Annotated in this window: 103 protein-coding genes and 1 other RNA gene (1 of these 104 only partly in view); 45 read left to right on the top strand and 59 right to left on the bottom strand. The window is 67.1% G+C overall.

Annotation, left to right across the window (positions count from 1 at the left end; genetic code table 11):
- The first annotated feature begins 149 nt into the window (after nt 1–149).
- Nucleotides 150–1,934: an acyl-CoA dehydrogenase gene (locus ACE3RQ_RS06810; RefSeq protein ID WP_374521207.1), complete on the top strand. Its 1,785-nt coding sequence runs from the start codon at nt 150–152 to the stop codon at nt 1,932–1,934.
- Nucleotides 1,935–2,018: 84 nt separating this feature from the next.
- Nucleotides 2,019–2,999, top strand: coding sequence for an NAD(P)H-dependent flavin oxidoreductase (locus ACE3RQ_RS06815; RefSeq protein WP_374521208.1), 981 nt, complete (start codon nt 2,019–2,021; stop codon nt 2,997–2,999).
- 63 nt (nt 3,000–3,062) lie between these two features.
- Here ACE3RQ_RS06815 and ACE3RQ_RS06820 read toward each other — a convergent pair whose 3' ends face one another.
- The 8 genes from ACE3RQ_RS06820 to mutL all read right to left on the bottom strand — a co-directional run bounded on the left by ACE3RQ_RS06820 (nt 3,063) and on the right by mutL (nt 12,767).
- Nucleotides 3,063–3,719, bottom strand: a complete 657-nt coding sequence (locus ACE3RQ_RS06820) for a hypothetical protein (protein WP_374521209.1) — start codon at nt 3,717–3,719, stop codon at nt 3,063–3,065.
- Nucleotides 3,720–3,830: 111 nt separating this feature from the next.
- A complete protein-coding gene (gene pgi / locus ACE3RQ_RS06825) occupies nt 3,831–5,399 on the bottom strand; it encodes a glucose-6-phosphate isomerase (protein WP_374521210.1) in 1,569 nt (522 codons plus the stop codon).
- A gap of 36 nt (nt 5,400–5,435) precedes the next feature.
- The gene (locus ACE3RQ_RS06830; protein WP_374521211.1) at nt 5,436–6,110 is read right to left on the bottom strand and encodes an ABC transporter ATP-binding protein; all 675 of its coding nucleotides are present in this window, start codon (nt 6,108–6,110) and stop codon (nt 5,436–5,438) included.
- Nucleotides 6,107–7,075, bottom strand: coding sequence for a tRNA (adenosine(37)-N6)-dimethylallyltransferase MiaA (gene miaA / locus ACE3RQ_RS06835; RefSeq protein WP_374521212.1), 969 nt, complete (start codon nt 7,073–7,075; stop codon nt 6,107–6,109). The genes ACE3RQ_RS06830 and miaA overlap by 4 nt, the downstream gene beginning before the upstream one ends.
- A gap of 4 nt (nt 7,076–7,079) precedes the next feature.
- On the bottom strand, nt 7,080–8,333 hold the full coding sequence (locus tag ACE3RQ_RS06840; RefSeq protein ID WP_374521213.1) for a multidrug effflux MFS transporter: 1,254 nt from the start codon (nt 8,331–8,333) through the stop codon (nt 7,080–7,082).
- Nucleotides 8,334–8,373: 40 nt separating this feature from the next.
- Nucleotides 8,374–9,243, bottom strand: coding sequence for an alpha/beta hydrolase (locus tag ACE3RQ_RS06845; protein WP_374521214.1), 870 nt, complete (start codon nt 9,241–9,243; stop codon nt 8,374–8,376).
- Between the two features lie 143 nt (nt 9,244–9,386).
- Entirely contained in the window at nt 9,387–10,730 is a 1,344-nt protein-coding gene (gene gdhA, locus ACE3RQ_RS06850; RefSeq protein ID WP_374521215.1) for an NADP-specific glutamate dehydrogenase, read from the bottom strand.
- A 126-nt stretch (nt 10,731–10,856) separates the two neighbouring features.
- Complete coding sequence (gene mutL, locus ACE3RQ_RS06855; RefSeq protein WP_374521216.1) at nt 10,857–12,767, bottom strand: DNA mismatch repair endonuclease MutL; 1,911 nt, start codon at nt 12,765–12,767, stop codon at nt 10,857–10,859.
- A 38-nt stretch (nt 12,768–12,805) separates the two neighbouring features.
- On the opposite strand from mutL, the gene ACE3RQ_RS06860 reads away from it, so the two are divergent.
- Nucleotides 12,806–13,465: a DedA family protein gene (locus tag ACE3RQ_RS06860; protein WP_374521217.1), complete on the top strand. Its 660-nt coding sequence runs from the start codon at nt 12,806–12,808 to the stop codon at nt 13,463–13,465.
- Nucleotides 13,466–13,482: 17 nt separating this feature from the next.
- On the opposite strand, the gene ACE3RQ_RS06865 is transcribed toward ACE3RQ_RS06860, so the two are convergent.
- Nucleotides 13,483–14,919, bottom strand: coding sequence for an N-acetylmuramoyl-L-alanine amidase (locus ACE3RQ_RS06865; RefSeq protein WP_374521218.1), 1,437 nt, complete (start codon nt 14,917–14,919; stop codon nt 13,483–13,485).
- Nucleotides 14,919–15,473, bottom strand: coding sequence for a tRNA (adenosine(37)-N6)-threonylcarbamoyltransferase complex ATPase subunit type 1 TsaE (tsaE, locus tag ACE3RQ_RS06870; protein ID WP_374521444.1), 555 nt, complete (start codon nt 15,471–15,473; stop codon nt 14,919–14,921). The genes ACE3RQ_RS06865 and tsaE overlap by 1 nt, the downstream gene beginning before the upstream one ends.
- 12 nt (nt 15,474–15,485) lie before the next feature.
- Between tsaE and queG the strand changes: the two genes are divergently transcribed.
- Nucleotides 15,486–16,547, top strand: a complete 1,062-nt coding sequence (queG, locus tag ACE3RQ_RS06875) for a tRNA epoxyqueuosine(34) reductase QueG (protein WP_374521445.1) — start codon at nt 15,486–15,488, stop codon at nt 16,545–16,547.
- Here the strand turns inward: queG and ACE3RQ_RS06880 are convergent.
- From ACE3RQ_RS06880 to ACE3RQ_RS06890, 3 genes are all read right to left on the bottom strand, one after another.
- On the bottom strand, nt 16,525–18,711 hold the full coding sequence (locus tag ACE3RQ_RS06880; RefSeq protein ID WP_374521219.1) for an ATP-binding protein: 2,187 nt from the start codon (nt 18,709–18,711) through the stop codon (nt 16,525–16,527). The genes queG and ACE3RQ_RS06880 overlap by 23 nt on opposite strands.
- A 326-nt stretch (nt 18,712–19,037) precedes the next feature.
- Nucleotides 19,038–20,015: a Bug family tripartite tricarboxylate transporter substrate binding protein gene (locus ACE3RQ_RS06885; RefSeq protein ID WP_374521220.1), complete on the bottom strand. Its 978-nt coding sequence runs from the start codon at nt 20,013–20,015 to the stop codon at nt 19,038–19,040.
- 33 nt (nt 20,016–20,048) lie between these two features.
- Nucleotides 20,049–20,921: a fumarylacetoacetate hydrolase family protein gene (locus tag ACE3RQ_RS06890; protein ID WP_374521221.1), complete on the bottom strand. Its 873-nt coding sequence runs from the start codon at nt 20,919–20,921 to the stop codon at nt 20,049–20,051.
- Nucleotides 20,922–21,075: 154 nt separating this feature from the next.
- On the opposite strand from ACE3RQ_RS06890, the gene ACE3RQ_RS06895 reads away from it, so the two are divergent.
- Entirely contained in the window at nt 21,076–21,738 is a 663-nt protein-coding gene (locus ACE3RQ_RS06895) for a FadR/GntR family transcriptional regulator (protein WP_374521222.1), read from the top strand.
- A 3-nt stretch (nt 21,739–21,741) separates the two neighbouring features.
- Here the strand turns inward: ACE3RQ_RS06895 and ACE3RQ_RS06900 are convergent, their stop codons facing one another.
- Nucleotides 21,742–22,650 carry an AEC family transporter gene (locus ACE3RQ_RS06900; protein WP_374521446.1) on the bottom strand — a complete coding sequence of 303 codons (909 nt, stop codon included), beginning with the start codon at nt 22,648–22,650 and terminating at the stop codon, nt 21,742–21,744.
- A 159-nt stretch (nt 22,651–22,809) separates the two neighbouring features.
- On the opposite strand from ACE3RQ_RS06900, the gene ACE3RQ_RS06905 reads away from it, so the two are divergent.
- Together ACE3RQ_RS06905 and xerD are read left to right on the top strand one after the other, a co-directional pair.
- A complete protein-coding gene (locus ACE3RQ_RS06905) occupies nt 22,810–23,778 on the top strand; it encodes a tripartite tricarboxylate transporter substrate binding protein BugE (protein WP_374521223.1) in 969 nt (322 codons plus the stop codon).
- Nucleotides 23,778–24,695, top strand: a complete 918-nt coding sequence (gene xerD, locus ACE3RQ_RS06910; RefSeq protein WP_374521224.1) for a site-specific tyrosine recombinase XerD — start codon at nt 23,778–23,780, stop codon at nt 24,693–24,695. The genes ACE3RQ_RS06905 and xerD overlap by 1 nt, the downstream gene beginning before the upstream one ends.
- Here the strand turns inward: xerD and ACE3RQ_RS06915 are convergent.
- The 5 genes from ACE3RQ_RS06915 to ACE3RQ_RS06935 form a co-directional block, all read right to left on the bottom strand.
- Entirely contained in the window at nt 24,692–24,943 is a 252-nt protein-coding gene (locus ACE3RQ_RS06915; protein WP_374521225.1) for a DUF3297 family protein, read from the bottom strand. The genes xerD and ACE3RQ_RS06915 overlap by 4 nt on opposite strands.
- 48 nt (nt 24,944–24,991) lie before the next feature.
- On the bottom strand, nt 24,992–26,413 hold the full coding sequence (gene dbpA, locus ACE3RQ_RS06920; RefSeq protein WP_374521226.1) for an ATP-dependent RNA helicase DbpA: 1,422 nt from the start codon (nt 26,411–26,413) through the stop codon (nt 24,992–24,994).
- 35 nt (nt 26,414–26,448) lie between these two features.
- The gene (locus ACE3RQ_RS06925) at nt 26,449–27,930 is read right to left on the bottom strand and encodes an ATP-binding protein (RefSeq protein ID WP_374521227.1); all 1,482 of its coding nucleotides are present in this window, start codon (nt 27,928–27,930) and stop codon (nt 26,449–26,451) included.
- Entirely contained in the window at nt 27,927–28,952 is a 1,026-nt protein-coding gene (locus tag ACE3RQ_RS06930) for a sensor histidine kinase (RefSeq protein WP_374521228.1), read from the bottom strand. Before ACE3RQ_RS06930 ends, ACE3RQ_RS06925 begins: the two co-directional genes overlap by 4 nt.
- Before the next feature lie 109 nt (nt 28,953–29,061).
- Nucleotides 29,062–29,919 carry a ferritin-like domain-containing protein gene (locus tag ACE3RQ_RS06935; protein WP_374521229.1) on the bottom strand — a complete coding sequence of 286 codons (858 nt, stop codon included), beginning with the start codon at nt 29,917–29,919 and terminating at the stop codon, nt 29,062–29,064.
- A gap of 42 nt (nt 29,920–29,961) precedes the next feature.
- On the opposite strand from ACE3RQ_RS06935, the gene ACE3RQ_RS06940 reads away from it, so the two are divergent.
- Nucleotides 29,962–30,486 carry a gamma carbonic anhydrase family protein gene (locus ACE3RQ_RS06940; protein ID WP_374521230.1) on the top strand — a complete coding sequence of 175 codons (525 nt, stop codon included), beginning with the start codon at nt 29,962–29,964 and terminating at the stop codon, nt 30,484–30,486.
- A 37-nt stretch (nt 30,487–30,523) separates the two neighbouring features.
- On the top strand, nt 30,524–31,504 hold the full coding sequence (locus ACE3RQ_RS06945) for an Hsp33 family molecular chaperone HslO (protein ID WP_374521231.1): 981 nt from the start codon (nt 30,524–30,526) through the stop codon (nt 31,502–31,504).
- A gap of 10 nt (nt 31,505–31,514) precedes the next feature.
- On the opposite strand, the gene ACE3RQ_RS06950 is transcribed toward ACE3RQ_RS06945, so the two are convergent.
- From ACE3RQ_RS06950 to ACE3RQ_RS06975, 6 genes are read right to left on the bottom strand one after another with little or no spacing between them, the layout of a single operon-like run.
- Complete coding sequence (locus ACE3RQ_RS06950) at nt 31,515–32,189, bottom strand: AAA family ATPase (protein ID WP_374521232.1); 675 nt, start codon at nt 32,187–32,189, stop codon at nt 31,515–31,517.
- 3 nt (nt 32,190–32,192) lie between these two features.
- Entirely contained in the window at nt 32,193–32,477 is a 285-nt protein-coding gene (gene ftsB / locus ACE3RQ_RS06955) for a cell division protein FtsB (protein ID WP_374521233.1), read from the bottom strand.
- 8 nt (nt 32,478–32,485) lie between these two features.
- On the bottom strand, nt 32,486–33,769 hold the full coding sequence (gene eno, locus ACE3RQ_RS06960; protein ID WP_374521234.1) for a phosphopyruvate hydratase: 1,284 nt from the start codon (nt 33,767–33,769) through the stop codon (nt 32,486–32,488).
- Nucleotides 33,770–33,805: 36 nt separating this feature from the next.
- Nucleotides 33,806–34,114: a DUF1330 domain-containing protein gene (locus ACE3RQ_RS06965; RefSeq protein WP_374521235.1), complete on the bottom strand. Its 309-nt coding sequence runs from the start codon at nt 34,112–34,114 to the stop codon at nt 33,806–33,808.
- A 17-nt stretch (nt 34,115–34,131) separates the two neighbouring features.
- Nucleotides 34,132–34,986 carry a 3-deoxy-8-phosphooctulonate synthase gene (gene kdsA / locus ACE3RQ_RS06970; protein ID WP_374521236.1) on the bottom strand — a complete coding sequence of 285 codons (855 nt, stop codon included), beginning with the start codon at nt 34,984–34,986 and terminating at the stop codon, nt 34,132–34,134.
- A 16-nt stretch (nt 34,987–35,002) separates the two neighbouring features.
- Nucleotides 35,003–36,658 carry a CTP synthase gene (locus tag ACE3RQ_RS06975; RefSeq protein ID WP_374521237.1) on the bottom strand — a complete coding sequence of 552 codons (1,656 nt, stop codon included), beginning with the start codon at nt 36,656–36,658 and terminating at the stop codon, nt 35,003–35,005.
- A gap of 121 nt (nt 36,659–36,779) precedes the next feature.
- On the opposite strand from ACE3RQ_RS06975, the gene coaBC reads away from it, so the two are divergent.
- On the top strand, nt 36,780–37,994 hold the full coding sequence (gene coaBC / locus ACE3RQ_RS06980; RefSeq protein WP_374521238.1) for a bifunctional phosphopantothenoylcysteine decarboxylase/phosphopantothenate--cysteine ligase CoaBC: 1,215 nt from the start codon (nt 36,780–36,782) through the stop codon (nt 37,992–37,994).
- Between the two features lie 93 nt (nt 37,995–38,087).
- The gene (locus tag ACE3RQ_RS06985) at nt 38,088–39,125 is read left to right on the top strand and encodes an MBL fold metallo-hydrolase (protein WP_374521239.1); all 1,038 of its coding nucleotides are present in this window, start codon (nt 38,088–38,090) and stop codon (nt 39,123–39,125) included.
- 19 nt (nt 39,126–39,144) lie between these two features.
- On the opposite strand, the gene ACE3RQ_RS06990 is transcribed toward ACE3RQ_RS06985, so the two are convergent.
- Entirely contained in the window at nt 39,145–40,263 is a 1,119-nt protein-coding gene (locus ACE3RQ_RS06990) for a substrate-binding domain-containing protein (protein WP_374521240.1), read from the bottom strand.
- A gap of 117 nt (nt 40,264–40,380) precedes the next feature.
- On the opposite strand from ACE3RQ_RS06990, the gene ACE3RQ_RS06995 reads away from it, so the two are divergent.
- The 5 genes from ACE3RQ_RS06995 (at nt 40,381) to ACE3RQ_RS07015 (ending at nt 43,578) form a co-directional block, all read left to right on the top strand.
- Nucleotides 40,381–41,109: an ABC transporter permease gene (locus ACE3RQ_RS06995; RefSeq protein WP_374521241.1), complete on the top strand. Its 729-nt coding sequence runs from the start codon at nt 40,381–40,383 to the stop codon at nt 41,107–41,109.
- Nucleotides 41,106–41,870, top strand: a complete 765-nt coding sequence (locus ACE3RQ_RS07000) for an ATP-binding cassette domain-containing protein (RefSeq protein WP_374521242.1) — start codon at nt 41,106–41,108, stop codon at nt 41,868–41,870. Before ACE3RQ_RS06995 ends, ACE3RQ_RS07000 begins: the two co-directional genes overlap by 4 nt.
- Nucleotides 41,867–42,688 carry a substrate-binding domain-containing protein gene (locus tag ACE3RQ_RS07005; RefSeq protein ID WP_374521243.1) on the top strand — a complete coding sequence of 274 codons (822 nt, stop codon included), beginning with the start codon at nt 41,867–41,869 and terminating at the stop codon, nt 42,686–42,688. Before ACE3RQ_RS07000 ends, ACE3RQ_RS07005 begins: the two co-directional genes overlap by 4 nt.
- A 92-nt stretch (nt 42,689–42,780) precedes the next feature.
- A complete protein-coding gene (gene bfr / locus ACE3RQ_RS07010) occupies nt 42,781–43,257 on the top strand; it encodes a bacterioferritin (RefSeq protein WP_374521244.1) in 477 nt (158 codons plus the stop codon).
- A gap of 99 nt (nt 43,258–43,356) precedes the next feature.
- Nucleotides 43,357–43,578 carry a bacterioferritin-associated ferredoxin gene (locus tag ACE3RQ_RS07015; protein ID WP_374521245.1) on the top strand — a complete coding sequence of 74 codons (222 nt, stop codon included), beginning with the start codon at nt 43,357–43,359 and terminating at the stop codon, nt 43,576–43,578.
- A 24-nt stretch (nt 43,579–43,602) separates the two neighbouring features.
- Here ACE3RQ_RS07015 and modC read toward each other — a convergent pair whose 3' ends face one another.
- The 3 genes from modC to modA are packed head-to-tail and all read right to left on the bottom strand — an operon-like array spanning nt 43,603 to nt 46,135.
- Nucleotides 43,603–44,700 carry a molybdenum ABC transporter ATP-binding protein gene (modC, locus tag ACE3RQ_RS07020; protein WP_374521246.1) on the bottom strand — a complete coding sequence of 366 codons (1,098 nt, stop codon included), beginning with the start codon at nt 44,698–44,700 and terminating at the stop codon, nt 43,603–43,605.
- Nucleotides 44,697–45,380, bottom strand: coding sequence for a molybdate ABC transporter permease subunit (gene modB, locus ACE3RQ_RS07025; RefSeq protein WP_374521447.1), 684 nt, complete (start codon nt 45,378–45,380; stop codon nt 44,697–44,699). Before modB ends, modC begins: the two co-directional genes overlap by 4 nt.
- On the bottom strand, nt 45,377–46,135 hold the full coding sequence (gene modA / locus ACE3RQ_RS07030; RefSeq protein WP_374521247.1) for a molybdate ABC transporter substrate-binding protein: 759 nt from the start codon (nt 46,133–46,135) through the stop codon (nt 45,377–45,379). Before modA ends, modB begins: the two co-directional genes overlap by 4 nt.
- 76 nt (nt 46,136–46,211) lie before the next feature.
- On the opposite strand from modA, the gene ACE3RQ_RS07035 reads away from it, so the two are divergent.
- Complete coding sequence (locus ACE3RQ_RS07035) at nt 46,212–47,003, top strand: TOBE domain-containing protein (protein ID WP_374521248.1); 792 nt, start codon at nt 46,212–46,214, stop codon at nt 47,001–47,003.
- Nucleotides 47,004–47,009: 6 nt separating this feature from the next.
- On the opposite strand, the gene ACE3RQ_RS07040 is transcribed toward ACE3RQ_RS07035, so the two are convergent.
- The 3 genes from ACE3RQ_RS07040 to ACE3RQ_RS07050 are packed head-to-tail and all read right to left on the bottom strand — an operon-like array spanning nt 47,010 to nt 49,924.
- Nucleotides 47,010–48,125 (bottom strand): helix-turn-helix domain-containing protein, encoded by a 1,116-nt coding sequence (locus tag ACE3RQ_RS07040; protein ID WP_374521249.1) that lies wholly within the window; start codon nt 48,123–48,125, stop codon nt 47,010–47,012.
- A 60-nt stretch (nt 48,126–48,185) separates the two neighbouring features.
- Nucleotides 48,186–48,848, bottom strand: coding sequence for an NTP transferase domain-containing protein (locus ACE3RQ_RS07045; protein ID WP_374521250.1), 663 nt, complete (start codon nt 48,846–48,848; stop codon nt 48,186–48,188).
- 5 nt (nt 48,849–48,853) lie between these two features.
- The gene (locus tag ACE3RQ_RS07050; RefSeq protein WP_374521251.1) at nt 48,854–49,924 is read right to left on the bottom strand and encodes an XdhC family protein; all 1,071 of its coding nucleotides are present in this window, start codon (nt 49,922–49,924) and stop codon (nt 48,854–48,856) included.
- 332 nt (nt 49,925–50,256) lie between these two features.
- Between ACE3RQ_RS07050 and ACE3RQ_RS07055 the strand changes: the two genes are divergently transcribed.
- The 5 genes from ACE3RQ_RS07055 to ACE3RQ_RS07075 all read left to right on the top strand — a co-directional run bounded on the left by ACE3RQ_RS07055 (nt 50,257) and on the right by ACE3RQ_RS07075 (nt 54,611).
- A complete protein-coding gene (locus ACE3RQ_RS07055) occupies nt 50,257–50,733 on the top strand; it encodes a 4Fe-4S dicluster domain-containing protein (RefSeq protein WP_374521252.1) in 477 nt (158 codons plus the stop codon).
- A gap of 25 nt (nt 50,734–50,758) precedes the next feature.
- Complete coding sequence (locus tag ACE3RQ_RS07060) at nt 50,759–52,606, top strand: aldehyde ferredoxin oxidoreductase family protein (protein WP_374521253.1); 1,848 nt, start codon at nt 50,759–50,761, stop codon at nt 52,604–52,606.
- 66 nt (nt 52,607–52,672) lie between these two features.
- On the top strand, nt 52,673–54,025 hold the full coding sequence (locus ACE3RQ_RS07065) for an NAD(P)/FAD-dependent oxidoreductase (RefSeq protein ID WP_374521254.1): 1,353 nt from the start codon (nt 52,673–52,675) through the stop codon (nt 54,023–54,025).
- A gap of 15 nt (nt 54,026–54,040) precedes the next feature.
- Nucleotides 54,041–54,295, top strand: coding sequence for a MoaD/ThiS family protein (locus ACE3RQ_RS07070; protein ID WP_374521255.1), 255 nt, complete (start codon nt 54,041–54,043; stop codon nt 54,293–54,295).
- A gap of 16 nt (nt 54,296–54,311) precedes the next feature.
- Nucleotides 54,312–54,611 carry a hypothetical protein gene (locus ACE3RQ_RS07075; RefSeq protein WP_374521256.1) on the top strand — a complete coding sequence of 100 codons (300 nt, stop codon included), beginning with the start codon at nt 54,312–54,314 and terminating at the stop codon, nt 54,609–54,611.
- Nucleotides 54,612–54,629: 18 nt separating this feature from the next.
- On the opposite strand, the gene ACE3RQ_RS07080 is transcribed toward ACE3RQ_RS07075, so the two are convergent.
- The 7 genes from ACE3RQ_RS07080 to ACE3RQ_RS07110 form a co-directional block, all read right to left on the bottom strand.
- On the bottom strand, nt 54,630–55,634 hold the full coding sequence (locus tag ACE3RQ_RS07080) for a CapA family protein (protein WP_374521257.1): 1,005 nt from the start codon (nt 55,632–55,634) through the stop codon (nt 54,630–54,632).
- On the bottom strand, nt 55,631–56,059 hold the full coding sequence (locus tag ACE3RQ_RS07085; RefSeq protein WP_374521258.1) for a hypothetical protein: 429 nt from the start codon (nt 56,057–56,059) through the stop codon (nt 55,631–55,633). Before ACE3RQ_RS07085 ends, ACE3RQ_RS07080 begins: the two co-directional genes overlap by 4 nt.
- 42 nt (nt 56,060–56,101) lie before the next feature.
- On the bottom strand, nt 56,102–56,476 hold the full coding sequence (crcB, locus tag ACE3RQ_RS07090; protein WP_374521448.1) for a fluoride efflux transporter CrcB: 375 nt from the start codon (nt 56,474–56,476) through the stop codon (nt 56,102–56,104).
- Between the two features lie 27 nt (nt 56,477–56,503).
- The gene (locus ACE3RQ_RS07095; protein ID WP_374521259.1) at nt 56,504–57,493 is read right to left on the bottom strand and encodes a recombination-associated protein RdgC; all 990 of its coding nucleotides are present in this window, start codon (nt 57,491–57,493) and stop codon (nt 56,504–56,506) included.
- Between the two features lie 73 nt (nt 57,494–57,566).
- Nucleotides 57,567–58,862 (bottom strand): TRAP transporter large permease, encoded by a 1,296-nt coding sequence (locus tag ACE3RQ_RS07100; protein ID WP_374521260.1) that lies wholly within the window; start codon nt 58,860–58,862, stop codon nt 57,567–57,569.
- Nucleotides 58,855–59,358, bottom strand: coding sequence for a TRAP transporter small permease (locus tag ACE3RQ_RS07105; RefSeq protein ID WP_374521261.1), 504 nt, complete (start codon nt 59,356–59,358; stop codon nt 58,855–58,857). Before ACE3RQ_RS07105 ends, ACE3RQ_RS07100 begins: the two co-directional genes overlap by 8 nt.
- A 62-nt stretch (nt 59,359–59,420) precedes the next feature.
- Nucleotides 59,421–60,362: a TRAP transporter substrate-binding protein gene (locus ACE3RQ_RS07110; protein ID WP_374521449.1), complete on the bottom strand. Its 942-nt coding sequence runs from the start codon at nt 60,360–60,362 to the stop codon at nt 59,421–59,423.
- A 251-nt stretch (nt 60,363–60,613) separates the two neighbouring features.
- Between ACE3RQ_RS07110 and ACE3RQ_RS07115 the strand changes: the two genes are divergently transcribed.
- Together ACE3RQ_RS07115 and ACE3RQ_RS07120 are read left to right on the top strand one after the other, a co-directional pair.
- Entirely contained in the window at nt 60,614–61,153 is a 540-nt protein-coding gene (locus tag ACE3RQ_RS07115) for a winged helix DNA-binding protein (RefSeq protein ID WP_374521262.1), read from the top strand.
- 105 nt (nt 61,154–61,258) lie between these two features.
- A complete protein-coding gene (locus ACE3RQ_RS07120; RefSeq protein ID WP_374521263.1) occupies nt 61,259–64,879 on the top strand; it encodes a hydantoinase B/oxoprolinase family protein in 3,621 nt (1,206 codons plus the stop codon).
- Between the two features lie 66 nt (nt 64,880–64,945).
- Here the strand turns inward: ACE3RQ_RS07120 and lapB are convergent, their stop codons facing one another.
- The 9 genes from lapB to gyrA form a co-directional block, all read right to left on the bottom strand.
- The gene (gene lapB, locus ACE3RQ_RS07125; protein ID WP_374521264.1) at nt 64,946–66,091 is read right to left on the bottom strand and encodes a lipopolysaccharide assembly protein LapB; all 1,146 of its coding nucleotides are present in this window, start codon (nt 66,089–66,091) and stop codon (nt 64,946–64,948) included.
- Nucleotides 66,081–66,374: a lipopolysaccharide assembly protein LapA domain-containing protein gene (locus ACE3RQ_RS07130; protein WP_374521265.1), complete on the bottom strand. Its 294-nt coding sequence runs from the start codon at nt 66,372–66,374 to the stop codon at nt 66,081–66,083. The genes lapB and ACE3RQ_RS07130 overlap by 11 nt, the downstream gene beginning before the upstream one ends.
- A 40-nt stretch (nt 66,375–66,414) precedes the next feature.
- Nucleotides 66,415–66,735 carry an integration host factor subunit beta gene (locus ACE3RQ_RS07135; RefSeq protein WP_374521266.1) on the bottom strand — a complete coding sequence of 107 codons (321 nt, stop codon included), beginning with the start codon at nt 66,733–66,735 and terminating at the stop codon, nt 66,415–66,417.
- Between the two features lie 90 nt (nt 66,736–66,825).
- A complete protein-coding gene (gene rpsA, locus ACE3RQ_RS07140) occupies nt 66,826–68,505 on the bottom strand; it encodes a 30S ribosomal protein S1 (protein ID WP_374521267.1) in 1,680 nt (559 codons plus the stop codon).
- A 178-nt stretch (nt 68,506–68,683) separates the two neighbouring features.
- Complete coding sequence (locus ACE3RQ_RS07145; protein WP_374521268.1) at nt 68,684–70,735, bottom strand: bifunctional 3-phosphoshikimate 1-carboxyvinyltransferase/cytidylate kinase; 2,052 nt, start codon at nt 70,733–70,735, stop codon at nt 68,684–68,686.
- Between the two features lie 29 nt (nt 70,736–70,764).
- Nucleotides 70,765–71,643, bottom strand: coding sequence for a prephenate dehydrogenase (locus ACE3RQ_RS07150; RefSeq protein WP_374521269.1), 879 nt, complete (start codon nt 71,641–71,643; stop codon nt 70,765–70,767).
- Nucleotides 71,644–71,670: 27 nt separating this feature from the next.
- Nucleotides 71,671–72,768 (bottom strand): prephenate dehydratase, encoded by a 1,098-nt coding sequence (gene pheA, locus ACE3RQ_RS07155; RefSeq protein ID WP_374521270.1) that lies wholly within the window; start codon nt 72,766–72,768, stop codon nt 71,671–71,673.
- A 5-nt stretch (nt 72,769–72,773) separates the two neighbouring features.
- Complete coding sequence (serC, locus tag ACE3RQ_RS07160; protein WP_374521271.1) at nt 72,774–73,865, bottom strand: 3-phosphoserine/phosphohydroxythreonine transaminase; 1,092 nt, start codon at nt 73,863–73,865, stop codon at nt 72,774–72,776.
- The gene (gyrA, locus tag ACE3RQ_RS07165) at nt 73,865–76,522 is read right to left on the bottom strand and encodes a DNA gyrase subunit A (protein WP_374521272.1); all 2,658 of its coding nucleotides are present in this window, start codon (nt 76,520–76,522) and stop codon (nt 73,865–73,867) included. The genes serC and gyrA overlap by 1 nt, the downstream gene beginning before the upstream one ends.
- A 254-nt stretch (nt 76,523–76,776) precedes the next feature.
- Between gyrA and ompA the strand changes: the two genes are divergently transcribed.
- From ompA to ssrA, 4 genes are all read left to right on the top strand, one after another.
- Complete coding sequence (gene ompA / locus ACE3RQ_RS07170) at nt 76,777–77,421, top strand: outer membrane protein OmpA (RefSeq protein WP_374521273.1); 645 nt, start codon at nt 76,777–76,779, stop codon at nt 77,419–77,421.
- A gap of 73 nt (nt 77,422–77,494) precedes the next feature.
- Entirely contained in the window at nt 77,495–78,205 is a 711-nt protein-coding gene (gene ubiG / locus ACE3RQ_RS07175) for a bifunctional 2-polyprenyl-6-hydroxyphenol methylase/3-demethylubiquinol 3-O-methyltransferase UbiG (protein WP_374521274.1), read from the top strand.
- Complete coding sequence (locus ACE3RQ_RS07180) at nt 78,205–78,879, top strand: HAD family hydrolase (protein ID WP_374521275.1); 675 nt, start codon at nt 78,205–78,207, stop codon at nt 78,877–78,879. Before ubiG ends, ACE3RQ_RS07180 begins: the two co-directional genes overlap by 1 nt.
- A 14-nt stretch (nt 78,880–78,893) precedes the next feature.
- Nucleotides 78,894–79,270: a transfer-messenger RNA gene (gene ssrA, locus ACE3RQ_RS07185) on the top strand.
- Between the two features lie 86 nt (nt 79,271–79,356).
- Here ssrA and ACE3RQ_RS07190 read toward each other — a convergent pair.
- Entirely contained in the window at nt 79,357–80,256 is a 900-nt protein-coding gene (locus ACE3RQ_RS07190; RefSeq protein ID WP_374521276.1) for a LysR family transcriptional regulator, read from the bottom strand.
- A gap of 153 nt (nt 80,257–80,409) precedes the next feature.
- Here ACE3RQ_RS07190 and ACE3RQ_RS07195 point away from each other — a divergent pair, with 153 nt between their 5' ends.
- Nucleotides 80,410–81,408, top strand: coding sequence for a tripartite tricarboxylate transporter substrate binding protein (locus tag ACE3RQ_RS07195; RefSeq protein WP_374521277.1), 999 nt, complete (start codon nt 80,410–80,412; stop codon nt 81,406–81,408).
- 18 nt (nt 81,409–81,426) lie between these two features.
- On the top strand, nt 81,427–82,626 hold the full coding sequence (locus tag ACE3RQ_RS07200) for a M20 aminoacylase family protein (protein ID WP_374521278.1): 1,200 nt from the start codon (nt 81,427–81,429) through the stop codon (nt 82,624–82,626).
- Nucleotides 82,627–82,632: 6 nt separating this feature from the next.
- On the opposite strand, the gene ACE3RQ_RS07205 is transcribed toward ACE3RQ_RS07200, so the two are convergent.
- Genes ACE3RQ_RS07205 through ytfE form a run of 3 tightly spaced genes read right to left on the bottom strand, consistent with a single transcriptional unit; the run spans nt 82,633 to nt 84,969 of the window.
- Nucleotides 82,633–83,064, bottom strand: a complete 432-nt coding sequence (locus ACE3RQ_RS07205; RefSeq protein ID WP_374521279.1) for a SirB2 family protein — start codon at nt 83,062–83,064, stop codon at nt 82,633–82,635.
- Nucleotides 83,061–84,287, bottom strand: a complete 1,227-nt coding sequence (locus ACE3RQ_RS07210; protein WP_374521280.1) for an NAD(P)H-dependent flavin oxidoreductase — start codon at nt 84,285–84,287, stop codon at nt 83,061–83,063. Before ACE3RQ_RS07210 ends, ACE3RQ_RS07205 begins: the two co-directional genes overlap by 4 nt.
- Before the next feature lies 1 nt (nt 84,288).
- Nucleotides 84,289–84,969 carry an iron-sulfur cluster repair protein YtfE gene (ytfE, locus tag ACE3RQ_RS07215; protein WP_374521281.1) on the bottom strand — a complete coding sequence of 227 codons (681 nt, stop codon included), beginning with the start codon at nt 84,967–84,969 and terminating at the stop codon, nt 84,289–84,291.
- Between the two features lie 118 nt (nt 84,970–85,087).
- Between ytfE and ACE3RQ_RS07220 the strand changes: the two genes are divergently transcribed.
- From ACE3RQ_RS07220 to ACE3RQ_RS07230, 3 genes are all read left to right on the top strand, one after another.
- The gene (locus tag ACE3RQ_RS07220) at nt 85,088–85,558 is read left to right on the top strand and encodes an Rrf2 family transcriptional regulator (protein ID WP_374521282.1); all 471 of its coding nucleotides are present in this window, start codon (nt 85,088–85,090) and stop codon (nt 85,556–85,558) included.
- Nucleotides 85,559–85,636: 78 nt separating this feature from the next.
- A complete protein-coding gene (locus tag ACE3RQ_RS07225) occupies nt 85,637–86,650 on the top strand; it encodes an AraC family transcriptional regulator (RefSeq protein ID WP_374521283.1) in 1,014 nt (337 codons plus the stop codon).
- Between the two features lie 91 nt (nt 86,651–86,741).
- Nucleotides 86,742–87,554 (top strand): class I SAM-dependent methyltransferase, encoded by an 813-nt coding sequence (locus ACE3RQ_RS07230; RefSeq protein ID WP_374521284.1) that lies wholly within the window; start codon nt 86,742–86,744, stop codon nt 87,552–87,554.
- Nucleotides 87,555–87,581: 27 nt separating this feature from the next.
- On the opposite strand, the gene ACE3RQ_RS07235 is transcribed toward ACE3RQ_RS07230, so the two are convergent.
- Both ACE3RQ_RS07235 and ACE3RQ_RS07240 read right to left on the bottom strand, forming a co-directional pair.
- Nucleotides 87,582–87,911 carry a cupin gene (locus ACE3RQ_RS07235; RefSeq protein WP_374521285.1) on the bottom strand — a complete coding sequence of 110 codons (330 nt, stop codon included), beginning with the start codon at nt 87,909–87,911 and terminating at the stop codon, nt 87,582–87,584.
- 39 nt (nt 87,912–87,950) lie between these two features.
- Complete coding sequence (locus tag ACE3RQ_RS07240) at nt 87,951–88,556, bottom strand: nitroreductase (protein ID WP_374521286.1); 606 nt, start codon at nt 88,554–88,556, stop codon at nt 87,951–87,953.
- 229 nt (nt 88,557–88,785) lie between these two features.
- Here ACE3RQ_RS07240 and ACE3RQ_RS07245 point away from each other — a divergent pair, with 229 nt between their 5' ends.
- The 11 genes from ACE3RQ_RS07245 to ACE3RQ_RS07295 all read left to right on the top strand — a co-directional run bounded on the left by ACE3RQ_RS07245 (nt 88,786) and on the right by ACE3RQ_RS07295 (nt 103,261).
- Nucleotides 88,786–90,660, top strand: coding sequence for a type IV pili methyl-accepting chemotaxis transducer N-terminal domain-containing protein (locus ACE3RQ_RS07245; protein ID WP_374521287.1), 1,875 nt, complete (start codon nt 88,786–88,788; stop codon nt 90,658–90,660).
- Between the two features lie 21 nt (nt 90,661–90,681).
- Complete coding sequence (locus ACE3RQ_RS07250; RefSeq protein ID WP_374521288.1) at nt 90,682–91,401, top strand: response regulator; 720 nt, start codon at nt 90,682–90,684, stop codon at nt 91,399–91,401.
- A gap of 140 nt (nt 91,402–91,541) precedes the next feature.
- Nucleotides 91,542–92,801 (top strand): nitrate/nitrite transporter, encoded by a 1,260-nt coding sequence (locus ACE3RQ_RS07255; RefSeq protein WP_374521289.1) that lies wholly within the window; start codon nt 91,542–91,544, stop codon nt 92,799–92,801.
- A gap of 24 nt (nt 92,802–92,825) precedes the next feature.
- Nucleotides 92,826–94,454: an MFS transporter gene (locus ACE3RQ_RS07260; protein ID WP_374521290.1), complete on the top strand. Its 1,629-nt coding sequence runs from the start codon at nt 92,826–92,828 to the stop codon at nt 94,452–94,454.
- 12 nt (nt 94,455–94,466) lie between these two features.
- Nucleotides 94,467–98,282, top strand: coding sequence for a nitrate reductase subunit alpha (locus ACE3RQ_RS07265; protein ID WP_374521291.1), 3,816 nt, complete (start codon nt 94,467–94,469; stop codon nt 98,280–98,282).
- Entirely contained in the window at nt 98,279–99,811 is a 1,533-nt protein-coding gene (narH, locus tag ACE3RQ_RS07270) for a nitrate reductase subunit beta (protein ID WP_374521292.1), read from the top strand. The genes ACE3RQ_RS07265 and narH overlap by 4 nt, the downstream gene beginning before the upstream one ends.
- Before the next feature lie 14 nt (nt 99,812–99,825).
- The gene (gene narJ, locus ACE3RQ_RS07275) at nt 99,826–100,527 is read left to right on the top strand and encodes a nitrate reductase molybdenum cofactor assembly chaperone (protein ID WP_374521293.1); all 702 of its coding nucleotides are present in this window, start codon (nt 99,826–99,828) and stop codon (nt 100,525–100,527) included.
- Complete coding sequence (gene narI, locus ACE3RQ_RS07280) at nt 100,524–101,252, top strand: respiratory nitrate reductase subunit gamma (RefSeq protein WP_374521294.1); 729 nt, start codon at nt 100,524–100,526, stop codon at nt 101,250–101,252. The genes narJ and narI overlap by 4 nt, the downstream gene beginning before the upstream one ends.
- 1 nt (nt 101,253) lies before the next feature.
- A complete protein-coding gene (locus ACE3RQ_RS07285) occupies nt 101,254–102,129 on the top strand; it encodes a peptidylprolyl isomerase (protein ID WP_374521295.1) in 876 nt (291 codons plus the stop codon).
- A complete protein-coding gene (locus tag ACE3RQ_RS07290) occupies nt 102,126–102,827 on the top strand; it encodes a carbonic anhydrase (protein WP_374521296.1) in 702 nt (233 codons plus the stop codon). The genes ACE3RQ_RS07285 and ACE3RQ_RS07290 overlap by 4 nt, the downstream gene beginning before the upstream one ends.
- 26 nt (nt 102,828–102,853) lie before the next feature.
- Nucleotides 102,854–103,261: a ribonucleotide reductase subunit alpha gene (locus tag ACE3RQ_RS07295; RefSeq protein WP_374521297.1), complete on the top strand. Its 408-nt coding sequence runs from the start codon at nt 102,854–102,856 to the stop codon at nt 103,259–103,261.
- A gap of 16 nt (nt 103,262–103,277) precedes the next feature.
- Here ACE3RQ_RS07295 and ACE3RQ_RS07300 read toward each other — a convergent pair whose 3' ends face one another.
- Entirely contained in the window at nt 103,278–103,634 is a 357-nt protein-coding gene (locus tag ACE3RQ_RS07300; RefSeq protein ID WP_374521298.1) for a hypothetical protein, read from the bottom strand.
- Between the two features lie 212 nt (nt 103,635–103,846).
- Between ACE3RQ_RS07300 and ACE3RQ_RS07305 the strand changes: the two genes are divergently transcribed.
- Nucleotides 103,847–104,332: a hypothetical protein gene (locus tag ACE3RQ_RS07305; RefSeq protein ID WP_374521299.1), complete on the top strand. Its 486-nt coding sequence runs from the start codon at nt 103,847–103,849 to the stop codon at nt 104,330–104,332.
- 31 nt (nt 104,333–104,363) lie between these two features.
- Here the strand turns inward: ACE3RQ_RS07305 and mrtJ are convergent, their stop codons facing one another.
- From mrtJ to ACE3RQ_RS07325, 4 genes are all read right to left on the bottom strand, one after another.
- Complete coding sequence (gene mrtJ / locus ACE3RQ_RS07310; protein WP_374521300.1) at nt 104,364–104,903, bottom strand: JDVT-CTERM system glutamic-type intramembrane protease; 540 nt, start codon at nt 104,901–104,903, stop codon at nt 104,364–104,366.
- Entirely contained in the window at nt 104,900–107,932 is a 3,033-nt protein-coding gene (locus ACE3RQ_RS07315) for a hypothetical protein (RefSeq protein ID WP_374521301.1), read from the bottom strand. Before ACE3RQ_RS07315 ends, mrtJ begins: the two co-directional genes overlap by 4 nt.
- 77 nt (nt 107,933–108,009) lie before the next feature.
- A complete protein-coding gene (locus tag ACE3RQ_RS07320; RefSeq protein ID WP_374521302.1) occupies nt 108,010–109,794 on the bottom strand; it encodes a choice-of-anchor Q domain-containing protein in 1,785 nt (594 codons plus the stop codon).
- A 47-nt stretch (nt 109,795–109,841) separates the two neighbouring features.
- Nucleotides 109,842–111,060, bottom strand: the 3' portion of a protein-coding gene (locus ACE3RQ_RS07325; RefSeq protein WP_374521303.1) for a choice-of-anchor O protein. 1,040 nt of this gene lie beyond the right edge of the window; 1,219 of the gene's 2,259 nt are visible here — the last part of the coding sequence; the start codon falls outside the window, past its right edge; the stop codon is at nt 109,842–109,844.

The raw sequence follows: 111,060 nt of genomic DNA on the forward strand, positions 1-111,060 counted from the left end.
TCTTCGCCGTGGCCGACTACGGCCTGGAGGCCGATCTGTTCTCGGCCGTGCCGGAACTGGTCAAGAGCCTGTAATCACCGCCCTTAGATCTCACCGCTCCCCATTGACGACGTTCAGGGCGAGCGGTTTTTTTTGTCTGGAGAACACCCATGAGCTACATCGCCCCCGTCAAAGACATGCTGTTCAACATCGAGCACCTGGCCCGCATCGACCAGGTGGCCCAGATGCCCGGTTTTGAAGACGCTGGCCTGGAGACCGCCCAGGCGGTGCTGGAGGAATGCGCCAAGCTCAACGAGGGCGTGATCGCCCCGCTGAACTGGGAAGGCGACAAGAACCCTTCGTTCGTCAAAGACGGCGTGGTCACCACCACCCCCGGCTTCAAGGACGCTTACAAGCAGTACGCCGAAGGTGGTTGGCAAGGCCTGCAGCACCCGGCCGACTTTGGTGGCCAGGGCCTGCCCAAGACCATTGGCGCGGCCTGCGGCGAAATCCTCAACAGCGCCAACATGAGCTTCGCGCTGTGCCCGCTGCTCACCGACGGCGCCATCGAAGCCCTGCTGACCGCGGGCACCGACGAGCAGAAAGAGAAGTACCTGCCGAACCTCATCAGCGGCAAGTGGACTGGCACCATGAACCTGACCGAGCCGCAGGCCGGCTCTGACCTGGCCGCCGTTCGCACCCGCGCCGAGCCCCAGCCCGACGGCACCTACAAGATCTTCGGCACCAAGATCTTCATCACCTATGGTGAGCACGACATGGCCGAGAACATCGTGCACCTGGTGCTGGCCCGCGTGGTGGGCGCACCCGAAGGCGTGAAGGGCATCAGCCTGTTCGTGGTGCCCAAGTTCCTGGTCAACGCCGACGGCTCGCTGGGCGCGCGCAACGACGTGCACTGCGTGAGCATCGAGCACAAGATGGGCATCAAGGCCAGTCCCACCGCCGTGCTGCAGTACGGCGACCATGGCGGCGCCGTGGGCTACCTGGTGGGCCAGGAGAACCGTGGCCTGGAGTACATGTTCATCATGATGAACGCCGCCCGCTACGCCGTGGGCGTGCAGGGCATCGCCGTGAGCGAGCGCGCCTACCAGAAGGCCGTGCAGTACGCCCGTGACCGCGTGCAAAGCCGCCCGGTGGACGGCAGCTTCACCACCGCCGCGCCCATCATTCACCACCCCGACGTCAAGCGCATGCTCATGACCATGCGCGCCGTCACCGAGGGCTGCCGCGCCATGGCCAGCGTGGCCGCTGCCGCCTACGACGCGGCCCACCACCACCCGGACGCCGAGGTGCGCAAGCAGAACGCCACCTTCTACGAATTCCTGGTGCCGCTGGTCAAGGGCTACAGCACCGAGATGAGCCTGGAAGTCACCAGCCTGGGCGTGCAGGTGCACGGCGGCATGGGCTTCATCGAAGAAACCGGCGCCGCCCAGTACTACCGCGACGCCAAGATCCTCACCATCTACGAAGGCACCACCGCCATCCAGGCCAATGACCTGGTGGGCCGCAAGACCGCGCGCGACGGCGGCGCATCGGCCAAGGCGATTGCCGCCCAGATCGAGAAGACCGAAGCCGAACTGAAGCAAAACGGCAGCGCCGATGCGCTGGCGGTGGCCAAGCGCCTCACCGCTGCGCGCGAGGCCTTTGTGGAGGTGGTGGACTTCATCGCCGCCAACGGCAAGGGCAACCCGGCTGCCGCCTACGCAGGCAGCGTGCCCTACCTGATGCTGGCGGGCAATCTGATGGCGGGTTGGCAACTGGCCCGTGCGCTGCTGGTGGCCCAGGACCAACTGGCCAGCGACGAGGCCTTCATGAAGACCAAGATCACCACGGCGCGCTTCTACGCCGACCACGTCCTCAGCCGCGCCCCGGGTGTGCGCGACGCTATCGTGGACGGCGCCGACGCCGTCACCGCGCTGGCCGCCGAGGCCTTCTGATCGCGACCGGGGTTCTGTCGCCACAGCGTCAGAACCCCCTGCAGCCGTGCCACAAAATCCAGAGCAACACCACACGGAGACAACATGACAGCACCCGCACGCTACCTTCCACCCGTCCTGCAGAAACTGCGCTTTCCGGTGATCGGCTCCCCGCTGTTCATCGTGAGCAATCCCAAGCTGGTGATCGCCCAGTGCAAGGCCGGTGTGGTGGGCTCCATGCCGGCGCTTAACGCCCGTCCGGCCGCGCAACTGGACGAGTGGCTGGCTGAGATCACCGAGGCCCTGGACGCCCACAACAAGGCCAACCCTGACAACCCGGCCGCGCCGTTCGCGATCAATCAGATCGTGCACAAGAGCAACGACCGGCTGGAGCACGACATGCAGATGTGTGCCAAGTACAAGGTGCCCATCGTCATCACCAGCCTGGGGGCGCGCGAGGACGTGAACCAGGCTGTGCATGCCTGGGGTGGGGTGGTGATGCACGACGTGATCAACAACGTGTTCGCGCACAAGGCCATTGAGAAGGGTGCCGATGGCCTGATTCCCGTGGCAGCAGGCGCTGGTGGGCACGCCAGCGTGAAGAGCCCGTTTGCCATGATTCAGGAAATTCGCGAGTGGTTCGGCGGCCCGGTGGCGCTGTCGGGCTCGATCGCCTCGGGCGGTGCCATCCTGGCGGCCCAGGCCATGGGCGCTGACTTTGCCTACATCGGCTCGGCCTTTATTGCCACGCACGAAGCCCGTGCGGTGGACGAGTACAAGCAGATGATCGTGGCCAGCAACTCCGACGACATCGTCTACAGCAACTTCTACACCGGCGTGCACGGCAACTACCTCAAGGGCTCTATCCGCAACGCGGGCATGGACCCCGAGAACCTGCCGCAGAGCGACCCGAGCAAGATGAACTTCGCCACTGGCGAGGGCTCGAACGCGGCCAAGGCCTGGCGCGACATCTGGGGTTGCGGTCAGGGCATTGGTGCCATCCGCGATGTGGTGCCCACGGCCGATCTGGTGGCTCGTTTCAAGCGCGAGTACGCCGAGGCCAAGGCCCGCATCTGCGGCGCTTGAGTCTCGAGTGACCTCAACAAAAAACCGGCTGAGGCCGGTTTTTTGTTGGCTGCGTGGCTCGCATCAACGCGCCAGCGTGCGCGACAGCAACTGGGCATCCAGCACGCCAGGGCCTTGCGGGTGTGAGGCCACCCGCTCCACGTGGCGTTTCACGGTGGCAATGCCGGCTGCGGGTGCCACCCAGCGGGTCTCGCTCTCGCCCTGGCTGGTCACCCACTCGATGCGGTAGGCGTCGAAGGTGCCCGCCGGCACGGTGACCTTCTCGAAAGCGGTGACCTTGAAGTCCGTGGTCACGGGCGTTTTCTGACCGGTGGCCTGCACCGTGACCGTGTTCACTGAGCGCCATGTCTTGCCCACCGTGAGCGGCCAGGCGTAGTCCAGCGGTGGGTCGTAAGACACATAAGGTTTTCCGGCGGGGGTGAGCGAGGCCACCTGAGCGAAGCTCACCGGGTCGTGCAAGGAAACACCGGCCTGCGGTGCGCCAAAGGCAATCACCGGTTTGCCTTCCCAGGTGGCTGGCGCATGGGTCCACACCACCTGGCCGTCGTAGGTCCCAAAGCTGCCAGAGCTGATGCGGTGGTAGGTGGAGACCGTGCCCATGGGGGGAATGCCCATGCGCTGGGCGGTCGGGGGCGGGGTGGCGCAAGCGCTCAGCCACACCGCCAGCGCGGCGGCGATGGGCAGGGCGAGCACGTGGCGACGCTCGGGCAGTGAATCCATTGGGTTCTCCAGGGTCAGGCGCAACCGTGCGCCCGTTGGATTCAGTCTAGGAGCGCGTGCTTCAGGTGAATTGATTGCAATCAATCAACACGCGATTCCTTGATGCCCAATTCAGTGGCGCTGCTCCAGTGCCTTGGCCATGGACTTGCCCAGTTCCACGCCCCACTGGTCAAAGGCGTTGATGCGCCAGATGGCGGCTTGCACGAACACCTTGTGCTCGTACAGCGCAATGAGTGCACCCAGGTGCCTGGGGTCCAGGCGGTCGAGCCACAGCAGCTGGGTGGGCACATTGCCTTCGAAGCTGCGGTGCGCGGTCATGGTCTCGTCCGCGCCGTCACCAGGTGCTCCCCGGTTCAACATGGCGCGGGTGTCGTCGGGCGAGCGACCACGCGCCATGGCCTCGGCCTGGGCCCGCATGTTCAGGTTCACCAGTCGGTGGTGCGTGCCGGCCAGGGGCAGGGGGGTGTCTTCGTCGAGCACGCCGATGAACTCCACCGGCACCTTGTGGCGCCCCTGGTGAATGAGCTGGAAGTAGGCGTGCTGGCCGTCCATGCCCAGGCCGCCCCAGACGATGGGCCCGGTGTCTACCGTGGCCGGGGTGCCGTCGGTGTGTGTGTGCTTGCCGTTGGACTCCATGTCCATCTGCTGCACAAAGGGCGTGAAGCGCGCCAAGCGCGAGGCATACGAGACCAGCAACTGCGAGGGCATGCCCAAGAAGTTGCGGTTCCAGATGCCGTGCAGGGCGAGACGCACCGGCAGGTTGTCGCTCAGCGGGGTGTGGCGAAAGTGCTCGTCCATCGCATGGCCACCGGCCAGCAGCTCACGAAAGGCCTGGGCGCCCACGGCAATGGCCAGCGGCAGGCCCAGCGACGACCACAGCGAGTAGCGCCCGCCCACCCAGTCCCAGAACAGAAAAGTGCGGTCGGGGCGATAGCCCAGGCGCGCCGATTCGGCTGGCGTGGCGGTGATGGCGGCGAGGTGGTCGCTCACGCGATCGGGCGGGCAACCCTGGTCGATCAACCAGCGCTGCGCACTGGCGGCGTTGGTGAGCGTTTCCTGGGTGGTGAAGGTTTTGGACGAGACGATGAACAGCGTGCGCCGCGCGTCCAGCGCCTTGAGCACCCGCCACAGCGCCCAGGCGTCGGCATTGGAGACGTGGTGCACCCGCACGCGGGGGTGCGCCAGGTCTTCCAGTGCGTCGCAGGCCATGTGGGGGCCCAGGTTGGAGCCGCCGATGCCGAGGTTCACCACGTCGGTGATGGCCTCGTCGGTGTGGCCCGTCACCGAGCCCGCGCGCACCGCCTCGGCGAAGTCGCCCATGCGCTCGAGTTCGCGGCCGACGTCGGCCGAAATGGCGGCGCCCCAGGGGCCAGGCGCTTGGCCGCCACGCAGGGCCACGTGCAACACGGCGCGGTTTTCGGTGGCGTTGATCGGGTCGCCGCGGAACATGGCGTCGCGCTGGCCGGCCACGTCAGACTGTTCGGCCAGGTCCACCAGGGCTTGTTCGATCGCGGGGGTGAGCCGCTGGCGGCTGGCGTCCAGCGTGATGCCGACGGCGTTCAGGCGCAAGCGCTCGGCGCGGCTGGGGTCTTGGTCCAGCAGGTCTCGAAGGTGGGGTTGGGGCTCGGCGGCGAGTTGGCTCAGTCGTTGCCAGGCCGCGAGGTGGATGGGCAATTGCATGGCCCGTGATTGTCTATGCACTTGAAGTGTTTTTTGTTACCGGCTCCCCCGATTGGGTGAGTCAGCCGTTTCGATGCCACTGGCGGTGAGGTGCAACACGCGCTGGGCGCGGGCGGCGGCGGCCTCGGAGTGGGTCACCAGCAAGAGCGCGGCCCCATTGGCCTGCGTCTGCGCCTGCAGCACGTCCATTACGCGGGCGGCGGTCTGGGGGTCGAGGTTGCCGGTGGGCTCGTCGGCCAGCACCAGCGGCGGGCGGTGCACCAGGGCGCGGGCGATGGCCACGCGCTGCAACTGGCCGCCCGAGAGCTCGGCGGGCAGGCGCTGCCCCAGCCCGCCCAGGCCCACGGCCTCCAGCATCTGGGCCACACGCGCGTCGTCGCGCTGGCCCAGCAGCAGCAAGGGCAAGGCCACGTTTTGCGCCACGTCCAGGTGGGGCAGCACGTGAAAGGCCTGGAAGACGAAGCCCAGGTGGGCGCGGCGCCAGTGTGCCTGCTGGGCTTCATCGAGCTGGCCGAGGTCCACCTCGTCGTGCCAGATGTGGCCCGATTGCCAGGTGTCGAGTGCCGCGAGGCAATTGAGCAGGCTCGATTTGCCCACGCCCGATTCGCCCACCAGCGCCACGAACTCGCCCGGCGTCACGGTGAAGCTCACGTCGCGAAACACCGGGGTGTCGCCGTAAGACTTGCCCAGGGATTGCACGCGCAGGCTCATGCGGGGTCTCCCAGCCAGCGCTGCACGGTTTGCATCACCTGCTGCGCCGCATCGGGCGCGTCGCACGGCACTACCTGGCGCAGCGGCATGGAGCGCAGCCAGGTGAGCTGGCGCTTGGCCAACTGGCGCGTGGCGAAGATGCCCTTGTCGCGCAGGGTGGCCAGGTGCGCCGGGTCCAGCGGGTCTTGTTCGTCCAGCGCTTCCCACACTTGCCGGTAGCCCACGCAGCGCATGGACGGCAGATCGGGGTGCAGGTCGCCGCGCGCGCGCAGGCGGCGCACCTCATCCACCAGGCCGGCGCTGAGCATGGCGTCAAAGCGCTGCGCGATGCGATCGTGCAGCCAGGCACGGTCTTGCGGTTCCAGCGAGAGCAGGTGCTCCGGTGCCAGGGGGCTGTCGGGGTTGGCGGTGCGCCCGCTCTGCCAGGCCGAGAGCGGCTTGCCCGAGACGAGGTACACCTCCAGCGCGCGCTGGATGCGCTGGGCGTCGTTGGGGAAGAGGCGGGCCGCAGTGGGCGGGTCCACCCGCGCCAGCTCAGCGTGCAAGGCGGGCCAGCCCTCGGCGCGTGCCTGGGCCTCCAGGCGCTCGCGCACGGTGGCGTCGGCGGGAGGCATGTCGTCCAGGCCCACGAGCAGCGCCTTGAAGTACAGCATGGTGCCGCCCACCAGCAAGGCGGTGCGGCCGCGGGCGGCGATCTCGGCCACCAGCCGGGTGGTGTCGCGCACGAAGGCGGCGGCGCTGTAGGCTTCGGTGGGTTCGATGATGTCGATCAGGTGGTGCGGCACCTGTGCCAGTTCGTCGGCCGATGGCTTGGCGGTGCCGATGTCCATGCCGCGGTACACCAGGGCCGAATCGACGCTGATGATTTCCACCGGCCAGCGCTGCGCGATGGCCAGCGAAAGCGCGCTTTTGCCGCTGGCCGTGGGGCCGGCCAGGGCGATGCAGCGGGGTGCTGTGGCAGGCATGCGATCAGCGCCCGTTCGCCACCAAACGCTGCGGCGCCGGGCGGGCCTCGCCGTGGCGCTGCACCAGCGTCCAGGCCACGGCGGCGCAGGCCACGCCCCAGAACCAGATGCCTTGGGTGAGCGGCAGCACGCTGTCGCCCGCGCGGGCCAGGGCCGGGCCGAGCCAGCCGCCCATGGCAAAGGCCACCACCATCATGATGAAACCCGATAGCGCCGAGGCCGCGCCGGCCGACTGCGGAAACGGCCCCACCGCGCCACTCTGGCCACAGGGCTGGTGCACACCGTGGGCCACCATGAACAGATAGAACGGCGGGAGGATGGCCCACAGGCTCTGCACACCGGCCAGCGCCAGCACGCCCATGAGCGTGCCGCCGATCAGGCTGAGGGCGCCCGCCAGGGCCACTGTGCGGCGTACCCCGACACGGCTGAGCAACCATCGGCACACAAAGGTGCCCACGATGTAGCTCAGCGACATGCTGAACATGGCCAGGCCGTACTGGGGTTTCGTCAGGCCCAGCACCTGAATGAACACAAAGGACGAGGCGGCCAGGAAGGTGAAGAGCCCGCCGTAGGAGGCCGTGGCCAGCAGGGCCCACGCCAGGAAGGTGGGGTGGCGCGCGATGCTGAGCCAGGTGGGCAGCACGCGCGAGGGCGAGAGGGCTTGCGGGTTGCGCTGGGCCAGCGTTTCCTCGAAGCGCCAGACCACCATGCCCAGCGTGGCCGCGCCGAAGATGGCGATCAGCATGAGGGCGGCAGGCCAGCCCAGGCGGTCAGACGCCAGGCCGCCCAGCGGCGCGCTGGCGCAGGCGATGATGCCCAGGCCGCTGAGGCCCTTGGACATCACGCGGGCGCCATCGACCGGCTGGTACAGGTCGCGCACGATGGCGCGCGCGCACATCACCGCCGCACCCATGGCGGCACCCTGCAGCGTGCGCCAGGCAATGAGCGATTCCATGCTGCCGGCCAAGGTGCTGCCCACCGAGGCGGCCACGAAGGCCGACAGCCCCAGCAGCAGGATGGGGCGCCGCCCGAAGCGGTCAGACAGCGGGCCCCACAGCAGTTGCGAGCTGCCAAAGGCCAGCAGCAGGGCGGAGAGGGTGTACTGGGCCTGCGAGACAGGGGCGTTGAAGCCCTGGGTCATGGCCGGCAGGGCGGGCAGGTACAGATCGGTGGCCACGGGTTGCAGCCCCAGCAGCATGGCCAGGAGCAACACCACCAGGCCCGGCGACATGGCGTTGACGGAAGCGGGGGAAGACATCCACCCGAGGGTATCAGAAGGCCCCCGGGGCGACGCCCGCTCAGCGAATGGCCCAGGCCGCTTGCGGCGCGGGCAGGCCGAACAGCTCGGCCAGGGCCAGCCGGTACTGCGCCATGCCCACCGCGTTGGTGTTGTGGTGGGTGCCACCGTCCACCAGCACAAAGGCCTTGCGGCCGGTGGCGGCCTCAAACAGGCGCTGGCCCAGCTCGGGTTTGATGAGGGCGTCGTCGCTGCCGTGCACCACCAGCAGCGGTGAGCCAATGTGGGGCACACGGCGCACTGCCTCGAAGCGCTGGGTGATCAGGGGCGAGAGCGGCAGCCAGCCCCATTTGAAGGTGCTCACCACGTCGGGAATGGAGGTAAAGGTGCCTTCCACCAGGGTGCCGGCCTCGTCGTTCACCTCGGCGGCCAGGCCGATGGCGATGGCCCCGCCCAGGGAATGGCCAAAGATGTAGCGCGGGCGCTGGGGGTGGTGTTCGGCCAGCCAGCGCCAGGCGGCCATGGCGTCTTCGTGGGCCAGGGTTTCCGAGGGCAGTTGCGGCGTGCTCTTGCCGAAACCCCGGTAGTCCACCGCCAGCACCGAGAAGCCGAGTTCCTGCATGCGGCGAATGCGCATGGCCGAGCCGGTCACGTTCCAGCGGGCCCCGTGCAGGTAGAGCAGCACCGGCGCATCGGGCCGCTCGGCCAGGCTGGCCGAGGGGTGCCACAGGCCATGCAGTCGCACGGGCTCACCCGTCTCGGCCGAGGTGAAGTCGATCCAGACATCGGCCATTTCGTCGGCCAGGGCGGCGGCCCCGCCCCAGGTGCGGTCGGATGGCTGGAAGATCCACGCCCGCTGTTTTTCATCCAACGTGGCGCAGCCGGCCAGCAAGGCGGCCGTGGCGAGCAGGGCGGCGATGAGGCGTCTCATGGCGGTGATGGAGCGCGGCAGACGGAAAAAAGTTCAGCCCGGCCGAATGGCACGGGCTGAACCTTTAGCAAGAATCGTGTCCGTCTGTTCGGACCACCGGGCATGGCGCCACGGCACCGGGGCCTGGGCCCCGGGTCAGGGCGTCAGATCACGCCCTGGGCGAGCATGGCGTCGGCCACCTTCACGAAGCCGGCGATGTTGGCCCCGTCGATGTAGCTCACGCTGCCATCGGCGCGCTGGCCGTGCTTGACGCAGGCGGCGTGGATGCCTTGCATGATCTGCAGCAGGCGAGCGTCCACTTCGTCGCGGGTCCAGGACAGGCGCATGGCGTTCTGGCTCATTTCCAGGCCCGAGGTGGCCACGCCACCGGCGTTCGATGCCTTGCCCGGTGCGTACAGCACGCCAGCGGCTTCAAACGCCTTGGCCGCTTCGATGGTGGAGGGCATGTTCGCGCCTTCGGCCACGCACAGCACGCCGTTCTGGATGAGGGTCTTGGCGTCGTTCTCGTCCAGTTCGTTCTGGGTGGCGCAGGGCAGGGCCACGTCCACCGGCACGTGCCAGGGGCGCACGCCGGCCTCGAACTTCACGCCGGTGCGGGCGGCGTAATCGCTCACGCGGCCGTAGTGGTGGTTCTTCACGTCCATCAGGATGGCCAGCTTCTCGGGGGTGAAGCCGTCCTCGTCAATGATGGTGCCGCTGGAGTCGGACACGGTGATCACCTTGGCGCCCAGCGCCATGGCCTTTTCCACCGCGTACTGGGCCACGTTGCCCGAACCCGAGACCGACACGCGCAGGCCAGCAAAAGACTTGCCGCGGGTCTTGAGCATTTCGTCGGCGAAGTACACCGTGCCGTAGCCGGTGGCTTCGGGGCGGATCAGCGAGCCGCCGAAAGACAGGCCCTTGCCAGTGAACACGCTGGCGGCGTTGTTGGACAGCTTCTTGTACATGCCGGCCATGAAGCCGACTTCGCGGCCACCCACGCCGATGTCGCCGGCCGGCACGTCGGTGTCAGAGCCCACGTGGCGGAACAACTCGCTCACGAAGGCCTGGCAGAAGCGCATCACCTCGGCCGGGCTCTTGCCCTTGGGGTCGAAGTCCGAGCCGCCCTTGCCACCACCCATGGGCAGGGTGGTGAGGGCGTTCTTGAAGGTCTGCTCAAAGGCCAGGAACTTCAGCACCGACAGGTTCACCGAGGGGTGGAAGCGGATGCCACCCTTGTAGGGGCCAATGGCCATGCTGTGCTGGATGCGGTAGCCCTTGTTCACCTGCACCTGGCCGTGGTCGTCCACCCACGACACGCGGAACATCACCACGCGCTCGGGCTCGACCAGGCGCTCCAGCAGGCCTTGCTCGGCGTACTTCGGGTGGGCCTGGATGAAGGGCCACAGGCTTTCCATCACCTCGGTGACGGCTTGCAGGAACTCGGGTTGGCCGGGGTTGCGCTGGGCGACATAGGCCAGGAAGTCGTGGACGGACGCGTGTTTCATTGTGGGGAGGCTCCAAAAAAGTGCATGGCATTATGCGAAAACCGCATTCCGTCATTCAAAAAGCACCTTTTTGGCGCAGCTTTGCCGCGAAAAGCCCGTGGTGGTGGCTCTTTGCACCAGATTGGATCAGCGCCCGCGCAAAAACAGGGCGTCGAGTTCGCGCAGGGTGAGCTGGCGCCAGGTGGGGCGGCCGTGGTTGCACTGGTCGCTGCGCTCGGTCACTTCCATCTGGCGCAGCAGGGCGTTCATCTCGTCCAGCGTGAGGCGCCGGTTGGCCCGCACCGCGCCGTGGCAGGCCATGGTGGCCAGCAGTTCGTGCTGGGCGCGCTGCACCACGCGGCTGGCGCCGTGCTGGGCCAGCTCGGCCAGCACGCTGCGCGCGAGTTCCACCGGGTCGCCCATGGCCAGGGTGCTGGGCACGGCGCGCACGGCCAAGGTCTTGGGCGACAGGGCGGTGATCTCCAAGCCCAGCGCCTGCAAGGCTTCGCCAGCCGTCTCGGCGGTGGCCACCTCGGTGGGCGTGGCCGCGAAGCTGGCCGGGATGAGCAGGGGCTGGCTCTGCACCTGGTGGGCGTCGAGCTGTTGCTTCAAGCGCTCGTACACGATGCGCTCATGCGCGGCGTGCATGTCCACCACCACCAGGCCCTGCGCGTTTTCGGCCAGGATGTACACGCCCTGCAGTTGCGCGATGGCGCGGCCCAGGGGCCAGTCGCCTTCCGGCAGGGGGGGCGGCACGGCGTCGGCTGGGGTGGCGGGCTCCGGCCAAGGCACCGCGCTGGCGGACGGTGAGGGCGCGCCGGCCCAGGCAGCGGGGGTCGCACCGGATGAAGCCCTCGCTGCGGTCTGGCCCCACAGCGCGCCCACATCGCTCACCCGCTGCCCCACCTCGGGCTCGCGCGGTGCAAACGCCAGCGGGGTTTGCCGTGCCGGTGGCGCCCACGGGGCTGGCGCGGGTTCGGTGCCCGTGGCCGCCGGACGGGTGGTGTCGTTGAGTTGCTGGGCCCGGGGCGCGGCCAGGGCCGCTTCCACCGCGTGCAGCACGGCCTGGTGCACCTCGCGGCTGTCACGGAAACGCACCTCGATCTTGGTGGGGTGCACGTTCACGTCCACGCGGGTCGGGTCCAGCGCCACGTAGAGCGCGTACACCGGCTGACGGTGGCCGTGCAGCACGTCTTCGTAGGCGCTGCGCGCGGCGTGCGTGATGACCTTGTCGCGCACGTAGCGGCCGTTCACATAAGCGAACTGCATGTCGTTGCGCGAGCGCGCGGCGTCCGGCAGGCCGGCAAAGCCCCACACCCGCACGGCGCTGTAGGCACCGGCCTCGATGGGCCAGTCCACCGCCACCGCCTGTTGGATGAAGTCTTCGCCCAGCACGTCGGCCAGGCGTTGTCGCAGCGGCTCCAGCCCTTCGCCGGGCGCGGCCCGCCACTGCGCCACCAGCTTGCCTTCGTGCCAGATGGCAAAGCCCACGTCGGGTCGGGCCAGGGCATGGCGGCGCACGGCCTCGATGCAGTGGCCCAGTTCGGTGGGGTCGCTCTTGAGGAACTTGCGCCGCGCCGGCGTGGCAAAGAACAGCTCGCGCACCTCCACCGTGGTGCCGCGGGTGCGGGCGGTGGGCTCCAGCGCGCCGCTGCGGGCGTCAAGCAGCCAGCCGTGGGGCTCAGCGTCGGTGTCCACCCGCGTGAGCAACGAGACCTCGGCCACCGAGGCGATGGCGGCCAGTGCCTCGCCGCGAAAACCCATGGTGCCCACCGATTCCAGGTCGTTGAGGCTGGCGATCTTGCTGGTGGCGTGGCGCTTGAGGGCCTGCGGCAGCTCACCGCGCGGAATGCCGATGCCGTCGTCTTCCACGGCGATGAGGCGAATGCCCCCGCCCAGCAGGCGCACGGTGACGTGCGAGGCACCCGCGTCCAGGGCGTTGTCCACCAGCTCGCGCACCACCGAGGCGGGGCGCTCGACCACTTCGCCCGCGGCAATCTGGCTGATCAGCTCGTCGGGCAGTTCACGGATGGGGCGGCGAGGGGGCAGGCTGGTCATCGCGGGATTGTAGGAATCCGCCGCCCATAATCCCGGGCATGGACCTGATTGCCTTTCTCATCGATTTCATTCTCCACGTCGACCAGCACCTGCAGGCTTTTGTGCAGGCCTATGGGCCGTGGGTGTACGCGCTGCTGTTTCTCATCATCTTTGTGGAAACCGGCGTGGTGGTGATGCCGTTCTTGCCGGGCGATTCGCTGCTGTTCGTGGTGGGCACGCTGTGCGGCGCGGGCCTGATGAGCCTGCCGCTGGCCATGGCGCTGCTGGTGCTGGCCGCGGTGCTGGGCGACCAGGTGAACTATTCCATTGGCCGCTACTTCGGGCCCAAGGTGTTCAAGTGGGAGAAGTCGCGTCTGTTCAACCGCGACGCCTTCAACCAGGCCCATGCCTTCTACGAGCGCTTTGGCGGCATCACCATCATCATTGCCCGCTTCATGCCCTTCATTCGCACCTTTGCGCCCTTCGTGGCGGGCGTGGCCGAGATGACGCGCAGCAAGTTCACCGCCTACAACGTGGCCGGTGGCGTGATCTGGGTGGTGGGCCTCACCAGCGCGGGCTACTGGTTTGGCAACCTGCCGTGGGTGCAGGCCAACCTGAGCAAGATCATCTGGGCGCTGATCCTGGTGCCGGGCCTGCTGGCCATCTTCGGTGCCTGGCGCGCACGCCGCCAGGCCGAGCAGGACATCGCCGCCCGCTGAACACGGCCTGAGCCGGCTCAGACCTGCCGGTTGCGCGCCAGCGGCGGGTTTTGCGCGAAGTAGCGCTTGATGCCCCGCAGCAGCGCGTCGGCCAGCTGGTTCTGGTAGTCGGGGTCGTTCAGGCGCTTTTCTTCGTCGGGGTTGCTGATGAAGGCGGTCTCGACCAACACGCTGGGGATGTCGGGCGCGCGCAGCACCGCGAAGTTGGCCTGCTCCACCCGGGGCTTGTGCAGCTTGCCCACGCGCTTGACCTCGCCCAGCATCGACGCGCCCAGCTTGAGGCTGTCGTTGATCTGGGCGGTGGTGCTCATGTCGAGCAGGGTGCGCATCACGGTGGCGTCTTTGGCGCGCACGTTGATGCCGCCCACCAGGTCGGCGGCGTTTTCCTTGTCGGCCATCCAGCGCGCCGCAGCCGAACTGGCGCCGCGCGTGCTGAGCGCATAGACGCTGGCGCCTTGCGGGCGCTCGCTCATGAAGGCGTCGGCGTGGATGCTGATGAACAGGTCGGCCTGCACACGCTGGGCCTTGGCCACCCGCATGTTCAGTGGCACGAAGAAATCGGCGTCGCGCGTCATGTAGGCGCGCATGGGGTTGCCGTTGACGCTGGTGGCGTTGATGCGCTCGCGCAGCTTGTGCGCGATCTGCAGCACCACGTTCTTTTCGTAGGTGCCGGCAGGGCCGATGGCCCCCGGGTCTTCGCCGCCATGGCCGGGGTCCAGCGCGATCACGATGAGGCGCTCGGTCTGTGGCAGCGGTGGTGGCTGGTCTTCGGCCGCGCGCTGGGCGGCCGGGGTGCGGGGTTTGCTGGCGGGCTCGATGGCGGCGCTGCGCGGTGTGCTGGTGGGTGCTGAAGGCGAGGTCGGCAGCTTGGGCCGGTCGCGCTGCGCGATCAGTTCGCCCAAGGGGTCGGGCTCGGCCTTCACGCTGGCGCCCAGTTCGCGCGCCTCCAGGCCCAGCAGGCGGGCCGCGCGCGAACTGGCCTCGTCCAGCTCTTGCAGGCGCTGGCTGATGAGCTGCTCCAGCGGGTCGGGCGGGTTGGCGGGGTAGAGGTCAAACACCAGCCGGTGCTGGTAGGCCGCCACCGGTTCCAGGTGAAACACCTGCGGCACGATGGGCTGTTTCAGGTCAATCACCAGACGCACCACGTTGGGCGCGTTTTGCGCCACGCGAATGCCGGCGATGTTGGGGTCGTTTGATTGCAGTTGCCCCACCAGCTGCCGCAGCCCGGGCAGCAGGTCAATGCCTTCGATGTCCACCGCCAGGCGCGGCGGTTGCGGCACGAAGGTGGAGCGCGCGCTCAGTGGCACGTCGGACTCAATCGTCACGCGGGTGTAGTCGGGGGCCGGCCAGATTCGCACCGACAGGGCGGTGGCGCCGCGGGCGAGGTGCTGCACCCCCAGGGTGAGCACCACCACGCCGGCTTGAAGGAAATCGCGTCGAGGCAGTCCGCGCATCAGCTCAGGCAGGCCAGCAATTCGCGGCCAATGTCGGTGTGGGCCTGGGCGTGCACCCGGCGGGCGTCGTCGTGGTCGGGCGAGGTGTTCATCGGGTCGGGTTCGATGGACAGGGTGAGGTCGATGGCGGGCAGGTGGCCTTCGGCGCGCTCGGCCCACTCGACGAGCTTGAGCCCGGGGCTGGCGAAAAGTTCGCGAAAGCCGGCGTCTTCCCACTCGCGCGGGTCGGTGAAGCGGTAGAAGTCGAAGTGCCAGATGGACAGTGGCTCGCCCGGTGGCATGAGCGGGCAGTCGATGGCGTTGTGCGGTTCCACCACCGCGTAGGTGGGACTCTTGATGCGCCCGCGCACGCCCAGGGCGCGCAACAGGTGCCGCACGAAGGTGGTCTTGCCGGCGCCCAGGTCACCTTGCAGCGCCAGGGTGGCGTGCGCCAGCGCGCGGCAGGTGGCCAGGCGCTGCGCAAAGCGCAGCGTGTCGTCCTCGCTGGCCCAGCGACCGAGCCAGGTGTCGGCGCCGCTTCCTACAATGGGCGCGCCATGGAGACGGGTGTGAATGCTGCTCAATTGATGTCGAAGGTCAGGGCTTGGGGCCAAGAGCTCGCATTGTCCCAAATCGGCGTGGCCGGTGTCGACCTTCGCTCGGCCGAACCGGGCCTGCTGGCGTGGCTGGAGGCCGGTTTTCATGGCGAGATGGCCTACATGGCCAGCCACGGCCTCAAGCGCGCCCGCCCGGCCGAGCTGGTGCCGGGCACGGTGAGCGTGATCACCGCGCGCATGGACTACCTGCCCGAAGCGACACCGCCCGACTGGGTGGCCCACGAGCGCCAGCGCCTGCTGCAGCCGGGCGAGGCGGTGGTGTCGGTGTACGCCAGGGGGCGCGATTACCACAAGGTGTTCCGCTCCCGCCTGCAGAAGCTGGCCGAGCGCATCGCGGTCGAGATCGGCCCGTTCGGCCACCGCGCCTTCACCGACTCGGCCCCGGTGCTGGAGGCCGAGCTGGCCACGCGCAGCGGCCAGGGCTGGCGTGGCAAGCACACGCTGGTGCTCAGCCGTGAGGCTGGCTCGATGTTTTTCTTGGGCGAGATTTACGTGGACCTGGCCCTACCGCCCAGCGAGCCGGTGTCGGCCCATTGCGGCGCTTGCGAGGCCTGCCTGGTGGCCTGCCCCACGCAGGCCATCGTGGCGCCGTATCGGCTGGACGCGCGGCGCTGCATCAGCTACCTCACCATCGAACACGCCGGCCCGATTCCCCTTGAGCTGCGTCCCCTGCTGGGCAACCGCATTTACGGCTGCGACGATTGCCAGCTCGCTTGCCCCTGGAACAAGTTTGCCCAGCGCAGCCCTTTGCCCGATTTCGCTGAGCGCGAGGGCCTGGGTACCGCACAACTGGTGGAGCTGTTCGCCTGGACCGAGGCCGAGTTTCTGCGCCGCACCGAGGGCAGTGCGATTCGCCGAATCGGGCACGAGCGCTGGCTGCGCAACCTGGCCGTGGCACTGGGCAACGCCCGCCGGCAGGGCGCGGGTGCGCAGGTTGAGCAGGCGCTGGTTCAACGGCTCGAACACCCCAGCGAACTGGTGCGCGAACACGTGCGCTGGGCCTTGGACGTTACCCCTCGGCGCAAGCCCTGAGGTGCGCCTGCACCACCCGAACCAGATCGGGGCGCTTCACTGGTTTGGTGACGTAGCCGTTCATGCCCGCAGCCATACATTTTTCTCGCGAGTAGCCAGCCCCCCCGCCGGTGAGTGCCACGATGGTCACTTGCTGCTTTGTCGCCTGGGTTCCCTCCTGTGCCTCCTGGGCACGGATTTGTCGTGTGGCCTCCAGTCCATCGACCCCCGGCATCTGCAGGTCCATGAGGATCAGGTCGGGGCGCCCCTGCCGCCAGAGTGCCACCGCTTGTTCGCCGCCAGTGGCCTGCAGCACCTCAAACCCTTCGATTTCCAGCAGCTTGCTCAGCACGATGAGATTGACCTCCACGTCGTCCACCACCAGCAGCTTGGCCTTCGTCGGGCCCATTGTCGGCACGACCTTCACTGGCTGTGGTTCGACAGCGCGGGTGGACAAGGCCAACTGGGCCGTGAAGTGAAAGTGGCTGCCGCGACCGGGCTCGCTTTCGGCCCAGACATCACCGCCCATCAAGCGGGCCAGACGCCGCGAGATCGCCAGGCCAACGCCCGTGCCACTGTGGCGTCGGGTGATGGAGCCATCCACCTGGCTGAAAGGCTCAAACAGCTTGGCCATGTGCTCTGCGGAAATGCCAATGCCGGTGTCGCTCACCGTGCCCTGCACCTCGATGCTGCCACCGGATCGGCTTCGCACCTGCAAGGCCAGGCCGATGCTCCCTTTGGAAGTGAACTTCACGGCGTTATGGCCCAGGTGCAACAGCACCTGGCGAAATCGCCGCTCGTCGCCAAGGACCTGAGTCGGGACGTCGTGGGCGATGTCGACACGCAGGCTGAGCAGCGCCCGTTCGGCATCGGGGCGCAGGACTTCTGCCACCCAGCGAAGCGTAGCGCACGGATCGAAGGAAACGGGCTCCAGCTTGACCTCTCCCTTTTCCAGCCGCGAGATGTCGAGCACGTCGTCAATGATGGCCAGCAACATGTCGCTCGATTGGTGCAGCAACTGGAGGTACTCGCGCTGCTCGTCATTCAGCGGTGTGTTCTGCATGAGGTGTGCCATGCCCAGGATGCCGTTGAGCGGCGTTCGCACCTCGTGGCTGATGGTGGACAGAAAGTCCGCCTTGGCTCGGTTGCCAGACTTGGCTGCCTCCAGGGCTTGCTGCAGTTCCTGTTCTTGGCGCTTGCGCTCAGTGATGTCCGTGCTGCTGCCCCGGTAGCCAGTGAATTCACCTTTCTGGTTGAACACCGGCACGCCAGACACCGAGATCCAGCACAGTCCTTTGCCCGATACTTCGGTTTCGTACTCCATGTTTCTGAATGGCCGATGGGTATCCAGTACCGCCCGGTGTCGAGCCCAAAAAATCTGGCCAGCCTCGTCCTTTGGGGGGGTCAGTTCCCAGCGCCGGTGACCAATAAAGGTATCGGCTTGCCAGTCGCCTTTGTCTTTGTTGGCCAGGCTGTGGCGAACGAAACGGTGCTCGGCGTCGGTTTCCCAGAACCAGTCGGAGGCGCACGTAGCGAAGTCTTCCAGACGCTGCAGACTCATCGCCAGTTCTGCTTGGGCCCGGCGGCGTTCGGCCAGCTCACGTCGGATCGCGGTCTGTGCCAGGCGCAGGTCACGCTGCAATAGCCCCCAGGGCAGCAGAGCGGCAACCAAGGCGGCAAGCGCGACCATGAGCTGCGCCACCGGTGCGCCTGGAAACCAGATGGGCAACGGCCAGCCAAGTAACCGTGCGCTGGCAGTGCCTAGCGCCAGCAATACCAGCGGCCCCCACAGCAAGGCGCTGCGGCGAAGCCCCCTGATGAGGGCATACATCGGCAAATGGCTCATCAGGGTGACGAGAGCAATCACCGGGGATGGGGACCCAATGGCCAGGGCCGCCACTGCCACAGCCGTGGCAATGGCATGAAGGTCCATCGCACGGGCAAGGTGATCACGGCGCACCTCCCACCGGGCCAGGCAACTGCTCACAAACAGCGTGCCAGTCAGCCACATGGGGCCGTCGAAATCGCTGGCTTTCGTCTCCATGAGCGCCAGCAGCAGGAGGGTGAGCAGCGTCGTCGCCGCGATGACCCCAAAGTGGAGTTCAGCCAGGTGCTTGGCCGAGCTTGGGCGAAGCCGATCCAGGCCGGGTTCACCTAATGAGTGCGCTGCGATATGGGGTGGCATGGCGGACAGGGTGACTGGTGGAGTAGAGGGCCCAGCTGCAATTCCGGCACACCGCGTGCAAACCGGTTGCAAGCCCCTCCATCATGCGGCCCGCCAAGGCCCAACGCGCATCAAGGCGCGCTCCTACCCCAAAAACTGTGCCGAAGTTTGCAAAAAATGTCGCTTTTTTGCGTTACGTCTTGCCGCTTCTCAGCGCCACATTTTTCCCAGCCAACTGGCCGGGCCAGGGGCGGCACAAAGTCCGACCCCTGCCGTTCATGAACCTCAGCAGCCCCTGCCCGGCGAAACGCCGGGCGCGACACTGCCATTAGGGGGCGTGCCGGTTCTCAGTTCACCTTGCCGATGCGGCGCACCACGCCGGCCATGGCCTTGGCGTCTTCCTTCACGAAGGCGTCAAAGGCCGGGGCGTCTTGAAACTGGAAGGCGGTGCCAGCGGTGGTCATGGCCTGCACGGTCTTCTCGTCGCGGGCGGCGAACTGTGCCGCTTCGCGCAGCTTGTTCACCACGGCTTGGGGCGTGCCGGCCGGCACGAAGATGCCCGCCCATTGCGAGTAGCCGATGTTCACGCCCAGTTCTTTGAAGCTGGGCACATCGGGCAGCAGGGGCAGGCGGCCTTCGCCCCAGTGCGCCAGGGCGCGCAGCTTGCCCGCCTTGATCTGGCCCACCGCGCTGGCCGGGCCGGTGGCCACCGCGTCCACCTGCCCACTGAGCAGGCCCAGGATCGCGGGCCCCGCGCCGGTGTAGGGCACGTGCAGCATGAAGGTGTTGGTGGAGGCTTTCAGTTGCTCCATGGGCACGTGCATGGTGCCGTAGTTGCCCGACGAGCCGAAGCTGATCTTGCTGGGGTTGCTGCGCGCGTAGGCGATGAACTCCTGATACGTCTTCCACGGGCTGTCGGCGCGCACCACCAGCACGGTGGGGTCGGCCGTCATGCGGGCCACCGGGATGAGCTGCGACAGCTCAAACATGGGCGGGCGGTTCAGGATGCGGTCGGCCTCGGGCAGCACCACCAGCGATGACAGGGCCATCAGCACGGTGTAGCCGTCGGGCGCGGCCTTGGCCACTTGCGCCATGCCAATGCCGCCACCCGCGCCTGCGCGGTTCACTACCACCACCGATTGGTTCAGGTGGCGCGACATGGCGTCGGCCACCGGGCGGCCCACCACGTCGGCCACACCGCCGGGCGGGAAGGGCACCACCATGGTGATGGGCTTGCTGGGGTAGTTGTCCTGCGCGCCGGCCAGGCCGGCGCAGACGGACAGCAGCAGGGCGCCGAGCGCCTTGAGCGTCTTTCGCGGTGTCATGTGTTGTCTCCTCTGTCGGGTGAAAAGAATCGATCAGGCGCAGCGGTTTTCCAGCACGCCAATGCCGTCAATCTCGACGCGCACCACGTCGCCCGTGGCCAGGAAACGCGGCGGGTCCATGCCCAGGCCCACGCCGGCGGGCGTGCCGGTGGCGATCACGTCGCCCGGGTAGAGCGTGATGCCGCGCGAGATGGTCTCGATCAGCGTGGGGATGTCGAAGATGAGGTTTTCGGTGCGGGCGTCCTGGCGCAGCTCGCCGTTCACCCAGCAGCGCACGCGGGTGTGCTGACCGTCCAGTTCATCGGCCGTCACCGCCCAGGGGCCCATGGGGCAGAAGGTGTCGAACGACTTGCCCATGTCCCACTGCTGATGGCGCATCTGCACGTCGCGGGCCGTCACGTCGTTGACGATGGTGTAGCCCCACACGTGTTGCATGGCGTCTTCGCGGCGAATGTTCTTGCCGCCGGTGCCGATGATCACGGCCAGCTCGGCCTCGTAGTCGATCTGGGGCGAAATCGCCTCGCCTGGCAGCTCAATGGCGTCGCCATGGGCCACCACGCACTCGGGCACCTTGGTGAACACGATGGGCCACACCGCCGGGTTGGCGTTGTTGTTCTTGAACACCGAGCCCTGCAGTTCCTTGGCGTGCTCGTGGTAGTTGCGGCCCACGCACCAGATGTTGCGGCGCGGGCGCGGCACCGGCGCGAGCAGGCGCACGGCCGACACCGGCACGGCGGCGCCTGCGTTGGCGGGCAAGGCCTCGCCACGGGTGGCGCGCTCCACCAGTGGCAGCACGCCCAGGGCGGCGTCTTCGGGGCTCAAGGCCAGGGGGGTGACGGTCTGGCCGTCGGGCGAGACTTGCCCGACCCAGGTGCGACCTTCGTGAACATAAGCGGCAAAACGCACGGCGAAACTCCTGTGTCTGAATGTGATACCAAAAAATACCAAAAGAACCTAATGGTTGGCGCAGTGTAGGAGGACGCGGCCGATGCAGCATGAGGGTAAATACCAAAACCCAGGTTACTGGTTCAATTGGTATGTTTTGGTATAGTTCGTCGCCATGAGCCTGTCCGATCACCTTTGCGAAACCTGGCGGCAGCGCCTGCAGTCGGGCCAATGGCGCCAGGGCGAGCGCCTGCCCACCGAACGTGAACTGGCCGACACGCACGGCGTGAGCCGCACCACGGTGCGCAAGGCCTTGGCGCAGCTCAAGGAACAGGGCCTGATCGAGCAGACCGTGGGCAGCGGCACCTACGTGGCGCAGGCCCCCGAAGGTGGGGTCGCCTCGCCAGGCACAGTGCGCCACACCAGCCCGGCCGATCTCATGGAAGCGCGCCTGGCCCTGGAGCCCGCGCTGGTGGACCTGGTGATTCGCAACGCCAGCCGCGACGACCTGCAGCGCATGGCCCACTGCTGTGAACAGGCCGAGCAGGCGCAGACGCTTGAGGCCTTTGAGCACTGGGACGCCGAGTTGCACCAGGCCATTGCCGAGGCCGCCCACAACCCCTTCGTGGCCAGCGTGTTCCAGCTCATGACCGAGGTGCGCTCACAGGGCGAATGGGGCCAGCTCAAGAAACGAAGCGTCACGCCCGAGCGGCGCCTGGCCTACCAGCGCGAGCACCGCGCGCTGGTGGAGGCCCTGAGCGACCGCGACGCCGAGCGCGCCCGCGCGCTCACGCTGGAGCACCTGGTGCACGTGCGCCGCAACTTGCTGGGTGTCTGACGCTCAGGGGCGCAGAACGCCCAGCGCGAACGGCAGGCTGGCCATGCCCAGCACGGTGGACAGCGTCACCAGCCCCGCCACATAGGGGCCGTTGTAGCCCATGCGCGCGGCCAGCACGTAGCAGCTGGAGGCCGTGGGCACGGCCGAAAACATCAGCAGCACGGTGGTTTGCGCGGGGTCCAGGCGGAACAGCAGCGCCATGCCCAGGGCCATCACCGGCATGGCCAGGTGCTTCACGCCCAGGATCAGCGTGCTCAGGGTCTTGGCCTGTGCCATGGTGCCGAACTGCATGCCGGCACCGGCGGCCATCAGGCCCAGGGCCAGCGAGGCCTGGCCGATGCGGTTCACCGTGGGCTCCAGCCAATTTGGCATGGAAAAGCCCAGCAGGTTGGCGATCAGGCCTGAGGCGGTGGCGATGATCAGCGGGTTGCGCACCAGCTCGCGCACAAAGCCCTTGTTGGCGTGGCGCGCCATGGGCCAGACTGCGCCCACGTTGAACAGCGGCACACACACGCCAATGATCATGGCGATCATGGTCAGCCCCGCTGGCCCCGCCACCTTGTCGGCCAGGGCCAGGGCAATGAAGGAGTTGAAGCGAAAGCCCACCTGGGCGCTGGCGGCGTGCAGGCGCACGTCCAGCCGCCGCCCGAGCACCGGCCAGTGCGGCAGCGAGTACGCCAGACCGATCGCGCACACCCCCAGTGCCAGCGCCGCGCCCACCAGTCCCGAGGCCTCGGCCAGGTTCAGCGGTGTCTTGACGATGCTGTTGAACAGCAGCACCGGAAACAGGAAGTAATACACCAGGGCCTCCACCGGCTCCCACACCTTGCGGTTGAGCGCGGTAAAGCGGCACACCAGGTAGCCGCAGAGGATGAGCGAGAAATCGGGAAGGAGCAGTTGGGCGAAGTTCACCCGGCGAGCATAGCCGGGCACGACATGTGCTTCGGGTTTGTACGTATGTAGTCACCCGGGGCAAGGCCGCGAGTGAAGTGGGTACAGTCGCCCTGTCGAACCGACACCCGGCTCCGCGCCTCCCACCTGGTTTCCCACCCATTGAACAGGAGAGAAAAGATGATGTTGCGACGCACCGTTGTGATGGCCACGCTAGGCTTGGCCGCGGCTGGCTCAGTCTGGGCCCAGGCCTTCCCATCCAAGCCCATTCGCCTGCAAGTTCCGTTTGCCCCGGGGGGCACCACCGACATCATCGCGCGCGTCATGTCTGAGCCCCTGGCCAAGACCCTGGGCCAGTCGGTGGTGGTGGAAAACCGGGCAGGTGGCGGCGGCGTTGTCGGCGCCACCGAGCTGGCCCGTGCCGCGCCCGACGGTCACACCATTGGCATGGCCACGGTGTCCACCACGGCGGCCAACCCGGCCATCAACCCCAAAATCTCTTACAACACGCTCACCGATTTCACGCCCATCGTGAACATCGCCGCCACGCCCAACGTGATCGTGGTGCACCCCAGCTTTCCGGCCCGTGACTACAAGGGCTTTCTCGCCGAAATCAAGAAGAGCCCAGGCAAGTACAGCTACGCCAGCTCTGGCACCGGCGGCATTGGCCACCTGCAGACCGAGTTGTGGAAGAGCCTGACGGGCGCCTTCATCACCCACATTCCCTACCGAGGCGCGGGCCCGGCCCTGAACGACACGGTGGGCGGCCAGGTGCCGGTGATGTTCGACAACCTGCCATCGGCCCTGCCGCACATCAAGGCTGGCCGCCTGATTGCCATTGTGGTGGCCGCGCCGCAGCGCCTGGCCGTGCTGCCCGATGTGCCCACCTTCAAGGAAGTGGGGCTTGAGCCGGTGAACCGCATGGCCTACTACGGCCTCATCGGCCCCAAGGGCATGCCCAAGGACGTGGTGGACAAGATCCAGGCCGCCACCTTGCAGGCCATTGCCGACCCCGCCGTGCGCAAGCGGATTGAAGACACGGGCTCCCTCATCGTGGGCAACACGCCTGAGCAATTCGCGGCCCAGATCAAGGCCGAGTACGAGGTCTACAAAGAGGTGGTGGCGAAGCAGAAGCTCTCGCTCGATTGATGCCCGCGCAGCCGGTCATTGACGTCGACGCCGCCGTCAGCCCCTTCATCGACAGCCTCTGGCTCGAAGAGGGGCTGGCGCGCAACACGCTGGACGCGTACCGGCGCGACCTCAGCGCCCTGGCCACCTGGCTGGCCGAGCGCGGGCAAGGCCTGAACCAGGCCACCGAGGCCGATCTGCAAGCCTATTTCGCCGAGCGCCACGCGCAGACCCGCGCCACCACCGCCAACCGGCGCCTGACGGTGTTCAAGCGCTACTTCCGCTGGGCCCTGCGCGAGCGCCTGCTGGCCAAAGACCCCACCCTGCGCCTGCTCACCGCGCGCCAGCCGCTGCGTGTGCCCAAGACCCTGAGCGAGGCGCAGGTGGAGGCCTTGCTGCAGGCCCCGGATGCGGGCACACCCCTGGGCCTGCGCGACCGGGCCATGCTGGAACTGATGTACGCCAGTGGATTGCGCGTGAGCGAACTGGTGAACCTCAAAACCTGGCACGTGGGCCTGACCGAGGGGGTGCTGCGGGTCACGGGCAAGGGCAACAAGGAGCGCCTGGTGCCCTTCGGCCAGGTGGCGGCCGAGTGGATCGGGCGCTACCTCTCACAGGCGCGGCCTGACATCCTGGGGGGGCTGGGCAGCGACGACCTGTTCGTCACCTCGCGTGGCACTCGTGCCGGTCAGGCCATGACCCGCATCATGTTCTGGCAGTTGGTGAAGAAGTACGCGGTGATGGCCGGCATCACCGCGCCCTTGTCGCCGCACACCCTTCGGCACGCCTTTGCCACGCACCTGCTCAACCACGGCGCAGACTTGCGCGCCGTGCAAATGCTGCTGGGCCATGCGGACATTTCCACCACCACCATCTACACCCACGTGGCGCGTGAGCGTCTCAAGAGCGTGGTGGCGCAGCACCACCCGCGTGGTTAAGACTTGTAGAACACCTCGACCCGGCCCTTGAGCTGGATCAGCAGCGGCTGGCCCTTGCGGTCCAGCGTCTTGCCGGAAGGCACCTTGATCCAGCCCTCGCTGATGCAGTACTCGCTCACGTCGAAGCGCTCTTTGTCGTTGAAGCGGATGCCAATGTCGTGCTCGAACACGGCGGGCACGTGGAAGGGGCTGCGCGGGTCGATGGACAGGCGGTCGGGCAGGGCAGGGGCGTTGGTCGTGTCGGTCATGGTCTGAAGGAAGGAGAAGTTGACTGGCTTGGATGGAATGGGCGGCTGTCACGCCAAGTCGGTGAGCACGCGCACCTTCACGCTCTTGCCCTTGACCTTGGTGTGGTTCAGGCGACTGGCCGCCTGCTCGGCGATGGCGCGATCCACCGCCACGTAGGTGGACCATTCGTTGACGTTGATCTTGCCCACCTGCTCTCGCGTGTAGCCCAGGTCGGCGGTGAGCGCGCCCAGCACGTCGCCGGGGCGGATTTTCTCTTTTCGCCCGCCCTGCAGGTGCAGCGTGACCATGGGCGCCAGCAGCGGTCCGCTGCCGGTGGGCGTGAGTTCGTCCAGCGGGTACCAGCGCACCTCTTTGCCCTGCAATTGTTCGATGCGGCCCACACGGCCCATCTCGTCCAGGCTGGCGAGGTTGAGCGCCAGGCCGTCTTCGCCGGCCCGACCGGTGCGGCCAATGCGGTGGATGTGCACCTCGGCGTCGGCGGTGGTGTCCACGTTGATGACGGCGGCCAGGTTGGCCACGTCCAGCCCGCGGGCGGCCACGTCGGTGGCCACCAGCACCGGGCAACTGCGGTTGGCGAAGCGCACCAGCACCTGGTCGCGCTCGCGCTGGTCGAGGTCGCCGTGCAGGGCCAGGGCGTCGATGCCCTGCGCCCGCAGCACCGCCACCAGGTCGGCACACTGTGCCTTGGTGTTGCAGAACGCGATGCTGCTGGCCGGTCGGAAGTGCGCCAGCAGGCGGCCCACGGTGTGCAGGCGCTGGGCCTCGGTCACCTCGTACCATCGCTCCTCAATTCGGCCGCCTTGCTGCACAGGCGCGGCCGTGACCGTGAGCGGATCGCGCAGGATGCGCGCAGCCAGTTGCGCGATGCCGTCGGGGTAGGTGGCCGAGAACAGCAAGGTTTGCCGCTGAGGCGGGCACTGGCGCACCACGGTGGCGATGTCGTCGAAGAAGCCCATGTCCAGCATGCGGTCGGCCTCGTCCAGCACCAGGGTGCGCAGCGCGTCCAGGCGCAGGCTGCCACGCTCCAGGTGGTCCATCACGCGGCCTGGTGTGCCCACCACCACATGCGCGCCATGTTCCAGCGTGGCCAGTTGCCCACGCAGCGGCACACCACCGCAGAGGGTGACGACCTTCAGGTTGTCTTCGGCACTGGCCAGGCGACGGATTTCGGTGGTCACTTGGTCGGCCAGTTCGCGCGTGGGGCACAGCACCAGCGACTGCACGCCAAAGTGCCGCGGGTTGAGCTGGGTGAGCAGTGCCAGGGCGAAGGCGGCCGTCTTGCCGCTGCCGGTCTGCGCTTGTGCAATCAGATCGCGCCCGAGCAAAGCGGGCGGCAGGCTGGCGGCCTGGATGGGCGTCATCGATTGGTAGCCCAGCCGCGCCAGCGTGGCGAGTGTGGCGGGCGACAGCGGCAGGCTGGCGAAATCGGTCGGTTGGGCGGGCACGGGAGGTCGGGGAGATTCGGTCATCCCCGATTGTCGCCGCCGGCGAAGGTCAGCGCCGTTCAGGCGCCGAGCGTGAAGTAGAAGGTGGCGCCCTGGTCAGGCACCGCATCGGCCCACACCTGGCCGCCGTGGCGATTGACGATGCGCTCCACGATGCTCAGGCCCAGACCGGTGCCGCTGTACTCACGATCGCTGTGCAGCCGGAAGAAGGGGTTGAACAGGCGCTGGGCGTGCTCCTGGCTGAAGCCGCAGCCGTTGTCCTGCACGAAGAAAGCCAGCTTGCCGTTGTGTTCGCAGCGGCCCACCGTGATGCGGGTGAGCGGGCGGCGCGCACTGAACTTCCAGGCATTGCGCAGCAGGTTGTCGAGCACGCTGCGGATCAGCACCGGGTCGGCCTGCGCGGTGAGGGCGGGCTCAATGTGGAACTCGGCCTGGCGCAGCGGGTCGCTTTCGCGCAGCAGGGGCACCAACTCACCGGCGATCTGGCTCAGGTCCACGGGCACCAGCTGCAAGGCCTGGCGCGACAGCTTGGTCATGTTCAGCAGGGCGTCGATCAACATGCCCATGCGAGAGGCCGAGGCCCCCATGCGCTGCAGCGTGAGCCTGGCGTCGTCGGGCAGGGCGGGGCCGTGCTCTTCGATCAGGATCTGGCTCAGGCCCGAGATCGCGCGAATGGGCGAGCGCAGGTCGTGCGCCACCGTGTGGTTGAAGGTCTCCAGCTCTTTCAGGCTTTGGCGCAACTCCAGCGTGCGCTCTTGCACCCGTGTTTCAAGCTCTTCGTTCAGGCGCAGCTGGCGCAACTCCATCTGCTTGCGCTCGGTCACGTCTTGCAGCACGCCGGAGATCAGGCCGTCTTCCAGATACGAGGCGTCCATCTTGAGCCAGCGCTCGCCGCTTTCACCCACCTGCACGCGGAACTCGTGACTGAACGCCCCCGATTGGTCGGCACGTACCCTCATGAGCAGGCCCGGCAGATCGTTTTCGTTCACCATGGCCAGCCCATGGGCCAGCGCCACCGGTTCGCCGCTGGGCAGGTTCAGCAAAACCGCCGGTGGGCCTGAGACCCGCAGTTGATCGGCCTGGATGCTCAGCTGCACCGTGCCCATGCTGGCGGCTTTGAGCGCTTGGTGCAGCAGCCGCTGGCTGGCGCTCAGGGCCTCTTGCACCTGATGGCGCTCCAGCGCCATCTGAATGGTGGCGTGCAGTTCGCGCTCGGAGAAGGGCTTGATCAGGTAGCCGTAGGGCCGTGTGCGCCTGGCCCGCTCCAAGGTCGTGTCTTCCGAGTAAGCGGTGAGGTACACCACCGGAACGGAGGCGTTTTGGCCCAGCTGTGACGCCACCTCGATGCCGTCCATGTCGCCCTTGATGTGGATGTCCATCAGCACCAGGTCGGGCTTGTGCTCGGCCACCAGGGCCAAGCTTTCCGCGCCGGTGTCGGCCACGCCGGCCACCTCGTAGCCCATGAGCTCCAGGCGCTGCTGCAGGTTGAAGGCGACGATGCTCTCGTCTTCCACGATCAAGATCTTGGCTGGATCGTTCATGCCGTCTCCTCCAGGTCAAACCGGATGGTGAAGCTCACCGGGTTGGCGCGATGCACCTCCAGTGTGCCCCTGAGTTGCCGGGTGAACAGGTTCACCAACTGCAGGCCCAGCGAACCGCTGCGGCGCAGATCGTGCTCTTCGGGAATGGCGGCGCCATCGTTTTCCACTTGCACCGTGACGTGTTTGCCGTCCTGCTGCAGCTTGATCCAGATCGAGCCACTGCGCCCGTCGGCAAACCCGTGCTTCAGGGCGTTGCTGACCAGCTCGTTGATGATGAGGCCGCAAGGAATGGCCTCGTTGATGGGCAATCGCACATCTTCGGCCTGCATGTGAATGTCCACACGTCCCGTGGCCGAGCGATAAGCCTCGGTGAGGCCAACCATCAATTCGCTGAGGAACTGGTTGAAATCCACCTGCGCGACATTGGTCGACTGGTAAAGCGTCTGGTGGATCAGCGACATCGAGCGCACGCGGTTCTGGCTGTCGCGCAGCGCGCTGACCACCTCCGGGTCTTTCACCTTCATGGCCTGAAGGTCCAGCAGGCTGTGCACCACTTGCAGATTGTTCTTCACGCGGTGGTGCACCTCGCGCAGCAGCAGGTCTTTCTGCAGCAACGCGTCCTTGATGCGTTGCTCAGCCAGCTTGCGCTCGGTCAGGTCCACGATCACCGACAGCACCACCGGTCCTTCGCCGGTCACCACCGGGTTGATGCCGATCTCCACCGGAAACTCCGAGCCGTCCTTGCGGCGCCCACTCAGGTCTCGGCCCGCGCCCATGGGGCGCGCGTGCTCCTCCGACGTGAAGCCTTGGCGGTATTGGGGATGGCGCGCACGAAACCGGTCAGGCACCAGCGCCTCCACCGACAGACCCAGCAACTCGCCACTGGCGTAGCCGAAGGTGGATTCCGCCAGGCCATTGGCCCGCGAGATGGTGCCCTGCTGATTGACCACGATCATGGCCACGGGCATTCGGTGAAAGGCCTGTCCCAGGTATTCGTCCAGTTGAACGAGGGCAGGACTCATGTAACGAACTCTTAAATTGAGCGCGAGGATATTGCACAAACGACATTGCCCATCACTTGGCCCGACGCAAGGCTAGGGTAAACCCGCTAATAGTGTGAAATTTTGGGCGTCAGTGAGGCGATTCGTATTCGCCCAGCCGCTTGAGTTCCGGCTCGGTGAAGCCTGCGGCCGTGCGCGCTGACAGATTAAACGGCGGCCTCAGCCTGGGGGCCTGGTGGGTGCGGGCCAGGTGCCGGTAGTGCGCGATGGGCTCCAGTCCCTGCTGCTGGCACAGCCAGCCATACCAGCGGTTGCCCACGGCCACGTGGCCGATTTCGTCGCGCAGGATGATGTCCAGCACCGCCACGGCGCTCAGGGCCGCCGGTGTGTTCACCTGCCGTAGCTTGTGCTGAATCAGCGGCGTGGCGTCCAGCCCGCGGGCCTCCAGCGTGCGCGGCACCAGGGCCATGCGGGCGGTCACGTCATCTTGTGTTTTCACGCACATCTCCCACAGGCCGTTGTGGGCCGGGAAGTCGCCATAGCCGTGCCCCAGGTCTTGCAGCAGATCGCTCACCAGCCCGAAGTGGTAAGCCTCTTCGTGGGCCACGCGCAGCCATTCGCGGTAATAGTCGGCGGGCATGCCCGCGAAGCGCCACACCGCGTCCAGGGCCAGGTTGATCGCGTTGAACTCGATGTGCGCAATGGCGTGCAGCATGGCCGCCAGGCCTTGTGGGGTGTAGGGCGAGCGGTGCGGCACTTCCATGGGCGGCACCAGCACCGGGCGCTCGGGGCGGCCGGGCAGGGGCGCTGCCGGCGCCGGTATGGCGCATGACGCGTCCAGCGCGGCCTCATCCTGGCCGGCCAGGGCCTGAAACCGCGCCCACAGCGCCTGGGTGGCCAGCACCTTCTGCGTAGGATCGGCCTGCAGCAGGGCAAGCAAGGCGGCTTCGCGCAGCGAGGGCTCGGCGGGGGAACTCTGGGGGGGCATCCCTACAATTCTAGGTTTCGACAACTCGACGGAGACAGTGGCATGGCGATTTACGCGCTCGATGGTTTGACCCCGCAAGTGGCCGACACCGCCTGGGTGGCCGACAACGCCCAGGTGATGGGCGAGGTGACGCTGGCGGCCGACAGCAGTGTGTGGTTCGGCGTGACCGTGCGCGGCGACACCGACGCCATTCACATTGGCGAGGGCAGCAACATCCAGGACGGCAGCGTGCTGCACGCCGACCACGGCATGCCGCTGACCATTGGCCGCCACGTCACCGTGGGCCACCAGGTGATGCTGCACGGCTGCACCATCGGCGACGAGTCGCTCATCGGCATTGGCGCCGTGGTGCTCAACGGCGCCAAGATCGGCAAGCATTGCCTGGTGGGCGCCGGCGCGCTGGTGACCGAGGGCAAGGAGTTCCCCGATGGCTCCATGATCCTGGGCAGCCCGGCGCGCGTGGTGAAAACGCTGTCGCCCGAGCAGATCGAAGGCCTGCGCGAGAGCGCGCAGCACTACATCGACAACGCCCGGCGTTTCCGCCAGGGCTTGAAAAAGATCGCGTAAGCCCGATCTGGGCCGTTTGTTTTCACGAGAGACCGCTTTGTCCGAACTTCACAAATTCGTTTTCGAGGGCCTGCCTGTGCGCGGCATGCTGGTGCGGCTGACCGACGTGTGGCAGGAAATCCTGCACCGCCGCGACCAGGCCGGGGGCTACCCCGCGGCGGTGACGGAGTTGCTGGGCGAAATGGCGGCCGCGGCCACGCTGATGCAGGCCAACATCAAGTTCAACGGCTCGCTCATCATGCAAATCATGGGCGACGGCCCGGTCAAGCTGGCCGTGGCCGAGGTGCAACCCGACCTCACGCTGCGCGCCACGGCCAAGGTCACGGGTGAGGTGGCCGAGGGCGTGCCGCTGTCGCACCTGGTGAACGTGAACAACCAGGGCCGCTGCGCCATCACGCTGGACCCCAAAGACCGACTGCCGGGCCAGCAGCCTTACCAGGGCGTGGTGCCGCTGCACGGCGACCGGCGCGAGAAGCTGGAGAAGCTCAGCGAGATCATTGAGCACTACATGCTGCAGAGCGAGCAGCTCGACACCCGGCTGGTGCTGGCCGCCAACGACAAAGTGGCCGCCGGTCTGTTGATCCAGCGCCTGCCTCTGCAGGGCGAGGCCAACCTGGCCGGTAGCGGCGTGGCCCGCTCGGACGAAGACCACATCGGCCGCAACGAAGACTACAACCGCATCGCTATTTTGGCGGGCAGCCTCAAGCGCGAAGAGCTGCTGGAGCTGGACGCCGACACCATCCTGCACCGCCTCTTCTGGGAAGAAGACGTGCGGCGTTTCGAGCCCCTGCAGGGCGAGAGCGGCCCGCGATTCGCCTGCACCTGCTCGCGCGAGCGCGTGGGCAACATGCTGAAGTCGCTGGGTCGCGAAGAGATCGAGTCCATCCTGCAAGAGCAGGGCGGCGTGTCGGTGGACTGCGACTTCTGCGGCGCGCGCTACGAGTTCGATCCGGTGGATGCCGCCCAGGTCTTCCTGCAGGCGGTGGAGCAGCCGCCGGGCAGCCAGCAGCAGCACTGAGCCAGGCCGCTCAGGCCGGCTCGCTGCCCAGCCCGCGTTGGCGCAGCAGGCCGGTGAAGAGTTTGTGCTCGCAGTCGGGGTCGCTGCAGTTCTCGCAACTCCAGCGGCCCGTGCCTTGTTCCCAGGCAGGGTCTGCGCTGACCAGTGGCATGCCCAGGCGGGCACCCACCACGCGCAAGGCGGCTTGTAATCGGGCCTCGTTCTGGCCGTACACCGGCGTGAAGCCAATGCCCGCGCCCTGCAGTTCGCGGCGCAAGATGGCGTCGCACACCTCACGCACCTGGGCGCTGTCGCGGAACAGGCCGTCGGGCACCCAGGGCAGGTCCAGGCCCATGAGCAGGGTCAGGTCCAGGCGGCGTTGGGCCGCCAGTGCCTCTGGCCAGAGGCTCGTGTCCTGGAAATACCACTCGCTGTAAACCGCCACCATCACCGCCGTGGTGTCGGCGACCACCACCTGTGCCCCACTTTGCTTGGCGGCTTCAATGCGCCGCGTTTGCTCGCGGGCCAGGTCGGCCTGTTCGTGGGCGTGGGGGGCGCGGCCGGCGGCTTCGCACCAGCTTCGCAAATGTTCGTCCACCAGCACCGTTTGAATGCCGGCGCCCTGCAGCCGCTTGGTGAGCTGGTGCGCCAGTGTGCTTTTGCCGCTCGATTCGCCCCCGAGCAGGGAGACCGTGAGCGCGGCCATGCGTCAGCGCTTGTTCTGCGCGATCTGGACGAAGACCTCGTTGGGCTTGACCATGCCCAGCTCGTGGCGGGCCAACTCTTCGACCATCTCCAGGCCGTCCTGCAGGTCGTGCACCTCGTTGGCGATGCGCTCGTTGCGCAGCCGGGCCTGCTGGTTGGCCTGTTCCTGCGCGGCCAGTTCGCGCTTCATCTCGGCCACCCGTGGCACGCTGCCACGGCCCAGCCAGAGCTGGGCATGCAGGATGGCCAGCAGGGCCACCAGCAAGGCCGGGATGAAGCGGTTGGCCATGGTGCGCGTTACTTCAGGTTGTAGAAGGCATCACGGCCGGGGTACACGGCCACGTCGCCCAGGTCTTCTTCGATGCGCAGCAACTGGTTGTACTTGGCCATGCGGTCCGAACGCGAGAGCGAGCCGGTCTTGATCTGGCCGGCGTTGGTGCCCACGGCAATGTCGCTGATGGTGCTGTCTTCCGTCTCGCCCGAGCGGTGGCTGATCACGGCGGTGTAGCCGGCGCGCTTGGCCATCTCAATCGCGGCGAAGGTCTCGGTGAGGGTGCCGATCTGGTTGATCTTGATCAGGATCGAGTTGCCGATGCCCTTGTCGATGCCTTCTTTCAGGATCTTGGTGTTGGTGACGAACAGGTCGTCGCCCACCAGCTGCACTTGCTTGCCCAGGCGATCGGTCAGCAGCTTCCAGCCGTCCCAGTCGCCTTCGGCCATGCCGTCTTCGATGGAGACGATGGGGTACTTGTCGCACCAGGTGGCCAGGATGTTGGTCCACTCTTCGGCGCTGAGCACCAGGCCTTCGCCTTCCAGGTGGTACTTGCCGTCCTTGTAGAACTCGCTGGCGGCGCAGTCCAGGCCCAGGGCGATCTGCTCACCCGGGGTGTAGCCAGCGTTGGCGATGGCTTCCAGAATCATCTGCAGCGCGGCTTCGTGGCTGGGCACGTTGGGGGCAAAGCCGCCTTCGTCGCCCACGGCAATGCTCATGCCCTTGTCGTGGATGATCTTCTTCAGGGCGTGGAACACCTCGGCACCCCAGCGCAGGGCCTCGCGGAAGCTCGGGGCGCCCACGGGGATGATCATCAGCTCTTGCAGGTCAAGGTTGTTGTTGGCGTGCGCGCCACCGTTGACCACGTTCATCATGGGCACGGGCATCTGCACCGCGCTCATGCCGCCAAAGTAGCGGTACAGCGGCAGGCCAGCTTCTTCAGCAGCGGCGCGGGCCACGGCCATGGACACGGCCAGCATGGCGTTGGCGCCCAGGCGGCTCTTGTTCTCGGTGCCGTCCAGGTCGATCAGGGTCTTGTCCAGGAAGGCCTGCTCGGAGGCGTCCAGGCCCAGCACGGCTTCGCTGATTTCGGTGTTGATGTGCTCAACGGCCTTCAGCACGCCCTTGCCCAGGTAGCGGCTCTTGTCGCCGTCGCGCAGCTCGATGGCCTCGCGCGAGCCGGTGGAGGCGCCCGAGGGCACGGCGGCACGGCCCATCACGCCGCTTTCCAGCAGCACGTCGCACTCGACGGTGGGGTTGCCGCGGCTGTCCAGCACTTCACGGCCAACGATGTCAACGATTGCGCTCATGGTTTCCTTTCGATCGGGGTTTTCAAAGAATCGGGTTCAGATGACCGGGGCGTCCACGCCCTCGACCAGAATCATGTTGAAAAAGGCGGTGGCGCCTTCGCGCTGGGCGCGGGCCTGGCGGTACTGCTCGCCCTCGTAGAAGGCCTTGGCCTGCTCATAGCTGGGAAAGCGCAGCATGGCCACGCGCGCGGGTTGCCACTGGCCCTCCAGCACCTCGAACTGGCCGCCGCGCACCAGGTATTCACCGCCCGCGGCCTTCACCGCGGCAGGGGCCTCGGCCATGTAACGCCGGTACTGGTCCATGTCGGTGATCTGCATGTCCACGATGAGGTAGGCGGCGGGCATGGGGCGCTCTCGGTGCGTCAGTTGAAGTGGTTTTCCAGGAAGCCGCTGCGCTTGGTCACGTCGTCCAGCGCCACCAGCGTTTCCAGCAGGGCCTTCATGTGGCGCAGCGGCACGGCGTTGGGGCCGTCCGACCAGGCCTCAGGCGGGTTGGGGTGCGTCTCCATGAAGAGGCCGGCCACGCCCACGGCCACGCCGGCACGGGCCAGCACCGGCACCATGTCGCGCGCCCCACCGCTTACGTTGCCCAGGCCGCCGGGCTTTTGCACCGAGTGGGTCACGTCGAACACCACCGGCGCGCCTGACTTGCGCATCTCGGCCAGGCTGGTCATGTCGGCCACCAGGTTGTTGTAGCCAAAGCTCACGCCGCGCTCGCAGGCCAGGAAGCGGTCTTCCGACAGGCCCGCTTCGCGCGCAGCGTCCCGGGCCTTGTCGATCACGTTCTTCATGTCCCAAGGGGCGAGGAACTGCCCCTTTTTGATGTTCACCGGCTTGCCCGACTGGGCCACGGCGCGAATGAAATCGGTCTGGCGGCAAAGGAAGGCCGGGGTCTGCAGCACGTCCACCACGCTGGCCACTTCGGCCACTTGCGACTCGTCGTGCACGTCGGTCAGCACCGGCAGGCCGGTCTGGCGGCGCACCTCGTCGAGGATCTTCAGGCCGGCGTCCAGGCCCACGCCTCGCTTGCTGCTGCCCGACGAGCGATTGGCCTTGTCGAACGAGCCCTTGTAGATCAGGGGAATGCCCAGTGCGGCACAGGTCTCTTTGAGCTGGCCCGCGACGTCCAGCGACATCTGCAGGCCCTCAATGGAGCAAGTGCCGGCGATCAGGAAGAAACGCTGGTCCAGGCCGACGTTGAAACCGCAGAGTTGCATGGTGGGTCGCCTCCGCTCAGGCCTTGGCGGCCTTCTGATGCTCCACCGCCGCCTTGATGAAGGCGTTGAACAGCGGGTGGCCGGCCCAGGGGGTGGACTTGAACTCGGGGTGGAACTGCACGCCGATGTACCAGGGGTGCACGCTGTGCGGCAGTTCGACGATCTCGGTCAGGTGCTCGCGCTGCGTCAGCGCCGAGATCACCAGGCCCGCCTTGCGCAACGGGTCGAGGTAGTTCACGTTGGCTTCGTAGCGGTGGCGGTGGCGCTCGGTCACCACGTCGCCGTAGATGCTGTGGGCCAGCGTGCCGGGGGCCACGTCGGAGCTTTGCGCGCCCAGGCGCATGGTGCCGCCCAGGTCGGAGCTGGCGTCGCGCTTCTGGATGCTGCCGTCCGCATCCTTCCATTCGGTGATGAGGGCGATGACGGGGTGCTTGCAGTCCGGGTCGAACTCGGTGCTGTTGGCGCCTTCGAGGCCCGCCACATGGCGCGCGTATTCGATGGTGGCCACCTGCATGCCCAGGCAGATGCCCAGGTAGGGCACCTTGTGCTCGCGCGCATAGCGGGCGGTGTTGATCTTGCCTTCCACGCCGCGCTGGCCGAAGCCGCCGGGCACCAGGATGGCGTCGTAACGGGCCAGCTTCTCGGCGGCGTCCGGGCCTTCCATGGTTTCGGAATCGACATGGTCGATCTTCACGCGCACATGGTTCTGCATGCCGGCATGGCGCAGCGCCTCGTTGACCGACTTGTAGCTGTCGGACAGATCGACGTATTTGCCGACCATGGCGATGCAGACCTCGCCCTGCGGGTGCTCGGTCTCATGCACCAGCGCGTCCCAGCGCTTGAGGCTGGTGGGCGGGGTGTTCAGGCGCAGCTTGTCGCAGATCAGGCCGTCCAGGCCCTGCTCGTGCAGCATGCGCGGCACCTTGTAGATGGTGTCCACGTCCCACATGCTGATCACGCCCCACTCGGGCACGTTGGTGAACAGCGAAATCTTGGCGCTTTCCTCTTCGGGAATGCGGCGGTCGGCGCGGCACAGCAGCGCGTCGGGCTGAATACCGATCTCGCGCAGCTTCTGCACCGTGTGCTGGGTGGGCTTGGTTTTCAGTTCACCGGCCGCGGCGATCCAGGGCAGGTACGTGAGGTGCACGAAGGCCGTGTTGTTCGGGCCCATGCGCAGGCTCATCTGGCGCACCGCCTCCAGGAAGGGCAGCGACTCGATGTCGCCCACGGTGCCGCCTATCTCGACGATGGCCACGTCCACCGCCTCGGGGGTGTCCACGCCAGCGCCGCGCTTGATGAATTCCTGGATTTCGTTGGTGACGTGCGGGATCACCTGCACCGTCTTGCCCAGGTAGTCGCCGCGGCGCTCCTTCTCCAGCACCGACTGGTAGATCTTGCCGGTGGTGAAGTTGTTGGACTTCTTCATGCGCGTTTCGATGAAACGCTCATAGTGGCCCAGGTCAAGGTCGGTTTCGGCGCCGTCGTCGGTGACGAACACCTCGCCGTGCTGGAAGGGTGACATGGTGCCCGGGTCCACGTTGATGTACGGGTCGAGCTTGATGAGGGTGACGTTGAGGCCGCGCGACTCCAGCAGCGCGGCGAGGGATGCAGAAGCAATGCCCTTGCCCAGGGAGGACACCACACCGCCGGTGACGAACACAAATTTGGTCATGTCTCGGGCGAGCCAAGTGCTCGCAGGAGGTGGAAATGGGAATTATAAGTGGGCCCCCCAGCCCAGCCAGGTGCCCTCGGGGTGACCAGGAATTGCCATGTGTGCTGCTACATTGCGCGCCATGAATGACCTTGCTGGCAAACACATCGTCCTGGGCCTGTCTGGAGGCATCGCCTGTTACAAGTCGGCCGAGCTGTGCCGGGGCCTGATCCGCGCGGGCGCCACGGTGCAGGTGGTGATGACCGAGGCGGCCTGCCAGTTCATCACGCCGGTGACCATGCAAGCCCTCTCGGGGCGGCCGGTGGTGGTGTCGCAATGGGACGCGCGCGAGGGCAACAACATGCCCCACATCAACTTCAGCCGCGAGGCTGATGCCATTGTGGTGGCGCCGGCCAGCGCCGATTTCATCGCCAAGCTGGCCCAGGGTCGGGCAGACGAGCTCTTGTCGCTGATGTGCCTGGCCCGGCCGAGTGGCACGGTGCCACTGCTGTTGGCGCCGGCCATGAACCGCGAGATGTGGGCCCACCCCGCCACGCAACGCAACCTGGCCCAGGTGCAGGCCGATGGCGCGCAGGTGCTGGGCGTGGGCGTGGGCGACCAGGCCTGCGGCGAAACCGGCGATGGCCGCATGCTGGAGCCCGACGAGTTGCTGGACGAAATCGTGGCCCGCTTCCAGCCCAAGCTGCTGCGTGGGGAGCACGTGCTGGTGACCGCCGGCCCCACCTTCGAGGCCATCGACCCCGTGCGCGGCCTCACCAACCTCTCCAGCGGCAAGATGGGTTTCGCCATCGCCCGGGCCGCCCGCGAGGCGGGTGCCCAGGTCACCCTGGTCACGGGGCCGGTGGCCCTGCCCACGCCGCGCGGCGTGCAGCGGGTGGACGTGCGCTCGGCCCTGCAGATGCAGGCGGCGGTGCAGGCGGCCGCGCCGCAGGCCAGCGTGTTCGTGGCGGCGGCCGCAGTGGCCGACTGGCGCCCGGCCACCTCGGCCGACCAGAAGATCAAGAAGGACGGCTCGGGTGACGTGCCCGCGCTGCACTTTGTGGAGAACCCCGACATCCTGGCCGGTGTGGCCGCCAGCGAGCGGGCCCGCAGCGGCGCCTTGTATTGCGTGGGGTTTGCCGCCGAGAGCCACGACCTGCTGGCCCACGCCCAGGCCAAGCGCCAGCGCAAGGGCGTGCCCCTGCTGGTGGGCAACATCGGCCCCGAGACCTTCGGGCGCGACGACAACACCCTGCTGCTGGTGGACGAGCGCGGCAGCATCGAGCTGCCCCGTGGCCCCAAGCTGGGCTTGGCGCGTCAGCTCGTGGCCGAGATCGCACGCCGCCTCGCGCGCTGAACGGCCTCGGCCGCACGGGCCGGGAGGCAAGGGGCTGGGCTATGATTCATCAATAAGCATGCACTTATTGATGCAAGACCCAGGAGACCGCCCATGAGCCCGATCGATTCCCCCGCCGTGTCCAACCGCCGCCAGTGGCTGCGCCATGTGGGAGGCCTGGGCCTCGGCGCGGCCGCGTTGGCGGCGGTGCCCGAGGTGCGCCTGTTTGCCCAGCAGGTGCAAGAGTTCATTGCCGGCCCGCCCATGCCCGACATCGCGCCGCAGCAACTCAGCCAGCGCGTGTGGCTGATCTACGCCAAGGACGGTTTCCCCACCGAGGCCAACCAGGGAATGATGGCCAACGTCACCTTCGTGGTGACGAAGAAGGGCGTGGTGGTGCTGGACAGCGGTGGTTCGCTGCAGATTGGCCAGATGGCCATTCGCATGATCAAAAAGGTCACTTCCCTGCCGGTGGTGGCGGTGCTCAACAGCCACTACCACGGTGACCACTGGCTGGGCAACCACGCCTTCGTCGAGGCCTATGGCAAAGACCTGCCCATCTACGCGCTGGCCCACACCCGCGAGCAAATCGCCGGTGCCGAGGGCAGCCTGTGGCGCAGCCTGATGGAGCGCTGGACCAACCAGGCCACCCTGGGCACGCAGGTGGTGGCGCCCAACCGCACGGTGGAACACGGCCAGGTGCTCGACTTTGGCGACACCCAGATTCGCCTGCACCACTACGGCCGCGCGCACACGCCGTCCGACCTGTGCATGGAGGTGGTGCAAGACAAGCTCACCTACGTGGGCGACATCGCCATGGACAACCGCATCGCCAACATGGACGACGGCTCCTACGTGGGCACTTTCAAGTACTACGAGGCGCTGCAGAAGGCCACGGGCGATCAGCTCTGGCTGCCGGGCCACGGCGTGGCCAGCCGCGACCTGCTGCGCCGCTACGGCGACTTCATGGCCGGCATCTACGAGCCTTGCCTGAAGGCGGTGAAAGACGCCGCCCCGGTGGAGGCTGCCCGCGCCGCCGTGCTGGCCGACCCGCGCGTGGCCAGCCGCGCCAAGACCATGCAGGGCTTTGACAGCAACATTGGCAAGTACGTGAGCCTGGCCTACCTGGAGGCCGAGAAAGAGGCGTTCTGATCGCGGGCCCGGGCCCGGCTCAGTCCCACCAGGGCAGCAGGCGCTTCATGGCGGCCACCTCGCCGCAGTGGTCGGGCGCGTAGCCCGGCAAGCCACCCAGGCGCTGTTGCCAGGCGTTGCTGCGCAGGCGGCGCAGCAGGGCCTGAAGCGGCGGCGTGTCGAGCGCGCTTTTCAGGCAGACCAGCAGGTAGCGCTCCTCGGTCAGGGGCACGAAATCCAGGCCTTGCGCACTGGCCGCGTACTCGGTGCCCAGGCCCACGTCGGCGCTGCCGCTGGCCACGGCCGTGGCCACCGCCGCGTGCGAGCTTTCCACCCGCTCGTAACCGGCGATGTCTTGCGGCGGCAGTTCGGCCTGGGCCAGCAGCTCATCGAGCAGCAGGCGCGTGCCAGTGCCTTTCGCGCGGTTGACGAAACGGGCCTGAAGGCGGGCCACGTCTTGAATGGTTCGCAGGCGCAGCGGGTTGCCGCGCGCCACCATCAGGCCCTGGGCGCGGCGGGCAAAACCGATGATCTTGTGCAGACCGGGCTTGAGCAGCGGCCGGTAGGTGCGCGCGCTCAGGCTGCCCGCTGCGGCGAAGGGCTGGGTGTGGAAGCCCGCCAGTTGGCATCGGCCCTCGTTCAGGGCACGAATCGCGTCCACGCTGCCGCAGAAGCGGATGTCCAGGTGCAGCGGCGGATCGCCGCGCTGGGGGCCGGGCTCAGCGGCAGCGAACTCTTGCAGCTCGATCAGGGCGTGGTCGTGGCTGGCGTACAGGGTGATGAGTTCGCTCGGGCCTTCCGATGGGTGCCCATCCAGCGCCACGGCAAAGGCCCGCTCCAGCTCGGCGCGCAGGCTCTCCAGTTGCGGGCCCAGGCGCGCCTGCGCCAGGCGCTCGGCCGCCAGCAGGCGCTCGCCGAAAGGCGTGAGGCGGGCGGCCTGACCGCGTTCCCAGAAGATGAGGGCCTGGCCGAGGTCGGCCTCCCATTCCTTGAGCTGGCCCCACACGTGCCGGTACGACAAGCCCTGCATGCGCGCCGCGCCCGAGATGGAGCCGCTGGCCTGCACCGCGTGCAGCACGTCCATCATGGGGTTGCGCAGCAGGGCCGGGCGGTCGGTGCGGCGGGGGCTCAGGGAGTAGGACAGCTCAATCTTGCGCATGAACGGGGAGTGTGCCGCAAGCGGCTCAGGGCTGGCCTTGCAGCCTATGCAGGCCAATTCATATGAAGTAATTGCGTACTGCAACGGCGGGGGAACTTGGCTAAGCTCCCGGCCCTTATGAACACGTTTGCCGACAGCGTGAGCACCGCGCTGCAATTGGTCTGGGCCGGAGACGCCGCCTTGTGGTCGGTGGTGACGCGCTCGCTCGCCGTGAGCGCCACCGCCTGCCTGATCGCCTGCAGCGCGGGCTTGCTGCTGGGCGCCTGGCTGGCCTCGGCGCGCTTTCCGGGCCGCGAGTGGGTGCTCACGGTGCTCAACACCTTGCTGGCCATTCCCTCGGTGGTGGTGGGCCTGGTGATTTACCTGCTGCTGTCGCGTTCGGGGCCGCTGGGCCACCTGGGCTGGTTGTTCAGTTTCCAGGCCATGGTGCTGGCGCAATCGGTGCTGGTGCTGCCCCTGGTCACGGCGCTCACCCGGCAGGTGGTGGAAGACGCTGACCGCAGCCATGGCGAACAGCTGAGGTCGATGGGCGCCGGCACGGCGGTGCGCAGCCTGCTGCTGGCCTGGGACGAGCGCTACGCCTTGCTGACGGTGGTGATCACCGCCTTCGGCCGCGCCGTGTCCGAGGTGGGCGCGGTGATGATCGTGGGCGGCAACATCGACGGCTTCACCCGGGTCATGACCACCGCCATCGCGCTGGAGACCAGCAAGGGCGACCTGCCTCTGGCCCTGGGCCTGGGCATCGTGCTGCTGGCGGTGGTGCTGCTGCTCAATGCCGTGGTCTCGGGCTTGCGGCGCTGGCGCGAGCGCGCCGATGGCACGGGGCCCGTGGTGGTGCTGGCATGAGTGGCCTGCCCGTGGTGACCCCGGTGGCCCTGGCCCAGCCCTGCTTTGACCTGAAGGCCGTGCAGGTGCGCCTGGGCCGTGGGCCGGTGCCCACCTTGCACGACATTCGCCTGTGCATTCGCCCCGGTGAGCGCGTGGCCCTGGTGGGCGCCAACGGCAGCGGCAAAAGCACCTTGCTGCGCGCCTTGCACGGCCTGCTGCCGCTGAGCGCGGGCGAGATGCTCACGCCACCGCGCCAGCGCGTGGCCATGCTGTTTCAGCGGCCGCACCTGTTGCGCATGAACGTGTTGCGAAACATCGCCCTGGGCCTGTGGCTGCAGGGCATGCCCTGGAAGGCGGCCAAGGAACGCGCCCAACTGGCCCTGCAAAAGGTGGAGTTGTCGGCGGTGGCCGGGCGCAGCGGCCGGGCTTTGTCGGGCGGGCAACAGCAGCGCGTGGCGCTGGCGCGCGTGTGGGCGATCGACCCCGATGTGTGGCTGCTGGATGAGCCCACCGCCAGCCTGGACCCGCACGCCAAGCGCGAGGTCGAGGCCCTCATCGACGCCTTCACCGGCCACGCTGCCAACGGCCGCGCCACCCCGCCCACGCTGGTGTTCAGTAGCCACAACCTCGGCCAGGTCAAGCGCCTGGCCACGCGCGTGGTGTACCTAGAACAAGGCCACCTGCTGGCCGACCTGCCGGTGCGCGACTTTTTCGATCACGACCTGTTGCGGGCGCACTGCCCGCAAGCCCATTTGTTTGTTCAAGGAGAAAGCCTGTGATTGCCTTCCAACGCCTCGCCATCGCCACCGCCATTGGTGCGGCCAGCCTGCTGGCCAGCGCCAGCGCCCTGGCCCAGAGCATCGTGGTGGCCTCCACCACGTCCACCGAGCAGTCGGGCCTGTTCGGCCACCTCCTGCCAGCCTTCAAGAAGGCCACCGGCATCGACGTGAAGGTGGTAGCCCTGGGAACCGGCCAGGCCATCGACATGGCCCGCCGTGGCGACGCCGACGTGCTGTTCGTGCACGACAAGGTGGCCGAAGAGAAGTTCGTGGCCGATGGCTTCGCGGCCAAGCGTTTTGAGGTGATGTACAACGACTTCGTGCTGATCGGCCCCAAGGCCGACCCGGCGCAGACCAAGGGCAGCGACATCGTGGCGGCGCTGAAGAAGGTGGCCGCCGCCAACGCGCCCTTCGTGTCGCGCGGCGACAAGAGCGGCACCCACGCGGCCGAGCTGCGCTTCTGGAAGATGGCCGAAAGCGATGCCAACAAGGGCAGCGGCTACAAGGAGTGCGGCTGCGGCATGGGCCCGGCCCTGAACATCGCCGCCAGCGCGCCCACCGGCGCCTACGTGCTGTCCGACCGCGGCACCTGGCTGAGCTTCAAGAACCGCGCCGACCTGACCGTGCTGGTGGAGGGCGACAAGCGCCTGTTTAACCAATACGGCATGATGCTGGTGAGCGCCGCCAAGCACCCGCAGGTGAAGACGGCCGAGGGCCAGAAGTTCGTGGACTGGGTCACCGGCCCGGCCGGCCAGGCGGCGATTGCGGCATACAAGATCGGCGGCGAGCAGTTGTTTTTCCCGAACGCCACGAAATAAGGCTCGCCCCCGCGTCGCTTCGAGTTGAGGCGACTTCGCCGCCGATCGGGAAGACAATGGCCCCCTCCCAGCCCAACGAGAAAGGCACAGCCATGAAAGGCGACCCCAAAGCCATCGCGCACCTGCAGGCGCAACTCAAGAACGAGCTGACCGCCATCAACCAGTACTTCGTGCACTACCGCATGCTCAAGCACTGGGGCCTGGACAAGCTGGCGGCCAAGGAATACAGCGAGTCGATCGGCGAGATGAAGCACGCCGACGCCTTGATGGACCGCATCTTCACCCTCGACGGCCTGCCCAATCTGCAAGACCTGGGCAAGCTCAAGATTGGCGAAGACGTGCCGGAGATCTTGCGCTGTGACCTGGCGCTGGAAACGGCGGCGCAGGCCACCATCAAAGAGGGCATTGCCCACTGCGAGTCGGTGCGCGATTACGTCTCGCGCGACCTGCTGCAGCACATCCTGGACGACACCGAGGAGCACATCGACTTCCTCGAAACCCAGATCGAGCTGATCGACAAGGTGGGCCTGCCCAACTACCTGCAAAGCCAGATGGGCTCGGTGAGCTGAGCCCGTCCAGCCGGCCCGACCGGCGGCGGCTCACTGGCTTGTGTTCGCGAATGAGAGGAATTATCATTCGCGACATCCAAGCCAGTTTTTCTGTCCGCCATGATTGTTTGTGTGTGCCGCCGCGTCAGCGACAAAACCATCGCGCATTGCGCCCGCTCGGGCATGGCGTTTGACGACATTCAGTTGGAACTGGGCGTGGCCACCCAGTGCGGCCAGTGCGAGGGCTGCGCCCGCGCCGTGTGGGCCGAGTGCGCCCCGGGCCAGCCGGTGGCCCACTTGCAGCGCGAGCCGCTGGACGCGCGCCAGGTGCTCAGCGTCTGAGCGAGGCGGCCACCACGGCCAGCCTCAGCGCACCATGGCCACCCCTTTGATCTGCGCCCACACCGCCCGGCCGGGCCGAATGCCCAGCCGCGCGGCCGATGCCTGCGTGATGCGCGACAGCAGCCGCGTGCCGGGCGCCTCACCCACCTGAAGCCCCACCAGCACCTGGGCCGGGCCATCGGGGCTCAGGTCGGTGACGGTGGCGGGCAGCACGTTCACCACGCTGCTCTGCTCGGGTGGCACCAGGGACAGCGTCACGTCGCGCGCCTGCACCCGAACGCGCACCCGGCGCCCCACGGCGGGGGGCTCTTGGCGGGCGCGGGGCAGCCAAAGCGCGCCGCCCTCGAAGCGCAGGCGGTCCATGCCGGGTTCGTCGCTGGCCGCCACCTCGGCGGCCACCAGGGCGCTGGCGCCGTCGCCATGGGCCAGGGGCAGGTCGGAGCGGGCCAGCAGCTCGGCCACCGGGCCCTGGGCCTGCACGCGGCCGGCTTGCAGCAGCACGAGCTGGTCGCCCAGGCGCAAGGCTTCGTCGAGCGAGTGGGTCACGTAGAGCACGGGAATGTCCAGCGCCTCGTGCAGCTGCTCCAGCCAGGGCAGGATGTCGCCCTTGCGCGTGGCGTCCAGCGCGGCCAGGGGCTCGTCCATCAGCAGCACGCGCGGGCTGTTGGCCAGGGCGCGTGCAATGGCCACGCGCTGGCGCTCGCCACCCGAGAGTTCGTGCGGGCGGCGCTGCAGCAGGTGCTCGATGCCCAGCAGCGCCAAGCCGTGGTCCCAGGCGTGGCGGCGCTGGGTGGCGGGCGTGCGGTCAAAGCCATAGCGCAGGTTGGCCTGCACGGTCAGGTGATCGAACAGGCTGGCCTCTTGGAACACATAACCCAGCGGGCGCCGGTGCGTGGGCAGAAAACGGCGTTGCGCGCTGTCTTGCCAGACCTCGCCGCCCACCTCCACGCGGGCCTGTGCCTTGGGCTCCAGCCCGGCCAGCACGCGCAGGCAGGTGGTTTTGCCCGAGCCCGAGGGGCCGAACAACACGGTCACCCCCTGGCCCGGCAGGCGCAGGTCAATGTCCAGCGAGAAGTCGCCCCGGTCCAGGCGGGCTTGCAGCCGCAGTTCGGTTGGGCTCATGGTCGCGGCCCCGTGGCGCGCCGCTGCACCAGTTGCAGCACCAGCAGCACGCAAAAGGCAAAGGCCAGCATGAGCGCGGCCAGGCGGTGGGCGTCGCCGTATTGCAGGGCCTCGACGTGGTCGTAGATCTGCACCGACACGGTTCGCGTCACGCCGGGAATGTTGCCGCCCACCATCAACACCACGCCGAACTCGCCCACGGTGTGGGCAAAGGCCATCACCACGCCAGCGATCAGGCCGGGCCGGCACAGGGGCAGCACCACGGTGAAGAAGCGGTCCAGTGGCGAGGCGCGGAGGGTGGCGGCGGCTTCCAGGGCGCGCGGGTTGAGCGACTGCATGGCCGTCAGCACCGGCTGCACCATGAAGGGCAGCGAATAGAAGACCGAGGCCACCACCAGCCCGCTGAAGCTGAAGGTGAGCAGGCCCCAGCCCATGGCCTGCGTCCACTGGCCCACCGGCCCATTGGGGCCAAGGGCGACCAGCACATAAAAGCCCAGCACCGAGGGCGGCAGCACGAACGGCAGGGCCACCAGCGCGCCCACCGGGTGGCGCCAGAACGAGCGCGAGGTGGCCAGCCACCAGGCCAGCGGCACGCCCAGCACCAGCAGGATGGCGGTGGTGGTGGTGGCGACCTTGAGCGTCAGGCCAATGGCTTGCCAGTCGTCGGGGGTGAGCATCAGAAGGTGTAGCCGAAGGAACGGATCAGGTCTTGGCCGGCCGGGCTTTGCATCAGCTTCACCAGCGCGCGGGCGGCTTCATTGCGGGCGCCGCGCTTGAGCAGCACGGCGTCCTGGCGGATCGGCTCATGGTACTGGGCCGGTACCACCCACATCGAGCCACTCTTGAGACGGCCACCTTCCAGCACCTGAGACAGGGCCACGAAGGCCAGTTCGGCGTTGCCGGTGTGGGCGAAGTTGTAGGTCTGCGCGATGCTTTCGCCCTGCACCAGGCGCGGCGCCAGGGCCTGGGTCAAGCCAAGTTGTGCCAGGGTTTGCATGGCCGCCGCGCCATACGGCGCGGTGCGCGGGTTGGCCACGGCCAGGCGGCGCCAGCCGTCTTGGCGCAGCACCTGCCCTTGTTTGTCCACCAGGTCGGGCCGGGCCGACCACAGCACCAACTGGCCGGTGGCGTACAGGAAGCGGCTGCCGGGCACGGTGAGGCCTTCGCTCTCGGCCTTGGCCACTGTGGCCTGGTCGGCCGCCAGGAACAGGTCGAACGGGGCGCCGTTGGCGATCTGGGCGTAGAGCCGGCCCGTGGCGCCCACCACGATCTCCAGCCGGTGGCCGGTGGTTTTCTCCAGCACGGCGGCCAGGGCACGCAGGGGCTCGGCGAAGTTCGCGGCCACCGCCACCGTGGCCTGGGCGGCCTGGGCCGACCACGAGGCCAGCAACAGGGCGGCGGTGCTCAGGAAAAGGCGGAGGTGTCGTGAGAACATGCGGGCTCCTTGCAGCGCCAAGACAGTCGCTATTCCAAAATAGAATAGCGCGCAGTATAGCGGCCACCCCTTGTCCATGCCCGTTTCGCCCCTTCCCCAGATGCCCCTTGCGGGGCTGCCCGACGCATTGAGCGATGCCAGCGCCGACAAGCGCCTGGACGTGCTGCGCCATATCGCGGGCGGCGCGTCCATTTCGCAGGCCGCACGGGAGTGCGGCATCAGCTACAAGGCGGCGTGGCAGGCGCTGGAAACCCTCTCGGCCCTGAGCGGGCAGGTGCTGGTGGAGCGCAGCGTGGGCGGCGCGGGTGGCGGTGGGGCGCGCATCACGCCCGCGGGCGAGCAGTTGCTGCAACTGGCCGATGCCCTGGCGCAAGCGCGGGCGGCGGTGCTGGCGCGTTTCGCCGGCCAAGCCGGTCTGGCGCTGGGGCTGGGCCTTCGCACCAGCATGCGCAACCAGTTGGCCTGCCGGGTCGAGGCCTTGCACGCCGAGTCGGACCAAGACCCCACGGTGTGGGTGCGGGCGCGCACCGCAGGGGGCGTGCGGCTGTGCGCCAGCGTCACCCGCGAGAGCGCCGATCTGCTGGGCCTGGCCCCCGATGCGCAGGTGCTCTTGCTGTGCAAAGCCACGGCGGTGTCGGTGGGCCCAGCGCATGGCGAGGCCACGCTGGCCGAGGGCGAGTGGGCGGTCTGCCGCTTCAACGGTGTGGTGGAGCGCGTCACCCCGGGCCTTGAGCGCGACGAGGTGGTGCTGGCTTTGCCGGGCGGTGGCCACTGGGTGGGGTTTGCGCCACACCCCTTCGCCCTGGCGCCGGGCCAGCCGGCGGGCGCCTCGGTGGCGGCTTCGGCGGTGGTGGTGGCCCTGGGCTGAAGGCCGTCAGCGCCGCTTGGCGTTGAGCTTGCGGTAGAGGGTGGCGCGGCTGATGCCCAAGGCGCGCGCGGCGTCCATCACGTTGCCGCCAGCGTCGTCCACCGCCTTGCGGATGAGGGCGGTTTCCACGTCTTTCAGGGGCAGGCCATGGGCACTGGCGCTGCGCCGCTGCCCGGGCGTGGCGTCGCGCCGGGTTTGGGCCAGCACCTGCACCCGCAGGCCCGACCACAGTGGCAGTTCGGTGCCGGCCTTGCCGTGGCGGGCGGCATCGAACAGGCCATCGATGGGCAAGGCGAAGTGGGCACTGGCGTGGCCGGGCGGGGTGCCGGGGGCAATGTCCAGCATCTCGGCGGCCGGGCGGTTCAGGCCTGTGATCTGGCCATCGGCGTCCAGGCAGACCAGGCCATCGCTGTCGTCTCCCAACACGCGCCCAGGCCAGTTCAGGCGCAGCAGCAACTCATGGGGCTGGGCCAGGGTGAGGGCGTTTTCGATGGTGCGCGCGGCCTGCGAAACCAGGTGCTTCAAGGCGGGCTGCTCGGGCACGGCCACGCCGGTGAGGTCAAGCATGCCCACGCATTTGCCACCCGGGCCCCAGATGGGCGCGCCGGCGCAGCTGTAGACGCTGGTGTCGTCAAAGAAGTGCTCGCCCCGGTGCAGCCACACCGGTTGTTGCTCGGCCAGGGTGGCACCGATGGCGGTGGTGCCCACGGTGGCTTCTGACAGGTCCAACCCGACGCGGGCAATGCGCGTGGCGCGGGGATCTTGGTGGTCAATGGGGCCGTTCACGTCGATCACCACGCCGCGCGCGTCGGTGAGCAGGGTGAAGTAGCGGGTGTGGGCCACGGCGCGCGAGAGCGAGCGCAGCACGGGCGCGGCGGCTTGCAGCAGCCATTGGTTGTGCTCCAGCGCCTGGCGCACGCCCGAGGGCGTGACGGCCTGGAATTCCACCGCGCGGGTGGGCTCCAGGCCGCGCTCCAGGCAGCGCTGCCAGGAGCGCTGCAGCCAAGGGGCCAGCGCCGGGGCCGGCCCCGCCTCGCGGGCCAGCAGAAATCGCCGCCGTGCCTGGTCGATCAGGGCCAGACGGTCGGCGGCGCCATGGTGGGGGAGGGCGTGTGCAGCCATGTCAGCGGCCATTACACCAGCGGTGACGGCCGGACGCGAGGCATCACCGTGTCGTCGGCCTCAGGGCTTTCCCGAGGGTGGAAGGCTCAGGCGCTGGCCGGTGGCGGCGGTCAGCGCCGCGAGGTCGGCCGGCTCGTCCAGGTCTTGCACATGGGCCAGCGCGTGGGCCGCCCAAGTGGCCACCTGTTCGGGGTGCTCGCGCCGCCAGGCCTTCACGCCGCCACGGCCCCGGGCATGCAGGGTGGCGCAGCCCTGGGCGTCCAGCACGATGGGGTGGCCGGGCTGGCCTTGCACCGTGGGCACCAGGGCTTGCGCGCCGGCCGGGCGCTGCTCGAAGGCGTCAAGGGCGGCGCGCAGGTGCGCGGCTTGCAGGCCGGGCTGGTCGGCCAGCAGCACCAGCAGGCGCTCGGGCCAGGGGCCTTGCTGCGCGATGGCGGCCAGGCCCAGGTGCAGCGAGTCGGTGGGGTCGGGCCCGGGCTGGGGGTTGGTCACCGCCTGGGGCCGCTCTTGCGCAGGCCATTGGGCGATGGAGGCCGCCAAGCGCTCGGCGTGGTGGCCCAGCACCACCACGGCCTCTTGGGCGCCGGCCTGGCGGGCGGCGAGCAGCAGGCGTTGCCACAGGGGCTGGCCGTCCACCTCGATCAGGGGCTTGGGCACGAAGCCCATGCGCGAGCCGGCGCCAGCGGCCAGCAGCAGGGCGCAGAGGCGGCGGGGACTGGTCATAGGGCTCAGGCCGCGCGCGGCACGCCGCAGACCGGCGCGCTGGCCAGCGCGCCTTCGGCGTCTTTGGCCGGGCCCACCGCCACGCTGCTGGGCAGGATCACGCCGTTCTTGGTGGCCAGCACCTCGGCCATCACGCTCACCGCGATTTCGGGCGGGGTCTTGCTGCCGATGTACAGGCCGATGGGCCCACGCAGGCGCGCCAGGCTCTCGTCGGTCTGGCCAAAGTGCTCGATGAGGCGCTGGCGGCGGGCCTCGTTGTTGCGCCGCGAGCCGATGGCGCCGATGTAGAAGGCCTCGGTCTCCAGGGCCTCGATGAGCGCCAGGTCATCGAGCTTGGGGTCGTGGGTGAGCGCGATCACGCAGGTGCGCCGGTCCACGCCGAAGGTGCGCACCAGGTCGTCGGGCATTTCCTTCGAGAGCGTCACGCCGGGCACGCGCCAGCCTTCGCGGTATTCCTCGCGCGGGTCGCACACCGTGACCTCAAAACCGCTGAACAAAGCCATGGTGCTGAGGTACTCGGTGAGCTGCCCGGCGCCAATGAGCAGCATGCGGTACTCGGGGCCGAAGGTGTTGTGCAGCACGCCGCCTTCTTCGCGCAGCGGCGCGGGCGCGGTCAGCGGGGTGAGGGTGACGGCGCCGCTGCCCAGGTGGGTGCTGCGCTGCATGAGCTGGCCACGCGCGAGTTGCTCCAGCAGGGCTTGCAGGCTGGCGGGGTCGGGGTCGAACTCCAGCACCAGTTCCAGTGTGCCGCCACAAGGCAGGCCAAAGCGGTGTGCCTCGTCGGCCGTGACCCCGTAGGTCACGCGCTCGGGCGGTCCGGTGGGGATGTCGTGCGTGAGGCCGGTGGTGGCGCTGTGCGGTGCGTGCACGCGGCTGTAGCGGTAGATCAGGTCGTCTTCGATGCAGCCACCGGAGACCGAGCCCACCACCGCGCCGTTCTCGCACAAGGCCATGGTGGAGCCCACCGGGCGGGGCGACGAGCCCCAGGTGCGCACCACGGTGGCCAGCAGGGCGCGGTGCCCTTGGGCGCGCCACTGGTGCAGGGTGCGCAGAACGGTGACGTCAAGGTTTTCCATGCTCAATGAAAGTGGGTGAAGGACGCGACCCGCGCGTGCAGGGCCTGGTGCTGTCCCCGTTGGGTGAACCGGGTGCCGGGCGCGAAGAACCGGTGATTCTGCCCCTGTGCCCAAGGTCGGGCCTGTTGGCGGTGGGATGGCCCTTCATCGGCAGGGTGCGGCTGGCGGGCGGCATGGCGGCGGGCCTTGTCTCAATTTGAGACTTTTCCCGAAACCGCTTTCCCGACCAGGGAAAACCCTCAGCAGTACCCGTGGGCGTACCCCAACAATCGTATGCAGAGAACTGCATAAGACCCGGCAGCGCGCAGTCTCTGCCCCACCTGGAGACCCACATGCAAAAAATCCTTCACATCAACCCGGACAAGTGCACCGGGTGCCTGCAGTGCGAGATGGCCTGCTCGTTCGAGAACTACGGCACCTACGCCACCTCGAAGTCGCGCATCAAGGTGTTCGACTTCCACCACACCGGCAAGAAGGTGCCCTACACCTGCACCCAGTGCGACGAGGCCTGGTGCCTGCACGCCTGCCCGGTGGAGGCCATCACGGTGGACAAGCTCACCGGCGCCAAGGTGGTGAACGACAGCACCTGCGTGGGTTGCAAGGTGTGCACCATCGCCTGCCCCTTCGGCACCATCAACTACGTGCAGGAAACCGGCAAGGTCCAGAAGTGCGACCTCTGCGGTGGCGACCCGGCCTGCGCCGACGCCTGCCCAACCGGCGCCATCACCTTCATCGACGCCAACTGGACCGGCCTGGACAAGATGAAGCAGTGGGCCGACAAGCTGGGCAACCAGCCTTCCGCCGCCTGAGCCCGAACCATTTAGGAGAACGATCATGTCGTGGGCTGGAAAAATCCTTCGCGTCAACCTCACCGCTGGCACCGTCAAGTCCGAGCCGCTGAACATGGAGTGGGCGCATGCCTACCTGGGCTCGCGCGGGCTGGGCAGCAAATACCTCATCAGCGAGATCGACCCCAAGGTCGATCCGCTCTCGCCCGAGAACAAGCTGATCTGGGCCACCGGGCCCCTCACCGGCACCATGGCCTCCACCGGCGGGCGCTACACCGTCATCACCAAAGGCCCGCTCACGGGCGCCATCGCCTGCTCGAACTCGGGCGGCTACTGGGGTGCCGAGCTGAAGATGGCCGGCTGGGACATGGTCATCGTCGAGGGCAAGAGCCCCACGCCGGTGTACCTCTACATCAACGACGACGTGGCCGAGCTGCGCGATGCGTCTTCGCTGTGGGGCCAGAGCGTCTGGAAGACCGAAGAGGCGCTGAAGACCTCGCTGCAAGACCCGCTGACGCGTGTGTCCAGCATCGGCCCGGCCGGTGAGAACGGCGTGCTCTACGCCGCCATCGTCAACGACCTGCACCGTGCCGCCGGCCGCTCTGGCGTGGGCGCGGTGATGGGCAGCAAAAACCTCAAGGCCATTGCGGTGCGCGGCACCAAGGGCGTGGGCAACATCCGCGACCCCAAGGCCTTCATGAAGGTCACCTTCGAGAAGAAGAAGATCCTGGCCGAGAACCCGGTGACGGGCCAGGGCCTGCCCACCTACGGCACCCAGGTGCTGATGAACGTGATCAACGAAATGGGTGCCCTGCCCACGCGCAACCACCGCGAGGTGCAGTTCGAAGGCGCCAAGGACATCTCGGCCGAGGCCATGGCCACGCCGCGCGAGACCGATGGCAAGAAGCACCTGGTGACCAACCAGGCCTGCTTCGGCTGCACCATCGCCTGCGGGCGCATCAGCAAGATGGACGAGAGCCACTTCACGGTGCAGAACAAGCCGCAGTACTGGGGCGCCAATGGCGGCCTGGAGTACGAAGCCGCCTGGGCGCTGGGCGCGGCCAACGGCGTGAACGACCTGGAGGCCCTGCAGTACGCCAACCTGCTGTGCAACGAGTACGGCATGGACCCGATCAGCTTTGGTGCCACCGTGGGCGCGGTGATGGAGCTGTACGAGATGGGCGTGCTCACCAAAGAGCAGATCGGCGTGGACGCGCCCTTCGGCTCGGCCGCCGCGCTGGCGGCCTTCGCCGAGATGGTGGGCAAGGCCGAGGGCTTTGGCAAAGAGATCGCCCAGGGCTCGGCCCGCCTCACCAAGAAGTACGGCCACCCCGACCTGTCGATGAGCGTGAAGGGCCAGGAATTCCCGGCCTACGACGGCCGCGCCATCCAGGGCATCGGCCTGGCCTACGCCACCAGCAACCGCGGTGCCTGCCACCTGCGCGGCTATACCATCGCCTCTGAGGTGCTGGGCATTCCCGTGAAGACCGACCCGGTGGAGAGCGAGGGCAAGCCCGAGCTGGTGAAGGCCTTCCAGGACGCCACCGCCGCCTTCGACTCGTCTGGCCTGTGCGTCTTCACCACCTTCGCCTGGGGCGTGGCCGACCTGGCCCCGCAGTTGCAGGCCGCCTGCGGTGAGCAGTACACCACCGAAGAGCTGGAGAAGATTGGCGAACGCATCTGGAACATGGAGCGCGAGTTCAACAACGCCGCCGGCTTCACCAAGGCCGACGACTCGCTGCCCAAGCGCCTGCTGACCGAAGCCGCCAAGACTGGTGCCTCCAAGGGCATGGTCAGCAAGCTGCCCGAGATGCTGCCCAAGTACTACGCCGTGCGCGGCTGGGACAGCGAAGGCCGCCCCACCGCCGACACCAAAGCCCGCCTGGGCCTCTGAGCCCCGGCCTTGCAACCATGGAGAAGCGGTCCGCGTGACCGCTTCTTTCTTGGGGAGAACTGCACCATGACCCACCACGTCATCCTGGGCGCCGGTCCGGCCGGCGTCATCGCGGCCGAGACCATTCGCAAGCACGCGCCTCGCGACACCATCACCTTGATCGGCGACGAGAACGAGGCGCCGTATTCCCGCATGGCCATTCCCTACCTGCTGATCGGCAAGGTGGGGGAAGAGGGCACGCACCTGCGCCACACGCCCGACCACTTCGAGCGCCTGAACATCCAGGTGCTGCGCGGCGTGCGCGCCCGGGTGCTGGACTCGGCCAAGCGCACGCTCGAACTCAGCGACGGCCGCACCATCGGCTTTGACAAGCTGCTCATCGCCACTGGCTCATCGCCCGCCACACCCCCCATTCCGGGCATTCAGGGGCCTGGCGTGCACAGCTGCTGGACGCTGGCCGATGCCCGGGCCATCGCCCGCCTGGCCCAACCCGGCGCCAAGGTCTTGCAGATGGGCGCCGGTTTCATCGGCTGCATCATCATGGAAGCCTTGCAGCAGCGCGGGGTGGAGCTGTCGGTGGTGGAGATGGGCGACCGCATGGTGCCCCGCATGATGGGCCCGACCGCCGGCGGCATGATCAAGGCGTGGTGCCAGACCAAGGGCGTCAAGGTGTTCACCGGCACGCGGGTGGAGGCCATTGAGCGCGGTGCCGCGGGCGCGCCCGGCTTGCAAGGCAAGATCGAAGAGGTGGTGGGCATCGGCCAGTCGGCCATGCCCACCGGTCCGATGCGGGTGCGCCTGTCCAGCGGCGAGTGCCTGGAGGCCGATCTGGTCATCAGCGCCACCGGCGTCAAGCCCAACATCGGTTTCCTGGAGAACTCCGGCGTGCGCTGCCTGGTGGGGGTGCTCACCGACGAAACCCTGCAGACCAACGTGCCCGGCATCTACGCCGCTGGCGATTGCGCCGAGGCCTTTGACAAGGTCAGCGGCAAGACCATCGTCAGCGCCATCCAGCCCAACGCAGCCGAGCAGGCCCGCGTGGCCGCGCTCAACATGGTGGGCCGCAAGACCGAGCTCAAAGGCGTGACGCAGATCAACGTGCTCGACACCCTGGGCCTGATCTCCAGCAGCTTTGGCAACTGGGAAGGGCTGCCCGGCGGGCAGGGCGTGGAGCTGACCGACCAGGCCGTCCACAAGCACCTGAGCCTGCAGTTCAAAGACGACCTGCTGGTGGGCTGCAACAGCGTGGGCTGGACCGAGCACGTGGGCGTGATGCGCGGGCTGGTGGAAGGCCAGGTGCACCTGGGCGAGTGGAAAGACCGCCTGCTCGCCGACCCGACCCGCCTGATGGACGCCTACCTCGCCAACGCGCAGGGGCAGGGGCATTGGAGTGGCGCGGCCGATGAGCGCCGTCGCTGAGGCAACATCCTGGCCATGCAAATCACCTTCAAGCTCTTTGCCACGCTGACCGACTACCTGCCGCCTGAGGCACGGCGCGGCAACCAGCTCACGCTGGACGTGCCGCCCGACGCGCCCATTGCCCGCATCATCGAGCCCTACGGCCTGCCGCCCAAGCTGGTGCACCTGGTGCTGGTGAATGGCCGCTACATCGCGCCCGAAGCCCGCGCCACCACCACCTTGCAAGAGGGCGATGTGCTGGCCATCTGGCCGCCCATCGCCGGCGGCTGAGGCGGCCGGACGAGCCATGCAATCCCACTACCCTGAGCGCTTCGAGCGCGACATGGGCTGCACCGAGGCCGACTGGCAACGCTGGCTGCCCGCCGCCATTGGCGAACACCCGTGGCGGCAAGACGGCACTCAGGCGAAGGTAGACCTGCCCGGTGGCGTGCTGGTCCTGCGCTGGGCCGTGCAGCCGCCGCGCGTGATCGCACTGGTGCGCTTGCCGGTGTTGCGCGTGGGCTTCGCGTTCGAGGGCGTGGACGCCGACCAGCGCCAGCGCTTCATGAAGCGCTTTGACCTCTACATGCAGCGCGGTGGGGGCTAGCTCCCACCCCCTTTCCACTCAGCGGTTGGGGCAATCGTTGGGTGCTGCCTCGCCGCGCGCCCAGCACAGCGCACTGGCCTTGGGGTGCGGGCGCGGCAAGCCCTCGCGGTCCAGCCGCACCACGCGCGTGCGCCAGGCGCGCACGCCCGTGGCGTCCAGTTCCAGGCGCAGCAGCCAGCCGGTTTTCTGCGGCTCTTCGCTGAAGCCGTCAAACACGAAATTGCCCAGGCTGTAGACGATGGGCTTGCCCGCGTGCACCTCGACGTCTTGCGTGACGTGTGGGTGCCCGCCCACCACCGCGTCCGCCCCCGCCTCGATCATCAGCCGGGCCAGGGCACGCTGCCGGGGCGCGGCCAGCGGCTCGTGCTCCCAGCCCCAGTGCATGAACGGAATCACCAGGTCGGCCCGGTGCACCGCACGCGCCCGCGCGATGTCGCGCGTCACCTGCTCGTTCTCGCTCCAGGCGATGCCCGGCTGGTCCACGTCGGCCTCAAAGCTGCGCGGCATGAACTCGTTGTAAGCCAGCAGGGCCACGCGCAGGCCGTTGCGCTCAACGATCAGCGGCTCGTGCGCCTCGGCCAGGGTGTGTCCGGCGCCGAAGCGGCGAATGCCGGCCGCGTCCAGGCGCCGCAGGGTGTCGGCCAGCGCCACCGGGCCGTAATCGCCCGCGTGGTTGTTGGCCAGGCCTACCGAGTCCACGTGCCGCGCCAGCGGTTTCAGCACCCGTGGGTGCGCGCGAAAGGTGTAGGGCTTGCCCGGCACCGGCTGCCCGGTGGTGGCCACAATGGCCTCCAGGTTGGCCACGCGCACATCGGCGTCGCGCAGCCAGTGCGCCACGTGGGCGAAGGGGTCTCGGCCGCTGCGCACCACGCGACCGGGCGTGTCGTCCAGCATCACGTCGCCCACGAACGCGATGGTGAACTGGCGCGACCCGGGTGTCCTGGCTTCTCCTGTCTGCGCCCCCGCCAGCGCGCAGGCCAGCGCCGCCAGCAGGCCCAGGCACCAGGGCGTGAGGCGCCTCATGGCCGGCCCCCGATCCAGTGGCACTCAAACTGAAACTGCCGCTCCATGCGCCGTGCGTACACCCACTGCACCCCGGTGAGGGTGGGCTGGCCGAACGAAGCCGCCACCATCTCTCGCGTGTAGCTCACCTGGTGCAGCACCAGCCGCCCGGCCTCGTCCACCTCTTGTGTGTAGAGCTTCACGTGGTCGATCGCCTGGCCGCTCGCGTCGGCCACCACCACCGCCTTGAAGCGGAAGCGGTCGTTCAGCGTGACCGGCTTCACCGTGTAAGGGTCTGGCGTGGGCACGGCATCAAGCGTGAGGGGGGTGTTGTCGCTCTCCAGCTGGCAGCGCAGCGTGGGCAAAGCGTTCGCCGCCGTGGCCGGTGCCGCGAGGCAGAGGGCGCTCAGTGGGCCGAGCAGCCAGAGGAAGGTCAGTGGTCGCATCGGCCGATGGTATCGGCCCGCCCTGACGCCAGATCGAGGGGTTTACGCCAGTGCCGCCACCGTGCGCAAGCCCAGCCAGGTCAGCAGCAGCGAACCCAGCAGGTGCACCGACGCCAGGCCCACGGCCATGGCCAGCCGGCCCTGCTGCAGCAGCGTGACCACTTCGATCGAGAAAGTGGAAAAGGTGGTGAGGGCGCCCAGCAGGCCGGTGACGATGGCCAGCCGCCACAGCGGGTCAATGTGGGGATGGGCCGTAAACACCGCCACCGACACCCCGATGGCATAGGCGCCGATGGCGTTGGCCGCCAGCGTGCCCCAGGGAATGAGCGCGCCGGGCGTGCTCAGCCACAGCCCCAGGCGCCAGCGCGCCAGCGCGCCCAGGCAGGCGCCCACGCAAATGGCCAGCACGGAGGGCAGGGCGGTCATGGGGCGGCCTCAGCGCAATCAGAAGGGTGGGTCGTCCGCCACCACCACCGAGCCCTCGGGCTTGGCGGCGAGTGCCGTGGCGCTCTCTTGTGCGGCGGGTGCCGAGCCCGGCGCCTGCTCGCCACCCAGTGCCTCGATCAGGGCGGGAATGAGCTGGCGCAGCTCGCCCGTGCTCAGGGCCACATCGGTGTCGAAGCCGCTTTCGTCGTCGCTGGGGCGGTCGTCGAACACGCCCTCCAGGAACGCCACCTTTTTGAGTTGCGTGGCCTCGGTCAGCGTGAAGCCGATGCGACCTTCCCAGCTCATGGCCAGGCGGGTGGGCAGCTTGCCTTCGGCGATGTGTTGGCGCACCTCGTCGGTGAGCAGGTGGTGCCGGGTGAAACGCACCACTGATTTTTCTTCGTCGCTTGAGCGCAACTCGCACTCGCGCTCCACCGCGAAGCCGCCGGGCCACTCCTCGTCGGACGCGGCGGTGAGGCACTGCGTCATGAGTGCCTGAGGCGTCACGGCGGTGTGCAGCGGGGTAAGGCTCAGGCCGTCGAAGGCGCGGATCAGTGCCGTCACCACTTCGTCGATCTTGCCCTGGCTGCTGGCGTCGGTCACCAGAAAGCCATTTTCCAGGTCCAGCCACACCCACACGGTTTGCTGCCGCGCAAAGGCCTGGGGCAACAAGGCCAGCAGCGCGTCTTCGCGCAAGGCCTTGGTTTCTTTCTTGCCGGGCTTGCGGCCGGTGGTTGCCTCAATGTGGTCCGCTTCTTCCTGTGCCTTCTTGCGCACCACCGATCCAGGCACGCCCTTGGTCTCAATCATCAACTTCAGGATGCGCTGGCCGTTCACGGCCTCCACCAGCGGGCCATGGGCCTCGCCACGGGGCTCGATCCAGCCGACCGCCTTGTCCTGCGTGGCCGAGCAGGGCACGAAGCGGGCCGGGTCAATGGCCGATTCCATCTCGGCCAGCGTGGGCGCCCAGCCGGGGCCCACGCGGTAAATCGTCACGTTCTTGAACACGTCGCTTTTCCAGACAACAAAAAACCCTGCCCGGGTACCCGGGCAGGGTTGGCATCTTAGGCGATGCGCCGAATCACATGCGCGACGGCATCCAGGTCACCAGGCCCGGGAACCAGTAGAGCAGCAACAGGGCCAGCACCATCACGAAGAAGTACGGCATGCACGCCTTGGCAATCCAGGTGATCTCGCGCTTGGTCATGCCTTGCAGCACGAACAGGTTGAAGCCCACGGGTGGTGTGATCTGCGCCATCTCCACCACGATGACCACGAAGATGCCGAACCAGATCAGGTCGATACCGGCGGCCGTCACCGTCGGCAGGATCACGCCCATGGTCAGCACGATCATGGAGATGCCGTCCAGGAAGCAGCCCAGCACGATGTAGAAGATGGCCAGTGCGATCAGCAGCGCCCCGGGCGAGAGGCCCAGGCCGTTCACGAACTCGGCCAACTGCCGGGGCAACCCGATGTAGCCCATGGCCAGCGTCAGGAAGGCGGCGCCACACAGGATGAGGCCGATCATGCAGTACAGCCGCGTGGCGCCCAGCAGGGCTTCCTTGAAACTGGTCCAGTTCAGCGAGCCTTGTGCCGCCGACAGGATGAACGAGCCCACCACGCCCACGGCGGCGGCCTCGGTGGCCGTGGCAATGCCGCTGTAGATGGTGCCGATCACACCGCCAATCAGCAGCACCACCGGGATCAGGTGCCGCGATTCATTGAGCTTCTGCAGGAACGTGAGCTTGCCCTCGCTGCGCGGCACCTTCTCATTGTTCACGAGCGCCCAGACCACCAGCGAGCCGCTGAACAAGGCCGCTAGCATCAGCCCTGGGATCACGCCCGCCACGAAGAGTTTGGCAATGGACACCTCTGCCGCCACACCGTACACGATCATGATGATCGAGGGCGGGATCAGCAGACCCAGTGTGCTGGCGCCACCCAGCGAACCGACGATCTTCTCAGCCGGGTAGCCGCGACGCGTCAGCTCAGGGATGGTCATCTTGCCGATGGTGGCGCAGGTGGCTGCCGACGAGCCCGACACCGCCGCAAAGATGGTGCTGCCCAGGATGTTGGTGTGCAGCAGCCGGCCCGGCAGCGCGTTCACCCAGGGTGCCAGACCCCGGAACATGCTTTCGGACAACTTGGTGCGGAACAGGATTTCGCCCATCCAGATGAACAGCGGCAGGGCGGTGAGCGTCCAGCTGCTCGACGCGCCCCAGATGGTGATGGCCATGGCGTCGCCACCCGAGCGGGTGGAGAACAGTTCCATGCCGATCCAGGCCACGCCGGCCAGCGTCAGGCCGATCCAGATGCCGCTGCCCAGCAGCGCGAACAAAAACAGGATCAAGAGTCCTGTGACCAGCAGTTCATTCATGTCGGGTCTCCTCGCTGTGGTGGCTGCGGCGGTTCTGCCACTCAAGCACCCACTCATCGATCAGGGCGATGACCAGCACAGTGGCGCCGATGGCCATGAACATCTGCGGAAGCCATAAGGGCGTGGCGTCGTTGCCTGTGGAAATGTCGTGGAACTGATGCGACTGCATCACCAGGCGCCAGCTGTATAAGGCAATCAGGGCGCTCAGGGCGCTGCCCACCAGCAGTGCCCAGAGTTCCATGACCTTGCGGCCGGCACCGGTGAGCTTGCCAACGATGAGGGTGACACGGATGTGCTCGCCCCTTTTTAAGGTGTGGGCCAGCGCCAGGAAGCCGGAGGCCGCCATGGCGTAGCCGGCGTAGGCGTCGGTACCCGGCGCGTAGAAGTTCAGCAGTCGGCCAACCATGGAGATGAGCACCATGATCAGCACGATGATCATGGAGAGCGCGGCCAGCCATGCCGAACCCATGAAGAGTCCATCAAGGATTTTTCGCATAGGGAGTGAATGTGTAAGGGCCCCCTACCCGGGGGCCATTGGGACGCGAAGCTCGGGCGCGATCACTTCTTGTTGAAGGCGTCGATGATTTCTTTGCCGTCAGCGCCGGACTTGCTCAGCCACTCCAGCAGCATGCTGCTGCCCACTCGCTGCATGTCCGCCTTGAGTTGCGCGCTGGGCGCTTCGATGCTGACCTTGTTTTTTTGCAAGGTGGCCTTGGCGGTCTCGTTCACTTTCTTCGAGTCGCCCCAGCCGCGGGTCTCGGCGCTGGCGGCCGCCTTCAGGACGGCATCCTGCGTGGCCTTGTCCAGGGCATTAAACGCGGCCTGGTTCACCAGCACGGCGTTCTTCGGTAGCCAGGCTTGCATGTCGTAGTAGAACTTGACACCCGCGTCGAAGAACTTGCTGTCCACCCCAGTCACGGCCGAGGTCATGTTGGTTTCCACCGCACCAGTGGCCAGTGCCTGGGCCAGTTCGGCGGCTTGCACCGTCACCGGCTGCGCGCCGACCAGTTCGGCAATGCGCGAAGTGGCTGGGCTGTAGGCACGCCACTTCGATCCCTTGAGATCGGCGGCGCTGTTGATGGGTTTGCTGCTGTAGAGGCCTTGGGGAGGCCAAGGCACGCTGAACAACAGCTTCAAGCCTTGCTCGGCCAGTTTGCGGTCCAGCACTGGCTTTTGCGCCTTGTAGAGACGTTCGGCCTCTTCATAGCTGTCGGCCACGAAGGGCAGACCGTCAGCCCCGAACACCTGCCATTCGTTTTGATACCCCGACAGGATGATCTCGCCAACCTGGGCCTGGCCACCTTGTACCGCCCGCTTGATTTCGTTGGCTTTGAACAGCGAGGCGTTTGAGTGAACCGTGATCTTGAGCTTGCCGCCCGTGGCCTGGTCCACGTCTTTGGCGAACTGGCTGATGTTGACCGTGTGGAAGTTGGTGGCGGGGTAGGCCGTTGGCATGTCCCACTTGACGCTTTGGGCCATGGAGGGCAAGGCGAGCGCCATTGAGCAAGCGGCCAGCGTGGCGTTGATTAATCGATTTTTCAGCATGTGGAGTCTCCAGAGGTTGAAGTGGCGGGGTGCCGGCCGTTTCTCGATCCGATGCCCTTCGGGTGTATGGATCAGATCAGGCTGGCTGCATCGTCCAGTAAGACGATATAGCTATTATCACGAATTTATGTCTATTTTTGTAAAACATAAAGTTGATGGAGACAAATTGTTGTTAATATATTGGTACTTATTTCTTAAGGCGGTAGATGACATCCAATTCCTCCTCCCGTACGCCCGAGGTGGCAGGCACCCCCATTGTTTCGTCCGCGCACCTCGTGTCTCCCCGCAGCGCCGAGATGAGTGAGTTCGAGTTCGGGTTGATCGTCGCTGGCCATGCGTTTCAGCGTTGGGTAGTGCATTGCATGAGTGCGGCAGGCTTGAAGGACCTGACGGCCCTCGATGTGCTGGTGTTGCACCACGTCACCCACAGGGCGCGCGACAAGCGCCTGGCGGACGTCGCCTTCATCATGAACGTCGAGGACACTCACCTCATCAACTACTCGCTCAAGAAGCTGCAGGCCCTATCGGTAGTGGCCTCCCGCAAGAACGGCAAAGAGGTCACCTATGCCCCCACGCCAGAGGGCAAGGCCTGCGTCGAGCGATATCGGGAGATACGCGAGTCCTGTCTCATCGGGGCCCTGCAGGCCGATGAGCGCCTGAATCAGGACATCGGCCAGCTGGCCCGACTGCTGCGGGTGTTGTCAGGTCTGTATGACCAGGCCGCCAGATCGGCGGCGTCGTTCTAGGCGTCGTCACCCATTTCGTTCATCGTTGCCTCCCAGTGCGCGACAGCCTGGGACGGCAGCTTTGTTGCTCCACAGCCTTCTTTTTCCACTTCGTCCAGAGGTTTTATGTTCACACCTGACTCCGTTTCTTCGCAGCCTGCGTCGTCCTCACTGTGGCAGTTCTGGATTGATCGAGGTGGCACCTTCACCGACATCGTGGCCAAGCGTCCCGACGGATCGTTGACCACCCACAAGTTGTTGTCTGAAAACCCGGAGCTGTACCGCGATGCAGCCGTCGCGGGCATCCGGCACCTGCTGGGGCTGGCTTCCAATGAGCCGATCACCCCGAAACAGGTGGCGTGCGTGAAGATGGGGACTACCGTGGCCACCAATGCCTTGCTTGAGCGCAAGGGCGAGCCCACCGTGCTGGTGACCACCAGCGGTTTCAGAGACGCGCTGCGCATTGCATACCAGAACCGCCCGCGCTTGTTTGATCGCCACATCGTTTTGCCGGAGCTGCTCTACAGCCTCGTGATTGACGCCAATGAGCGGGTGGGCGCCTTCGGCGAGGTGTTGCAAGCGCTTGACGAAGCCCAGTTGCGTGGCTCCTTGCAGGCCGCCTACGAGCAAGGCTTCCGAAGCGCCGCCATTGTGTTTATGCACGGCTATCGCTACTCGGCCCATGAGCAGGCCGCCGCGCGGCTGGCCCGTGAGGTGGGCTTCACGCAAGTGAGCACGTCGCACGAGACCAGCCCGATGATGAAGCTCGTCAGCCGGGGCGACACCACGGTGGTGGACGCCTACCTGTCTCCAATCCTTCGCCGGTACGTGGAGCAGGTTGCCGGCGAGATGCCCGGTGTGCCTTTGTTCTTCATGCAGTCCTCTGGCGGACTGACCGATGCCCACAGCTTCCAAGGCAAGGACGCCATCCTCAGCGGCCCGGCAGGCGGGATCGTGGGCATGGCCCGCACCGCCAAGCTGGCCGGTCAGGACAAGGTCATTGGTTTCGACATGGGAGGCACCTCCACCGATGTGTCGCATTACGCCGGCAGTTTCGAGCGGGAGTTCGAAACCCAGGTGGCGGGGGTTCGCATGCGCGCGCCCATGATGAGCATCCACACCGTGGCGGCAGGCGGGGGCTCCGTGCTCACGTACGACGGCGCCCGTTTTCGCGTCGGTCCCGATAGCGCAGGTGCGAACCCCGGTCCCGCCAGTTACCGCCGTGGCGGCCCGCTCGCCGTGACCGATGCCAACGTCATGCTGGGCAAAATCCAGCCCGCCTATTTCCCCCGCGTGTTCGGTCCTCACGCCGACGAACCGCTCAGCCTGGAGGCGGTGCAGACCGCGTTTACCAAGCTGGCAGCGCAGACCGGCCGTCAGGCTGAGGAAGTGGCCGAGGGTTTCATTGAGATCGCCGTTCAGCAGATGGCCAACGCGGTCAAAAAGATATCCGTGGCTCGTGGTTACGACGTCACCCGCTACACCCTGCAGTGCTTTGGTGGGGCGGGTGGCCAGCACGCCTGCTTGGTGGCCGATGCGCTGGGCATGACGCGCGTCTTCGTGCACCCGCTGGCTGGTGTGTTGAGCGCTTACGGCATGGGCCTGGCCGACCAGAATGTGATCCGCGAACTGGCGGTTGAGGTGTTGCTCGATGAGCAGGCGTTGCCCGATATCGAAACCAAGCTGGACCAGTTGGCGCAGGCCGCCAAGGCTGAGTTGGAAGGCCAGAAGGTCAACAGCGGCACGGTACAGATGCTGCGCCGCCTGCACGTGCGTTACGAAGGGACGGACACTGCCTTGGTCGTGCCGTTCGGCGCGCTGCCCGAGATTCACGCCGCGTTCGCCGCGGCTTACCGCCAGCGCTTTTCCTTCTTGATGGAGGGTCGTCAATTGGTGGTGGAGGCGGTGTCGGTGGAAGCGGTGGTGGCGGGCGACGCCCCAGAAGAACCGCGTCTGCCCACCCATCCGTTGCGCGAAGTGCCGCGTCGCGAAACCGTTCGCATGTATGCCGACGGCTCGTGGCGTGATGCAGCACTGGTCGTGCGCGAGGACATGCGACCTGGCGACGTGCTGCAAGGCCCAGCCATCATTGCCGAGAAGAATGCCACCACGGTGGTGGAGCCCGGCTGGGAAGCGCGCCTGACGGAACTGAATCACCTGATGCTTGAGCGTCGCGAGGCCCGTGCCGCTCGCCAGGCAGTGGGCACCACCGTCGACCCAGTGTTGCTTGAGGTTTTCAACAACCTGTTCATGAACATTGCCGAGCAGATGGGTCTGCAGCTTCAGAACACGGCTTACTCGGTCAACATCAAGGAGCGACTTGACTTCTCCTGTGCCTTGTTTGACGCGCAGGGCAACCTGATCGCCAATGCGCCGCACATGCCGGTTCACCTGGGTTCCATGGGCGAGAGCATTCAGACCGTGATCCATCAGAACGCCGGTCGCATGAAGCGGGGCGACGTTTACGTGCTGAATGACCCCTACAACGGGGGCACGCACTTGCCCGACGTGACGGTGATCACGCCGGTTTACGTGGGCGATGAAGAAGAGCCCACCTTCTATGTGGGCTCGCGCGGCCACCACGCCGACATCGGCGGCACCACCCCAGGCTCAATGCCTCCCTTCTCGACTTGCATCGAGGAGGAGGGCGTGCAGATCAACAACTTCAAGTTGGTGGACCAGGGGCGCCTTCGCGAAGAGGAAATGCAGGCGCTCTTAAACAGCGGGCGTTATCCCAGCCGCAACGTCGACCAGAACATGGCCGACCTCAAGGCTCAGGTGGCGGCCAATGAGAAGGGTGTGCAGGAACTGGCCAAGATGGTGGACCAGTTCGGGCTGGAGGTGGTCAAGGCCTACATGCGCCACGTGCAGGACAACGCCGAAGAGTCGGTGCGTCGGGTGATCACCACCCTGAAAGATGGTTCGTTTGTTCTGCCCATGGACAACGGGGCGCAGATCGCCGTCTCCATCCGTGTTGACTCTGTCGCTCGCAGCGCGGTGGTGGACTTCACTGGCACCAGCGAACAGCAGCCCAACAACTTCAATGCGCCCAAGGCGGTCTGCATTGCTGCGGTTTTGTATGTGTTCCGCACACTGGTTGATGATGACATTCCGCTCAATGGCGGCTGTCTCAAGCCGCTGAAGGTCATCATTCCGAAGGGCTCGATGCTCAATCCGAACCCACCGGCATCGGTGGTGGCAGGCAACGTCGAAACGTCCAGTTGCATCACCAACGCGCTGTATGGCGCGCTGGGTGTGATGGCCTCCAGCCAGAGCACGATGAACAACTTCACTTTTGGCAACGACACACACCAGTACTACGAGACCATCTCCGGTGGCTCCGGTGCGGGCAATGGTTTTGATGGCACCAGCGCCGTGCAAACGCACATGACCAACTCGCGCCTCACCGACCCCGAGGTGCTGGAATTCCGCTACCCGGTTCGTTTGGACAGCTACGGCATCCGCCCAGGCTCGGGTGGGGCCGGGCGCTGGCGTGGTGGCGATGGCGCAATCCGTCGCATCCGATTCCTGGACCAAATGACTGCCAGCATCCTGTCCAACGGACGCACGCACGGCGCATTCGGCATGGCCGGCGGTCAGGCAGGGGCCGTTGGCATCAACCAGGTGGTTCGCGCCGATGGTCGCGTGGAGCCGCTGGGCCACATCGCCCAGGTGGAGATGGGCGTGGGTGATGTGTTTGAGATCCACACCCCAGGTGGTGGCGGATTCGGATCGCCTCAAGCTTGACGGCTGATCGCTGACGGGGTTTCCCTGTCAACCCTGAGACCACTGTCGGTGGCCTCAGGGTTTTTTTTACAGCTCTTCCACGCGGCGGGCTGGGTAGCTGTCCCAAGTTTGGCAACCCGGACACTGCCAGAAGTGCCGCTGGGCTTCAAAGCCGCATGCAGCGCAGCGGTAACGCTTCTGGGGCGCACTGGCTTGTTGAAGTGCTCGGGTCACGGGGGCGGGCATTTGTCGATCGGCCTCAGGCTCTGCTTCCAGCCAGGCCGTGGCCATAACCAAGGAGGCTTCCCGGTTCAGGTGTCCCAGGAATTGTTGGCGTGCCTCCTCCGGCCCTGGCTGAAGACTGGCCAGAGCCTGGGTGACATCAATGGAAGGCCCGCGGGCGTCTGCGGCCTGCAAGATGGGCAGCACGTCTGCAACGCGGTTGGTCTGCTGGGCCAGCTCCACCATCCGACCCGCCGCCAGTGGCAGGTGTTGCGGCGAGTGGCGCTCGAGCACAAGCAACTTGTCCAAAGCCGAGGAGGCTTTGCCCTCCTGTGCATCCAGCGCTGACAGGCTCATCCAGCCCCGTGCCAGTTGGGGCGAAGCCGAGACCGCCTGTTCCAGCAAGGCTCGTGTTCGAGTCAGGTCACCTTTGCGGTGCGCCAACTCAGCCTCTTCGCACAGGAAATGGGCCAGGCGGGTGGCATAACTGCCGGGGTCGGCTGCATCCAGCTTGCGGGCGATGGCCTGAGCACGGGGCCAGTCGCGTGAGCGCTCGTAGATGCCGAGCAATGCCATGCTGGCCTCGGTTTCGTGGTCGGAACCTTCGAGCTTTTGCAAGGCCACTTCTGCCCGGTCGAGCAGGCCTGCCTTGAGGAAGTCCAGGGCCAGCGCATATTGCGCGCGGTCGCGGTCTTTCTGGCTAAGGTCCGCGCGAGAGATCAGGTGTTCATGCACGCGCACGGCGCGGTCGTAGTCGCCGCGACGGCGAAACAGGTTGCCCAGGGCGAAGTGCAATTCGGCGGTGTCCGGGTCGCCCTGAACTGCCTCGATGAAGGCGTCGATGGCCTGGTCTTGTTGCTCATTGAGCAGGTGGTTCAGGCCGCGAAAGTAGGCCTTGGGGGCTTGGCGGCCTTCAATGCGCCACTGGCGCAAGTCCAGTCGCGAGGCCACCCAACCCAAGGCGAAAGCCAGTGGCAGTCCCCACAGCAGCCACGTGAAATCAAAGTCCATGGGGGCGGTCAGGCTCGTTGGGCATCAGGGAGGTGTCGCTTGCATCGCCCAGGCTCCCGCCGGCGGCATGGCGAGAGCGCTTGGCGCGCAGCCACAAGGGCACCATCACGATGACACCCAGGAACACGCCGACAAGCACCGACAAGAGAACCACCAGGACCAGTGGTGCCTGCCAGCTCACGCCGAAGAAAAGGTGCAGGGTGACGTTGTCCTGGTTGTTCAGCGCGAACGCGAACAGCGCAAAAAAAATGGCTGCATTGAGCAGCCACATCAGGTATTTCAAGGCTTCCCCTTTGTGGTGGGGGAATTGTAGCCAGTGGGTCTCAGGCGGGGGACTGAGGATCGCGCCCCAGAATCTGCGCCGTTCGAGCGTCCACCTGCTCGCGCAGTGCCTTGCCCGGCTTGAAATGCGGCACCCGCTTCTCAGGAATCATGACGCTTTCGCCCGAGCGGGGATTGCGCCCGATGCGAGGAGAGCGGCGGTTGACCGAGAAGCTGCCGAAGCCCCGGATCTCGATCCGATGTCCTTTGACCAATGCCTCTCCCATCGCGTCCAGAATGGCCTTGACGGCGAACTCTGCGTCGCGGTGGGTGAGCTGGCTGAACCGGGTGGCCAGGGCCTCAACGAGGTCGCTACGGGTCATATCTGAAAAGGAATAGCGCTCAATGAAACGGGGGCGGAAGAGAGGGCTTTTGGGGCCCTTCTCCAACGCCCCCGGCTAGCGGTGACAGGGTCAGTTGTTGCTGTTGTCCAGCTTGGCGCGCAGCAGGGCGCCCAGGCTGGTGGTACCGGCGTTACCCGTGTTCTGGTTCAGGCTGGCCATGGCTTCCTGCTGGTCGGCGGCGTCCTTGGCCTTGATCGACAGCTGGATGTTGCGGGTCTTGCGATCCACGTTGACCACCACGGCGGTGACTTCGTCGCCTTCCTTGAGCACGTTGCGAGCGTCTTCCACGCGGTCACGAGCGATTTCGCTGGCGCGCAGGTAGCCGATCACGTCTTCGCCCAGGTCGATTTCAGCGCCCTTGGCGTCCACGGTCTTGACCTTGCCGGTCACCACGGAACCCTTGTCGTTGACCGACACGAAGGTGGTGAACGGGTCGCCGTCGAGCTGCTTGATGCCCAGGGAGATGCGCTCGCGTTCCACGTCGATGGCCAGCACGATGGCTTCGACTTCCTGGCCCTTCTTGTAGTTGCGCACGGCGGTTTCGCCGGGTTCGTTCCAAGACAGGTCGGACAGGTGCACCAGACCGTCAATGCCAGCGGCCAGGCCCACGAACACGCCGAAGTCGGTGATGGACTTGATCGGGCCCTTCACGCGGTCACCGCGCTTGGTGGACTCGGCAAACTCGTGCCAGGGGTTGGCCTTGCACTGCTTCATGCCCAGGGAGATGCGGCGCTTGTCTTCGTCGATGTCGAGCACCATGACTTCGACTTCGTCGCCCAGCGACACCAGCTTGGACGGGGCCACGTTCTTGTTGGTCCAGTCCATTTCGGACACGTGCACCAGACCTTCGATGCCCGGCTCGAGCTCGACAAACGCGCCGTAGTCGGCGATGTTGGTGATCTTGCCGAACATGCGGGTGCCTTGCGGGTAGCGGCGGCTCACGCCGAGCCACGGGTCGTCGCCCATCTGCTTCAGGCCCAGCGAGACGCGATGCTTCTCGGTGTCGAACTTGAGGATCTTGGCGGTGATTTCCTGGCCAGCCTGCACCACTTCGCTCGGGTGGCGGACACGGCGCCATGCCATGTCGGTGATGTGCAGCAGGCCGTCGATGCCGCCCAGGTCCACGAACGCACCGTATTCGGTGATGTTCTTGACCACGCCGGTGACGATGGCGCCTTCGCGCAGGGTTTCCATCAGCTTGGCGCGCTCTTCGCCCATGGAGGCTTCCACCACGGCGCGGCGGCTCAGCACCACGTTGTTGCGCTTGCGGTCGAGCTTGATGACCTTGAATTCCAGGGTCTTGTTTTCGTAGGGGGTCAGGTCTTTGGTCGGACGGCTGTCCACCAGCGAGCCCGGCAGGAAGGCGCTGATGCCGTTGACCATGACCTTCAGGCCGCCCTTGACCTTGGTGCCGGTGGTGCCGGTGACGAACTCGCCGGATTCCAGGGCCTTTTCCAGGGCCATCCACGAGGCCAGGCGCTTGGCCTTGTCGCGCGACAGCAGGGTGTCGCCGAAGCCGTTTTCAACGGAGTCGATGGCCACCGACACGAAGTCGCCGACCTGCACCTCGATCTCGCCTTGGTCGTTCTTGAATTCGGCGATGGGCACATAGGCTTCCGACTTCAGACCGGCGTTGACCACCACGTGGTTGTGTTCGATGCGAACCACCTCGGCGGTGATGACTTCGCCCGAGCGCATTTCGGCGCGCTTGAGGGATTCTTCGAACAGGGCGGCAAAAGATTCAGACATGGGGTTTCCTAATGCTTCTCAGCGGCGGCGCATTCCACCAGGAGGCGGTGTGCGGGTAACGACGGATGAGAGGCTTTGCGTTTGCGGTGCGAAGCACCGCGGGGTTGGTTAAAAAGAACCGTCTGGCTTGCGGGCTGTGAACGCCCGGCGGAGCCGTCTGGGCCAATTTCTGGCGGTCTCAGTGGCCTGAGAACGCCGTTTTGCCTTGCCACCACGTCAACACGAGCCGCACCGATGATTCGATGTCGAGATCTGAGTTGTCGAGCAACAAGGCGTCTTCGGCTGGCTTCAAGGGGGCGTGGGCCCGGTGGGTATCCCGGTGATCCCGGGCCTTGAGGTCGGCCAAAAGGTCGTCGATGCTAGCAGGAATTCCCTTGGAAATCAATTGCTTATGGCGCCTCTGGGCGCGCTGTTCGGCGCTCGCCGTGAGGTACACCTTGAGCGGTGCGCCGGGGAAGATGACGGTGCCCATGTCGCGGCCATCGGCCACCAGGCCAGGCAGGCGGCGAAAGCCGTGCTGCAGGGCCAGCAGGGCCTCGCGCACTTCGGGCACGGCAGACACACGGGAGGCGGCCATGCCGGCAGACTCGCTGCGCAGGGCGTCGGTCACGTCTTCGCCGTCCAGTTGCACCTGCCCGGCGGCGAAGCGCACGTTCAGGTGGCGGGCCAGTTCGCCCAGTCGCTGGGCGTTGGCGGGCTGTTTCAGATCGGCTTCGGCCGTGGGCAGGCCCTGGCGCTCTGCCGCCAGGCCCACCAGTCGGTACAGAGCGCCAGAGTCGAGCCAGTGGTAGCCCAGACGGGCGGCCACTTCGGCCGAGAGCGTGCCCTTGCCCGAGGCGGTCGGTCCGTCCACGCAGATCACCGGGATGTGATCGGCATCGGCCTGGGCCACGGTCCACAAGGTCTCGAAGTACTCAGGGAAGGTCTTGCCCACGCACTTGGGGTCTTCAATGCGCACCGGCAGTTGCGCCGGGTTGAAGGCCGCCAGCGAGAAGCACATGGCCACGCGGTGGTCGTCGTAGGTGTGGATGGACGCGGCTCGCCAGTCTTGGGGCTTGGCCGGTGGCGTGATGCGAATGAAGTCGGCACCTTCCTCCACCGTGGCGCCCAGCTTGCGGCATTCTGTGGCCATGGCCGCGATGCGGTCGGTTTCCTTGACGCGCCAGCTTGCGATGTTGCGCAGGGTGGTGGTGCCGTCGGCATACAGCGCCATCACCGCCAGCGTCATGGCGGCATCGGGAATGTGGTTGCAGTCCAGGTCAATCGCCTTCAGCGGCCAGGCGCCGCGCCGGATGTGCAGCGCGTTGGCCTCACCGGTGATGTCGGCGCCCATGAGCCGGGCGGCCTCAACGAAGCGGATGTCGCCTTGGATGGAGTCCAGCCCCACGCCGTCGATGGTGATGCCGTCGTGTCCGGCCGAGGCGGGCGCGATCGCACCCAGTGCGATGAAGTAACTGGCGGAGGAGGCATCGCCTTCCACCGGAATGCGCCCTGGCGAGCGATAACGGCTGCCGGCCGGGATGGTGAAGCGTTGCCAGCCGTCGCGTTGCACGTTCACCCCGAAGCGCTGCAACAGGTTGAGGGTGATCTCGATGTAGGGTTTGGAGATCAGCTCACCTTGCACCTCGATCACCACGGCTTGCTCTTGGGCCACCAGAGGCAGGGCCAGCAGCAGGGCGGTGAGGAACTGGCTGGAGACATCGCCGCGCACGGGGATGGGTTGGCTCAGCCGCAAGGCTTGGGGTTTGCCCGTGCCCAGGCGCAGCGGCGGGTAGCCTTCCTGTCCGGTGCAGGCCACCGCGCAGCCCAGCGCGCGCAAGGCATCCACCAGGTCGCCGATAGGGCGTTCGTGCATGCGGGGCACGCCGCTCATGTCGAACTGGCCGCCGTGGCGCGCCGCCAGCAGCGTCAGGGCGGCGGTCAGGGGGCGCATGGCGGTGCCGGCGTTGCCCAGGAACAGGGCTGCCTGATTCACCGGCAGTTGACCACCCAGCCCATGCACGCGAAGGGCGCCGTCGGGCTGGCGCTCGAGCTGGCAGCCCAGTTGGGCCAGCGCTTTGAGCATCACCTGCGTGTCGTCTGAGTCCAGCAGGTCGGTCACGTCGGTGTGCCCCTCGCTGAGGGCGGCCAGCAGCAGCACGCGGTTGGAGATGCTCTTGGAGCCCGGCAGCCGGACGGTGCCACCCGCGCTGCGCAGGGGCGGGATGTCGAGATGTTCGATCGAGTACATGCGTGAGGCCGGTTGGGTACCGGCGGGGTTCAGCTCTGTGGCTTGATGGCCGTCATGCGCCAGGTGGCGCGGGCGTGGCTGGCGTTTTCGATCAGGTTTTCCAGCATTGCCGGATCGCCATTCTGGATGGCTGCCTCAAACGCTTGCAGCGCGCGCTGAAAGAGGCGCGTCTGGGTGAGCAGCTCTTCTCGGTTGGTCAGCAGGATGTCTCGCCAGATGGCCGGTTCACTGGCCGCAATGCGGGTGAAGTCGCGAAAGCCCGGTCCGGCGAGGCTCAAAAAATCGTCGGCCTGGGGCTGTGCTTTGATGGCGTTCATCAGCGAGTAGGCTAGGACATGGGGCAGGTGACTCACGGCCGCGTAGGCGGCATCGTGCGCCTCGGGTGACATCAGCTTGACGTGACAACCCAGGGCGCTCCACACCTTCTGCGCCTTGTCGAGCTGAGCCGTGAGGGTGCGCTCGACGGGCGTGAGGATGACCTGGCGGCCCATGTAGAGGTCAGGGTCGGCGTGCTCGACGCCTGAGAGTTCTTTGCCCGCGATGGGGTGGGCGGGCACGAACACGCCCACCTGGTCGCGCAGCACTCGTCGCGCCGCGTCGATCACGTCGCGCTTGGTGGAGCCCACGTCCATGATGAGCACGTCGCTGCGCACCAGGTGGCGGATGGCCTTGAAGGTGGCCTCGGTGGCGGCCACCGGCACCGCCAGCAACACCAGATCAGCGCCCGAGACGGCCAATAGGGCCGACGGTGCCTCCACGTCGATCACGCCCATCTGGCGGGCCCGTTCGGTGGTGGAGGGCGACTTGCTGTAGCCCACCACGCGCTTCACCAGCCCGGCGCGCTTGAGCGCCAGCGCGAAGGATCCGCCCATGAGGCCGCATCCGATCAGACCAAGTTGTTCAAACATCCCTGCTCCCTCTGGCCTTGCGCGGCCTTATTCGCTGACCGGGTAGGCCCCGAGCACCTTGTAGAAGGCGCACAAGCCACGCAATTCGTTCAGCGCTGCCGCGACATGGGGCTGAGACGGGTGCCCGGCGATGTCGATGTAGAAGTAGTACTCCCACTGGCCCGACTTGGCCGGGCGAGACTCGAAACGCGTCATGGACACGCCATTGGTCTTCAGCGGCACCAGCAGGTCGTGCACCGCACCGGGGCGATTGGGCACCGACACCACGATGCTGGTGCAATCTTTGCCCGAAGCGGGCGGCATGGCCAGCGTCTGGGGCAGACAGATCACCGCGAAGCGCGTGCGGTTGTAGGCTTCGTCCTGCACGGCATGGGCCACAATGTGCAGGCCGAACTGCGAGGCCGCTCGCTCGCTGGCCAATGCGGCCCAGGTGGGGTTGCTGGCGGCCAGGCGCGCGCCTTCTGCATTGCTTGAGACGGCCCGGCGTTCGGCATTGGGCAGGTGCTGTGTCAGCCAGCCTTGGCATTGGGCCAGCGCCTGCGGGTGGGCCATGACCACCTCAATGCCTTCCAGCGAGTTGCTTTGCCGCAGCAGGTTGTGGCGGATGAGCAGACTGACCTCGCCCACCACGTGCACCGGCGAGCGCAGGAACAGATCAAGCGAGCGGGCCACCACGCCTTCGGTGGAGTTCTCCATGCCCACCACGCCGTACTGCGCGGTGCCGGCCGCCGTGGCGTGGAACACCTCGTCGAAATTGGCGCAGTAGATCAGGTTGGCGGCGCTGCCGAAGAACTCAATGGCGGCTTGCTCGCAGAAGGTGCCTTGAGGGCCCAGCACGGCCACGCGCTGGGGGGCTTCCAAAGCCAGGCAGGCCGACATGATCTCGCGCCAGATCGAAGCCACGTGCTGGTTGAGCAGGGGGCCTTGGTTGGCGGCCTCGATCTTGGCGATGACCTGTGCCACCCGATCAGGCCGGAAGAAGGGGGAGCCTTCCTGGCGCTTGAGCTCGCCGACCTGTTCGGCCACCCGGGCGCGCTGGTTCAGCAGGGTCAGGAGTTGCTGGTCGATCGTGTCGATCTGGACCCGCAAGGCGGCGAGGGCTTCGGTTTGCTGGGGTTGGGTCATGCCGGTCAGGCCTGTTCTTTCTCGAATTCGCGCATGTAGGCCACCAGTGCCTGCACGCCTTCCATGGGCATGGCGTTGTACAGGCTGGCGCGCATGCCGCCCACCGATTTGTGTCCCTTGAGTTGCAGCAGGCCGCGCGCCTGGGCGCCGGCCAGGAAGGCCTCGTTACGGCTCTCGTCGCGCAGGAAGAAGGGCACGTTCATGCGCGAGCGGCACGAGGGCTGCACCTTGTTCACATAAAAGGACGAGCCGTCAATGAAGTCATAGAGCAGGGCGGCTTTGGCGATGTTGCGCTGCTCCATGGCGCCTACGCCGCCTTGGCGCTTGAGCCATTGGAAGGTGAGGCTGGCCATGTAGATGGCGTAGGTGGGCGGTGTGTTGAACATCGAGGCGTTGTCGGCCACGGTGCGGTAGTTGAACGCACTGGGGCAGATGTCCAGGGCTCGGCCCAGCAGGTCTTCGCGCACCACCACCAGCGTCAGGCCGGCTGGGCCCAGGTTTTTCTGGGCGCCGCCAAAGGCCAGGCCCACGCGGCTCCAGTCCACCGGACGCGAGGCCACGTGGGAAGAGAAGTCGATCACCAGCGGCGCCTGGCTGCCCAGGGCGGCCAGATCGGGCAGCTCGTGGAATTCCACCCCGTGGATGGTCTCGTTGCTGCACAGGTGCACGTAGGCGGCGTCAGGGCGCAGGCGCCAACCCGAGGCGGGCGGAATGGAGGTGTGGCCATCGGCCTCATTGCTGGCGGCCAGGCCGGTAGCGCAGTACTTGCCCGCTTCCTTGAACGACTTCTGGCTCCAGCTACCGGTGACCACGAAGTCCACCGCGCCGCCACCCGACAGGTTCAGGGGGACGATGGCGTTTTCGGCCAGCCCGCCACCCTGCATGAACAGAATCTTGAAGTTCGCCGGCACCGCCAACAGCTCGCGCAGATCGGCTTCGGCCTGCTCGCAGATGGACACGAAGGCTTTGCCTCGGTGGCTCATCTCCATGACGCTCATGCCAGTGCCGTTCCAGTCGAGCATTTCGCGCGCGGCCTGTTCCAGCACCTCCACCGGCATCACGGCCGGGCCGGCGGAAAAATTGAAAGGTCTTGTCATCACTCGGTTGCGTCAGGCGTGGGGGTGTCGTCTGCGTTGGTGCCTTCTGCCGCATCGGCGGCGTCGGCCACGTTGGCGTCGTTTTCGACGATGCGCTGCAGGCCGGAGAGCACCGAGCCTTCGTCAAGGGCGATCAGCGTCACGCCTTGCGTGGCGCGGCCCATTTCGCGGATCTCGCTCACCCGGGTGCGCACCAGCACACCCTTGTCGGTGATCAGCATGATCTCGTCGTCGGTGTGCACCAGCGTGGCGGCCACCACCTTGCCATTGCGCTCGCTTTGCTGGATGGCGATCATCCCCTTGGTGCCGCGGCCATGGCGGGTGTACTCGCCAATCGGGGTGCGCTTGCCGTAGCCGTTGACAGTGGCGGTGAGCACGCTCTGGTCTTCGTCTTCGGCCACCAGCATGGCGATCACGCTTTGGCCGTCTTCCAGCGACATGCCACGCACGCCGCGGGCGTTGCGGCCCATGGGGCGCACGTCGTTTTCGTCAAAGCGCACGGCCTTGCCGCCGTCGCTGAACAGCATCACGTCGTGCTGGCCGTCGGTCAGCGCTGCACCGATGAGGAAGTCACCCTCGTCCAGGTCAACGGCAATGATGCCGGCCTTGCGCGGGTTGCTGAACTCGGTGAGTGCGGTCTTCTTGACCGTGCCCATGGACGTGCCCATGAACACATAGCGGTTTTCCGGGAAGGTGCGCGCTTCACCCGTGAGCGGCAGCACCACGGTGATCTTTTCGCCTTCTTGCAGCGGGAACATGTTCACGATGGGGCGGCCGCGCGATCCGCGCGAGCCGGCCGGCACTTCCCACACCTTCAGCCAGTACAGGCGGCCCCGGTTAGAGAAGCACAAGATGTAGTCGTGCGTGTTGGCAATGAAGAGCTGGTCGATCCAGTCGTCTTCCTTGGTGGCCGTGGCCTGCTTGCCGCGCCCGCCGCGCTTCTGCGCGCGGTACTCCGACAGGGGCTGGCTCTTGATGTAGCCCGAGTGGCTGAGCGTGACCACCATGTCGGTGGGCGTGATCAAGTCTTCGGTGGCCAGGTCTTGCGCGTTGTGCTCAATCTCGCTGCGGCGTGCGCCCAGCTTGGTTTGGCCGAACTCCAGCTTCACGGCGGTCAGTTCGTCGCCGATGATGGCGGACACGCGCTCGGGCTTGGCCAGGATGTCGAGCAGGTCGTCGATCTCGGCCATCACCTCTTTGTACTCGGCCACGATCTTGTCTTGCTCAAGGCCGGTCAGGCGCTGCAGGCGCATCTGCAGGATTTCCTGCGCCTGCGTCTCGGACAGCCGGTACAAGCCCTCGGGCTGCATGCCGAACTCGCGGTCCAGGCCCTCGGGGCGGTAGTCGTCGGCGTTCACGGTGCCGCCATCGGCCTTGGCGCGGGTGAGCATCTCGCGCACCAGCTGGCTGTCCCAACTGCGAGTCATCAGTTCGGCCTTGGCCACAGGCGGCGTGGGCGATTCGCGGATGATGCGGATGAACTCGTCGATGTTGGCCAGCGCCACGGCCAGGCCTTCCAGCACGTGGCCGCGCTCGCGGGCCTTGCGCAGGTTGAAGACCGTGCGGCGGGTCACCACCTCGCGGCGGTGCTCCAGGAAGACCTGGATCAGGTCTTTGAGGTTGCACAGGCGGGGCTGGCCATCCACCAGTGCCACCATGTTGATGCCGAAGGTGTCCTGCAGCTGCGTCTGCTTGTACAGGTTGTTCAGCACCACCTCTGGCACTTCGCCGCGCTTGAGCTCGATCACCAAGCGCATGCCCGACTTGTCGGACTCGTCCTGAATGTGGCTGATGCCTTCGATCTTCTTCTCGTGCACCAGCTCGGCGATGCGCTCTTGCAGGGTCTTCTTGTTGACCTGGTACGGCAGCTCGTCAACGATGATGGCCTGGCGCTGGCCGCGGTCGATGTCTTCAAAGTGGCACTTGGCCCGCATCACCACGCGGCCGCGGCCCGTGCGGTAGCCGTCCTTGACGCCCTGGATGCCGTAGATGATGCCGGCAGTGGGGAAGTCGGGCGCCGGAATGATTTCCATCAACTCGTCGATGCTGGCCTCGGGGTGCTTGAGCATGTGCAGGCAGGCATCCACCACCTCGTTGAGGTTGTGCGGCGGAATGTTGGTGGCCATGCCCACCGCGATACCGGCCGAGCCGTTGACCAGCAGGTTGGGCAATCGGGTGGGCAGCACCAGCGGCTCTTTTTCGCTGCCGTCGTAGTTGGGCCCGAAATCGACGGTTTCCTTGTCGATGTCGGCCAGCATTTCGTGGGCGATCTTCGACAGGCGAATTTCGGTGTAACGCATGGCCGCGGCGCTGTCGCCGTCCACCGAGCCGAAGTTGCCCTGGCCGTCCACCAACATGTGGCGCAAGGAAAAATCTTGCGCCATCCGCACGATGGTGTCGTACACCGCGCTGTCGCCGTGCGGGTGGTACTTACCGATCACGTCACCCACGATACGGGCCGACTTCTTGTAAGGCCGGTTCCAGTCGTTGTTCAGCTCGTGCATGGCGAACAACACGCGCCGATGCACCGGCTTGAGGCCGTCGCGGGCGTCCGGGAGTGCGCGGCCCACGATCACGCTCATGGCGTAGTCGAGATAGCTGCGCCGCATCTCCTCTTCAAGACTGATCGGCAGGGTCTCTTTGGCGAACTGGGACATGGGCATTCACACCGGGGTGAAGAAAAGGGCAATCGTGCATTTTAAGGGGGTGCCTCATGAGCTTCTGGCGGTAAGCGCTTGTTGTGCTTGGGCAACGGATACCCCCGCAGTGGGTTGCCTGCCGCGATGGAGCTGGCGCCGTGGAGGCTGACCCAATCGGGCTTATGGCACAATATTTTTCAGCGCTTCGGGTGATGGTCACTTCGGGCGTGATTTTTTTCGCAGCCTGTCTGCGGCTTACCCAGAGGAAAACCATGAAAAAACTCAACAAAGTGGCAATGCTGTTTGCAGCCGCCGCCATGGCAACGGCCGCCGGCGCTCAAACCGTCGACAACTGGCGCAACGGCACCAGCGAGCTGGTGTGGAAGAACGGCACCAACGAACTGTGCTGGCGCGACGCCAACTGGACCCCTGCCACCGCCGCCCAAGGCTGCGACGGCGCCATCGTGCCGAAGGCCGCTGCTCCGGCGCCTGCTCCCGCCGCTCCCGCACCGGCTGCTGCCGCTCCCGCACCGGCTCCCGCCGCTGCCCCGGCTCCCGCTGCCACCAAGGTGACCTACGCCGCTGACGCCTTCTTTGACTTCGACAAGGCTGTGCTGAAGCCCGAAGGCAAGGCCAAGCTGGACGACCTGGCCGGCAAGGTCAAGGGCATCAACCTGGAAGTCGTGATCGCCGTGGGCCACACCGACTCCACCGGTGCCGCTTCCTACAACCAGAAGCTGTCGGTTCGCCGCGCTGAAGCCGTGAAGGCCTATCTGGTGAGCAAGGGCATCGAAAGCAACCGCATCTACACCGAAGGCAAGGGCCTGACCCAGCCGGTGGCTGACAACAAGACCCGCGAAGGCCGTGCAAAGAACCGCCGCGTGGAAGTCGAAGTGGTCGGCACCCGCAAGAACTGATCAACCCTTTGATCAACTCTCAAAAACCGCGCTTCGGCGCGGTTTTTGTTTTTCACCGGCCATAATTCCGCCCATGACGACCAAGCTCAACGCCGATCCGGCCGAACTGGCCAAATTTTCCGATCTGGCCCATCGCTGGTGGGACCCGGACAGCGAATTCCGCCCACTGCACCAGATCAACCCTTTGCGATTGAAATGGATTGACACCTTGGTGAGCCTTTCAGGCAAACAGGTGCTAGACGTGGGATGCGGCGGCGGCATCTTGTCGGATTCGATGGCTCGTCTGGGCGCCAATGTCACCGGCATCGATTTGTCCACCAAGGCATTGCGCGTGGCGCAATTGCACGCATTGGAAGCCGGCACCGAGCGGGTGCGTTACCAGGAAATCAGCGCGGAAGACCTCGCCCGCGAGCAACCCGGCGCGTTCGACGTGGTGACCTGCATGGAAATGCTGGAGCACGTGCCCGATCCGTCGTCGGTGGTGCGGGCTTGTGCCGATCTCGTCAAACCGGGCGGCTGGGTGTTTTTCTCTACCATCAACCGCAACGCCAAGTCTTTCCTGTTCGCCATCGTTGGCGCCGAGTACGTGCTCAACATGTTGCCCAAGGGCACGCACGAATACGCCAAGTTCATCCGCCCCAGCGAACTCGCGGCGCATGTGCGCGGCGCCGGGCTTGAACTGACGCAGACGCGGGGCATGGAATACAACCCGCTGACCCGCCGCTACTGGCTCAGCGACGACACGAGCGTCAACTACCTGTTGGCGACCCGAAAGCCCCTGTGATGGCGCCACCGTGGGCCGGTCTTCAGGCCGTTCTCTTTGACCTGGACGGCACCTTGGTGGACAGTGCCCCTGACCTGGGGGCCGCCGCAGACGAAATGCGGCTCGACAGGGGGTGGCCATCCTTGCCGCTGGCCGCCTACCGCGCCTATGCGGGCTCTGGCGCTCGCGGCATGTTGAAGGTGGCCTTGGAGGTCACGCCCGATCACGCCGATTTTGAGGCGCTGCGCGAGGAATACTTGGCGCGTTACGAGGCCCGTTTGCTGGCTGCCACCCGCCCATTTGAAGGCGTGGAAGAACTGGTCGCCCGCCTCACGCACCACGGTGTGCCCTGGGGCGTGGTGACGAACAAGGCGGCCCGTTTCACGGTGCCGCTCACCCGGTCGATGGCGTTTTTCGCCCACGCCAGGGCGGTGGTCTGCGGCGACACCACGCCGCACACCAAGCCGCACCCGGCGCCCTTGTTGGAGGCGGCTCGGCAAATGGGGCTGCCGCCCGCTGGCTGTGTGTATGTGGGCGATGACCACCGTGACGTGCTGGCCGGGCGGGCGGCGGGCATGCGAACCGTGGCTGCGGGCTATGGTTACCTGGGGCCGGGGGCGGTGGTGTCGGCCTGGGGAGCCGATGCGGAAATTTCTTCTCCGCTGCAGGTCTTGAAATTGCTGGAACTGCCTTAAACTTCGACGCCTCAGGGGCTGCACTGGTTTCGACGTGGGTTCGGGCACGCAGCAGGGCATGTCGAGGTTCTGTCACCTCGTAAAACCGCAGAAAAAAACTAACTGCAAACGACGAACGTTTCGCACTCGCTGCTTAATTGCATGTGAGCCTCACAACAGCAAGCCGATAGGCTGGGCAAGGGTGGCGCAAGCTGTCCAGGCTGTGGGGTAACTTCATTCGGCTGGGTCCGCCTCGGGCAACTTGGGGCGGGTCGAGAAATAAGGTTGCTGGCGACTTGTAGAGCGTGCCGCTGCGCGCTGCAGGAAGCGAGACCCAAATCAGACGGCTACACATGTAGAACTGCGCGAAGAAGGCTTGCGGACGGGGGTTCAAATCCCCCCAGCTCCACCAATACCCTGCACAAAGGCCGCTAGGAATGACCACCTAGCGGCCTTTTTCATGCCGGCTTCGCCCATCGAGGTGGTGTTTTGGGGCGCTCAGTCCACCATCCGTTGCGCCACGAACTCGCGCAGCAATGACATTACCGGTGCCTCGCTGCGCCCCGCCAGGGAGACGTAGGCGTAGCGAGCGGTGGTTCGCAGGGCGGGTCTTGTCTGCAGTTCGCACAGGCTGCCTGCCTCGATGCCCTCGCGCGCGGCGGCGCGTACCCCCAGAAAGATGGCGTTGGTGCGGCTGACCACGTCGATGAGTCCGCCCACGTCGTCGCATTGCAGGGTGGCGATTCGGGTGGGGTTGGCTTCTGGGCCGTAGCGCTCGACGAGCAGGCGCACCACTTCGTCTGAGAGTGGGGTGGTGGCAATGGGGTAGTCGAGCAGGTTGGCCAGGGTCACCGCTGCTTGATGGGCCAGGGGATGGCTGGCGCGTGCGATCCAGGCGGCGGCCATTTCGGCCACGGGTTCGATGTGCAAATCGTCGTTGGGCGCCACCCGGCGTTCGTCCACCACCAGTGCATCGAGTTGCCTGGCCCGCAGTTGCACCAACTGCAGCTCGGTCGGGCCACGGGTGATGTTCACGCGCACCCGTGGGTGGTTCTGCGCCATGTGGCACATGAGCGGGGTCATCAGGATGGCCCCTGGGCCCGACCCCAGGCCGATGCGCATGACGCCGCCATCGGCTTTTCGCAGCAATTCCGCCGATCGCCGCACTTCCGATGCCTCCAGCACGATGCGGCGCGCCCGCTCGACCACGTGGCGTCCCAGTGGGGTGAGTTCGTTGCGCTTGCCCACGCGGTCGAGCAGGCGGCCGTCCACCTCGGTTTCGAGCGCCTGAATGCTGCGGCTCAGGGCCGACTGCGTGAGGTGAAGGCGTTCGGCGGCGCGGCTGAAGGAGCCTGTTTCGGCCACGGCCAGGAAGTGCTCGAGATGGCGGATGTTCATCGGGTTGGTGGGCTCTGGGGATGAGGTTTGTGAATGATTATCCAGAAAATAATGCATTGGACACATCAAAAACGGGCTCCTAGCATTCACTTGCCTGCCTGTTGTTGGCCGAGCGGCCCGAGCAGGCACCCTCACCACATTGGAGACACGTTCATGACCGCTAGCACCCACTTCTTCCTGCGCCGCGTGGCGGCGACCCTTGCCGGTTTGGCGCTGGCCGGCTCTGCGATGGCGCAGGCCTTTCCGACCAAGCCCGTGACATTGATGGTTCCTTACCCGGCGGGCGGGCCGTCGGATTCCGTGGCCCGGAGCCTGAACAACACGCTGGGCAAGCACCTCGGGCAGTCGGTGGTGGTGGAGAACCTGGGGGGTGCCACCGGCGGGATCGCCGCGCAGAAGGTGCTGGCCGCGCCCAGCGATGGCTACATGGTGTTCCAGGGCTCGCCCAATGAGCTGATCCTGTCGCCCCTGGCCAACCTGGCGGTGAAGTTCAAGAGCGAAGACTTCCGCCTGGTGCAGATGATTGAGTCAACCCACATTGCCTTGGTGACGCGCCCAGATTTGCCGGCCAACAACGCCGATGAGCTGTTGGCGTATGCGCGCAAGCAGGCCGCCGCGGGCAAGCCCATCACCTACGCCAGCGTGGGGCCCGGTTCGTTCTACCACCTGCTGGGTGAGCACCTTTCCAAGGTGACGGGCATTCCGATGGTCCACGTGCCCTACAAAGGGGCCGCACCGGCCAACCAAGACCTGCTGGGCAGCCGGGTGGACATCTTCCTGGCGCCCTATGGCAAGAATTACGAAGAGTTTCACAAGCAGGGCAAGCTCAAGGTGCTGGCCATGCTCAACCGCGAGCGCATGGAGGGGGTGAAAGAGTACCCGGCCATCAGCGAAAGCCAGTCGCTCAAGGATTTCACCTTCAACACCTGGTCGGGCCTGTTCGTGAAGAAGGACACCCCTGAGCCGGTGGTGCAGGCCTTGCACAAGGCCATGAGCGAAACCCTGGGCGACGCACAGGTGCGCGCGAACCTGGAGGCCAACAGCCGCGTGCCGGCCAAGCCTCAGAGCCTGGCCGCCGTGTCCAAGGTGTACACCGATGGCACGGCACAGTACCGCGCCATCGCGAAGTCGATTGACCTGAAGCCGCAGTGAGCGGCGGGAGAGGCGAGCATGAACGATGTGACTGACGGCTTGAGCGTGGTCGAGGCCTTGCGCGCGGGGGCGGGCGAGTTCGTGGCCCTGCGCCGGGACATTCACCGCCACCCGGAACTGGGTTTCCAGGAATTCCGCACCAGCGACCTGGTGGCCGAACGCCTGCAGGCCTGGGGTTATGAGGTCACCCGAGGCCTGGGCGGCACCGGGGTGGTGGGTCAGTTGCGCCGGGGCACGGGCAAGCGCCGTCTTGGCCTGCGCGCCGACATGGACGCCTTGCCGATCCACGAGGCCACTGGCCTGCCGCACGCCAGCGTTCACGCGGGCCTCATGCACGCCTGCGGCCATGACGGTCACACGGCCATGCTGCTGGCGGCGGCGCGGCACCTGGCGGAGCACGGTGACTTCAGCGGCACGCTGAACCTGATCTTCCAGCCTGCGGAAGAGGGCCTGGGCGGCGCCAAGAAGATGATGGCCGACGGCTTGTTCGACCGGTTTCCTTGCGATGCCATCTTCGCCATGCACAACATGCCGGGCTTCCCGCGCGGCACCCTGCTGCTGCGCGACGGGCCCACCATGGCCGCCAGCGAAAACATCACCATCACCGTGCAGGGCAACGGTGGCCACGGGGCCATGCCGCACCAGGCGGCCGACCCGGTGGTGGCGGGGGCGGCCATCGTCATGGGGTTGCAGACCATCGTGTCGCGCAATGTGGCGCCGCTGCAGATGTCGGTCATCACCGTGGGTTCGTTCCAGGCCGGGGTGGCCAACAACGTGATCCCTAACGAGGCGGTGCTCAAGCTCAGCGTGCGTTCGCTGGACCGGGAGGTGCACAAGATGCTGCTGCGCCGCATCGATGAGCTGGTGACGCTGCAGGCCCGCAGCCTGGGCGTGCAGGCCACGGTGGATTTCCAGGGCGGTTACCCGGTGCTGGTCAACACCCAGGCAGAGACCGACTTCGCGCGCCAGGTGGCCCTGGAGCTGCTGGGGCCTGATGCGGTGACCTTGCAGACCCAGCCGTTGACGGGCAGCGAAGACTTCGCCTTCATGCTGGAGCAGGTGCCGGGGTGCTACCTCTACATCGGCAACGGCGACGAGGCCTCTGGCGGGCATGGTGCCTGCATGGTGCACAACCCGAACTACGACTTTGACGACGCCAACATCCCCGTGGGCGCCGCCTACTGGGCCTTGCTGGTCAGGCGCTTCCTGGTGGACTGATCCACCTCACCCAGTGCCCCCCATGCCCAGGCCCGCCAGACCCAGTGGCAGGCGGGTGAAGGCGCTGGTCAGGATGAGCGCCACCACCGCGAGCGCGGCCACGAAGAACAGCAGCCGCTGCACGCGCGTGCGCCCGCGCTTGAGGGCGAAAGAGCCGAGCACGATGTAGACCACCAGCAGCACCAGCTTGGCCCCCAGCCAGGCCTGCTGCAGCGGGTGATAAGCAAGCAAGGCCCACAGGCCGATGCCGGCCAGCAGCAGGGGCGTGTCGATGGCCACGCTGAGACGCCGCCAGAAGGGCCGCATGGGCCAGGCCTGCAGAGCCGTGACGCCCAGGCCGCGCGCCACGAACAGCGTGATGCTGGCGCTCACGCAGGCCAGGTGCAGGTGCCGCAGGGCAGGGTAGAGCCAGGGGTGATGGGCCAGCAGGTCGATCATGCGGGCGACGGTATCACCGTCGGGGCCGGTGTCAGCAGGTGGCGCACCAGGTCGGCCACGCCGCGAATCTGTTCACCAAAGGGCAGGCGACCGGCGCCGCGAAAGAACAGGCCGCGCTCGGCGTCGCCGTCCATGGCGTGGCCCAGTTGCTGGTCGATGCAGAACTGGCCGATGCCCGCGTCGCCGTCGCGCAAGCCGCAATGCTGCAGGCAGTCAAACGACAGGTTGCACTTGGCCTTGGGGTGGGCGCGCTCTTGCAGGATGGGCAGGATGCGCAGGTATTTGTCGAGCCAGGGCGTTCGCACCGCGCGCGCCGGCAGGCCTGCCACGCTGACGAATTCCACGATGTCTTGCGGCTTGGCTTGGGCCAGGATGCGCTTGAAGGCGTCGGGCGCGTCGCATTCCTGCGTGACGGCGAAGGCGGTGCCCAGTTGCACGCCATCGGCCCCCAGGCCTTGCAAGCGCAGGATGTCGGCGTGGCTGTCGATGCCCCCGGCGGCGATGAGCGCGATGTCTTGCTCGTAGCCTGCTTGCTGGAACAGCTCGCGCACCTGTGGGATGACGGTCTCGAAGTCAAAGCGCGCATCGCCCAGGTCGGCCACTTTCGCCGCGCCCAGGTGGCCACCGGCCAGGCGGGGGTTTTCGATGACGATGGCGTCGGGCAGGCGGCCCTTGCGCTCCCATTTGCGCAGCAGCAACTGCACGCCGCGCGCATCCGACAGGATGGGGATGAGCGCCACATGGGGATGGTCTTGCGCGAGTTCGGGCAGGTCCAGCGGCAGACCGGCGCCCACCACCAGGGCGTCCACACCGCTTTGCAGCGCCTGCTTCACGTAGGCCGAGTAGGCGCTGAGGGCCTTCATCACGTTCACGGCAATCCACCCCTGGCCATGCGAGGCAGCGCGGGCGTCGCGAATCTCGCGGTCCAGTGCCACCAGGTTGGCCTGGTCGATGCGCGCGCGGGCGTCGGGCGCTTTGTCCAGGTGCGCGGTCTGCGCCATCAGGTCGGGGTGGCGGCGGCGCAGGTCCACCGATGAGATGGTGCCCATGCCACCCAGCCGGGCCACGGCGGACGAGAGCCCGGCGGCGGACACGCCCACGCCCATGCCGCCCTGCACGATGGGCAGCAGGGTTTTGCCTCGGATGCGCAGCGGGCGCAGGCCAGCCGCCCGTGCCTGGTCCAGCCACTGCGCCGTGCTGGTGTCGTTCGCCGGGTGCTGCATGTCAGTGCCGCGCCTGGCCTTCGAACACCGGGAACAGCAGGTTGTTTTCGGTGTGGATGTGCTCGATCAGGTCGTCGCTCAGGCGCGCGGTGCCGGCGTACAGGGCCTGCCAGGTGTTGCAGGCGCCGGTGGGTGGCTGGTGATGCTGGGTGAGTTCGGCCAGGCGTTCGAGTTGCGCGCCGTGGCTCACGTGCTCGTGGCGCATCACGCCGATGGGGTGCACCACCATCGGATGGCCGCCTTGCTTGAGCAAGGGGAAAAGAATTTGCTCTTCCTTGGCCATGTGGTCCAGCAACTCGCGCTCCATGGATTCGAGGTGGTCGGCCAGGCCCTTGGGCACCTGCGGGTGATCGCGGTGAACGGCCTCCACGCGCCGGGCCATGCGGATCAGCTCGGGCAGTTGCTGGCGGTGCACCTCGTGGTAGCGCTGCAGGATGTGGTCGATCAGCTCGGCTGGGGCGGGTGCCTCGGGTGCGGCCTTTTGCTCTTGCAGCGCGCGGATTTCGCTGAGCACCGCGGCGGCGTCGAGCCCTTTGTGGGCACAGGCCGCGTCAAGCGATTGCTGGCCGCCGCAGCAAAAGTCGAGCTTGAGGCGGCGAAACACGGCGGTGGCGCCAGGGATTTGCACGGCCAGACTGCCCAGGCTCTGGTCGGCTTGGGCGGGGGTGGTCTGAAGGCTCATGGGGTTTCCTTTAAAGATTCATTTGAGGTGAATTTATTGTGAGATAACATGCATCGAATATGAATATTCACCCTGCGTGCCGTCGGGACATTCGATGTGGCGCAGATGGGAGACCCGCATGCGCCTGACCCAATGGACCGACTACGCCTTGCGCGTGCTGATGTACTGCGCCGCCCACCAAGACCGTGAAGCGGCCCCCACCATTGCCGAGATCGCCGAGGCCTATGGCATTTCGCGCAGCCACCTGATGAAGGTGGTGATGGCGCTGTCGGCCAAGGGCTGGCTGGCCACTACGCGCGGGCGCGGGGGCGGCCTGCGGCTTGTGTTGCCGCCCGCCGAGATCGTGGTGGGCGAGGTGGTGCGCCAGATGGAGGAAGACTTCACCCTGGTGGAGTGCTTCAACCCGCAGGGCAGCAACTGCCGCATTGATGGCCGTTGCCGCCTGAAGGGCGTGCTGTGGGACGCGCTGCAGGCCTATATGCAGGTGCTCGATGGCGTGCGTTTGGCTGACCTGGTGGGGCCAGGAGCCCAGGCGGCGGTCGTGCCGGTGGCCGCGATCAAGCGGTCGCGCCAATCGGCCAGCCCTTGACGTTGGCGGCGTTGAGGTGACCATGTCAGGTTGGTCACAACTGGGGGTGCCATCTGGCACCTGCTGTGGGAGCCTGGTATGGACGTTTTGTCCGATGTGCTGCGAGGCCTTCGCCTGGAGGGGGCGCTTTTCCTCCATGCCGAGTTCGGCGAGCCGTGGTGCGTGCAGGCCCCGGCGGGCGCGCAGCTCGCCTTGATGCTGCCGGTGCAGGCCACTCGCCTGGCCATCTGCCACCTGGTGCTGGAAGGTTCTTGCCGTGTGCAGTGGGGCGAGGGGCAGGGTCTGCCGATGCGGCCTGGCGACGTGGTGGTGCTGCCAAGGGGAGAGCCGCATTGCCTGGCCAGTGGGGTAGGGGCAGGTGCGGTCTCGCTGCAGCACCTGGTGGCTCCCCGCCTGCCCGATCTCACGCGAATTCGCTACGGGGGGCCGGGGGATCGCACCCGCCTGGTGTGTGGCTGGCTGGCCCTTGAGCGTGGACACGGCCACCCACTGCTGGACGCCTTGCCCAGTGCGTTTCTGACCTCGCTGGCGCAGCGGCCTTGCGGGGGCTGGCTGACGCAATCGGTGCTCTATGCGCTGGACGAATCGGCACAAGGGCGCCCCGGCGCTGACCTGGTGGGCGCGAGGGTGGCTGAGGCCCTGTTCGTCGAGGCCTTGCGCGGCCACCTGGACGGTCACCCCGATCATCCGCCGGGCTGGACCATGGGATCGCAAGACCCCCAGATTGGGCGCTGTCTGTCGCTGCTGCACGGGCAGCCCGCGCGGGCCTGGGACCTGGCCTCGCTGGCCCATGAGGTGGGGGTGTCGCGCAGCGTGCTGGCCGCGCGCTTTCAGCAACTGGTGGGCATGGCACCCATGCATTACCTGGCGCGCTGGCGGCTGGTGCTGGCGGCCCGCCTGTTGGGCGAGCCTCGCAACTCGGTGGCGCGGGTGTGCGAGGCGGTGGGGTATGCCTCAGAGTCGGCTTTTCATCGTGCCTTCAAGCGCGAATACGGCCTCGCCCCAGGGCATTGGCGCCGGCGCGCGCAGCGCAGCGAGGCGGCGATGCCGGGTGTCGGTGTGGACGCTGGGGCGGCAAGTTCGGACGACTGAGCAGGACAGGGGCGGGCTTCGCGCGCTCCACTGCAAAGGCCAAGGGGCGCCAGCCGGCTGTCCCGAAAACGCCACTTGAAGGAGACCCACCATGAACGCCCCCACCGATTTCGCCGCCCTGAAGGCCCGGCAGCAGGCCACTTGGTCCAGCGGCGACTACGCCATCATCGGCGTGACCTTGCAGATCGTGGGCGAGCAACTCGCCGAGGCTTGCGACCTGCTGTGGGACGAGCGCGTGCTGGACGTGGCCGCCGGCAACGGCAACGCCACGCTGGCGGCCGCTCGGCGCGGCGCACAGGTCACCTCCACCGACTACGTGCCCGCCCTGCTGGAGCGCGGTGCGCAACGCGCGCAGGCCGAGCACCTGAGCTTGAATTTTCAGGTGGCCGATGCCGAGGACCTGCCGTTTGCCGACGCGAGCTTTGATGCGGTGGTGTCCACCTTCGGCGTCATGTTCGCGCCCGATCAGGTGCGGGCCGCCGCCGAGATGGCACGGGTGTGCCGGCCTGGCGGGCGTATTGGGCTGGCAAACTGGACGCCGCAGGGCTTCATCGGCCAGTTGTTCAAGGTGATCGCCGCCCACGTGCCCCCGCCAGCGGGCGTGCAACCGCCGCCACTGTGGGGCACCGAGGCGCGGCTGCAAGAGTTGTTTGGCGCTGCGGCGTCTTCCATTGAAGTGACCCGGCGGCAGTTTCACTTCCGCTACCGCTCGGCGGCGCACTTCGTGGACGTGTTTCGCACCTGGTACGGGCCGGTGCACAAGGCCTTTGCCGCGTTGGGGCCCGAGCAGGGCGCGGCGCTGGAAAAAGACTTGCTCGACCTGCTCAACCGCCTCAACACCCACCACCCGCAGGCGCTGGTGGTGCCGGGCGAGTACCTGGAGGTGGTGGTTCACCGCCGCTGAGGGGCGGTGCCGTGGTGTCCTCGTGCCTCAGGTGCACAGGCACATGGTCAGCAGGGCCGAGGAATCGACCTCGGCGCTCAGGCTGTGGGGCACGTCGCGGGCCAGGTGAATGAAGTCGCCGGGCGCCAGTTCGTGTGCGCCGTCAGGGGTGCGGAACTGGATGTGGCCTTCGATGCACAGCAGGGTGAGCTCGCCCCGAAAGTGGTGCTCGTGCAGGGTGCGGCCGGCCGGGATCACCACGCGGATCACCTCAAGCTGATCGGACTTGAGCAGGGCGCTGGAGCGCGTCTGCGCCAGGGCGGCCCCCAGCGGGCGCACGCTCATTTTCTGGCCAGAGGGCAGGTGGGACAGTGCCATGGGAGCCTCCTTTGGACTGACGCCGGGGCCCGGAAGGGCTCAGGTGGTGGGGGTGCCGAGCACCTGAAAGAAGCGCCCGATGTCGGGCCGGGGTGGCCCGCTGCGCGCCTCTGACACGGTGCCCACGTTGATGAAGCACTGTGCGTCTTCCTGCTCGTGCAGCGAGAAGAACTGGCGCAATGCCGCCGATGACAGGGCCTTGCCGCTGGTGATGGCGCTGCCAAAGCCCATGGCGCTGGCCATGAGCAGCAGGTTCTGGGTGGCGCAGCCCAATGAGATGAGGCGCTCGGCGGGGGGCACCTCGGGGTCATCGCCCCGGGTGCGGCACACGGCCAGCAGCAGCCAGGGCGCGCGCAATGCCTTTTCGCGGGCCTGGGCCAGTTCGCGGGCGTTGGCGTGGGGGTCGCGCTCCAGCAGGGCTTGCGCGAAGGCATCGCCCAGGCGAACGCGCTCACAGGCGGGCACCTCCACCAAGCGCCAGGGCAGGCGTTGCCCATGGTCGGGGGCGGCGGCGGCGGCGCGCAGCATCAGGCCCTGCTGGTGCGCGTCGGGGCCGGGGCCGACCAGGCGCTTGGGCAGCACGGTGCGCCGGCTTTGCATCAGGGCGTCTGCCCACATCACGGTGTCGGTCTCGGTGTGTGCCATGCGAATGAACCAAGGTGTGGGGTGCGATGGAATTGGGTGTTAACCCATTACGCGCAATGTGACCGATTCCAACCAACTGCGCCATCCTCCCAACGTGCGGGCGCCAGCAGAGGGTGGTCCCACCCATCGTTCAAAAGAACTATGGACAGGCCTGTGCATCCGCCTGGCCGGTGGATGGACAGGGCAAGCCCGGCTGGGGACAATGCCCGCTCCGGTATTGACGTCTTCCATGTCCCCTTTCTCCCCTCGCTGGCGCGGCCAGTTGTCCACCAAGTTCGCGGTGCTGGGCTTTGCCTTGCTGGCCTTGGCCTTGTTGTCGATTGGCTTCACCGCCTGGGTGACGCGCCAGCTCGACGGCGGCGCCGCGGCCGTGAATGAGGCCGGGCGGCTGCGCATGCAGGCCTGGCGCCTGGCCAGCGCGGTGCAGGGGGGGCGCACGCCACAGGAGACAGCGGTGCTGGTGCGCGAGTTCGAGGCCACCCTGACCCTGCTGGAGCGTGGCGACGCGAACCGCCCCTTGGCCGTTCCGTGGGACGACGACACCCGCGCGCGCTTCGATCGCCTCAAGCGCTCGTGGGAAGGCGTGCGCGACGGGCGGCTGGCGGCGCCAGACCTGCCAGCGGATGGGCTGACGGTGGCGGTCGATGCGCTGGTGGGCGAGATGGACAGCCTGGTGCTGGCCATTGAGAACAAGCTTTCGCGCCTGACGGCGGTGCTCAACCTGTTTCAACTGGCCATGATGTGGCTGGCGGTGGCCGCGGCCGTGTTCACGCTGTACGTGGGCTACATGTTCGTGATTCACCCTTTGCAGCGGCTGCGGGGCGCGCTGCAGCGGGTGGGGTCGGGCGACTTTTCGGCCCGGGTGCCGGTGGAGGGGCCTGATGAATTCGGCGACCTGGCCGCGGGCTTCAACCACATGGCGCAGACCCTGCAATCGCTGTACCACGGCCTTGAGCAGAAGGTGCAAGACAAGACCCGCGACCTGGAGAGCAAGCGCGCCCGGCTGGCGGCCTTGTATGAGGTGAGCACCTTTCTGGTGGAGTCGCACACCCTGAGCGACCTGGCCCGTGGCTTCGCGCAAAAGGTGCGCGTGCTCAGCGGGGCGGATGCGGTGGCCGTGCGCTGGACGGACCTGGCCAGTCAGCGCTACCTGATGCTGGCCAGCGACTGCCTGCCCGAAGAACTGGTGCAAGAAGAGCGCTGCCTGGAGGCCGGGCTCTGCGCTTGCGGTCAGCCGCAGGCCCACGCCCACACGCGGGTGATTCCCATCGTGGCCAGCGACGAGCGCCGCTTGAGCGGCTGCGCGCAGGCCGGCTACACCACGCTGGTGAGCGTGCCCATTCGCCTGCAGCAGCGGGTGCTGGGTGAGCTGGACCTGTTCTACCGCCATGAGGCGGTGCTGGGCGAAGAAGACCGTGGCCTGTACGACGCGCTGGCCGGGCACCTGGCCAATGCGGTGGAGAACATGCGCACCGAGGCCCTGGTGCGCGAGGCCGCCGTGGGCGAGGAGCGCGCCATGATCGCGCGTGAGCTGCACGATTCGATTGCGCAATCGCTGTCGTTCCTGAAGATTCAGGTGGCGCTCCTGCGCCAGGCGGTGCAGCGCAGCGACACCGCCCGCGTGGAGCGCGCCATTGACGAGATCGACGCGGGCGTGCGCGAGAGCACCAACGATGTTCGCGAGCTGCTGCTGCACTTTCGCACCCGCACCAACAGCGACGACATCGAGCAGGCCATTCGCACCACGCTGCAGAAGTTTGAACACCAAAGCGGCCTGCACACCCACCTTGATTTGCAGGGCCACGGCATGGCGCTGCAGCCCGATGTGCAGTTGCAGGTGCTGCACGTGCTGCAAGAGGCGCTGTCGAATGTGCGCAAGCACGCGCAGGCGCGCGACGTTTTCGTGACGGTGGAGCGCGGGCCGCACTGGCGTTTTCGGGTGCGCGACAACGGGCGTGGCTTTGAGCCCGCGCCAGACGGTGCGGTGGACACGCGCGTGGGCCTGCACATCATGCAAGAGCGGGCCGAGCGCATTGGCGCGCAGGTCACGGTGGAGTCTTGCCTGGGGCAGGGCACCGAGGTCACCATTGACGTGGCGCCCTGACGCCCTTCCCTTCAGTCGCCCATGACCCAGCCCATTCGCCTGTTCGTTGTTGATGACCACAACCTGTTTCGGCGCGGCCTGATCGCGCTGCTCTCGCAAGACCCACGCTTTGAGGTGGTGGGCGAGGCCGGCGACGCCAGTGCCGCCTTGAACGCGGTGGGGCGCCTCAAGCCCGACCTGATCTTGCTGGACAACCACCTGCCGGGCGTGTCGGGTGTGCAGGCCATCGGCAGCCTCAAGGAGTTGCTGCCGCAGACCCGGGTGCTCATGCTCACGGTGAGCGAGAACGAGGAAGACCTCTCGGCCGGCTTGCGCGCGGGGGCCGATGGCTACCTGCTCAAGACCATCGACACGGCCGACCTGGCCGATTCCATTCAGCGCGTGTGGGAGGGCGATTCGGTCATCAGCCCCGAGATGCTGGGCAAGCTGGTGGGCTTGCTGCGGCGCAGTGGGCCGCCCACCGAGGCGGCCGACACCACGGCAACCCCGCTGGCCGACACGGCGCCCCTGGCCTCGGCCAGCGCGCCACTGGCCCCGGACGAGCGCCTGAGCAGCCTGTCCCCGCGCGAGCGCGAGATTCTGCGGCTGATCGCGCGCGGGCACAGCAACAAGCTCATTGCGCGCGAGCTGGACATTGCCGAAACCACGGTGAAGATCCACGTGCAGCACATCCTGCGTAAGCTCGACAAGAGCACCCGCGTGCACGCGGCGGTGTATGCCACGGAACGTGGCCTGACGTAAGCCCAGACCGGGCTACGCCTTTCGGACGATGCCCCGGTGCCGGGGTCGTTCGTTTGCCTGCCGCCATCACCCCATGCGAAGGATGGTGGCGCGCGATTGAAACGCGGACAGTTGCATCACCCTCAATGGAGCGTGACGCAATGGCTACCGACATTCAACAAAAACGCAAGGCCTGGTCGGTCTTGATCGTGAGCACCTGGTCCTTCACCGTGTGCTTCATGGTCTGGATGATGTTTGGCGTGATCGGCGTGCCGATCCGCAAGATGCTGGACCTCAACGCCACTGAGTTCGGCCTGCTCATGGCCACGCCGGTGCTCACGGGTTCGCTGGTGCGGGTGCCGCTGGGCATCTGGACCGACCGCTACGGCGGGCGCATCGTGATGGCGCTGCTCATGGCCGCCACCGTGCCGGCCATCTGGCTCATGTCTTATGCCACCGAGTTCTGGCACTTCCTCACCATCGGCCTGTTCGTGGGCCTGGCCGGGGGCTCGTTCTCGGTGGGCACGCCTTACGTGGCGCGCTGGTTCCCGCCGCAGCAAAAGGGCATGGCCATGGGCGTGTATGGCGCCGGCAACTCGGGCTCGGCGGTCAACAAGTTCGTGGCGCCGGTGATTCTGGTGGCCTTCGGCTGGCAGATGGTGCCGCAGGTGTACGCGGCCATCATGGCCGCCACGGTGGTGCTGTTCTGGGTGTTCAGCCACAGCGACCCGGCCCATCTGGTGCCCAGCAACGTGAGCTTCATCGACCAGCTCAAGGCCTTGAAAGACCCGAAGGTGCTGAAGTACTGCCAGTACTACAGCATCGTGTTCGGTGGCTACGTGGCGCTGGCGCTGTGGATGGTGCAGTACTACATCGGCGAGTACGGGTTGGACATTCGCGTGGCCGCCTTGCTGGCCGCCTGCTTCTCGCTGCCCGGTGGCGTGCTGCGCGCGGTGGGCGGCGTGCTGAGCGACAAGTACGGCGCGCACCAGGTGACGTGGTGGGTGATGTGGGTGAGCTGGGTCTGCCTGTTCCTGCTGAGCTACCCGCAGACCGACTTCACCATCAACACCGTCAATGGCCCGCAGACCTTTCACATCGGCCTGAACGTCTACGCCTTCACCGCGCTGATGTTCGTGCTGGGCATTGCGTTTGCCTTCGGCAAGGCCAGCGTCTTCAAGTACATCGCCGACGACTACCCGCACAACATCGGCGCCATCAGCGGCATCGTGGGCCTGGCCGGTGGCCTGGGGGGCTTCGTGCTGCCCATCCTGTTCGGCGCGCTGGTGGACATCACTGGCATTCGCTCCAGCGCCTTCATGTTGCTCTACGGCGTGGTCTGGGTGTCGCTCATCTGGATGTACTGGACCGAGGTGCGCAAGACCGAGGTGATGGGCCCACACGCCTCGGCCTCGCTCTGATCTTCCTTCATTGAAAGCCACACCATGAACGCTTCCAACCCAAGTGGGGCCGACCTGCAAGACTGGCGCCCCGAAGACGACCGCTTCTGGGAAAGCACCGGCAAGCGCATCGCCTACCGCAACCTCTGGATCTCGGTGCCGGCCCTGCTGTGCGGCTTCGCCGTGTGGGGCATGTGGGGCATCATCACCGTGCAAATGCTCAACCTGGGGTTCCCCTTCACCCCGGCCGAGCTGTTCACCCTCACCGCCATCTCGGGCATCGCCGGCGCCACCATGCGCATCCCGGCGTCTTTCCTGGTGCGGCTGGCGGGCGGGCGCAACACCATCTTCCTCACCACCTCGATGCTGCTGGCCCCGGCCATTGGCACCGGCATCGCGCTGCAGCACCCCGAGTGGCCGCTGTGGGTGTTCCAGCTCATGGCGCTGTGGTCGGGCGTGGGCGGCGGCAACTTCGCCAGCTCCATGTCCAACATCAGCACCTTCTTCCCCAAGCGGCTGCAGGGCACGGCGCTGGGCCTGAACGCGGGCCTGGGCAACTTCGGCGTGACCACCATGCAGATCGTCATTCCGCTGGTGATGACGCTGCCGCTGCTGGGCGCCTTTGGCGGCGAGCCGATGACGCTGGTGAAAGACAGCGGCTGGATCTTCGGCAAGATCGCCGCCGGCACCCCCACCTGGATTCAGAACGCCGGCTTCGCCTGGGTCTTCTCGCTGGTGCCGCTGGGGGCCATCTGCTGGTTCGGCATGAACAACCTCAAGACCGTGTCGCCCGACGCCGGTCACCCGATCGTGGCCTTCGCCAAGATCACCTACCTCTACACCCTGGCCTTCGTGCCGGCCATCTTCATCCTGTACCTGTACCTGCCGGCGCCCACCGGCCTGGGCCTGCTGAACATGTGGGTGGCGGTGCCGCTGGACATTGTGCTGGCGCTGCTGGTGATGCGCCTGGCCGCCTTCGGTTCGATGAAAGAGGGCGTGGCCAAGCAGTTCGCCATCTTCCGCAACAAGCACACCTGGTCGCTCACGGCGCTGTACATCGTCACCTTCGGCTCGTTCATCGGCTTCTCGATGGTGCTGCCCCTGGCCATCACGGTGATCTTCGGTTTCCAGCACGTGGCCGATGCGGCCGGGGTGATGCAGCACACGCTCAAGAACCCCAACGCGCCCTCGGCCCTCACCTACGCGTGGATCGGCCCCTTCGTGGGCGCGGCCGTGCGGCCCCTGGGGGGCTGGATTTCCGACAAGGTGGGCGGCTCCATCGTCACGCAGGTGATCTCGGCCGTGATGGTGGTGGCCTCGGTGGCGGTGGGCTACGTGATGATGCAAGCCTATGGCTCGGCCACGCCCGAGGCCTTCTTCCCCGCCTTCCTGGGCCTGTTCGTGGTGCTGTTCATTGCCAGCGGCATCGGCAACGGCTCCACCTTCCGCTCCATCGGCGTCATCTTTGACCGCCAGCAGGCCGGCCCCGTGCTGGGCTGGACGTCTGCCGTGGCCGCGTACGGCGCCTTCATCGCACCGGTGGTGATTGGCGCCCAGATCAAGGCCGGCACCCCCCAGATCGCGATGTACGGCTTTGCCGCTTTTTATGCCGTGTGCCTGGTGCTGAACTGGTGGTTCTACCTGCGCGCCGGTGCGGAAATCAAAAATCCCTGAACGGAGAAAACGATGAGTCACTTTCTTGACCGCCTTTCCCACTTTCGCCTGCCGCGCGAACCGTTTGCCAATGGCCACGGCCAGACCACGGGCGAAGACCGCACCTGGGAAGACGCCTACCGCAACCGCTGGGCGCACGACAAGGTGGTGCGCAGCACGCACGGCGTGAACTGCACCGGCTCGTGCAGCTGGAAGATTTACGTGAAGGGCGGCATCGTCACCTGGGAAACCCAGCAGACCGACTACCCCCGCACCCGCTGGGACATGCCCAACCACGAGCCTCGCGGCTGTGCGCGTGGCGCCAGCTACAGCTGGTACCTGTACAGCGCCAACCGCGTGAAGTACCCCATGGTGCGCGGGCGCCTGCTGGAGCGCTGGCGCGCCGCGCTGCGCGTGGCCAAAGACCCGGTGTCGGCCTGGGCCGTGATCGTGGAAGACCCGCAGGCCCGGCGCGACTACCAGCAGGTGCGCGGCATGGGCGGCTTCGTGCGCTCCACCTGGGACGAGGTGAACCAGCTCATCGCCGCGGCCAACGTGTACACCATCAAGCAGCACGGGCCCGACCGCATCATCGGCTTCTCGCCCATTCCGGCCATGAGCATGGTGAGCTACGCCGCTGGCAGCCGCTACCTCTCGCTCATTGGCGGCGTGTGCATGAGCTTCTACGACTGGTACTGCGACCTGCCCCCGGCCAGCCCGCAGATCTGGGGCGAGCAGACCGACGTGCCCGAGTCGGCCGACTGGTACAACAGCTCGTTCATCATCGCCTGGGGCTCCAACATCCCGCAGACGCGCACGCCCGACGCGCACTTCTTCACCGAGGTTCGCTACAAGGGCACCAAGACGGTGGCCATCACGCCCGATTACTCGGAAGTGGCCAAGCTGTCTGACCTGTGGCTGCACCCCAAGCAAGGCACCGACGCCGCCGTGGCCATGGCCATGGGGCACGTGGTCCTCAAAGAGTTCTACTTCCCCGACAGCGGCCAGCGCAGCGCCTACTTTGACGACTACGCCCGCCGCTACACCGACCTGCCCATGCTGGTCATGCTCAAAGAGCAGACCCTGCCCGACGGCCGCGTGGTGCAAGTGCCCGACCGCTACCTGCGCGCCAGCGACTTCAACGGCCAGCTCGGCCAGGACAACAACCCCGAGTGGAAGACCGTGGCCTTTGACACCACCGGCAAGGCGGTGCTGCCCAACGGCTCCATCGGCTTCCGCTGGGGCCCCGAGGGCCGCGAAGACGCGGGCAAGTGGAACCTCGAATCGAAGGAAGCGCGCGGCGGCGCCGAGGCCAAGCTCAAGCTCTCGGTGATGGAAGACGGCGCGCAGAACCACGAGGTGGTGGACGTGGGCTTCCCCTACTTCGGTGGCCAGGCCAACCCGCACTTCACCGGCAACACCGGCACGGGTGACGTGAACCACGCCCGCGTGCCGGCCGTGCGCCTGCGCCTGGGCAAGGCCGGCGAAGAGCGCTACGCGCTGGTGGCCACGGTGTTCGATTTGCAGGTGGCGCAGTACGGCATTGACCGTGGTCTCGGCTCAGGAGCCGCCAGCTACGACGACGACGCCCCCTACACCCCCGCCTGGCAAGAGCGCATCACCGGCGTGCCGCGCGAGCAGGTGGTCACCGTGGCGCGGCAGTTCGCCGACAACGCCGACAAGACGCGCGGCAAGTCGATGGTGATCATCGGCGCGGCCATGAACCACTGGTACCACGCCGACATGAACTACCGCGGCGTCATCAACCTGCTGATGATGTGCGGCTGCATCGGCCAAAGCGGTGGCGGCTGGGCGCACTACGTGGGCCAGGAAAAGCTGCGCCCGCAAACCGGCTGGACGGCGCTGGCCTTCGCGCTGGACTGGATTCGCCCGCCCCGCCAGCAGAACAGCACCAGCTTCTTCTACGCCCACACCGACCAGTGGCGCTACGAGAAGCTGGGCATGGACGAGATCGTGAGCCCGCTGGCCGACAAGGCCGCGTTTGGCGGCAGCATGATCGACTTCAACGTGCGCGCCGAGCGCATGGGCTGGCTGCCCAGCGCCCCGCAGCTCAAGACCAACCCGATCGAGGTGGTGAAGCACGCCACCTCGGCCGGCATGGACCCGAAGGACTACGTGGTCAAGGCGCTGAAAGACGGCAGCCTGCAGATGAGCTGCGAAGACCCCGACGCGCCGCAGAACTGGCCACGCAACCTGTTCGTGTGGCGCTCCAACCTGCTGGGCTCCAGCGGCAAAGGGCACGAGTATTTCTGCAAGCACCTGCTGGGCACCGAGAGCGGCGTGCAGGGCGACGGCCTGGGCGCCGATGACGCCAAGCCCGCCGAGGTGAAGTGGCACGAGCAGGCGCCCGAGGGCAAGCTCGATCTGCTGGTGACGCTGGACTTCCGCATGAGCACCACCTGCCTGTACAGCGACATCGTGCTGCCCACGGCCAGCTGGTACGAGAAGAACGACCTCAACACCAGCGACATGCACCCCTTCATTCACCCGCTCAGCGCGGCGGTGGACCCGGTGTGGCAGGCCCGCAGCGACTGGGAAATTTACAAAGGCTTCGCCAAGGCCTTCAGCGAGGTCTGCGTGGGCCACCTGGGCGTGGAGAAAGAGGTGGTGCTCACGCCGCTGATGCACGACACCCCGGCCGAGCTGGCCCAGCCCTTTGGCGTGAAGGAATGGAAGAAGGGCGAGTGCGAGCTGATCCCGGGCAAGACCGCGCCGCAGATCACCGTGGTGGAGCGCGACTACCCCAATGTGTACAAGCGCTTCACCGCCCTGGGCCCCTTGATGAACAAACTGGGCAACGGCGGCAAGGGCATTGGCTGGAAGACCGAGCTGGAGGTGACGCAGCTCGGCCAGCTCAATGGCACCACGGCAGAAGAGGGCGCCACCCAGGGCATGCCCAAGATCGTCACCGACATTGACGCCTGCGAGGTGATCTTGCAGCTCGCGCCCGAGACCAACGGCCACGTGGCGGTGAAGGCCTGGGAGGCGCTGGGCAAGGCCACCGGGCGCGACCACAAGCACCTGGCGCTGTACCGCGAAGACGAGAAGATTCGTTACCGCGACATTCAGGCGCAGCCGCGCAAGATCATCAGCTCGCCCACCTGGAGCGGCATCGAGAGCGAAACGGTGAGCTACAACGCCGGCTACACCAACGTGCACGAGCTGATCCCATGGCGCACCCTCACCGGGCGCCAGCAGTTCTACCAGGACCACCCCTGGATGATCGCCTTCGGCGAGGGCTTCAGCAGCTACCGCCCGCCGGTGGACCTGAAGACCACCGACGAGGTGCAGGGCCGCAAGTCCAACGGCAACCCCGAGATCGTGCTGAACTTCATCACCCCGCACCAGAAGTGGGGCATCCACAGCACCTACAGCGACAACCTGCACATGCTCACGCTCAACCGCGGCGGCACCGTGATCTGGCTGAGCGAAGACGACGCCAAGAGCGCCGGCATCGTGGACAACGACTGGATCGAACTCTTCAACGCCAACGGCGCCGTGGCCGGCCGTGCGGTGGTGAGCCAGCGCGTGAAGAACGGCATGGTGATGATGTACCACTCGCAGGAAAAGATCATCAACACCCCGGGCTCGGAAATCACCGGCGTGCGCGGTGGCATCCACAACTCGGTCACCCGCATCGTGCTCAAGCCCACCCACATGATCGGCGGCTACGCGCAGCTGAGCTACGGCTTCAACTACTACGGAACCATCGGCACCAACCGCGACGAGTTCGTGGTGGTGCGCAAGATGAAGAAGGTGGACTGGCTCGACACGCCACGGGATGACTACCTGGCCAAGGCTTACCAAGCTCAAGGAGAGAACCCATGAAAGTGCGCGCACAGATCGGCATGGTGCTGAACCTGGACAAGTGCATCGGCTGCCACACCTGCAGCGTGACCTGCAAGAACGTGTGGACCAGCCGCCCGGGCGTGGAATACGCCTGGTTCAACAACGTCGAGTCCAAGCCCGGCATCGGCTACCCCAAGGAATGGGAAAACCAGGACAAGTGGAAGGGCGGCTGGGTGCGCAAACCCGACGGCTCCATCGTTCCGAAGCAGGGCGGCAAGTGGTCGCTGCTGATGAAGATCTTCGCCAACCCCAACCTGCCGCAGATCGACGACTACTACGAGCCCTTCACCTTCGACTACGACCACCTGCAGTCGGCCCCCGAGATGCAGCACGCGCCCACCGCGCGGCCGCGCTCGCTCATCACCGGGCAGCGCATGGAGAAGATCGAGTGGGGCCCCAACTGGGAAGAGATTTTGGGTGGCGAGTTCAGCAAGCGCAGCCAGGACGCCAACTTCGACGGCTTCCTCGAAGCGCAGAAGGCCATGGTGGGGGAGTTCGAGAACACCTTCATGATGTACCTGCCGCGCCTGTGCGAGCACTGCCTGAACCCGGCCTGTGTGGCGTCCTGCCCCTCGGGCTCGATCTACAAGCGCGAGGAAGACGGCATCGTGCTGATCGACCAGGACAAGTGCCGCGGCTGGCGCATGTGCGTGAGCGGCTGCCCCTACAAAAAGATTTACTACAACTGGAAAAGCGGCAAGGCCGAGAAGTGCGTGTTCTGCTACCCGCGCATCGAGGCCGGCCAGCCCACCGTGTGCAGCGAAACCTGCGTGGGCCGCATCCGCTACCTGGGCGTGCTGCTCTATGACGCCGACCGCATCGCCGAGGCGGCCAGCGTGGAACAAGAGGTGGACCTGTACCAGGCCCAGCTCGACATCTTCCTCGACCCGAACGACCCGGCCGTGATCGAGCAGGCCCGCGCCGACGGCATTCCCGACAACTGGCTGGAGGCCGCGCGCCACAGCCCGGTCTACAAGATGGCCGTTGACTGGAAGGTGGCCCTGCCCCTGCACCCCGAGTACCGCACCCTGCCCATGGTCTGGTACGTGCCGCCGCTCTCGCCCATCACCGCCGCCGCCAACGCGGGCACGGTGGGCATCAACGGCGAGATTCCCGATGTGTCGCAACTGCGCATTCCGGTGAAGTACCTGGCCAACCTGCTCACCGCTGGCGACACCTTGCCCGTGGTGCGCGCGCTGGAGCGCATGCTGGCCATGCGCGCCTACCAGCGCGGCAAGCACGTGGACGGCGTGGTCAACCACCGCGTGCTGGAGCAGGCCCAGCTCAGCGTGGCCGAGGTGGAGGCCATGTACCGCGTGATGGCCATTGCCAACTACGAAGACCGCTTCGTCATTCCCACCAGCCACCGCGAGTACGCCGAGAACGCCTTCAACGTGAAGGGCGGCTGCGGCTTCAGCTTCGGCAACGGCTGCTCGGAGGGCAGCACCGAGACCAGCCTGTTCGGCAGCGAGAAGAAGCGAACCATCCCCATCAAGGCCACGTTCTGAGCCGGAGCCCTGTCATGAAAACCTTTTTCAGCCCTCCGGGCCAGACCACCAAAACGCTGCGCGTGCTCTCGCACCTGCTGCGCTACCCCGACGCCGAGTTTCGCCAGCACGTGCCCGAGATGATCGAGGCGCTCACGCTGGAGGCGGCGCTGCCTTCCACCCGCGTGGGCGAGTTGGCGCAGTTGCTGCTGCGCCTGCACCAGCGCGACCCACTGGTCACCGAGGCCGAGTTCGTTGAGCTGTTTGACCGGGGGCGCGCCACCTCGCTGCACCTGTTCGAGCACGTGCACGGCGACTCGCGCGACCGTGGCCCGGCCATGATCGACCTGTTGCAAACCTACGAGAAGGCCGGGCTCTACCTGGAAGAAGGCGAGTTGCCCGACCACCTGAGCGTGCTGCTGGAATACGCCTCCACCCAGCCACCGCGCCAGGCGCGCGAGCTGCTGGGCGAGACGGCGCACATCCTGCGCGCCATCTTCAGCGCCCTGCTCAAGCGGCAGAGCCCCTACGCCAGCGTGCTGGCCGCCGTGCTGGAGCTGGCCGGCGAAAAAGCCGAAGCGGTGCCCGTGCCAGACGACGCGCCGCTGGACGAGAGCTGGGACGAGCCCCCCGTGTTTGGCGGCTGTTCCACCGAAGGTCAGGCCCGCCCCGGCCAGCCCCAACCCATCCGGGTCGTGCGCAACGGCCCCACCCAACGCCAAGGAGCGCAGGCATGAACACGCTGCACAACTTCTTCTTCAACGTCTATCCCTATGTCTGCCTGTCGGTGTTCCTGATGGGCAGCCTGGCCCGCTTCGACCGCGACCAGTACACGTGGAAGAGCGACTCCTCCCAGCTGCTGCGCGCTGGCCAGTTGCGCTGGGGCAGCAACCTGTTTCACGCGGGCATCCTGTTCCTGTTCTTCGGCCACAGCGTGGGCCTGCTCACGCCGCACTGGGTGTACGAGCCCTTCATCACCCCGGCGCAGAAGCAATTGGTGGCGGTGGTGGCCGGTGGCGTGGCCGGGGCGGTGTGTTTTGTGGGCCTGTCGCTGTTGCTGCACCGGCGCATTTTTGACCCGCGCATTCGCCTCACCAGCCACCGCACCGACCTGTTCATCCTGGTGATTCTGTGGGTGCAACTGGTGCTGGGCCTCATCACGCTGCCCTTCTCGCTGGGCCACAGCGATGGCACGGTGATGCTGGCCTTGTCTGACTGGGCGCAGCGCATCGTGACCTTCCGGCCCGATGCCAGCGGCCTGGTGGCGCTGGACTGGCCCTACAAGGTGCACCTGGTGCTGGGCATGACCATCTTCCTGCTCTTCCCCTTCAGCCGCCTGGTGCACGTGTGGAGCGGCTTTGGCACCCTGGCCTATGTGCTGCGGCCCTACCAGGTGGTGCGCAGCCGCCGCGTGGGCCTGCCCACCGCCATGGGCGCCCCACCGCGCCAGAAGGGGCACTGACATGAACGCCACCACCTGGGAAACCAGCCCCTCGGGCTGCTGCGGCGGCAGCACCAGTGGCAGCACCAGTGCCTGCGGCTGCGCCACCGAGGCCACCGCCGTCGAGGCCGAGCGCCCTAGCGTCAACGGCATCCCCTTGCTGGCGCCGGGCCAGCAGGTCGGCCCCGACGAACTGCGCCAGCGCGCCGTGGCCGAGCTGCTGCGCCAGGAGGCCGTGCGCCTGGGCCGCCTGAGCGCCATGCGCCCGCCCGTGGCCCCGGCCATGGGCGAGGCCGAGCAGCGCGCCATCGAGGCCCTGCTGGACGAGGCCGTGACCGTGCCCGTGCCCGACGAAGGCGCCATGCGCCGCTACTACGTGGCCCACCACCGCCACTTCGTGGTGGGGCAGGCCCTGCACGTGCGGCACATCCTGTTCGCCGTGACACCGGGCGTGAACGTGCACGCCCTGGCACAGAAGGCAGAAGGCGTGCTGCTGGAGTTGTGCCGCCAGGGCACGCCAGAGGCGCGCTTTGCCGAACTGGCGCGGCAGTGGTCCAACTGCCCCAGTGGTGCCGAGGGCGGCGAGCTGGGCTGGATCGGCCCCGACGACTGCGCGCCCGAACTGGCCAACGAACTCTTCTTCCAGCGCGACGCCGCCTGGGGCATGGGCGTGCACCCGCGCCTGGTGCACACCCGCTTTGGCCTGCACATCGTGCAGGTGCTGGGCCGCCGCCCCGGGCGCACGCTGGAATTTGACGAGGTGCGCGAGCGCATTGGCCTGCAGATGCGCCAGCAGGCCCAGGCCACCGCGCTGCGCCAGTACCTGGCGGTGCTGGCCGGCCAGGCCGACCTGCGCGGCGTTGACCTGGAGGGCGCGTCGTCGCCGCTGGTGCAATGAGCCCGCCGCCCAACGCCGACGACGAACTGCTCTCGCGGCTGCGGCGTTTTCGCTCGGACTACTTCACCCACCACCAGCAGCGCTTTCAAGACCTGGTGGCTCAGGGCCAGCACCCCAAGACCCTGTTCATCGGCTGCTCCGATTCGCGCCTGGTGCCCTACCTGCTGACGGGCGCCGGGCCGGGCGAGTTGTTCATCGTGCGCAATGTGGGCGCGCTGGTGCCGCCCTACGACGGCAGCCACGGCTGGCACGGCACCATGGCCGCGGTGGAATTCGCGGTGCTGCAGTTGCACGTGGAGCGCATCGTGGTGTGTGGCCACAGCCACTGCGGCGCGGTGCGCGCGGCCTACGAAGGCGTGCCCGACGAGGCCCGCGCCCTGCGCCAGTGGCTGCAGCTCGCCAATGAGGCCTTGTTGCCCGTGGTGCCCGGCCCCGAGGCCTTGCGCCGCACCGAGCAGCGCGCGGTGGTGCTGCAACTTGAACGCCTGATGGACTACCCCATGGTGCGCCGCGAGGTGGAGGCTGGGCGCCTCACGCTGCACGGCTGGCACTACGTGATCGAAGACGGCGAGGTGCATGTGTTCGACGTGCAGGCCGGCGGCTTTGTGCCCGCCTCGCAGGCCGAGCACAGCGGCACCGGCCCCTATCGCCCCGCCTCGCCCTACGTGGAACACGACGGCCAGGTGCTCCCGCTCTGAACCCCTTTGTTGAGGCCCCACCCACCATGAACATCCTTCACTACGACGACCTGCTGAGCGCCGCGCGCCAGCAGCCCCAGCCGCAGCGCCTGCTGTTCGTGTTTGCCCAGGTGGAACTGCCCGACGACGCCAGCGCGGACGAGCGCGCGCGCTTCGAGGCTGGCGAGGGCGGCGCGCTGGCGCCGCGCCTGTGCGTGGCCAAGGCACCCGAAGACGGCACCTCGTTCGCCGCCCTGTGCGACGAGGCCGATGGCATGGACACGCAGTGGTCGCTGGTGGTGAGCGCCGCCCTGGGCGGGCAGCGGGGCCAGCCGCCGTCTGAACAAGCGGTGGACCAGGCCCTGGAACAACTGGTGGGCCGCGTGCAGGCCGGCGCGCTGGACGGCCTGCTGGTGTTTGACCGCCGGGGCGAGGCGCTGTCGCTCAGCGCCTGAGTTCGCTTGGCCGCGATCAGCGGTTCGGGCCGCCCGGCAAGGGGCCAGGCCCGCCGCCGCCAGGGCCGCGGCCGGCGCCAGTGCCTGGGCCTATGCCACCGCCGCGCATCGGTGGCTGGTCGGGCAGGGTGATGCCGCGCTCGCGTGCGCGCAGCACCATTTGCTCGTGGTGCTCTTGGCGCAGGCGCTCGCGCTCTTCCGCGGTCTTGGCGGTTCGCATGCGCTCGCGGTAGGCCTGGCGCTCTTGCGTGGTCATCATTTGCGAACCGTAGATGGGCGCGTCGTCGGCGTAAGGCCCGGCGGGTGCCTGCGCCGAGGCCGAACCCAGTGCCAGCAACAGGCTGGCGATGGCGGTGGTGTGCTTCCAAGACATGGTGTGGCTCCTTGACGTGAGGGGAAACCGGCGCCTGTGTGGCGGGCTGAAACCAGTGTGCCCAGCGCCGGTGGGCACCACAAGGCTGGGCGAGGGGTAAATCGCGTTTCGTTGAGGGCACTCAAGGGGGCGGTGTGCCGCGCTGCCGACACTGGGGTCGTCCGGTGCCGCTTGGGTGCCGCGCAATTCCCTCAACTTCCATGGAGTGGTTCATGTCTTTTCATCGAAAGCAACATTTGTTGGGTGCCCTGTTGTTGACCGCTGTCGGCCTTGCCTGGGCGGCCGGCGCGGGGGGCGGTGGCGGCGGCGGTGCGGGCGGCGGCGGCGCTGGCGCCGGTGCCGGGGGGCCAGCAGGGGCCACCAAGAGCCAGACGCAGGCCACCACGCGCGACCAGATCAAGACGCAAGAGCAGTTGCTCACGCACACCCGGGCGCAACTCAAGGCACAAGAGCAACTGCTCACGCAGACGCGCGACCAGATCAAAACGCAAGAGCGCTCGCTGGATCAGGTGCGCGACCAACTGAAAACCCAAGACCAGACCCGCGCGCGCGACCAGTTGCAGACGCAGGAACAAACCCACCTGCAGACGCTGGAGCAGCTCAAGGCGCAGGAGCAGTTGCAGCTCAAGACCCGCGACCAGCTCAAGACCCAGGAGCAGGTGCAGCTCAAGACGCAGGAACAGTTGAAGGCCCAGTGACGGGCCACTGAGCGCATGGCCGGGCCTCGCCTCAAGTCAGCAGGCGAGCGCCCCAGGCCGCCAGGCCAAACCCCAGGTTGTAGATCGCGTGCAGCAGCACGCCGGGCCACACGCTGCCCAGGCGTTCACGCAGGTGCCCCAGCACCAGCGAGGGCAGCGCCACCGCCAGGGCCCAGGGCAGGGGCTGGTGGGGCAGGTGAAGGGCCACGAACAGCCCCGTGGTGAGGGCATTGGCCAGGCTCAGCGGCCCCAGGCGCAGCGCGACACCGCGGCGTGTGCTCAGGCCAAGCGCCAGGCCTTGCACCAGGCCGCGCAGCACCAGCTCTTCCAGCAGTGGCTGCACCAGCACCAGCGACAGCCACGCCCAGGCACCCACCGGTGCCCGCATGTGCGGGCCCACCACCAGGGCCAGCGCCACCCACACCGGCAGGGCGGCCCAGCAGGCCAGGCGCCAGTGCCGGTCTTGCCACCAGCCGGCCACGGGCCGCCGCAGGCCCGCCTCGCGCGCCAAAGGCCTCGCCCACGCGCGGGGCGTGGGCGAGGCCGAGGGAGGGGCGCTGGGCGAACTCACTTCAGCACGGTGAGGCCACCTGCGCCTGCGGCCACGTACACCCGCCCGTTGTGGATGGCGGTGGCGCTGGCCCCGCCGACCACGCCGTGAATGGCCATGAGCGAGGGCTGGGCCACGTTGCTCCAGTCGAGCTTCACCACACCGGCATCGCCATAGGCCACGTAGAACAGCAGGCGGGGCTGCGACAGGGTGTAGACCGTGCCGTTGCCGTCGCGCAGCGGCACCCCGGCCGGGAAATACTGCGGCGTCATGTACAGGGCGCCGCCGTCCACGGTTTCGTAGCCGGCGAGCTTCTGCAGCTTGAAGTAGCCCACGGCCAGGGGGCGGCACTCGGCAATGCCGCCTTGCTTGGCGCTGAGCTTGGTGGGGTCCACGCCAGCGCACTCGGGCTTGATGTCGCCCGCAGGCTGGATCAGGTCGGCCATGCGGTAGGCCACCAGGCCGAAGCTGTCGTAGCTGAAGTAGGCGATGTCGCCGATCACGTGCACGTCCACGCTCTTGCCGTCGGCCGAGCCAAAGGCGTTGTCGTCGTCGGCCTTCAGGGGCTCGAAGGTCTTGACGAGGTCACGGCTCACGTCCAGGGCGATGCCACGGTCCAGCCGCTCGGTCATGTCCACCACCGAGACGCCATAGGCCCCGGCGGCCACCACGGCGTACTTGCGGTTGGTGGCCGGGTTGGTCCACAGCTTCACCGAGGCGGCGCGGCCCACGGGGGCCTTGCCGGTGGTGGCGCCGCCGATGTTGTCCACCACGTGCAGGCCGGTGGCCGGGTCGACCGTGGTGTCGTACACGGTGAGGCCGTTGTTGCCGTCGGCCACGATGGCGTAGCGCCCGTGGAAGGTGACGCCGTAGGCGTGGTCTTGCCCGCTGATCTTCACCGTGCCCACGCTGCCGGCTTCGGTGTTGTGCTCAAAGATGTTGCCGGCCGCGTCCAGCAAGCGCGGCGCGCCCACTTGTGCGGCACCGGTGTTCACCGCCGTCACGTTCAGGCGCCGCATGCCCAGGCTCTGGCTCATCACGTAGGCCTGGTTGGGGTCGGCGCCAAAGGCCACCTTGAAGGCATGGGGCGTGGGCATCACCGAGCCGGTGGGGTACTCGCTTTGCAGCGTGTTGGCCACCAGGTGCAGGTCGTCGATGGGGGTGAGGCCGTTGGCGATGCGCCAGACGCTCACGCCATGCGGCCCGTCCGCCAGGTAGAGGTGGTCGCCCGACACGGTGACGCCTTCGGCATGGCCCACCGCAATGGGCTGGCCAGGCGAGCCGTCTTCATAGGCGCCCACCTCGTTGGTGCTGACCAGGTTCACCGGCACGGCGAAGCGGTTGGCGGGCTCGACACCGGCCGAGGTGAGGTCGATCAGGTCCACAAAGCTCACGCCGCCCGCGCCCGACGATTCCACTAGGTCCACCTGGCCGGCGGCGGCGGGGTCCATGCCGGGCATGAGGAACAGCGAGCCACCGTGGCCGTTGATCTCGCCCGTGACCAGCATCACCGGGGCGCTGTAGTTGCCGTTGCTGGCGGTGAGGAAGCGCGGCAGCGACTCGTCGCCCACGGGCACGGGGGTCATGTCGTAGGAGGTGACGAACTCGTAGTCGGGCCAGTAGACGCGGGCGTCGGTGTTGTTGTTGAACGGGCCGCCGGCGTTGCGCCACTGCGTGGCGGGCGCTTCGGCGCCGCTGACCACCACCAGGCCGGCGAAGTGGTCGGTGTAGTAGGCGCGGTATTGGTTGCCGCCCACGGTGGTGGGCACCACGCGCACGTCCATCACGCCGGCTTCCTTGAGCATGCCCGAGCCGAAGTGGGACAGGATGCCTTTCTTGTCCACGTTCACCGGGGGCTCGTCAGGCCCGTGCGCGGGCGCGGCGGGCACATAGCCCTGGTAGGCGGGGTTGGCGCTGTCGGTCAGGTCCACCGCCACCAGGCCGCTGAGCGAGTAGGCGATGTAGGCCATGGTCTTGCCGCCGGGCAGGTCCACCAGGTCCAGCGCGCGGGCGTTGTAGTAGTACTTGCCGTAGCGGTCGAACTCGGCCCAGGGGTAGGAGGGCAGGTCGTTCTTCTCGCCCAGCTCGGCGGCGGCCTGCAGGTGGGTGGGCATGCCGTCGGCGTCCACGCCGCCGGCCACCACGTCCACGTTGGTGCCGGGGCAGGCGGGCTTGCGGTTGGGGTAGCCGAACCAGTCTTCGTTGCTGCTGCAGTCGGCGTAGAGGTTGTAGGCGCCCAGGCGGTTGAGCGTGGTCTTGTCGTACACGCCAATGCCCAGGAAGCCCAGCGCCGCGTAGAGCTTGCCGCCGTGCAGCTTCAGGCTCAGCGGGCCGCCCCAGGGGTTCTCGCCGGCGTACTTCAGGGTCCAGGCGCCGCTGTCGATGGGCAGTGCGCCGCTGCCTTCGGCGTTCATCAGGTTGGCAAGTGCTGTCTTCTGGATGCCGAAGGCGGTGTTGGCGATGTAGAGCTGGTCATCGGTGGTCTCGGGCGTGCCCTGGTCGTCCACCAGCAGGTCGTTCACCGGGCCACCGGTGCGCGGCTCGGTGGCCGCGGGCTCGGTGAACACGGTGCCGCCGCCGTCGGAGTAGGTGTACTCGGGCGTGAGGTAGTTGACCGTCATGGTGCGCACCAGCGACATGGCCGCGGGGTTGGTGATGTCCACCACGCCAATGCCCTTGCCGCCCATGGACAACAGTGCGTAGTTCTTGCCGCCCCAGCCCTGCACCAGCGTGATGTGCTGGATGTAGCCGGGCACCACGACCTCGTGCACCGCGCCCTGGCTCATGCCCACGGGCGTGGCCGCGAAGCGGTTGGCCATGGTGTAGAGCGCCCAGTCGGTGCTGCCGTCGTTGTAGCGCTCCACGTCCTGCGTGCCGCCGCCGATCTGCGCGGCCAGGGTGTCGATGTTGGCCTCGATGATGGTGATGGGCTCGGGTGGTGCCACGGTGGCGTCTCCACCGCCACCGCCGCAGGACACCAGCGCGAAGGCGCTGAGCAGGGCGGCCAGTGTGGGCAGTGGTCTGAGCGGTAAGCGGGTGGGGTGTGGCATGGGGGCCTCCTGATGTGGGTCTTGGGTGAATGGCCGGGGGCGCTGGTCAGCGCCCCCGGGTGCAGAGGCGCGGGCGTTTAGCCTTGGCGTGAGCGCTTGGCGCGGCGAACCTGGCGCAGGCCCATGGCCAGCAGGGCCAGCAGGCCCATGCCGGGCAGTGCCGGGTCGATCGGGCGCTGGCCGCTGGCCGCCGTGCAGCCTCCGCCCTCGTCCACCGGGGTGGGCGTGGGCGTCACGACAGTGGGTACCTCGAAGGCGCCGATGTCGGGCGTGGCGTCGCGGGTGGTGCCGCGCTGGTCCACGGTGGCGCTGGTGTCGGCAGTGCCTGCCCCGAGGGCGGGGCTGCCCGCCAGCAGCGCGTGGGTGAGGGTGGGGCCGCCGTTGTCGGCCAGGTCGCCCAGCAAGGCCGCCACCTCCTTCTTGTCGCTGGCACTGGTGAGCCAGCCGTTGCAACTGGCGTCGCTGCTGAGGTTGGAGGCCACCGAGCTGACAGGCAGGCCGCTGCCGGTGACGCCGCAGTTGGCCGAGGGCAGGGCCGCGATGGCGGCGGCGTCCATGTCGGCCACCCAGCCCTTGCGGTTGCCTGAGAGCAGCACGTTCTTCAGCGTCACGCTGGTGCCGCCGCCCGAGGCCGGGAAGAGGTTGATGCCCGAGCCTGCGCCAGTGGAATCGGCGCCAGCGAGGTTGTTGGCAATGGTCACGAAGAGGAGTTGCGCCGACCCGTTGGTGTAGAGCCCGGCGCCCACGTCGCTGCCTTTGTTGCCGCTGATGGTGGAGTTGACGATCTTCATCGTCACGCCCGCGCGCCCGCTGATGGCGCCACCCCCCACGGCCGTGTTGCCGCTGAGCGTGCTGCCGCTGATGGTGACGCTGTTGCTGCCGGTGCCGAAGAAGCCGCCACCGCCTTCCGAGGTGTTGTCGCTGATGGTGCTGGCGGTGATGGTGGTGTTGCCCTCGTTGTAGATGCCGCCGCCGTTGGTGCTGCCGGTGTTGTTGCGCACGGTGCTGCGCGTCATGGTCATGGCGCCGGCGGTGTAGATGCCGCCGCCATCGCCTTGCGCGCTGTTGTTGTAGACCGTGACGTCGGTCAGCTTGAGCGAGTAGGTGGCCCCGCCTTCTTCGCCGCCATCGGGGCGCTGGCTGCCGCCACGCCCGGCGGCGTTGGCGTCACCGGTGACGTTGGGGTCCACCAGCACGATGGCCGCGGCCGGCCCCACCGCAATGCCACCGCCGGCGCGGCGCAGGTAGTAGCGGGTTTCCAGCGCGCCCGAGCCCGAGGCTGGGCCAGCCTTGATGTCCACCTGCTGCGGCGAGCCGTTGCGCACCGTCACGCCTTGCAGTTCCACGTTCACCGTGCCGGTATCGGCGATCACATGGAACACGCGGTCGCCCGTGAGTTCGGCGTTCCACTCAATCACGGTGCTGGCGCTGCCCGCACCGACGAACTTCACGCTCTTCTGCAGGTCAAGGTCGCCCCGCGTGGCATCGGGGGTGTTCACCACCACGGGCACGCTGGCCGGGTCGCTGGGGTTGGCGTCGGTGTAGGTTTCGTCGATGCCCTGCTTGGTGAGCGTGTAGCTGCCGGCGGGCAGCACGATGGTGTCGTTGGTGCCGTAGGCCTCGGTGACCACGGCCACGCAGTCGCCCATGTCGGCACCGGCGTTCACCGACAGCACCGCCTCGCGCAGCGAGCACTTGCCGTCACTGGCCACTGCGGCGTCGGCGGCGGTGGGGTCCACGGTGATCGTGGCCGCCATGGCAGCGGGCAGGCTGGCGGCCACCAGCAGGGTGCCGCCCGCCAGGCGGCAGGCGGCGCGGATGGGGAGCAAACGGGCAAGGGGCTTGCGGTTGCTTGGGTTCATGGCAGTTTCTCCAATGGGTTGGTGGGCAAGAAAGGGGGAAGGGCCTGTCAGCGGCGGCGGCGGGCGCGCAGGCCAGCCCAGGCCAGCAGCGCCAGCAGGGGCAGGGCGGGGTCAAGGGGGCGTGGGTCGCTGGTGGCGCTGCAGCCACCGCCCTCGTCCAGCGGCACGACGACGGCCTGCGGGTCGGGCACGAGCGAGATCTCGCCGCTGGCGTAGGCCACGTCGCTGGTGTCGCCGTCAAGCGGGCGCTGGCTCCACACGCCAAAGAAGCGCTGGCCATCGGGCCGGGTGGCGATCTGTGCCTCGTAGGCGGCCTCGTCGTCTTCAAACAAGGCACCGCGCGCCTGCGAGTAGCGAACGGGCGATGAGAAGGTGCGCGCACCGTCCACGCTGGCGCCGATGAAGATGCCCTGGTCGGTCACGGCGCTGGTGGGCGTGCTGCCCACCGGCACGTTTTCTTGCGTGCCCCAGGCCACGTAGACCACGTCGGCGTTCTGGCAGAGCGTGGGGTCGGTGGTGGTGGCAGCGGCCGGGTCGCCGCTGGGGCAGGCGCTGGCCGAGCCCTTGGGCGTGCCGAACAGGCGCGGCTCGCGCACGTTGATGCGCTTGTCGGTGATGCCGCTCACGTTGCGCGGCACACCCCAGGCGGCGCTGTCCACGTTGTACTGGCGCAGCCAGAAGTTGTAGTGGTCGGCCTGGGTGCCCAGCGCGGCCAGGTCGGCCGCGTAGGAATAGCCCACCCACAGGTCGCGCCCGCGCAGCAGGGCGCGGTGGGCCAGGGCGTTCTCGGCGGCGTTCAGCTCGGTGTCATCGCCCAGGCCGTTGTCGCTGGCCGTGACGCTGGCGCTGCGGCTGCTGACGTTGATGGCCCGTGCCTGCGCCAGCGCGGCGGCTTCGGCGTACACCGAGGTGGTGCAGTTGGTGTCCACCGCCGGGCTCAGGTGCTGCGGCTTGATGGCCACGGTGCTGGCGTCGGCCGAGCCGGCCAGGCGCAGCACCACGTCGGCCGGGCCGCCTTCGTTGGCCACGCCCTCACGCCAGAAGATGGCCAGTTGAATGCCCCCCGCGCCCGCGTCGGCCGCGCCCTGGCTGACAAAGCGCACGCGGCGCGCGTTCTTCGCCGGGTCAGAGATCACGCAGCCACGGCGGTCGTTGGTGGTGGCGTCGCCGTCCACCGGCACGGGCTTGTTGTAGGTGAAGCTGTGGTAGCGGATGAACTTGCCCACCGACGCACCGGCCGAGCCCTTGCTTTCTTCGTAGGCCACG

The organism is Hydrogenophaga sp. (assembly GCF_041913525.1).
Taxonomy (GTDB): Bacteria; Pseudomonadota; Gammaproteobacteria; order Burkholderiales; family Burkholderiaceae_C; genus Hydrogenophaga.

Bases quoted from the DNA above. Each gene is read 5' to 3' on its own strand.
- modA (WP_374521247.1), bottom strand. From the start codon at position 46,135: ATGTTCTCACGACACCTCCGCCTTTTCCTGAGCACCGCCGCCCTGTTG.
- ACE3RQ_RS06940 (WP_374521230.1), top strand. From the start codon at position 29,962: ATGGCGATTTACGCGCTCGATGGTTTGACCCCGCAAGTGGCCGACACC.
- rpsA (WP_374521267.1), bottom strand. From the start codon at position 68,505: ATGTCTGAATCTTTTGCCGCCCTGTTCGAAGAATCCCTCAAGCGCGCC.
- eno (WP_374521234.1), bottom strand. From the start codon at position 33,769: ATGAGCGCAATCGTTGACATCGTTGGCCGTGAAGTGCTGGACAGCCGC.
- ACE3RQ_RS06895 (WP_374521222.1), top strand. From the start codon at position 21,076: ATGAGCCTGTCCGATCACCTTTGCGAAACCTGGCGGCAGCGCCTGCAG.
- ACE3RQ_RS07180 (WP_374521275.1), top strand. From the start codon at position 78,205: ATGGCGCCACCGTGGGCCGGTCTTCAGGCCGTTCTCTTTGACCTGGAC.
- ACE3RQ_RS07150 (WP_374521269.1), bottom strand. From the start codon at position 71,643: ATGTTTGAACAACTTGGTCTGATCGGATGCGGCCTCATGGGCGGATCC.
- ACE3RQ_RS07245 (WP_374521287.1), top strand. From the start codon at position 88,786: ATGTCCCCTTTCTCCCCTCGCTGGCGCGGCCAGTTGTCCACCAAGTTC.
- ACE3RQ_RS07225 (WP_374521283.1), top strand. From the start codon at position 85,637: ATGGACGTTTTGTCCGATGTGCTGCGAGGCCTTCGCCTGGAGGGGGCG.
- kdsA (WP_374521236.1), bottom strand. From the start codon at position 34,986: ATGCAACTCTGCGGTTTCAACGTCGGCCTGGACCAGCGTTTCTTCCTG.
- ACE3RQ_RS06935 (WP_374521229.1), bottom strand. From the start codon at position 29,919: ATGCCCCCCCAGAGTTCCCCCGCCGAGCCCTCGCTGCGCGAAGCCGCC.
- dbpA (WP_374521226.1), bottom strand. From the start codon at position 26,413: ATGACCGAATCTCCCCGACCTCCCGTGCCCGCCCAACCGACCGATTTC.
- ACE3RQ_RS07000 (WP_374521242.1), top strand. From the start codon at position 41,106: ATGAGTGGCCTGCCCGTGGTGACCCCGGTGGCCCTGGCCCAGCCCTGC.
- ACE3RQ_RS07190 (WP_374521276.1), bottom strand. From the start codon at position 80,256: ATGAACATCCGCCATCTCGAGCACTTCCTGGCCGTGGCCGAAACAGGC.
- ACE3RQ_RS07100 (WP_374521260.1), bottom strand. From the start codon at position 58,862: ATGAATGAACTGCTGGTCACAGGACTCTTGATCCTGTTTTTGTTCGCG.
- ACE3RQ_RS07315 (WP_374521301.1), bottom strand. From the start codon at position 107,932: ATGCCACACCCCACCCGCTTACCGCTCAGACCACTGCCCACACTGGCC.
- ACE3RQ_RS06815 (WP_374521208.1), top strand. From the start codon at position 2,019: ATGACAGCACCCGCACGCTACCTTCCACCCGTCCTGCAGAAACTGCGC.
- ftsB (WP_374521233.1), bottom strand. From the start codon at position 32,477: ATGGCCAACCGCTTCATCCCGGCCTTGCTGGTGGCCCTGCTGGCCATC.
- ACE3RQ_RS06975 (WP_374521237.1), bottom strand. From the start codon at position 36,658: ATGACCAAATTTGTGTTCGTCACCGGCGGTGTGGTGTCCTCCCTGGGC.
- coaBC (WP_374521238.1), top strand. From the start codon at position 36,780: ATGAATGACCTTGCTGGCAAACACATCGTCCTGGGCCTGTCTGGAGGC.
- ACE3RQ_RS07220 (WP_374521282.1), top strand. From the start codon at position 85,088: ATGCGCCTGACCCAATGGACCGACTACGCCTTGCGCGTGCTGATGTAC.
- ACE3RQ_RS06990 (WP_374521240.1), bottom strand. From the start codon at position 40,263: ATGCGCAAGATTGAGCTGTCCTACTCCCTGAGCCCCCGCCGCACCGAC.
- gdhA (WP_374521215.1), bottom strand. From the start codon at position 10,730: ATGAAACACGCGTCCGTCCACGACTTCCTGGCCTATGTCGCCCAGCGC.
- miaA (WP_374521212.1), bottom strand. From the start codon at position 7,075: ATGCCTGCCACAGCACCCCGCTGCATCGCCCTGGCCGGCCCCACGGCC.
- queG (WP_374521445.1), top strand. From the start codon at position 15,486: ATGTCGAAGGTCAGGGCTTGGGGCCAAGAGCTCGCATTGTCCCAAATC.
- ACE3RQ_RS07235 (WP_374521285.1), bottom strand. From the start codon at position 87,911: ATGGCACTGTCCCACCTGCCCTCTGGCCAGAAAATGAGCGTGCGCCCG.
- ACE3RQ_RS06995 (WP_374521241.1), top strand. From the start codon at position 40,381: ATGAACACGTTTGCCGACAGCGTGAGCACCGCGCTGCAATTGGTCTGG.
- mutL (WP_374521216.1), bottom strand. From the start codon at position 12,767: ATGACCAGCCTGCCCCCTCGCCGCCCCATCCGTGAACTGCCCGACGAG.
- ACE3RQ_RS07285 (WP_374521295.1), top strand. From the start codon at position 101,254: ATGAACGCCACCACCTGGGAAACCAGCCCCTCGGGCTGCTGCGGCGGC.
- ACE3RQ_RS06880 (WP_374521219.1), bottom strand. From the start codon at position 18,711: ATGCCACCCCATATCGCAGCGCACTCATTAGGTGAACCCGGCCTGGAT.
- serC (WP_374521271.1), bottom strand. From the start codon at position 73,865: ATGACAAGACCTTTCAATTTTTCCGCCGGCCCGGCCGTGATGCCGGTG.
- pgi (WP_374521210.1), bottom strand. From the start codon at position 5,399: ATGCAATTGCCCATCCACCTCGCGGCCTGGCAACGACTGAGCCAACTC.
- ACE3RQ_RS07240 (WP_374521286.1), bottom strand. From the start codon at position 88,556: ATGGCACACACCGAGACCGACACCGTGATGTGGGCAGACGCCCTGATG.
- lapB (WP_374521264.1), bottom strand. From the start codon at position 66,091: ATGGACTTTGATTTCACGTGGCTGCTGTGGGGACTGCCACTGGCTTTC.
- ACE3RQ_RS07290 (WP_374521296.1), top strand. From the start codon at position 102,126: ATGAGCCCGCCGCCCAACGCCGACGACGAACTGCTCTCGCGGCTGCGG.
- ACE3RQ_RS06925 (WP_374521227.1), bottom strand. From the start codon at position 27,930: ATGAACGATCCAGCCAAGATCTTGATCGTGGAAGACGAGAGCATCGTC.
- ACE3RQ_RS07060 (WP_374521253.1), top strand. From the start codon at position 50,759: ATGTCGTGGGCTGGAAAAATCCTTCGCGTCAACCTCACCGCTGGCACC.
- ACE3RQ_RS07035 (WP_374521248.1), top strand. From the start codon at position 46,212: ATGCCCGTTTCGCCCCTTCCCCAGATGCCCCTTGCGGGGCTGCCCGAC.
- ACE3RQ_RS07040 (WP_374521249.1), bottom strand. From the start codon at position 48,125: ATGGCTGCACACGCCCTCCCCCACCATGGCGCCGCCGACCGTCTGGCC.
- ACE3RQ_RS07045 (WP_374521250.1), bottom strand. From the start codon at position 48,848: ATGACCAGTCCCCGCCGCCTCTGCGCCCTGCTGCTGGCCGCTGGCGCC.
- ACE3RQ_RS07195 (WP_374521277.1), top strand. From the start codon at position 80,410: ATGACCGCTAGCACCCACTTCTTCCTGCGCCGCGTGGCGGCGACCCTT.
- ACE3RQ_RS07110 (WP_374521449.1), bottom strand. From the start codon at position 60,362: ATGGCGCTCGCCTTGCCCTCCATGGCCCAAAGCGTCAAGTGGGACATG.
- ACE3RQ_RS07210 (WP_374521280.1), bottom strand. From the start codon at position 84,287: ATGCAGCACCCGGCGAACGACACCAGCACGGCGCAGTGGCTGGACCAG.
- ACE3RQ_RS07115 (WP_374521262.1), top strand. From the start codon at position 60,614: ATGACATCCAATTCCTCCTCCCGTACGCCCGAGGTGGCAGGCACCCCC.
- ACE3RQ_RS06840 (WP_374521213.1), bottom strand. From the start codon at position 8,333: ATGTCTTCCCCCGCTTCCGTCAACGCCATGTCGCCGGGCCTGGTGGTG.
- bfr (WP_374521244.1), top strand. From the start codon at position 42,781: ATGAAAGGCGACCCCAAAGCCATCGCGCACCTGCAGGCGCAACTCAAG.
- ACE3RQ_RS07300 (WP_374521298.1), bottom strand. From the start codon at position 103,634: ATGTCTTGGAAGCACACCACCGCCATCGCCAGCCTGTTGCTGGCACTG.
- ACE3RQ_RS07250 (WP_374521288.1), top strand. From the start codon at position 90,682: ATGACCCAGCCCATTCGCCTGTTCGTTGTTGATGACCACAACCTGTTT.
- gyrA (WP_374521272.1), bottom strand. From the start codon at position 76,522: ATGTCCCAGTTCGCCAAAGAGACCCTGCCGATCAGTCTTGAAGAGGAG.
- ACE3RQ_RS06915 (WP_374521225.1), bottom strand. From the start codon at position 24,943: ATGACCGACACGACCAACGCCCCTGCCCTGCCCGACCGCCTGTCCATC.
- ACE3RQ_RS06930 (WP_374521228.1), bottom strand. From the start codon at position 28,952: ATGAGTCCTGCCCTCGTTCAACTGGACGAATACCTGGGACAGGCCTTT.
- ACE3RQ_RS07295 (WP_374521297.1), top strand. From the start codon at position 102,854: ATGAACATCCTTCACTACGACGACCTGCTGAGCGCCGCGCGCCAGCAG.
- ACE3RQ_RS07255 (WP_374521289.1), top strand. From the start codon at position 91,542: ATGGCTACCGACATTCAACAAAAACGCAAGGCCTGGTCGGTCTTGATC.
- ACE3RQ_RS07120 (WP_374521263.1), top strand. From the start codon at position 61,259: ATGTTCACACCTGACTCCGTTTCTTCGCAGCCTGCGTCGTCCTCACTG.
- xerD (WP_374521224.1), top strand. From the start codon at position 23,778: ATGCCCGCGCAGCCGGTCATTGACGTCGACGCCGCCGTCAGCCCCTTC.
- ACE3RQ_RS06865 (WP_374521218.1), bottom strand. From the start codon at position 14,919: ATGCGCGGACTGCCTCGACGCGATTTCCTTCAAGCCGGCGTGGTGGTG.
- ACE3RQ_RS06885 (WP_374521220.1), bottom strand. From the start codon at position 20,015: ATGACACCGCGAAAGACGCTCAAGGCGCTCGGCGCCCTGCTGCTGTCC.
- ACE3RQ_RS07265 (WP_374521291.1), top strand. From the start codon at position 94,467: ATGAGTCACTTTCTTGACCGCCTTTCCCACTTTCGCCTGCCGCGCGAA.
- ytfE (WP_374521281.1), bottom strand. From the start codon at position 84,969: ATGAGCCTTCAGACCACCCCCGCCCAAGCCGACCAGAGCCTGGGCAGT.
- ACE3RQ_RS07065 (WP_374521254.1), top strand. From the start codon at position 52,673: ATGACCCACCACGTCATCCTGGGCGCCGGTCCGGCCGGCGTCATCGCG.
- ACE3RQ_RS07075 (WP_374521256.1), top strand. From the start codon at position 54,312: ATGCAATCCCACTACCCTGAGCGCTTCGAGCGCGACATGGGCTGCACC.
- narI (WP_374521294.1), top strand. From the start codon at position 100,524: ATGAACACGCTGCACAACTTCTTCTTCAACGTCTATCCCTATGTCTGC.
- narJ (WP_374521293.1), top strand. From the start codon at position 99,826: ATGAAAACCTTTTTCAGCCCTCCGGGCCAGACCACCAAAACGCTGCGC.
- ACE3RQ_RS07105 (WP_374521261.1), bottom strand. From the start codon at position 59,358: ATGCGAAAAATCCTTGATGGACTCTTCATGGGTTCGGCATGGCTGGCC.
- ACE3RQ_RS07050 (WP_374521251.1), bottom strand. From the start codon at position 49,924: ATGGAAAACCTTGACGTCACCGTTCTGCGCACCCTGCACCAGTGGCGC.
- ACE3RQ_RS06860 (WP_374521217.1), top strand. From the start codon at position 12,806: ATGGACCTGATTGCCTTTCTCATCGATTTCATTCTCCACGTCGACCAG.
- ACE3RQ_RS07085 (WP_374521258.1), bottom strand. From the start codon at position 56,059: ATGCGACCACTGACCTTCCTCTGGCTGCTCGGCCCACTGAGCGCCCTC.
- pheA (WP_374521270.1), bottom strand. From the start codon at position 72,768: ATGACCCAACCCCAGCAAACCGAAGCCCTCGCCGCCTTGCGGGTCCAG.
- ACE3RQ_RS07145 (WP_374521268.1), bottom strand. From the start codon at position 70,735: ATGTACTCGATCGAACATCTCGACATCCCGCCCCTGCGCAGCGCGGGT.
- ACE3RQ_RS06950 (WP_374521232.1), bottom strand. From the start codon at position 32,189: ATGGCCGCGCTCACGGTCTCCCTGCTCGGGGGCGAATCGAGCGGCAAA.
- ubiG (WP_374521274.1), top strand. From the start codon at position 77,495: ATGACGACCAAGCTCAACGCCGATCCGGCCGAACTGGCCAAATTTTCC.
- ACE3RQ_RS06845 (WP_374521214.1), bottom strand. From the start codon at position 9,243: ATGAGACGCCTCATCGCCGCCCTGCTCGCCACGGCCGCCTTGCTGGCC.
- ACE3RQ_RS06810 (WP_374521207.1), top strand. From the start codon at position 150: ATGAGCTACATCGCCCCCGTCAAAGACATGCTGTTCAACATCGAGCAC.
- ACE3RQ_RS07320 (WP_374521302.1), bottom strand. From the start codon at position 109,794: ATGAACCCAAGCAACCGCAAGCCCCTTGCCCGTTTGCTCCCCATCCGC.
- ACE3RQ_RS06820 (WP_374521209.1), bottom strand. From the start codon at position 3,719: ATGGATTCACTGCCCGAGCGTCGCCACGTGCTCGCCCTGCCCATCGCC.
- modC (WP_374521246.1), bottom strand. From the start codon at position 44,700: ATGAGCCCAACCGAACTGCGGCTGCAAGCCCGCCTGGACCGGGGCGAC.
- ACE3RQ_RS07200 (WP_374521278.1), top strand. From the start codon at position 81,427: ATGAACGATGTGACTGACGGCTTGAGCGTGGTCGAGGCCTTGCGCGCG.
- ACE3RQ_RS06965 (WP_374521235.1), bottom strand. From the start codon at position 34,114: ATGCCCGCCGCCTACCTCATCGTGGACATGCAGATCACCGACATGGAC.
- ACE3RQ_RS07070 (WP_374521255.1), top strand. From the start codon at position 54,041: ATGCAAATCACCTTCAAGCTCTTTGCCACGCTGACCGACTACCTGCCG.
- ACE3RQ_RS07080 (WP_374521257.1), bottom strand. From the start codon at position 55,634: ATGAGGCGCCTCACGCCCTGGTGCCTGGGCCTGCTGGCGGCGCTGGCC.
- ACE3RQ_RS07205 (WP_374521279.1), bottom strand. From the start codon at position 83,064: ATGATCGACCTGCTGGCCCATCACCCCTGGCTCTACCCTGCCCTGCGG.
- narH (WP_374521292.1), top strand. From the start codon at position 98,279: ATGAAAGTGCGCGCACAGATCGGCATGGTGCTGAACCTGGACAAGTGC.
- ACE3RQ_RS06905 (WP_374521223.1), top strand. From the start codon at position 22,810: ATGATGTTGCGACGCACCGTTGTGATGGCCACGCTAGGCTTGGCCGCG.
- ACE3RQ_RS07015 (WP_374521245.1), top strand. From the start codon at position 43,357: ATGATTGTTTGTGTGTGCCGCCGCGTCAGCGACAAAACCATCGCGCAT.
- ACE3RQ_RS06830 (WP_374521211.1), bottom strand. From the start codon at position 6,110: ATGAGCCTGCGCGTGCAATCCCTGGGCAAGTCTTACGGCGACACCCCG.
- ACE3RQ_RS07055 (WP_374521252.1), top strand. From the start codon at position 50,257: ATGCAAAAAATCCTTCACATCAACCCGGACAAGTGCACCGGGTGCCTG.
- ACE3RQ_RS07135 (WP_374521266.1), bottom strand. From the start codon at position 66,735: ATGACCCGTAGCGACCTCGTTGAGGCCCTGGCCACCCGGTTCAGCCAG.
- ACE3RQ_RS07260 (WP_374521290.1), top strand. From the start codon at position 92,826: ATGAACGCTTCCAACCCAAGTGGGGCCGACCTGCAAGACTGGCGCCCC.
- ACE3RQ_RS06985 (WP_374521239.1), top strand. From the start codon at position 38,088: ATGAGCCCGATCGATTCCCCCGCCGTGTCCAACCGCCGCCAGTGGCTG.
- ompA (WP_374521273.1), top strand. From the start codon at position 76,777: ATGAAAAAACTCAACAAAGTGGCAATGCTGTTTGCAGCCGCCGCCATG.
- ACE3RQ_RS07305 (WP_374521299.1), top strand. From the start codon at position 103,847: ATGTCTTTTCATCGAAAGCAACATTTGTTGGGTGCCCTGTTGTTGACC.
- ACE3RQ_RS07230 (WP_374521284.1), top strand. From the start codon at position 86,742: ATGAACGCCCCCACCGATTTCGCCGCCCTGAAGGCCCGGCAGCAGGCC.